Origin of the sequence: Rhodococcus sp. MEB041 (genome assembly GCF_030208955.1) — a bacterium.
Lineage (GTDB): Bacteria > Actinomycetota > Actinomycetes > Mycobacteriales > Mycobacteriaceae > Rhodococcoides.
The window spans coordinates 230,687-346,029 of the sequence record NZ_JARVSZ010000002.1 but is presented as its reverse complement, the minus strand read 5'-3'; the positions used below and the strand labels follow the sequence as shown (position 1 = coordinate 346,029).

General features: G+C 69.7%; 107 protein-coding genes and 4 tRNA genes (2 of these 111 running past the window's edge). 82 read left to right on the top strand and 29 right to left on the bottom strand.

Annotation, left to right across the window (positions count from 1 at the left end; translation table 11 throughout):
- Positions 1-276, bottom strand: partial view of a MaoC family dehydratase gene (locus tag QRN16_RS05595; RefSeq protein ID WP_056444801.1) — the 5' portion only. It extends 183 nt beyond the left edge of the window; the window shows 276 of its 459 coding nt (coding positions 1-276); it begins with the start codon at positions 274-276; its stop codon lies beyond the left edge, outside the window.
- 111 nt (positions 277-387) lie between these two features.
- Here QRN16_RS05595 and QRN16_RS05590 point away from each other — a divergent pair, with 111 nt between their 5' ends.
- Positions 388-888: an SRPBCC domain-containing protein gene (locus tag QRN16_RS05590; protein WP_285185034.1), complete on the top strand. Its 501-nt coding sequence runs from the start codon at positions 388-390 to the stop codon at positions 886-888.
- Here QRN16_RS05590 and msrB read toward each other — a convergent pair.
- From msrB to QRN16_RS05570, 4 genes are read right to left on the bottom strand one after another with little or no spacing between them, the layout of a single operon-like run.
- Positions 866-1,288, bottom strand: coding sequence for a peptide-methionine (R)-S-oxide reductase MsrB (gene msrB, locus QRN16_RS05585; protein ID WP_027505209.1), 423 nt, complete (start codon positions 1,286-1,288; stop codon positions 866-868). The genes QRN16_RS05590 and msrB overlap by 23 nt on opposite strands.
- Positions 1,289-1,297: 9 nt before the next feature.
- Positions 1,298-2,572 (bottom strand): glycosyltransferase family 87 protein, encoded by a 1,275-nt coding sequence (locus tag QRN16_RS05580; RefSeq protein WP_285185033.1) that lies wholly within the window; start codon positions 2,570-2,572, stop codon positions 1,298-1,300.
- Between the two features lie 21 nt (positions 2,573-2,593).
- Positions 2,594-4,171: an alpha/beta hydrolase gene (locus tag QRN16_RS05575; RefSeq protein ID WP_285185032.1), complete on the bottom strand. Its 1,578-nt coding sequence runs from the start codon at positions 4,169-4,171 to the stop codon at positions 2,594-2,596.
- A 4-nt stretch (positions 4,172-4,175) separates the two neighbouring features.
- A complete protein-coding gene (locus QRN16_RS05570) occupies positions 4,176-4,940 on the bottom strand; it encodes a pyrimidine reductase family protein (protein WP_081821184.1) in 765 nt (254 codons plus the stop codon).
- A gap of 25 nt (positions 4,941-4,965) precedes the next feature.
- Here QRN16_RS05570 and zapE point away from each other — a divergent pair, with 25 nt between their 5' ends.
- Positions 4,966-5,976: a cell division protein ZapE gene (gene zapE / locus QRN16_RS05565; RefSeq protein ID WP_027505213.1), complete on the top strand. Its 1,011-nt coding sequence runs from the start codon at positions 4,966-4,968 to the stop codon at positions 5,974-5,976.
- Positions 5,977-5,998: 22 nt separating this feature from the next.
- Here zapE and QRN16_RS05560 read toward each other — a convergent pair whose 3' ends face one another.
- Positions 5,999-6,535 carry a GNAT family N-acetyltransferase gene (locus QRN16_RS05560; protein ID WP_027505214.1) on the bottom strand — a complete coding sequence of 179 codons (537 nt, stop codon included), beginning with the start codon at positions 6,533-6,535 and terminating at the stop codon, positions 5,999-6,001.
- 3 nt (positions 6,536-6,538) lie between these two features.
- A complete protein-coding gene (locus QRN16_RS05555; protein WP_162246766.1) occupies positions 6,539-6,835 on the bottom strand; it encodes a hypothetical protein in 297 nt (98 codons plus the stop codon).
- A gap of 196 nt (positions 6,836-7,031) precedes the next feature.
- Here QRN16_RS05555 and QRN16_RS05550 point away from each other — a divergent pair, with 196 nt between their 5' ends.
- Positions 7,032-7,274, top strand: a complete 243-nt coding sequence (locus QRN16_RS05550) for a hypothetical protein (protein ID WP_162246765.1) — start codon at positions 7,032-7,034, stop codon at positions 7,272-7,274.
- 46 nt (positions 7,275-7,320) lie between these two features.
- Here QRN16_RS05550 and QRN16_RS05545 read toward each other — a convergent pair.
- From QRN16_RS05545 to QRN16_RS05535, 3 genes are all read right to left on the bottom strand, one after another.
- Positions 7,321-7,395, bottom strand: a tRNA-Val gene (locus QRN16_RS05545).
- A 21-nt stretch (positions 7,396-7,416) separates the two neighbouring features.
- Positions 7,417-7,487, bottom strand: a tRNA-Cys gene (locus QRN16_RS05540).
- 50 nt (positions 7,488-7,537) lie between these two features.
- Positions 7,538-7,610: transfer RNA gene (locus QRN16_RS05535), tRNA-Gly, on the bottom strand.
- A gap of 236 nt (positions 7,611-7,846) precedes the next feature.
- On the opposite strand from QRN16_RS05535, the gene QRN16_RS05530 reads away from it, so the two are divergent.
- From QRN16_RS05530 to pdxS, 10 genes are all read left to right on the top strand, one after another.
- A tRNA-Val gene (locus QRN16_RS05530) sits at positions 7,847-7,918 on the top strand.
- Positions 7,919-8,068: 150 nt separating this feature from the next.
- On the top strand, positions 8,069-8,506 hold the full coding sequence (locus QRN16_RS05525) for a TIGR02611 family protein (protein ID WP_051613207.1): 438 nt from the start codon (positions 8,069-8,071) through the stop codon (positions 8,504-8,506).
- Positions 8,485-9,240: a (2Fe-2S)-binding protein gene (locus QRN16_RS05520; protein WP_051613208.1), complete on the top strand. Its 756-nt coding sequence runs from the start codon at positions 8,485-8,487 to the stop codon at positions 9,238-9,240. The genes QRN16_RS05525 and QRN16_RS05520 overlap by 22 nt, the downstream gene beginning before the upstream one ends.
- Positions 9,241-9,377: 137 nt before the next feature.
- On the top strand, positions 9,378-11,441 hold the full coding sequence (gene thrS, locus QRN16_RS05515) for a threonine--tRNA ligase (RefSeq protein ID WP_285186030.1): 2,064 nt from the start codon (positions 9,378-9,380) through the stop codon (positions 11,439-11,441).
- On the top strand, positions 11,438-11,998 hold the full coding sequence (locus tag QRN16_RS05510; RefSeq protein ID WP_027505217.1) for an ATP adenylyltransferase: 561 nt from the start codon (positions 11,438-11,440) through the stop codon (positions 11,996-11,998). The genes thrS and QRN16_RS05510 overlap by 4 nt, the downstream gene beginning before the upstream one ends.
- 7 nt (positions 11,999-12,005) lie before the next feature.
- Positions 12,006-12,689, top strand: coding sequence for a phosphatidylinositol phosphate synthase (gene pgsA, locus QRN16_RS05505; protein WP_285185031.1), 684 nt, complete (start codon positions 12,006-12,008; stop codon positions 12,687-12,689).
- Entirely contained in the window at positions 12,686-13,600 is a 915-nt protein-coding gene (locus tag QRN16_RS05500; protein WP_056444780.1) for a phosphatidylinositol mannoside acyltransferase, read from the top strand. The genes pgsA and QRN16_RS05500 overlap by 4 nt, the downstream gene beginning before the upstream one ends.
- Entirely contained in the window at positions 13,597-14,721 is a 1,125-nt protein-coding gene (locus QRN16_RS05495; protein ID WP_027505220.1) for a glycosyltransferase family 4 protein, read from the top strand. The genes QRN16_RS05500 and QRN16_RS05495 overlap by 4 nt, the downstream gene beginning before the upstream one ends.
- Positions 14,721-15,737 carry an NUDIX hydrolase gene (locus QRN16_RS05490; protein ID WP_285185030.1) on the top strand — a complete coding sequence of 339 codons (1,017 nt, stop codon included), beginning with the start codon at positions 14,721-14,723 and terminating at the stop codon, positions 15,735-15,737. The genes QRN16_RS05495 and QRN16_RS05490 overlap by 1 nt, the downstream gene beginning before the upstream one ends.
- A 96-nt stretch (positions 15,738-15,833) precedes the next feature.
- Positions 15,834-16,769 (top strand): pyridoxal 5'-phosphate synthase lyase subunit PdxS, encoded by a 936-nt coding sequence (gene pdxS, locus QRN16_RS05485; protein WP_051613209.1) that lies wholly within the window; start codon positions 15,834-15,836, stop codon positions 16,767-16,769.
- Positions 16,770-16,800: 31 nt separating this feature from the next.
- Here the strand turns inward: pdxS and QRN16_RS05480 are convergent, their stop codons facing one another.
- Positions 16,801-17,412 (bottom strand): nucleoside/nucleotide kinase family protein, encoded by a 612-nt coding sequence (locus tag QRN16_RS05480; RefSeq protein ID WP_197027759.1) that lies wholly within the window; start codon positions 17,410-17,412, stop codon positions 16,801-16,803.
- Between the two features lie 135 nt (positions 17,413-17,547).
- Between QRN16_RS05480 and QRN16_RS05475 the strand changes: the two genes are divergently transcribed.
- The 12 genes from QRN16_RS05475 to QRN16_RS05420 all read left to right on the top strand — a co-directional run bounded on the left by QRN16_RS05475 (position 17,548) and on the right by QRN16_RS05420 (position 30,733).
- Complete coding sequence (locus tag QRN16_RS05475; protein ID WP_027505223.1) at positions 17,548-18,399, top strand: acyl-CoA thioesterase; 852 nt, start codon at positions 17,548-17,550, stop codon at positions 18,397-18,399.
- Positions 18,396-19,019, top strand: coding sequence for a pyridoxal 5'-phosphate synthase glutaminase subunit PdxT (gene pdxT, locus QRN16_RS05470; RefSeq protein ID WP_027505224.1), 624 nt, complete (start codon positions 18,396-18,398; stop codon positions 19,017-19,019). The genes QRN16_RS05475 and pdxT overlap by 4 nt, the downstream gene beginning before the upstream one ends.
- Before the next feature lie 41 nt (positions 19,020-19,060).
- A complete protein-coding gene (locus tag QRN16_RS05465) occupies positions 19,061-19,816 on the top strand; it encodes a YebC/PmpR family DNA-binding transcriptional regulator (RefSeq protein ID WP_027505225.1) in 756 nt (251 codons plus the stop codon).
- A 107-nt stretch (positions 19,817-19,923) separates the two neighbouring features.
- Positions 19,924-20,520, top strand: coding sequence for a crossover junction endodeoxyribonuclease RuvC (gene ruvC / locus QRN16_RS05460; RefSeq protein WP_285185029.1), 597 nt, complete (start codon positions 19,924-19,926; stop codon positions 20,518-20,520).
- On the top strand, positions 20,517-21,119 hold the full coding sequence (ruvA, locus tag QRN16_RS05455; RefSeq protein WP_285185028.1) for a Holliday junction branch migration protein RuvA: 603 nt from the start codon (positions 20,517-20,519) through the stop codon (positions 21,117-21,119). The genes ruvC and ruvA overlap by 4 nt, the downstream gene beginning before the upstream one ends.
- A 41-nt stretch (positions 21,120-21,160) precedes the next feature.
- On the top strand, positions 21,161-22,198 hold the full coding sequence (ruvB, locus tag QRN16_RS05450) for a Holliday junction branch migration DNA helicase RuvB (RefSeq protein ID WP_056445240.1): 1,038 nt from the start codon (positions 21,161-21,163) through the stop codon (positions 22,196-22,198).
- 113 nt (positions 22,199-22,311) lie between these two features.
- A complete protein-coding gene (yajC, locus tag QRN16_RS05445) occupies positions 22,312-22,716 on the top strand; it encodes a preprotein translocase subunit YajC (RefSeq protein WP_081821185.1) in 405 nt (134 codons plus the stop codon).
- 182 nt (positions 22,717-22,898) lie between these two features.
- Positions 22,899-24,644, top strand: a complete 1,746-nt coding sequence (gene secD, locus QRN16_RS05440; RefSeq protein ID WP_051613210.1) for a protein translocase subunit SecD — start codon at positions 22,899-22,901, stop codon at positions 24,642-24,644.
- Between the two features lie 3 nt (positions 24,645-24,647).
- Complete coding sequence (secF, locus tag QRN16_RS05435; RefSeq protein WP_222631008.1) at positions 24,648-25,856, top strand: protein translocase subunit SecF; 1,209 nt, start codon at positions 24,648-24,650, stop codon at positions 25,854-25,856.
- Between the two features lies 1 nt (position 25,857).
- Positions 25,858-27,579 carry an ABC transporter substrate-binding protein gene (locus QRN16_RS05430; protein ID WP_285185027.1) on the top strand — a complete coding sequence of 574 codons (1,722 nt, stop codon included), beginning with the start codon at positions 25,858-25,860 and terminating at the stop codon, positions 27,577-27,579.
- Positions 27,576-28,136 carry an adenine phosphoribosyltransferase gene (locus QRN16_RS05425; RefSeq protein ID WP_027505231.1) on the top strand — a complete coding sequence of 187 codons (561 nt, stop codon included), beginning with the start codon at positions 27,576-27,578 and terminating at the stop codon, positions 28,134-28,136. The genes QRN16_RS05430 and QRN16_RS05425 overlap by 4 nt, the downstream gene beginning before the upstream one ends.
- Before the next feature lie 95 nt (positions 28,137-28,231).
- Positions 28,232-30,733: a RelA/SpoT family protein gene (locus QRN16_RS05420; protein WP_285185026.1), complete on the top strand. Its 2,502-nt coding sequence runs from the start codon at positions 28,232-28,234 to the stop codon at positions 30,731-30,733.
- A 99-nt stretch (positions 30,734-30,832) separates the two neighbouring features.
- Here QRN16_RS05420 and QRN16_RS05415 read toward each other — a convergent pair whose 3' ends face one another.
- Complete coding sequence (locus QRN16_RS05415; RefSeq protein ID WP_027505233.1) at positions 30,833-31,705, bottom strand: peptidylprolyl isomerase; 873 nt, start codon at positions 31,703-31,705, stop codon at positions 30,833-30,835.
- A 191-nt stretch (positions 31,706-31,896) separates the two neighbouring features.
- On the opposite strand from QRN16_RS05415, the gene QRN16_RS05410 reads away from it, so the two are divergent.
- The 3 genes from QRN16_RS05410 to QRN16_RS05400 are packed head-to-tail and all read left to right on the top strand — an operon-like array spanning position 31,897 to position 34,480.
- Positions 31,897-32,565, top strand: coding sequence for an MBL fold metallo-hydrolase (locus QRN16_RS05410; RefSeq protein ID WP_285185025.1), 669 nt, complete (start codon positions 31,897-31,899; stop codon positions 32,563-32,565).
- Positions 32,562-33,851 (top strand): histidine--tRNA ligase, encoded by a 1,290-nt coding sequence (gene hisS / locus QRN16_RS05405; protein ID WP_056444766.1) that lies wholly within the window; start codon positions 32,562-32,564, stop codon positions 33,849-33,851. Before QRN16_RS05410 ends, hisS begins: the two co-directional genes overlap by 4 nt.
- A gap of 2 nt (positions 33,852-33,853) precedes the next feature.
- On the top strand, positions 33,854-34,480 hold the full coding sequence (locus QRN16_RS05400) for a hypothetical protein (protein WP_285185024.1): 627 nt from the start codon (positions 33,854-33,856) through the stop codon (positions 34,478-34,480).
- On the opposite strand, the gene QRN16_RS05395 is transcribed toward QRN16_RS05400, so the two are convergent.
- The 3 genes from QRN16_RS05395 to QRN16_RS05385 all read right to left on the bottom strand — a co-directional run bounded on the left by QRN16_RS05395 (position 34,470) and on the right by QRN16_RS05385 (position 37,026).
- The gene (locus tag QRN16_RS05395; protein WP_285185023.1) at positions 34,470-35,153 is read right to left on the bottom strand and encodes a TetR/AcrR family transcriptional regulator; all 684 of its coding nucleotides are present in this window, start codon (positions 35,151-35,153) and stop codon (positions 34,470-34,472) included. The genes QRN16_RS05400 and QRN16_RS05395 overlap by 11 nt on opposite strands.
- 3 nt (positions 35,154-35,156) lie before the next feature.
- Positions 35,157-35,660, bottom strand: a complete 504-nt coding sequence (locus QRN16_RS05390; protein ID WP_285185022.1) for a DUF3237 domain-containing protein — start codon at positions 35,658-35,660, stop codon at positions 35,157-35,159.
- Positions 35,661-35,760: 100 nt separating this feature from the next.
- The gene (locus QRN16_RS05385) at positions 35,761-37,026 is read right to left on the bottom strand and encodes an FAD-binding domain-containing protein (protein ID WP_285185021.1); all 1,266 of its coding nucleotides are present in this window, start codon (positions 37,024-37,026) and stop codon (positions 35,761-35,763) included.
- A 124-nt stretch (positions 37,027-37,150) separates the two neighbouring features.
- Between QRN16_RS05385 and QRN16_RS05380 the strand changes: the two genes are divergently transcribed.
- Positions 37,151-38,188 (top strand): Rv2578c family radical SAM protein, encoded by a 1,038-nt coding sequence (locus QRN16_RS05380; RefSeq protein WP_285185020.1) that lies wholly within the window; start codon positions 37,151-37,153, stop codon positions 38,186-38,188.
- 9 nt (positions 38,189-38,197) lie between these two features.
- Here the strand turns inward: QRN16_RS05380 and QRN16_RS05375 are convergent, their stop codons facing one another.
- Positions 38,198-38,977, bottom strand: a complete 780-nt coding sequence (locus tag QRN16_RS05375) for an MBL fold metallo-hydrolase (protein WP_222631021.1) — start codon at positions 38,975-38,977, stop codon at positions 38,198-38,200.
- A 41-nt stretch (positions 38,978-39,018) separates the two neighbouring features.
- The gene (ypfJ, locus tag QRN16_RS05370) at positions 39,019-39,936 is read right to left on the bottom strand and encodes a KPN_02809 family neutral zinc metallopeptidase (protein ID WP_027505242.1); all 918 of its coding nucleotides are present in this window, start codon (positions 39,934-39,936) and stop codon (positions 39,019-39,021) included.
- Between the two features lie 144 nt (positions 39,937-40,080).
- Between ypfJ and aspS the strand changes: the two genes are divergently transcribed.
- The 14 genes from aspS to aroB all read left to right on the top strand — a co-directional run bounded on the left by aspS (position 40,081) and on the right by aroB (position 58,403).
- Positions 40,081-41,901: an aspartate--tRNA ligase gene (gene aspS / locus QRN16_RS05365; RefSeq protein WP_222631023.1), complete on the top strand. Its 1,821-nt coding sequence runs from the start codon at positions 40,081-40,083 to the stop codon at positions 41,899-41,901.
- Positions 41,902-41,950: 49 nt separating this feature from the next.
- The gene (locus QRN16_RS05360) at positions 41,951-42,874 is read left to right on the top strand and encodes a DUF389 domain-containing protein (protein WP_056444744.1); all 924 of its coding nucleotides are present in this window, start codon (positions 41,951-41,953) and stop codon (positions 42,872-42,874) included.
- Positions 42,875-42,930: 56 nt separating this feature from the next.
- Positions 42,931-45,558, top strand: a complete 2,628-nt coding sequence (locus tag QRN16_RS05355; protein WP_285185019.1) for a circularly permuted type 2 ATP-grasp protein — start codon at positions 42,931-42,933, stop codon at positions 45,556-45,558.
- On the top strand, positions 45,555-46,457 hold the full coding sequence (locus tag QRN16_RS05350) for a transglutaminase family protein (RefSeq protein ID WP_285185018.1): 903 nt from the start codon (positions 45,555-45,557) through the stop codon (positions 46,455-46,457). The genes QRN16_RS05355 and QRN16_RS05350 overlap by 4 nt, the downstream gene beginning before the upstream one ends.
- 237 nt (positions 46,458-46,694) lie before the next feature.
- Positions 46,695-47,867: a protein kinase family protein gene (locus tag QRN16_RS05345; protein WP_027505245.1), complete on the top strand. Its 1,173-nt coding sequence runs from the start codon at positions 46,695-46,697 to the stop codon at positions 47,865-47,867.
- A gap of 7 nt (positions 47,868-47,874) precedes the next feature.
- Entirely contained in the window at positions 47,875-49,236 is a 1,362-nt protein-coding gene (locus QRN16_RS05340; protein ID WP_285185017.1) for a replication-associated recombination protein A, read from the top strand.
- Between the two features lie 9 nt (positions 49,237-49,245).
- Complete coding sequence (gene alaS / locus QRN16_RS05335; protein ID WP_027505247.1) at positions 49,246-51,918, top strand: alanine--tRNA ligase; 2,673 nt, start codon at positions 49,246-49,248, stop codon at positions 51,916-51,918.
- 2 nt (positions 51,919-51,920) lie between these two features.
- Entirely contained in the window at positions 51,921-52,499 is a 579-nt protein-coding gene (gene ruvX, locus QRN16_RS05330) for a Holliday junction resolvase RuvX (RefSeq protein ID WP_051613214.1), read from the top strand.
- Positions 52,496-53,845: an endolytic transglycosylase MltG gene (locus QRN16_RS05325; protein WP_051613215.1), complete on the top strand. Its 1,350-nt coding sequence runs from the start codon at positions 52,496-52,498 to the stop codon at positions 53,843-53,845. Before ruvX ends, QRN16_RS05325 begins: the two co-directional genes overlap by 4 nt.
- Positions 53,842-54,681: a shikimate dehydrogenase gene (locus tag QRN16_RS05320; RefSeq protein ID WP_285185016.1), complete on the top strand. Its 840-nt coding sequence runs from the start codon at positions 53,842-53,844 to the stop codon at positions 54,679-54,681. Before QRN16_RS05325 ends, QRN16_RS05320 begins: the two co-directional genes overlap by 4 nt.
- Positions 54,682-54,760: 79 nt before the next feature.
- Positions 54,761-55,312: a prepilin peptidase gene (locus QRN16_RS05315; RefSeq protein ID WP_056444731.1), complete on the top strand. Its 552-nt coding sequence runs from the start codon at positions 54,761-54,763 to the stop codon at positions 55,310-55,312.
- A gap of 12 nt (positions 55,313-55,324) precedes the next feature.
- A complete protein-coding gene (gene aroC / locus QRN16_RS05310; protein WP_027505250.1) occupies positions 55,325-56,512 on the top strand; it encodes a chorismate synthase in 1,188 nt (395 codons plus the stop codon).
- Positions 56,513-56,610: 98 nt separating this feature from the next.
- Positions 56,611-57,297 (top strand): shikimate kinase, encoded by a 687-nt coding sequence (locus QRN16_RS05305; protein WP_235578935.1) that lies wholly within the window; start codon positions 56,611-56,613, stop codon positions 57,295-57,297.
- Positions 57,294-58,403 carry a 3-dehydroquinate synthase gene (aroB, locus tag QRN16_RS05300; RefSeq protein WP_027505251.1) on the top strand — a complete coding sequence of 370 codons (1,110 nt, stop codon included), beginning with the start codon at positions 57,294-57,296 and terminating at the stop codon, positions 58,401-58,403. Before QRN16_RS05305 ends, aroB begins: the two co-directional genes overlap by 4 nt.
- Before the next feature lie 12 nt (positions 58,404-58,415).
- Here aroB and QRN16_RS05295 read toward each other — a convergent pair whose 3' ends face one another.
- Positions 58,416-59,009 carry a B-4DMT family transporter gene (locus QRN16_RS05295; RefSeq protein WP_222631037.1) on the bottom strand — a complete coding sequence of 198 codons (594 nt, stop codon included), beginning with the start codon at positions 59,007-59,009 and terminating at the stop codon, positions 58,416-58,418.
- Between the two features lie 119 nt (positions 59,010-59,128).
- Here QRN16_RS05295 and QRN16_RS05290 point away from each other — a divergent pair, with 119 nt between their 5' ends.
- From QRN16_RS05290 to QRN16_RS05170, 25 genes are all read left to right on the top strand, one after another.
- Entirely contained in the window at positions 59,129-60,238 is a 1,110-nt protein-coding gene (locus QRN16_RS05290; RefSeq protein WP_056444724.1) for a M24 family metallopeptidase, read from the top strand.
- Positions 60,239-60,338: 100 nt separating this feature from the next.
- Positions 60,339-60,902, top strand: a complete 564-nt coding sequence (efp, locus tag QRN16_RS05285; protein ID WP_027505254.1) for an elongation factor P — start codon at positions 60,339-60,341, stop codon at positions 60,900-60,902.
- A complete protein-coding gene (nusB, locus tag QRN16_RS05280; protein WP_051613217.1) occupies positions 60,903-61,463 on the top strand; it encodes a transcription antitermination factor NusB in 561 nt (186 codons plus the stop codon). It abuts the gene before it with no gap.
- A gap of 90 nt (positions 61,464-61,553) precedes the next feature.
- Entirely contained in the window at positions 61,554-62,129 is a 576-nt protein-coding gene (gene pyrR, locus QRN16_RS05275; protein WP_056444721.1) for a bifunctional pyr operon transcriptional regulator/uracil phosphoribosyltransferase PyrR, read from the top strand.
- A complete protein-coding gene (locus tag QRN16_RS05270) occupies positions 62,126-63,085 on the top strand; it encodes an aspartate carbamoyltransferase catalytic subunit (RefSeq protein ID WP_285185012.1) in 960 nt (319 codons plus the stop codon). Before pyrR ends, QRN16_RS05270 begins: the two co-directional genes overlap by 4 nt.
- A complete protein-coding gene (locus tag QRN16_RS05265) occupies positions 63,082-64,398 on the top strand; it encodes a dihydroorotase (protein WP_285185010.1) in 1,317 nt (438 codons plus the stop codon). Before QRN16_RS05270 ends, QRN16_RS05265 begins: the two co-directional genes overlap by 4 nt.
- Positions 64,399-64,902 (top strand): PH-like domain-containing protein, encoded by a 504-nt coding sequence (locus QRN16_RS05260; protein ID WP_027505258.1) that lies wholly within the window; start codon positions 64,399-64,401, stop codon positions 64,900-64,902. It abuts the gene before it with no gap.
- Entirely contained in the window at positions 64,899-66,053 is a 1,155-nt protein-coding gene (gene carA, locus QRN16_RS05255) for a glutamine-hydrolyzing carbamoyl-phosphate synthase small subunit (RefSeq protein WP_027505259.1), read from the top strand. The genes QRN16_RS05260 and carA overlap by 4 nt, the downstream gene beginning before the upstream one ends.
- Complete coding sequence (carB, locus tag QRN16_RS05250; protein ID WP_051613218.1) at positions 66,053-69,457, top strand: carbamoyl-phosphate synthase large subunit; 3,405 nt, start codon at positions 66,053-66,055, stop codon at positions 69,455-69,457. Before carA ends, carB begins: the two co-directional genes overlap by 1 nt.
- Positions 69,454-70,296 carry an orotidine-5'-phosphate decarboxylase gene (pyrF, locus tag QRN16_RS05245; RefSeq protein ID WP_285185005.1) on the top strand — a complete coding sequence of 281 codons (843 nt, stop codon included), beginning with the start codon at positions 69,454-69,456 and terminating at the stop codon, positions 70,294-70,296. The genes carB and pyrF overlap by 4 nt, the downstream gene beginning before the upstream one ends.
- 192 nt (positions 70,297-70,488) lie before the next feature.
- Positions 70,489-70,809 (top strand): integration host factor, actinobacterial type, encoded by a 321-nt coding sequence (gene mihF / locus QRN16_RS05240; RefSeq protein WP_027505261.1) that lies wholly within the window; start codon positions 70,489-70,491, stop codon positions 70,807-70,809.
- 73 nt (positions 70,810-70,882) lie between these two features.
- Positions 70,883-71,452: a guanylate kinase gene (gmk, locus tag QRN16_RS05235; RefSeq protein ID WP_056445214.1), complete on the top strand. Its 570-nt coding sequence runs from the start codon at positions 70,883-70,885 to the stop codon at positions 71,450-71,452.
- Between the two features lie 64 nt (positions 71,453-71,516).
- Positions 71,517-71,822 carry a DNA-directed RNA polymerase subunit omega gene (gene rpoZ, locus QRN16_RS05230; RefSeq protein WP_027505263.1) on the top strand — a complete coding sequence of 102 codons (306 nt, stop codon included), beginning with the start codon at positions 71,517-71,519 and terminating at the stop codon, positions 71,820-71,822.
- Positions 71,819-73,129 (top strand): bifunctional phosphopantothenoylcysteine decarboxylase/phosphopantothenate--cysteine ligase CoaBC, encoded by a 1,311-nt coding sequence (gene coaBC, locus QRN16_RS05225; RefSeq protein WP_285184996.1) that lies wholly within the window; start codon positions 71,819-71,821, stop codon positions 73,127-73,129. The genes rpoZ and coaBC overlap by 4 nt, the downstream gene beginning before the upstream one ends.
- Before the next feature lie 105 nt (positions 73,130-73,234).
- On the top strand, positions 73,235-74,449 hold the full coding sequence (metK, locus tag QRN16_RS05220; protein ID WP_027505264.1) for a methionine adenosyltransferase: 1,215 nt from the start codon (positions 73,235-73,237) through the stop codon (positions 74,447-74,449).
- Positions 74,450-74,559: 110 nt separating this feature from the next.
- Positions 74,560-76,527: a primosomal protein N' gene (locus QRN16_RS05215; protein ID WP_285186025.1), complete on the top strand. Its 1,968-nt coding sequence runs from the start codon at positions 74,560-74,562 to the stop codon at positions 76,525-76,527.
- 5 nt (positions 76,528-76,532) lie between these two features.
- Positions 76,533-77,456 carry a methionyl-tRNA formyltransferase gene (fmt, locus tag QRN16_RS05210; protein WP_056445208.1) on the top strand — a complete coding sequence of 308 codons (924 nt, stop codon included), beginning with the start codon at positions 76,533-76,535 and terminating at the stop codon, positions 77,454-77,456.
- Positions 77,453-78,994, top strand: coding sequence for an RsmB/NOP family class I SAM-dependent RNA methyltransferase (locus QRN16_RS05205; protein ID WP_222631053.1), 1,542 nt, complete (start codon positions 77,453-77,455; stop codon positions 78,992-78,994). The genes fmt and QRN16_RS05205 overlap by 4 nt, the downstream gene beginning before the upstream one ends.
- Before the next feature lie 46 nt (positions 78,995-79,040).
- On the top strand, positions 79,041-79,766 hold the full coding sequence (locus QRN16_RS05200) for an SGNH/GDSL hydrolase family protein (protein WP_162246764.1): 726 nt from the start codon (positions 79,041-79,043) through the stop codon (positions 79,764-79,766).
- A gap of 30 nt (positions 79,767-79,796) precedes the next feature.
- Entirely contained in the window at positions 79,797-80,465 is a 669-nt protein-coding gene (gene rpe, locus QRN16_RS05195; RefSeq protein WP_056444707.1) for a ribulose-phosphate 3-epimerase, read from the top strand.
- Positions 80,466-80,494: 29 nt separating this feature from the next.
- Positions 80,495-81,493 (top strand): bifunctional diaminohydroxyphosphoribosylaminopyrimidine deaminase/5-amino-6-(5-phosphoribosylamino)uracil reductase RibD, encoded by a 999-nt coding sequence (ribD, locus tag QRN16_RS05190; RefSeq protein ID WP_285186022.1) that lies wholly within the window; start codon positions 80,495-80,497, stop codon positions 81,491-81,493.
- Between the two features lie 47 nt (positions 81,494-81,540).
- Positions 81,541-82,143 (top strand): riboflavin synthase, encoded by a 603-nt coding sequence (locus QRN16_RS05185; protein ID WP_285184990.1) that lies wholly within the window; start codon positions 81,541-81,543, stop codon positions 82,141-82,143.
- 86 nt (positions 82,144-82,229) lie between these two features.
- Positions 82,230-83,501: a bifunctional 3,4-dihydroxy-2-butanone-4-phosphate synthase/GTP cyclohydrolase II gene (locus QRN16_RS05180; protein ID WP_051613220.1), complete on the top strand. Its 1,272-nt coding sequence runs from the start codon at positions 82,230-82,232 to the stop codon at positions 83,499-83,501.
- Entirely contained in the window at positions 83,501-83,986 is a 486-nt protein-coding gene (ribH, locus tag QRN16_RS05175; protein WP_027505272.1) for a 6,7-dimethyl-8-ribityllumazine synthase, read from the top strand. The genes QRN16_RS05180 and ribH overlap by 1 nt, the downstream gene beginning before the upstream one ends.
- A complete protein-coding gene (locus QRN16_RS05170) occupies positions 83,983-84,441 on the top strand; it encodes a PH domain-containing protein (RefSeq protein ID WP_285184986.1) in 459 nt (152 codons plus the stop codon). The genes ribH and QRN16_RS05170 overlap by 4 nt, the downstream gene beginning before the upstream one ends.
- A 6-nt stretch (positions 84,442-84,447) precedes the next feature.
- Here QRN16_RS05170 and QRN16_RS05165 read toward each other — a convergent pair whose 3' ends face one another.
- The gene (locus tag QRN16_RS05165) at positions 84,448-86,343 is read right to left on the bottom strand and encodes a gamma-glutamyltransferase family protein (protein WP_285186021.1); all 1,896 of its coding nucleotides are present in this window, start codon (positions 86,341-86,343) and stop codon (positions 84,448-84,450) included.
- A 146-nt stretch (positions 86,344-86,489) separates the two neighbouring features.
- Here QRN16_RS05165 and uvrC point away from each other — a divergent pair, with 146 nt between their 5' ends.
- From uvrC to ppc, 9 genes are all read left to right on the top strand, one after another.
- Positions 86,490-88,703 carry an excinuclease ABC subunit UvrC gene (gene uvrC / locus QRN16_RS05160; protein ID WP_051613221.1) on the top strand — a complete coding sequence of 738 codons (2,214 nt, stop codon included), beginning with the start codon at positions 86,490-86,492 and terminating at the stop codon, positions 88,701-88,703.
- A complete protein-coding gene (rapZ, locus tag QRN16_RS05155) occupies positions 88,700-89,617 on the top strand; it encodes an RNase adapter RapZ (protein WP_051613222.1) in 918 nt (305 codons plus the stop codon). The genes uvrC and rapZ overlap by 4 nt, the downstream gene beginning before the upstream one ends.
- Positions 89,614-90,645: a gluconeogenesis factor YvcK family protein gene (locus tag QRN16_RS05150; RefSeq protein ID WP_051613223.1), complete on the top strand. Its 1,032-nt coding sequence runs from the start codon at positions 89,614-89,616 to the stop codon at positions 90,643-90,645. Before rapZ ends, QRN16_RS05150 begins: the two co-directional genes overlap by 4 nt.
- The gene (gene whiA, locus QRN16_RS05145) at positions 90,642-91,619 is read left to right on the top strand and encodes a DNA-binding protein WhiA (RefSeq protein WP_197027771.1); all 978 of its coding nucleotides are present in this window, start codon (positions 90,642-90,644) and stop codon (positions 91,617-91,619) included. Before QRN16_RS05150 ends, whiA begins: the two co-directional genes overlap by 4 nt.
- A 175-nt stretch (positions 91,620-91,794) precedes the next feature.
- Positions 91,795-92,814: a type I glyceraldehyde-3-phosphate dehydrogenase gene (gap, locus tag QRN16_RS05140; protein WP_027505278.1), complete on the top strand. Its 1,020-nt coding sequence runs from the start codon at positions 91,795-91,797 to the stop codon at positions 92,812-92,814.
- 4 nt (positions 92,815-92,818) lie between these two features.
- Positions 92,819-94,030 (top strand): phosphoglycerate kinase, encoded by a 1,212-nt coding sequence (locus QRN16_RS05135; protein WP_222637594.1) that lies wholly within the window; start codon positions 92,819-92,821, stop codon positions 94,028-94,030.
- A 3-nt stretch (positions 94,031-94,033) separates the two neighbouring features.
- Complete coding sequence (gene tpiA / locus QRN16_RS05130) at positions 94,034-94,849, top strand: triose-phosphate isomerase (protein ID WP_285184980.1); 816 nt, start codon at positions 94,034-94,036, stop codon at positions 94,847-94,849.
- 89 nt (positions 94,850-94,938) lie between these two features.
- Positions 94,939-95,172, top strand: coding sequence for a preprotein translocase subunit SecG (secG, locus tag QRN16_RS05125; protein WP_027505281.1), 234 nt, complete (start codon positions 94,939-94,941; stop codon positions 95,170-95,172).
- Between the two features lie 68 nt (positions 95,173-95,240).
- Complete coding sequence (ppc, locus tag QRN16_RS05120) at positions 95,241-98,009, top strand: phosphoenolpyruvate carboxylase (protein ID WP_285184977.1); 2,769 nt, start codon at positions 95,241-95,243, stop codon at positions 98,007-98,009.
- Positions 98,010-98,245: 236 nt separating this feature from the next.
- Here ppc and pgl read toward each other — a convergent pair whose 3' ends face one another.
- The 5 genes from pgl to tkt are packed head-to-tail and all read right to left on the bottom strand — an operon-like array spanning position 98,246 to position 104,669.
- On the bottom strand, positions 98,246-98,986 hold the full coding sequence (pgl, locus tag QRN16_RS05115; protein WP_027505283.1) for a 6-phosphogluconolactonase: 741 nt from the start codon (positions 98,984-98,986) through the stop codon (positions 98,246-98,248).
- Entirely contained in the window at positions 98,979-99,884 is a 906-nt protein-coding gene (opcA, locus tag QRN16_RS05110; protein WP_027505284.1) for a glucose-6-phosphate dehydrogenase assembly protein OpcA, read from the bottom strand. Before opcA ends, pgl begins: the two co-directional genes overlap by 8 nt.
- On the bottom strand, positions 99,881-101,440 hold the full coding sequence (gene zwf, locus QRN16_RS05105; protein ID WP_285184975.1) for a glucose-6-phosphate dehydrogenase: 1,560 nt from the start codon (positions 101,438-101,440) through the stop codon (positions 99,881-99,883). Before zwf ends, opcA begins: the two co-directional genes overlap by 4 nt.
- A 3-nt stretch (positions 101,441-101,443) precedes the next feature.
- Positions 101,444-102,565 (bottom strand): transaldolase, encoded by a 1,122-nt coding sequence (tal, locus tag QRN16_RS05100; RefSeq protein WP_027505286.1) that lies wholly within the window; start codon positions 102,563-102,565, stop codon positions 101,444-101,446.
- Between the two features lie 4 nt (positions 102,566-102,569).
- Positions 102,570-104,669 (bottom strand): transketolase, encoded by a 2,100-nt coding sequence (gene tkt / locus QRN16_RS05095; RefSeq protein WP_027505287.1) that lies wholly within the window; start codon positions 104,667-104,669, stop codon positions 102,570-102,572.
- Between the two features lie 337 nt (positions 104,670-105,006).
- Between tkt and QRN16_RS05090 the strand changes: the two genes are divergently transcribed.
- Positions 105,007-105,984 carry a heme o synthase gene (locus QRN16_RS05090; RefSeq protein ID WP_502943990.1) on the top strand — a complete coding sequence of 326 codons (978 nt, stop codon included), beginning with the start codon at positions 105,007-105,009 and terminating at the stop codon, positions 105,982-105,984.
- A 13-nt stretch (positions 105,985-105,997) separates the two neighbouring features.
- Here the strand turns inward: QRN16_RS05090 and QRN16_RS05085 are convergent, their stop codons facing one another.
- Positions 105,998-106,963: a quinone oxidoreductase family protein gene (locus tag QRN16_RS05085; RefSeq protein ID WP_285184971.1), complete on the bottom strand. Its 966-nt coding sequence runs from the start codon at positions 106,961-106,963 to the stop codon at positions 105,998-106,000.
- Between the two features lie 105 nt (positions 106,964-107,068).
- Here QRN16_RS05085 and QRN16_RS05080 point away from each other — a divergent pair, with 105 nt between their 5' ends.
- Positions 107,069-107,449, top strand: a complete 381-nt coding sequence (locus tag QRN16_RS05080; RefSeq protein ID WP_285184969.1) for a hypothetical protein — start codon at positions 107,069-107,071, stop codon at positions 107,447-107,449.
- Positions 107,450-107,459: 10 nt separating this feature from the next.
- On the opposite strand, the gene QRN16_RS05075 is transcribed toward QRN16_RS05080, so the two are convergent.
- The 4 genes from QRN16_RS05075 to mptB all read right to left on the bottom strand — a co-directional run bounded on the left by QRN16_RS05075 (position 107,460) and on the right by mptB (position 111,976).
- Complete coding sequence (locus QRN16_RS05075) at positions 107,460-108,443, bottom strand: COX15/CtaA family protein (protein ID WP_222631066.1); 984 nt, start codon at positions 108,441-108,443, stop codon at positions 107,460-107,462.
- Between the two features lie 97 nt (positions 108,444-108,540).
- Complete coding sequence (locus QRN16_RS05070) at positions 108,541-109,341, bottom strand: ABC transporter permease (RefSeq protein ID WP_027505292.1); 801 nt, start codon at positions 109,339-109,341, stop codon at positions 108,541-108,543.
- The gene (locus QRN16_RS05065) at positions 109,338-110,312 is read right to left on the bottom strand and encodes an ABC transporter ATP-binding protein (RefSeq protein ID WP_056444673.1); all 975 of its coding nucleotides are present in this window, start codon (positions 110,310-110,312) and stop codon (positions 109,338-109,340) included. The genes QRN16_RS05070 and QRN16_RS05065 overlap by 4 nt, the downstream gene beginning before the upstream one ends.
- Positions 110,309-111,976, bottom strand: a complete 1,668-nt coding sequence (mptB, locus tag QRN16_RS05060; RefSeq protein WP_285186016.1) for a polyprenol phosphomannose-dependent alpha 1,6 mannosyltransferase MptB — start codon at positions 111,974-111,976, stop codon at positions 110,309-110,311. Before mptB ends, QRN16_RS05065 begins: the two co-directional genes overlap by 4 nt.
- Before the next feature lie 250 nt (positions 111,977-112,226).
- Here mptB and QRN16_RS05055 point away from each other — a divergent pair, with 250 nt between their 5' ends.
- The 3 genes in view from QRN16_RS05055 to sufD are tightly spaced (each overlapping or abutting the next) and all read left to right on the top strand, a layout consistent with a single transcriptional unit that may run on beyond the window.
- Positions 112,227-113,156, top strand: a complete 930-nt coding sequence (locus QRN16_RS05055) for a helix-turn-helix transcriptional regulator (RefSeq protein ID WP_156380494.1) — start codon at positions 112,227-112,229, stop codon at positions 113,154-113,156.
- A complete protein-coding gene (sufB, locus tag QRN16_RS05050; RefSeq protein ID WP_027505295.1) occupies positions 113,153-114,604 on the top strand; it encodes a Fe-S cluster assembly protein SufB in 1,452 nt (483 codons plus the stop codon). The genes QRN16_RS05055 and sufB overlap by 4 nt, the downstream gene beginning before the upstream one ends.
- On the top strand, positions 114,601-115,343 hold the 5' portion of the coding sequence (gene sufD / locus QRN16_RS05045) for a Fe-S cluster assembly protein SufD (protein WP_285184962.1). The gene runs 475 nt beyond the window's last position; 743 of the gene's 1,218 nt are visible here — the first part of the coding sequence; its start codon is at positions 114,601-114,603; its stop codon lies beyond the right edge, outside the window. Before sufB ends, sufD begins: the two co-directional genes overlap by 4 nt.

The following is a 115,343-nucleotide window of genomic DNA, read 5'->3' as shown; positions in this document are numbered from 1 at the left end:
GCTGCCGTAGTTGACTCCCATCGTGGAGTTCTCGACCGTGTAGGTCTGCCAGGACAGGGCCGGCAACAGGGACAGCGTGAGGTACCCGTGGGCGACGGGACCACCGAAGGGGCTCTCCTTCGCGGCGCGCTCGGGATCCACGTGGATCCACTGGTGGTCGCCGGTGGCGTCGGCGAACTGGTTCACGCGCTCCTGCGTGATCTCCAGCCAGTCGCTGGTGCCGATGGTCTCGCCGAGGGCGGACACGATGTCGTCCGCGGACGTGAAGGTACGCATGGAGCCGACACTAGCGGCGGCGAGCCGTTCTGCACAGAACCTCTGTCGGGGCGCCACATCCGGCCCTGCGGACCCGGCCTGTGTGCAGGAAGAGCGCAGTACGATGCGCCGATGACGTCACACCCGGAACCCACCGGCCTACTCGAGCGCGCCGAGACGGGTGTCGATCTCGTGCTGGAGCGCGTCCTGGACGTACCGATCGACGACGTCTGGGACAGTCTCACCATCAGTGAGCGCACCGCGCGGTGGTACGGGAGCTGGGAGGGAACGCCCGGAGCCGGCAGCACCGTGCGGGTGACGATGGGGTTCGAGGAGAACGCACCCGTCTCCGACCTGACGATCCTGGCGTGTGACGCGCCGAGGTATCTCGCACTGGAGTCCGACGGGTGGACGTTCGACGTGACGCTCAGGACCACGGGAGACGGGACCACGCTGATGTTCCGGCACCACCTGACGACGACGGACGGCCTCGAGGACATCGGCCCGGGATGGGAGTACTACCTCGACATGCTGGTCTCCACACACACGGAAGGGTGGTCGCCGTCCTTCGACGACTACCACCCGTCCCAGTGTGGGTACTACGGCTCACTCAGCCCTTCGGCTCCAGCGTGAGCGAGATCGAGTTGATGCAGTACCGCTGATCGGTCGGGGTGGGGTAGCCCTCGCCCTCGAAGACGTGGCCGAGGTGACTGTGGCAGTTGCTGCACAGGACCTCGGTGCGCTTCATGCCCATCGACCGGTCGACCTTCAGGATCACGGCGTCGGTGTCCTTGGGATCGAAGAAGGACGGCCACCCGCAGTGGGACTCGAACTTCTCGGTGCTGCGGAACAGTTCGGCGTCACAGGCGCGGCACTTGTAGACGCCCTCGGTGGTGGTGTCGGTGTACTCGCCGACGAACGGCCGCTCGGTGCCGGCCTTGCGCAGCACTGCGTACTCGGCTGCGGTGAGCTTGGTACGCCACTCGTCGTCGGACAGCTCGAACGTGGGCTTCTTCTCTGGTGCGGAACTCATGCCTCCACGCTAATGCGTGGCCGCGGTTCCCGCTGTCGTCGCAGGTACAGGCTTCGGTGAGGTCGGGTTCTCGTCGAGCAGGAACGCCGGATCGATGCCGCCGTCCAGCCGGCCCTCGCGGCGCGCGGTGAGATAGCGACCGACGAGCACGGCGAAGATCACGACGATGATCAGCGACCAACCCCACGTCGTGCGGAGGTACTCGATGGAGCGCCCGAACTCCGGGAAGCGGCCGACGAGCCAGCTGTCGTAGCTGAGGAACCCGTACACGGCGAGCCACGCCGGCCAGTTGCGCATCACCGAGTTGCGCAGCACCACCGACATGATCAGCGGGAACAGCATCATCGAGTAGTACATCTGGCCGAGCGACGCGAGCAGGAACGATGCAACCAGCAGCAGCCCACCCGCGGTGGTCACGAAGAACAGTTCGTCGTGGCGGTAGTACTTCCACAGCAGCCACAGGGACACGAGCACCATCACGGCGAACACGGCGCGGAGCGCGAGCACCAGCGCGGTGGGCAGTCCGTAGTAGAGGCCGTTGCCGACGATCGCGCTGTTGAAGTAGTCCCGCGTCTCGAGGAGGTACGGCACCGTGTGGGAGACGAAGGCCATCGGGTCGACCGACAGCGGGAGGGCGAGCAGCGTCAGAACGACGGGGATGCCGACGGCGGTGACGAAGACGCGCCACTCCTTGCGGACGAGCGGCAGCAGAAGCAGCGGTGCGAGAGTCGGTTTGACGGCGATGGTCAGGCCGATGGCGGCGCCGGACCAGTACGGGTGCCGCCTCAACAGCAGCATCATGAACAGCACTTCGCCGAGCAGGATCAGGCCGTTGATGTTGGTGAAGATCAGTGTGTTGGTGACGGTCTCGGTGGAGAACGCGGCGAGCAGCACCACCGGTGCGGCCACCGACGACAGGCCGAGTTGGAACATGCGCAGCAGCAGGTAGAGCGCGACGATCACGGCGACGGCGTTGACCCCGATGAACAACCAGCGCGAGCGCTCGGGGTCCAGTACGGCCAGCGGCGCGATGATCAGCGTCCCGCTCGGCGGATAGAGATAGTGCGGGTCGACCGAGTCGAAGTTCGCCGTGTAGACCTCGCGTCGATTCAGAAATGCCAACGCGGCGTTGTAGACCGGGCGGAAATCGTCGGTGATGTTGCCGTTGACGGCCTTGACGATCACGCGATTGAGGACCGTCAGGATGGCGATGGGCCACAACGCGAAACGGATCACCTGCGCGGTGGTCTCACCAGTTCGCGGTTCGAGATGACGGAACGACACCCGGAGACGGTACCCCGGCAACTAGGCCGGACACGCATTACCGCCTTCCGGCACGTCGCCCGTTTCGAGGTACGCCGCGACGGCCGCGCGCCCGCACCCCGAGCCCACCGACACGGGGTGTCCGATGCCGTCCCAGGTGATCGTCGTGGTGGCCGCGCCGGCCGCGCCCAACGCTCCCGTGACCGCCGGAAGCGGCTCCGTACCGGTGACGGCGTCGGCGTTCCCGCTGAGCACCAGGACCGGGAGCCCCAGGGTGGAGGGGACGGGCGGCGGGGTGGTCGCCGGCCACGCCGAGCAGGTGAGCAGGTTCAACGCCGCCGTCGCACCGAAGGCCGGGTACTGGCCGGACCACGACGTCTGCAGCTCCCGGACCCGGTCGGGCGCGGGCCACTGCTGGCCGTCGGTGCAGCGGCTCACGAAATGACCGTCGGTCTCGGTCAGGGCACGCACCTCGTCGACCGCGTCGTCGAGTGCGGTGGTGTTCCCGACGAGCGCACCTGCCACCGTGTCCGACGTGGAGCGCACCCGCGCGGCGCCGTCGGCGGTGGACGGATACGCCAGCAGGTGGACGACTGCCTGTCGAACGGTGGCACCGGACAGCGGTGCGAGATCACCGGCGTCGGCGCGGCGGAACAGCTCCACCACCTGTGAGCGCGGATCCGCCCCGAGCGAGCATCCGACGGCGGCGCATCGGGTGGCGAACGCCGTCAGGGCGGCCTCCTCCCCGCGCACGGTCTGCTCGGCGCTGGTGACGGCGTCGGTGATGACGCTGGTGGGGGAATCGAGCACGAGACGGGCGACGTGGTCGCCGTACGCGGCCGCGTACCCGAGCGCGACGAGGGCGCCGTTGCCCGATCCCAGGAGCGACAGGGCACGCACTCCCCACGCCTCCCGGAGCGCCTCGAGATCGTCGGCGCTGTTGGTGACCCCGAAGATGAGTGCCTCGGGAAGCAGGAAGTCGGTGCACGCGATCGTCGCGTCGCGGGCGAGGGTCGCGACCTTGTCCGCCGCGTCGGTGCCGGGTGAGTACTGCCCGAGGTCGGTCAGCGCGTCGCGGGTGGACGTGGCACCCGAGTAGCAGTCGAACGGCGCGGAGTTGCCGATGCCGCGCCGATCGACGCCGACGATCGGGTGGGCGTCGAGGAGCGCGGTGTCCGGCTGCGCGGCGAGCGCCGCCATGTCCGCGGACGACGGTCGATCGGTGCCGGACGTGTAGACCAGCGGCGCCGCGTCCGCCGGCGTGGCGGCCGTGCGCACGCGGACCGCGGAGAGTTCGAACGTGCCGTCCGAGGCGACGGTGCGGTCGATGGGAGCGGGGAAGGTCGCGCAGTCCACCAGCACTCCGGGCGCGGCCGTGACCCCGCGAGCAGCGGTGGTGCGGGCCGTGCAGTCGGTCCAGTTCAGGTCGGTGACCGGTGCCTCGAGGGGACGTGGCCCCTCGTCGGTGGGTTCGGTCGTCGCGGGCCCGCCGTCGGACCCGGCCGATCCACCCTCGATCGCCACGTCCGGACGGGTCGACGGTCCGGCCCCGCACGCGGCGGCGACCACGACGACGGCCGTCAGGGCGGCGAGCCGTGACACGAACCTCGACATCTGCATACGTTCAGCGTGCCATCTCGCGCGCGCGCACCCAGCGCACCAGGATGGTCCCGTCGTCGTCGAGCAGGATGTGGCCCGGGGTCATCGGGCGGTCGACGGCGGCATCGGACGTCGCCATCCGGCCCGAGGTCCCGGCGCTGAGGGTGGGCGAGGTGGTCACGCAGACCTCGTCGACGACATCCGCGGCGAGAAGCGACCCGAAGAGTCCGGGCCCGCCCTCGCACAGCACTCGCTGCAGGCCGAGGTCCTGCAGCAGCGCGACCACGACGTCGCCGGTGAGGTCGCCGTCGGCGCGGACGACGGTGAGCCCGGCGTCGCGCAGTGCCTGCACCTTGTCCTCGGGCGCGTGCGAGGTGGTCAGCACGATCGGCGGCACCTCCGCGCCCGTCACCACCGTCGACTCGGGATCGACGCTCGCGGATCCGGTCACCACGACGATCGGAGGGACCTCGCTCTGACCCCGCGCGGTGCGCGCGGCGCGCACCGCGTCGGACACCTCGACACCTCCGTAGTTCTCTGCCGTGACGGTGCCCGAACCCACCAGGACGGCGTCGGCGAGCGAGCGGAGCTCGCCGAAGACCGCCTTGTCAGCAGGGGTCCCCAGTCCACCGGACACCCCGTCCTGCGACACCGCACCGTCGATGCCCGCCACGAAGTTGACGCGGATCCAGGGGGAGTGGAGCTCGGCCGGATACGCGTAGAGATCGGTGAGATCGTCGTCGGTCACTGTGAGGTAGGTCCCATTATCGATACGCTGCACAAAAGCCATCACACCACGTCGTTAACCTCGTCCCATGCCACAACGCCTCGTCGACCGCGATCCCGTGGTGCCCGCCGACCAGCTGATCGCCCAGATGGTGCCGCCGGCGATGTTCGACGACGTGAGTTTCGCGTCCTACATCCCGGACCCGAACGAGCCGACGCAGGCAGAGGCCGTGCGCAAGGCGGAGGAGTTCGCCGGCAAGGTCGCGAAGATCCGGTCGGGCGGGAAGCGCGGTCTGTTCGGCAAGAAGACGCCGGCCTCCGGCGCAGGTCTGTACCTCGACGGTGGGTTCGGCGTCGGCAAGACCCACCTGCTGGCGTCGATCTTCCACGCGTCGCCGGAGCCCAAGGCGTTCGGCACCTTCGTCGAGTTGACCCACGTCGTCGGAGCTCTCGGATTCACGAAGGCGCTCGACGAGCTGTCCGGGCACAGCGTGCTGTGCATCGACGAGTTCGAGCTCGACGATCCGGGCGACACGATGTTGGTGTCTCGGTTGCTCACCGAGTTGGCCGCCAAGGGCGTCTCCATCGTCGCGACGTCCAACACGCTGCCCGGCCAGTTGGGCGAGGGTCGCTTCGCCGCTCAGGACTTCCTGCGTGAGATCAAGAAGCTCGGCTCGATCTTCGAGTCCATTCGTGTCGACGGTCCCGACTACCGGCACCGCGACCTGCCCCCGGCTCCGGACCCGATCGGCGCGGACCAGATCGAAGCCGCCGCGGCGGCCGTCGAGGGATCGACGCTCGACGACTTCGACGCGCTGGTGAAGCATCTGAGCACCCTGCACCCGTCGCGCTACGGGAAGTTGATCGAGGGTGTCACGGCCGTCTTCATCGAGAACGTCCACGCGGCACCCGACCAGTCCGTGGCGCTGCGCCTCGTCGTGCTGGCCGACCGCCTGTACGACGCGGGTACGCCGGTCACCGTGTCGGGTGCGAAGCTCGACGAGCTCTTCACCGAGGAGATGCTCCAGGGCGGGTACCGGAAGAAGTACCTGCGCGCGACGTCGCGTCTGCTGGCGCTCTCGCGCTTCGCCTCCGTCTGAGTCGCTACCGTCCGAGTCGGCGTCAGGTGAGGTCGCGCTGCATGACGAAGTCCTCGTGCAGCACGGCTCCCAGCGCGAAACGCTTCTCTCCCAGCTGCCGGAAACCGCTGCGCCGATAGAACGCCAGCGCGCGGGCGTTCTGCTGGTTCACTCCGAGCCACAGCGCGCTGCGTCCGAGCCGTCGAGCCTCGTCCGCGGCCGACTCCATCAGTGCTGCAGCAACTCCCGTGCCGTGGGCGGCGGGGTCGCTGTACATCTTGCTCACCTCCACGGCGTCCGTGGCCGTGAGGGCGCTCGACACGTCCGGGTCGGTCGACGCCGACAGGATCAGCATCGTGTACCCGACCAGTGCCGTGCCCTGCGGAGCGACCCGCACGATGCGCTCGTCGTCGTCGAGGTAGGTGCGGAACGCCGACTCCGACAGCACGGTCGCCACGAAATGGTCGATGTCCTCCTGCAGCGTTCCGGGTGGACACGCCAGGGGGAAGGTCCGTCCCGCCAGATCGGCGAGGGCCGGCACGTCGGCGTGCGTGGCGCGTCTCGTGGGCTGTGTCGCCACCCGTCAGGCCGATCGAGGGTGGGCGGCGTGGGGGCGGTCCGTCGCCTCCACGGCGTCCACCACGTTCTTCGCTTGTCGCAGAGGCATTCCCGTGCGATCGCGCAGCAGCGACATCGCCTGCGCCGGCTTGCGCGCGTGCACCAGAGCGGCCACGGCGGTGTGCGTCTCGGCGTCGACGGGATGACGGTCGACGGTCTCCGTCCGTGCGGCGGCGGTGCGGTGTCGCAGCGCGAACCAGGTGACGACGACGGCGAGATCGATGACCACGAGAGCCACGACGAACCAACCCCAGGTAGGCATGAGGCAAGTCAATCACCCTGCGCCGGACGCACACGGCGATTCGGGTGATCGGCGGGCGATCGCCGTTGTGTCTTCTCACTCCCGACGTCCGAGACGTGTCGTTCACGACACCGGACGATCGGGTAGGCGGAGGATGAACGACGAACGATGGCGCGGGGTCACGACGCCGCAGCGTGGCGACGACGAGAGGATCGACATGAGCGAACAGATGACGGTGCAGTACTTCACGGGTCGCGTGGACCGGGTCAAGGCAGCGGTTCAGAAGGCCGTCGACGAGGCGGGCGCGTACGGCAGCGATCAGCTGGTGGCGGATTTCGAGTGGATCCAGTACGCCCACGATCACGTGCACGTGACGACGCGCGACGAGGTGGACTACGTCGACGACGAGACGACGACGCGGCACCTCGACGAGCTGTTCGAGCGGTACCGAGTGGGATGAGGCGGAATGCACGAAGCCCCCGTCCGAGGACGGGGGCTTCGTGTGGTGGTGCGCGATACTGGGATTGAACCAGTGACCTCTTCCGTGTCAGGGAAGCGCTCTCCCGCTGAGCTAATCGCGCGGGACCCGGTGACGGGTGACGAGGTGGAGACGGGAATCGAACCCGTGTGCACGGCTTTGCAGGCCGTTGCCTCACCACTCGGCCACTCCACCGTGGTGACGAGAACCCCGGCTCGTGAGAACCGGGGGACTCGATACCCTCGAGCGGACGACGGGATTCGAACCCGCGACCCCAACCTTGGCAAGGTTGTGCGCTACCAGCTGCGCCACGTCCGCACACTCCTCGGTGGCGTTTCCGCCTCCGTGGTGCGGTTCGAAACATTAGCCCACGTCGGCCGGAAGTCACAAATCCGCTGTTCACACCGTGTTTCCCTGCCGTCACTCCTGTCACGACCGCCGCAGGGTCGGTCGGCCGCAGCGGTGGCCGGCGCGGGTCGGGGTCCGTGTTGGGAGCACCCTCGGGGACGTGTTAACGTTTCCCCTCGTTCGGACGGCGTGCTCGCACGCGGCCCGGTCCCGTGGCTCAGTGGAAGAGCGTCCCGTTCACACCGGGAAGGTCGCTGGTTCGATCCCAGCCGGGACCACAGAGAAGACGACAGGCCCTCGCTGCAGCGGGGGCCTTTCGCCGTTCCGAGGCCGGTGTCCCCGGGTATGGTGACCTGGTGAGTACCGACAAGGCCCCCGCAGACAGGGTCGCCCCCGCAGAGCGCGCAGCGACTGCCGACCCGTCCGCGGTGACGGACTCCGGATCGCGTGAGCGCGGCAGCCGCGGGCGCGAGGAGCGCAGCCGGTACCGCGAGTGGCGTGACGGCATCGCCTCGCGCCCGACCGTGGATCGTGCGTACCGCATCGCGGTGGCCGCGGTGGGAACCGTCGTCCTCGCCCTCGGCATCGTCGCCATCCCGTATCCCGGTCCCGGATGGCTCATCGTCTTCGCCGGTCTCGGCATCCTCGCCTCGGAGTTCGCGTGGGCCAAGACCGTCCTGCACTGGGTGCGGGCCCGGTACGACACGTTCATGGAGTGGTTCGGTCGGCAGAACATCGTCGTCAAGGGACTCGGCGCACTGTTGACCACCGTGGTCGTGCTCGCCACGCTGTGGCTGCTCGGCGCCCTCGAGCTGGTCGCCGGTTGGGTGGGCCTGGACTGGGCGTGGCTGCAGAGCCCACTCTGACCGCCGCGGACGTCGTCACGCGCACCGCGAAGGCGCTGCCGTGGACCGCGAACCTCATGGTGGTCCCGCCCGGGGACGGCTGGGACATCCCCGATCCAGCGCTGCTGGACGTCGCACTGGCTCGGTCCGCCGCGCGGTGGCCCGACGTCTCGGACACCACGTGCGCGACGCTGTGGTGGTACGGCTCCAGCTCGACGCTCGCACTGGTCCTCGGCGCTCAGATGCTCGTCACCGGGCACTGCGTCGACCCGACGGCTCCCGATGCGGTGGTGGCCATCGGCGACACCGGGACCGTTGCCGCACTGATGTCGCCCACGGTGGCGACGTCGGCGGGCACAGTCGTGGCGGACCTGGTCGAGCGCCTGGTCGGGGGGCTCGCACAGCGCGTGCCGGGGCTGTCCGCACCGAGCCTGTGGGCGATCGCCTCGGACTCCGTGGCCAACCGGGTGCTCGACGTGGCCTCCGCACTCGGACGCGTGGCCGACGCCACCGCGATGGCGCGGCTCCTCACGTCGCAGGCTCGGACGCATCGGTTCCCCGAACCGCGTTTCGTGGACGTGACGGCGGACGCGATCGTCACACCGGCGACTGCGAGTGCGCCGGATGCGCACTCGCGCCGTGTCGTCCGTCGTGGATCGTGCTGTCTGGTCTTCGAGGCCGGGGTCGACATGTGCGTCAGCTGTCCGCGTCGCACCCCCGAGGACAGAGCCCGACGGTGGTCGGCGCTTCTCTGACGCGCCAGGCGTTCGGGCGAGGTGTCTGCCGCGTCCCCGATGCCGATACGCTGTGCACGACACCCGACCCACACCTGTCGCCGCCGCCCCACCCGGGCGGCACCGACCCACGTCCGTAGGAGCGCATCACCGTGAGCATGCCCGATTCCGCTGTCCTCGCACCTCGCATCAGCGTGGCCGCAGGGACGACCGCCGGAACGGCGCTGCGCGACACCGGCCTTCCCAACAAGGGGCCGGACGCCATCGTGGTGGTCCGGGACGAGGAGGGTCGACTCCGCGACCTGTCGTGGGCTCCCGAGGCGGACACCGAGGTCGAGCCCGTGCGCGCCGACAGCGAGGACGGCCGCAGCGTCATCCGCCACTCGGCCGCGCACGTGCTGGCCCAGGCGGTCCAGGAGATGTTCCCGAACGCGAAGCTGGGCATCGGCCCGCCCATCGAGAACGGCTTCTACTACGACTTCGACGTGGAGAACCCGTTCACTCCGGAGGACCTGACCAAGCTCGAGAAGAAGATGAAGCAGATCATCAAGAGTGGTCAGCGGTTCTCGCGGCGCGTCTACGACTCCCTGGACGCCGCCAAGGCCGAGCTGGCCGACGAGCCGTACAAGCTCGAACTCGTCGACGACAAGGGCTCGGTCGACGATCCCGAGGTCATGGAGGTGGGCGGGGGAGAGCTCACCGCCTACGACAACCTGAACCCGCGGACCGGCGATCGCGAGTGGGGCGATCTGTGCCGCGGACCGCACGTGCCCACCACCAAGTACATCCCGGCGTTCAAGCTCACCCGCAGCTCGGCCGCGTACTGGCGCGGCGATCAGTCGAAGGCCGATCTACAGCGCGTGTACGGCACCGCCTGGGAGTCGCAGGAGGCGCTCGACGCTTACCTCGAGCTCCTCGCGGAGGCCGAGCGTCGCGATCACCGCAAGCTGGGGTCGGAGCTCGATCTGTTCAGCTTCCCCGACGAGTTGGGATCCGGCCTGCCGGTCTTCCACCCCAAGGGTGGCATCGTGCGCAAGGAGCTCGAGGACTACTCGCGCCAGCGCCATGTCGAGCAGGGCTACGAGTTCGTCTACTCACCGCACATCACCAAGAGCACGCTGTACGAGGTCTCCGGTCACCTCGACTGGTACAAGGACGGCATGTTCCCCGCGATGCATCTCGACGCGGAACTCGCCGAGGACGGCACGGTGCGCAAGCCCGGCCAGGACTACTACCTCAAGCCGATGAACTGCCCGATGCACAACCTGATCTTCGACTCCCGCGGCCGCTCGTACCGCGAGCTCCCGTTGCGGCTCTTCGAGTTCGGGTCGGTGTACCGCTACGAGAAGTCGGGTGTCATCCACGGGCTGACCCGAGTGCGCGGCATGACGCAGGACGACGCGCACATCTACTGCACCCGTGAGCAGATGCACGACGAGCTCACGAACACGCTGAACTTCGTGCTCGGACTCTTGAAGGACTACGGCCTCGACGACTTCTATCTCGAGCTCTCCACCCGTAATCCCGACAAGTCCGTCGGCTCCGACGAGGTGTGGGAGGAGGCCACCGCCACCCTCGCCGAGGTCGCCGCGGCCTCCGGGCTGCACCTCGTTCCCGATCCGGGCGGCGCCGCGTTCTACGGACCCAAGATCTCGGTGCAGGCGAAGGACGCGCTCGGCCGGACATGGCAGATGTCGACCATTCAGCTCGACTTCAACCTGCCCGATCGTTTCGGCCTCGAGTACACCGGTAGCGACGGTGTGAAGACGCGCCCCGTGATGATCCACCGCGCACTGTTCGGTTCCATCGAACGCTTCTTCGGTGTGCTGACCGAGCACTACGCGGGTGCCTTCCCGGCGTGGCTCGCCCCCGTGCAGGTGGTGGGCATCCCCGTCGCCGAGGCGTACGCGGACCACCTCTTCGGTGTGATCGCCGCGCTGCGGAAGTCGGGCATCCGCGCCGAGGTCGACGCCAGTGACGACCGCATGCAGAAGAAGATCCGCAACCACACCACGCAGAAGGTGCCGTTCATGCTGCTGGCCGGGCAGAACGACGCGGATGCCGGTGCGGTGAGCTTCCGCTTCCGCGACGGCACCCAGATCAACGGTGTCCCCGTCGACGACGCGGTCACGGCGGTCGCCTCCTGGGTGGCGCAGCGCCGCAACGAGTCCCCGACGGCGGACACCTTCGACACCATCCCCGGCGGGAGTGACGGAGCATGAGCGAGGACGACGCCACCGCCGACGCGGGAGCCATCGTGGACACCGGGACGGGTGACGAGGACCGCCTTCAGCGGCTCTGGTCGCCGCATCGGATGTCCTACATCGCGACGGCTCCGAAGGTCGACGACAAGATGGCGTCGGAGCCGTTCACCCAGATCCCCACGCTGGAGGACGAGGACGGGCTCATCGTCGCGCGCGGAGAGCACGTGTACGCGGTGCTGAATCTCTACCCGTACAACCCGGGTCACCTGATGGTGGTGCCGTACCGCAAGGTGGCCGACCTCGAGGACCTCACGGACGAGGAGAGCGTGGAGCTGATGCGGTTCACGCAGCACGCGATCCGCACGATGAAGCGTGTCTCACGCCCGCACGGGTTCAACGTCGGTCTCAATCTCGGTGCGCCCGCAGGCGGTTCGCTCGCCGAGCACCTGCACCAGCACGTCGTCCCGCGGTGGGGCGGTGACGCCAACTTCATCACCGTCATCGGCGGTGCGAAGGTCATGCCGCAACTCCTCCGAGACACTCGCGCGTTGCTCGCCGCCGCGTGGAAGGACTGACTCCGTCGTGCTGAGCATCTTCGGTAGGGCATCGGCGTCCAAGGTCACCGCGCCGCTGGGCCGCGCCCTCAACAGCACGGGTCTCACGCCGGACTCCGTCACCGTCATCGGCACCGTCGCGAGCGTCGTCGCCGCGATCACGCTGTTCCCCGCGGACCATCTGTTCATCGGCACGCTGGTGATCTGGCTGTTCGTCATGTTCGACATGCTCGACGGTGCGATGGCACGTGCGCGGGGCGGCGGCAGCAAGTACGGCGCCGTGCTCGATGCGACGTGCGACCGCGTGGCCGACGGCGCCATCTTCGCCGGGTTGTCGTGGTGGGCGGTCTTCCACCAGAACGATCGGCCGCTGTTCGTCGCGATGCTCGTGTGTCTGGTGACGTCGCAGGTCATCTCCTACGCCAAGGCCCGTGCCGAGGCGAGCGGACTGTCCGCAGACGGTGGCCTGATCGAACGTCCGGACCGCCTGGTGATCGTCCTCGTCGGATCCGGGCTCACCGGCATCGGCCAACTCGCCGATCTCACCTGGCTGCAGTTCGCTCTGCCCGTCGCGACGTACTTCCTGGCCGCGGCGAGCATCGTCACGGTGTTCCAGCGTGTACTGGCCGTCCGCAACTCCGCCGGTGCCCGCGACATCATTCCGATCCAGCCGAAGGCCAACCGGATCGAGCCGGACAGCACGGCTGGATGAGTCTGTCGGAGCGGCTCGGCGCCGCGGGATACATCGCCGGATGGCGGGTCGTCCGGGCGCTGCCCGACGGCGTCGCGACCCGACTCTTCGACGCCGGCGCCGACCTCGCCGCGCGCCGCAACGGAGGACCGGAGCAGCTGCGCCGCAACCTCGCCCGCGTGCTGGGCACCACCGCGGACGCGGTACCGGACGACCTCGTGCAGGCGTCGGTGCGCTCCTACGCGCGGTACTGGCGCGAGGCGTTCCGGTTGCCGTCCATGGATCTCGCGGCCCAGGCCGCGGCCATCGACGACGCCGTCGTCGGCCAGGAACATCTGGACGCGGCGCTGGCGTCCGGCCGCGGCGCCGTGCTCGCGCTCCCGCACAGCGGGAACTGGGACATGGCGGGCGTCTGGCTCACGCGCACCCGCGGCCAGTTCACGACGGTGGCCGAACGGCTGAAGCCGGAGTCGCTCTACCAACGCTTCGTCGCGTACCGCGAGTCCCTCGGGTTCGAGATCTTCCCGCTGAGCGGCGGCGAACGCCCGCCGTTCGAGCAACTCTCCGAGCGCCTGCGAGACGGAAAGGTCGTGTGCCTCCTCGGCGAGCGCGACCTCGCCCGCCACGGGGTGCCCGTCACGTTCTTCGGGGAGCCGACCCGCATGCCGGCCGGGCCCGCGCGTCTCGCGATCGACACCGGTGCGGCTCTGCTCCCGGTGCACTGCTGGTTCACCCCCACCGGCTGGGGTTTCTCGATCGAGCCCCCGATCGACGTCTCCGCCGGCGTCGAGCAGGCCACCCAGTCGCTCGCCGACCACTTCGCCGCCAACATCGCCGCGCATCCGGCCGACTGGCACATGTTGCAGCCGCTGTGGTGGGACGACCTCTCGCAGGGCCGGCGTGACCGCATGACCGGTGAGGCCGACCGGTGAAGATCGGCATCGTCTGCCCGTACTCGTTCGACGTCCCGGGTGGCGTGCAGGCGCACGTCGCGGAACTGGCCGAGGTACTGATCCAGCGCGGTCACCGTGTCAGCGTCCTGGCCCCGGCGAGCGACGAGACGGCGCTGCCCGACTTCGTCGTCTCGACGGGCAAGGCCCTGAGCTTTCCGTACAACGGCTCGGTGGCGCGCCTGGCGTTCGGTCCGGTGACCTACACCCGCATCCGGGCGTGGATCGAGAAGGGCGAGTTCGAGGTCCTGCACATCCACGAGCCGAACGCGCCCAGTCTGTCGATGCTGTCGCTGAAGATCGCGGACGGTCCGATCGTGGCCACGTTCCACGCCTCGACCACGAAGTCGTTGCTGCTGAGCACCTTCCAGGGTGTGCTGCGCCCGTATCACGAGAAGATCGCCGGGCGCATCGCCGTCTCGGAGCTGGCGCGACGGTGGCAGGTGGAGGCTCTGGGGTCCGATGCGGTGGAGATCCCCAACGGGGTCCACGTCCCCGCGTTCGCGACGGCGCCCCTGTTGCCCGGGTATCCCCGGCCGGGCCGGACGCTGGTGTTCATCGGCCGCTACGACGAGCCCCGCAAGGGCATGCAGACCCTGCTGGCCGCGCTCCGGCCCATCGCCGCGGTGTTCCCGGACATCGAGGTGCTGGTCGTGGGCCGCGGCGACGAGCAGAAGCTGTGCCGAGAGGCCGGCGATCTGGCGAAGCACTTCCGCTTCCTCGGCCAGACGACGGACGCCGAGAAGGCGTCGGCACTGCGCAGCGCCGACATCTACTGTGCTCCCAACACCGGCGGCGAGAGCTTCGGCATCGTGCTGGTGGAGGCCATGGCCGCGGGCGCGCCCGTGGTCGCGAGCAATCTGGACGCGTTCCGCCGCGTGCTGCGGGACGGCACGGCCGGTGTGCTCTTCCCGGTGGGCGATTCCGAGGCCATGGCGGACGCGGTGATCCGCGTGCTGTCGAACGACGACGAGCGGGCCGACCTGGTGCGCCAGGCGAGCCGCGCCGCCGTGTCCTACGACTGGCCGGTCGTCGCGGAGCAGATCGTCCGGGTGTACGAAGCGGTCGCGGTGGCCGGTCGCACGGTGAAGGTGATCGACTGATGACGTTCTGGGTGGCCGCCGCCGTCGTGGTCGTGGCACTGCTGGTCCTCCTCCTCGGCCTGTGGGCGTACTCGACGGCGCACCGTCTCGACCGACTGCACGTGCGCTCGGACCGGTCCTGGCAGTCCCTCGAGGCCGCCCTGGCCCGTCGGTCGGTGGTGACCCGTGCGGTCGCCGCCGCCCTGGACGCGCCGGGATCGGTGGAGAGCCGCACCCTGACGACGCTCGCGGATCGGGCGGAACGGGCGGAGCGTGCCGACCGGGAGCGCGCCGAGAACGCGGTGTCCGTCGCACTCGGCCGCATCGACCTCGCCCGGCTGAACCCGCAGATGATCTCCGAACTCGCCGACGCGGAGGCGCGGGTGCAGATCGCCCGGCGGTTCCACAACGACGCGGTCCGCGACACCGTCGCACTGCGATCGCGTCGACCCGTCCGCCTGCTCCGACTCGGCGGGACGGCCGCGATGCCGACCTACTTCGAGCTCTCCGAGAGCGAGGCGACCCTCGATGAGGTCGAGGGCGCGTCGACCCGGACGTCGGCGCGCGTCGTGCTGCTCGACGGGCGCGGCCGCGTGCTGCTGCTGCGGGGTCACGATCCGTCGGTGCCCGACGTGCACTTCTGGTTCACCATCGGTGGGGGCGTCGAGGTGGGGGAGACCCTGCGCGACGCCGCTGTTCGCGAACTGCGCGAGGAGACCGGCATGGTCGCCTCGGCGGAGGACCTGCGCGGGCCCATGTGGCGTCGGACCGCGACGTTCTCCTTCGACGGCGTCGTGATCCGGTCGGAGGAGCTGTTCTTCGCTCTCCGCGCCGAGGCGTTCGAGCCGGTGCGCACAGGCTTCACGGAGCTCGAGCGACGCGTCGTCACCGGGCATCGCTGGTGCACGGCGGACGAGATCCGGTCACTGGCCGCCTCGGGCGACGCGGTCTATCCGCGCGCGATGGCGGAGCTGCTCGACGAGGCGGACACGGTGCTGGCTCTCCGCACCGATCCGGACGTGCGCGCCATCCACTGACCTGGTGTGATGGCAGCCATAGCGGGCCAGTGCGGTCGAAGTGGTTATCGCGACGAGGTCCAGCCGAGCCTAGGCTCGCGGTGCACACATTCCCGCATGCCTGAGGAGATCACCGTGACCACCACCCTCCCGTCCGAGCAGGACGCCACTCCGTCCACCGGAACCGCCCGCGTCAAGCGCGGTATGGCAGAGATGCTCAAGGGTGGCGTCATCATGGACGTGGTCACCGCCGAGCAGGCGAAGATCGCCGAGCAGTCCGGCGCCGTCGCCGTCATGGCTCTCGAGCGGGTGCCCGCGGACATCCGCGCACAGGGCGGCGTCTCGCGGATGAGCGATCCCGACATGATCGACAGCATCATCTCCTCGGTCAGCATCCCCGTCATGGCGAAGGCACGCATCGGCCACTTCGTCGAGGCACAGATCCTGCAGAGCCTCGGCGTCGACTACGTCGACGAGTCCGAGGTGCTGACCCCCGCCGACTACGCGAACCACATCGACAAGTGGAAGTTCACGGTTCCCTTCGTCTGTGGTGCGACCAACCTCGGCGAGGCGCTGCGCCGGATCACCGAGGGCGCGGCCATGATCCGCTCGAAGGGCGAGGCCGGCACCGGTGACGTGTCCAACGCGACCACGCACATGCGCACCCTGCGTGACCAGATCCGCCACCTGACGTCGCTGCCCGAGGACGAGCTGTACGTCGCCGCGAAGGAGCTGCAGGCTCCCTACGATCTCGTCGTCGAGGTCGCCCGCGCGGGCAAGCTCCCCGTCACCCTGTTCACCGCCGGTGGCATCGCCACCCCGGCGGACGCCGCGATGATGATGCAGCTCGGTGCCGAGGGTGTCTTCGTCGGGTCCGGCATCTTCAAGTCCGGCAACCCCGAGCAGCGCGCCGCCGCCATCGTCAAGGCGACCACCTTCTTCGACGACCCGGACGTGCTGGCCAAGGTCTCCCGCGGCCTGGGCGAGGCCATGGTCGGCATCAACGTCGACGAGATCCCGCAGCCGCACCGCCTCGCCGAGCGCGGCTGGTGATCTGACACCACCTCCGGTCTGCGGGGGGTGGTCAGCGCTCGACGAGCAGGGCCGGGCGGTCGGGGTGGTCCATCCGTACCTCGACGTCCGCCCGTTCGCCGTGCTCCGCGTGCGCCGTCAGGGCAGGCACCGTCCAGCGCTCGTCCTCCGGGGTGAGGCGCGACGCGGTGCGCTCGGTGAGCGTCAGCGCCACCGTGACGTCGAGATCGAGGCCACGCCCCAGCAGCATGGGGCCCGCGACGACCACCACCTGATTCTGCGCCGCCGTTCGCGGCCGAGCGCGAGCGGAGCGATCGGACCGCTCGTCCCACAGCGCGGGCAACCACTGATCGCGCGTGCGCACCGCCGTGATCACCTCGCGCGTCAGTGCGTCGTAGTCGAACCACAGGGTGCGGTAGGAGAGTTCGTCCTCGTGCCCGTACTCGAGTCGCAGCGACGCGGGCCGCACCCAGTCGTGCAGGGAGACGAGATCGGCGGCGCGGCCGTCCGCGCGGAGCCGGGCGACGACGCGCTGAGCGAAGGCCACCGGATCGGCGGCGTCCGCGCCGTCGACGGCCACGACACACCGTCCGTCGACGGCGTCGATGCGGTCCACGACGTGGTCCACCACCGCGTCGGGAGTGGTGGGGGAGAAGCGGGGCACGGCCTCGATCCTGCCCGACGCGCCGCCTCCGCCCCCCGCGAGTACGGCCGAAGTGTCGTTCCGGGGCCCGATTCTGCGACACTTCTGCCGTACTCGCGGGGCAGGTCCCGTCTGTCCCGACCGGAAAGGGTGATCATGGCCGGAATCGAAGAGATCCTCGAGCTCGAGCGCATCGAGAACGACATCTATCGGGGGAGTTCCGTCCCGAGTCAGCTGCAGCGCACGTTCGGCGGCCAGGTCGCCGGGCAGTCGTTGGTGTCCGCGGCGAAGACGGTGGATCCCGCGTTCCGCGTGCACTCGTTGCACGGATACTTCCTGCGCCCCGGAAACCCGAACGAGCCCACCGTCTTCACGGTCGACCGCATCCGCGACGGTCGGTCGTTCGCCACGCGTCGGGTCACGGGCATCCAGGACGGCAAGGCGATCTTCACGATGTCGGCGTCGTTCCACGTGGAGGACGAGGGCATCGAGCACCAGGACCGGATGCCGGCAGTGGTGGGTCCGGAAGACCTCCCCGACGTCGCCGAGGACGAGGCGTTGCGGCAGAAGATGTTCTACAAGGAGTGGAACCGGTGGGACGTGCGGCTCGTCCCGCAGGACCGCATCACCCGGAGCTCCAGTCTTGCTGCTCAGCAACAGGTCTGGATCCGTTACCGCGATCCGCTGCCGGACGATCAGGTCTTCCACGTGTGCGCTCTGGCGTACATGTCGGACATGACGCTGCTGGGTTCGGCGAAGGTCCCACACGAGGACGTCGCCACGCAGACCGCGTCGCTCGATCACGCGTTGTGGTTCCTGCGCCCGTTCCGTGCGGACGAGTGGTTGCTGTACGACCAGACGTCGCCCTCCGCAGGCCTCGGCCGCGCGTTGACCCAGGGACGGATCTACGACCGTCAGGGCCGGATGGTCGCGGCCGTCACGCAGGAGGGTCTGATGCGCTACGACCGCTCGGCGCAGCACACGCCGGGCCTCGAGACGTCACGGTGACAGCTCCGACCATCGGAGTGCTCGCGCTGCAGGGTGACGTGCGAGAGCATCTCGAGGCGCTCACTGCCGCCGGTGCGAGCGCGGTGACGGTGCGCCGTCCCGAGGAACTCGACGCCGTCGACGGTCTGGTGCTGCCCGGCGGCGAGTCGACCACGATGGGGAAGCTGCTGCGGATCTTCGATCTCCTCGATCCGCTCCGCGAGCGCCTCGCCGCCGGTATGCCCGCCTACGGGTCCTGCGCCGGCATGATCCTGCTGGCCTCCGACATCCTGGACACCACCCCGGATGCCGTGCATCTCGACGGCCTCGACATCACGGTGCGGCGCAACGCCTTCGGTCGTCAGGTCGACTCCTTCGAGACCGACCTCGACGTCGCTCGGGTGGGCGGCGAGCCGATGCGTGCCGTGTTCATCCGGGCGCCGTGGGTCGAGCGGGTCGGCGACGGAGTCGAGGTGTTGGCCACCGTCCCGGAGGGTCCCGCGGCGGGCCGCGTCGTCGCCGTGCGGCAGGGCGACGTGCTCGCGACGTCGTTCCATCCCGAGGTCACGGGGGACCGCAGGGTCCACGCCCTGTTCGCCGACATGGTGCGGGAGCGAAGGACCTCGTCCACGCCCGCGTAAGATGGGCACGTTCTCTGCCGGTACGAAAGGGGCTATTGCCGATGAGCGGCCACTCCAAATGGGCGACCACGAAGCACAAGAAGGCTGTCGTCGACGCCCGCCGATCGAAGTCCTTCGCCAAGTTGGTGAAGAACATCGAGGTCGCCGCGCGCACGGGTGGTGGTGACCCCGTCGGTAACCCCACGTTGTACGACGCCATCCAGAAGGCGAAGAAGACCTCGGTCCCCAACGACAACATCGAGCGTGCGCGCAAGCGCGGCGCCGGTGAGGAAGCGGGCGGCGCCGACTGGCAGACCATCATGTACGAGGGCTACGGGCCCAACGGTGTCGCCGTCCTGATCGAGTGCCTCACCGACAACCGCAACCGCGCGGCCGGCGAGGTCCGCGTCGCGATGACTCGCAACGGCGGCAACATGGCCGACCCGGGTTCCGTGTCCTACCTGTTCTCGCGCAAGGGCGTCGTCACGCTGGAGAAGAACGGCCAGTCCGAGGACGACGTCCTCATGGCCGTGCTCGACGCCGGCGCCGAGGAGGTCAACGACAACGGGGACACCTTCGAGGTGGTCTCGGAGCCGACCGACCTCGTCGCCGTGCGCACCGCGCTGCAGGAGGCGGGCATCGACTACGACTCCGCCGAGGCCAGCTTCCAGCCGTCCGTCAGTGTGCCCGTCGACGTCGACGGAGCGCGCAAGGTGTTCAAGCTGATCGACGCGCTCGAGGACAGCGACGACGTGCAGAACGTGTGGTCCAACGTCGATCTGTCCGACGAGGTGCTCGCGCAGCTCGACGAGGACTGACTCCAGCGCGCCGCCCACACTCGTCACCGACTCGCCGCTAAGGTATCGAACAACAGTTCTACGTGTTCGAAGGTCCGGAGCGGCCGAATCCGGTGAGGGAGTGGGCGTTGCGTGTCATGGGAGTCGACCCCGGGCTGACCCGGTGTGGACTGAGCCTGGTCGAGTCCGGCGCAGGCAGAGCGGTCACGGCGCTCGACGTCGACGTGGTGCGGACGCCGGCCGACATGGAGCTGGCGCAGCGACTTCTCCTGATCGCCGAGTCCGCCGAGTACTGGCTGGACACTCACCGGCCCACGGTGGTCGCCGTCGAGCGGGTGTTCTCCCAGAACAATGTGCGCACCGCGATGGGCACCGCGCAGGCAGGGGGAGTGATCGCCCTCGCGGCCGCCCGGCGCGGTATCCCGGTCGCCTTCCACACCCCGTCCGAGGTCAAGGCCGCTGTCACCGGGAACGGCACCGCGGACAAGGCTCAGGTGACGGCCATGGTGACCCGCATTCTCGGCATGCAGCAGGCCCCCCGCCCCGCCGACGCCGCCGATGCTCTCGCCCTGGCGATCTGTCACTGCTGGCGGGCACCCATGATGACGCGGATGGCCGCCGCCGAGGCGCAGGCAGCCGCGGCGAAGGCCGCGTACGAGAAGAAACTGAAGCAGCAGCGCGCGGCCGTGCGGGCCGCCGCGAGGACGGGAGCGCAACCGCGATGATCAGCTCGGTACGGGGCGAGGTGCTCGAGATCGCCCTCGACCACGCGGTGGTGGAAGCGGCAGGCATCGGCTACCGCGTCAATGCGACGCCGGCGACGCTGGCCGGGCTCTCTCGCGGAACCGAGGCGCGCCTGGTCATCTCGATGATCGTGCGCGAGGACTCCATGACGCTGTACGGCTTCGCGGACGCCACGTCGCGCGATCTCTTCGGCCTGCTCCAGACGGTGTCCGGCGTCGGTCCCCGGCTCGCCATGGCCGTGCTCGCCGTCCTCGAACCCGATGCGCTGCGCACCGCGCTGACCGACGGCAACGTCACGGCCCTGATGCGGGTACCGGGTATCGGTAAGCGCGGCGCCGAGCGTCTCGTGGTCGAACTGCGCGACAAGGTGGACGCGGTGGTGTCCGGTCCGGCCGGTGTCGCCGCACCCGGCCACTCGTCGAGCCCGGTGCGTGATCAGGTGGTCGAGGCGCTGCTCGGCCTCGGGTTCCCGGCCAAGCAGGCCGAGCCCGCCGTCGATGCCGTGCTGGCAGACGACCCCGCCGTCGGAACGGCGCAGGCTCTGCGCTCGGCCCTGGTGAGCCTGGGCAGGTCGCGGTGACGGACCCGGACGGCACGGACGACTCACTGGTCACCGCCGAGATGGTGCCGGACGACGGCGATCTCGATGCGAGTCTGCGGCCGAAGTCGCTCGACGACTTCATCGGTCAGCCCCGCGTGCGGGAGCAACTGCAGCTCGTCCTGCAGGGCGCGACGCAACGCGGCGGAACACCGGACCACATCCTGCTGTCCGGTCCGCCCGGACTCGGCAAGACCAGCATGGCGATGATCATCGCGGGGGAGCTGAACTCGGCGTTGCGCCTGACGTCCGGGCCGGCCCTCGAACGAGCGGGAGACCTCGCGGCGATGCTGAGCAACCTCGTCGAGGGTGACGTGCTGTTCATCGACGAGATCCACCGCATCGCGCGGCCGGCCGAGGAGATGCTGTACCTGGCGATGGAGGACTTTCGCGTCGACGTGGTCGTCGGTAAGGGGCCGGGCGCCACCTCGATCCCGCTCGACGTCGCACCGTTCACGCTCGTCGGTGCCACCACCCGGTCCGGCGCCCTCACCGGCCCGCTGCGTGACCGCTTCGGCTTCACCGCGCACATGGATTTCTACGACCCCCGTGAACTGCAGCGCATCCTGACGCGGTCGGCGGGAATCCTCGGAGTGCGCATCGAGGCGGATGCCGCCGCGGAGATCGCGGGACGATCGCGCGGCACACCCCGCATCGCCAACCGCTTGCTGCGCCGGGTGCGGGACTACGCCGAGGTGCGTGCCGACGGCCGCGTGACACTCGAGGTCGCCCGGGCGGCGCTCGAGGTCTACGACGTGGACGAGCTCGGCCTCGATCGCCTCGACCGAGCCGTGCTCGGCGCCCTCGTCCGCAGCTTCGGCGGCGGGCCCGTGGGGGTCTCGACGCTCGCGGTCGCGGTCGGGGAGGAACCGGCCACCGTGGAGGAGGTGTGCGAGCCCTACCTCGTCCGCGCGGGCATGATCGCGCGGACGCCGCGCGGTCGGGTGGCCACGGCCGCCGCGTGGGAACGGATGGGTCTCACACCCCCGCCGGATCTCGCGGTCGGCGGCATCTCGGTGCGGACGAACGAGCCGCAACGCACGCTCTTCGACGAGACCTGAGCCGGTGGATCCGGACGATTCCGGCGTTTCGGGCGGTCGACACGCCCGATCGCCCGACCGAACGTGGCACACTGAAGGTTCCGAGTCCCAAGATCTAAGGATTGACGTTTCTGATGGAACTGCTGTTTCCGCTTCTCGTTCTCGCCCTGCTCGTGCCCATGTTTCTCGGCATCCGCCGCCAGAAGCGTGAGGTGGCCAAGACGGTCGAGCTGCAGGAAGCGCTGTCCATCGGTGATCGCGTCCTGACCACGTCCGGGCTGCACGGCCTCGTCGACGGACTCACCGAGACCACCGTCGACCTGGAGATCGCTCCCGGCATCATCACCACCTGGTCGCGTGCCGTCGTGCGCGACGTGCTGCCCGACGAGGACGAGCTGGACGAGTCGGCTGCGGAGAACGCCGCTCCGACCAGCGACTTCGAGGACCACAGCGACGCCGGATCGCGCGTCGACAGCCTGGAGAACGGCCTCGGCGGAGCGGACGACGGCCGATCGCAGGCACGACTCACCAAGGAGTGAGACAAAGCGGATACACCGCCCCCGAGGTCGTCCTCGGGGGCGGTGCGTCGTTGTGGAGAGGGTACGGTCGGTCAGGCTCCGGCCGTCCGTGACGCCCGCCGCCGCCGCGCTCCACCCCCGTCCGACCAGCAGCAGGTCCGTCTCCTCCAGCCGGTCCGTCTCACTCAGGAGAAGCACTCACCGTGGCCCCATCCAGCGGATCCTCGTATCCGGTGCGGTATCTCGCCGTGTTCGGCGTCTTCATCGCCCTCGTGTACGTCCTGGTCTTTTTCACCGGTGACAAGTCCCCGACTCCCAAGCTGGGCATCGACCTGCAGGGTGGAACACGCGTCACGCTCACCGCGCGCACGCCCGACGGCAGCGCCCCGAGCCAGGAGAGCCTGCGTCAGGCGCAGCAGATCATCGAGACCCGCGTCAACGGTCTCGGTGTCTCCGGCTCCGAGGTGGTCGTCGACGGTCAGAACCTGGTCATCACGGTTCCCGGCGACGACAGCTCGCAGGCCCGCACACTCGGTCAGACGGCCCGGCTGTACATCCGCCCGGTGCTGACGTCCCAGGCCCCCACTCCGGCGGGCACTCCCGCTCCCGCGGCGACCGACCCCGCTGCCGACCCCGCGGCTGCCGACCCTGCGGCCACCACGGCTCCGGCGACACCGGCGCCGCAGAACCGCCCCTTCCCGGCGCAGGACCCCACGGACACCCCCGCCCCGTCCGAGACACCCGCGCCGTCCGACACCTCCGCCTCCGAGCCCGGTGCCGCCCCGCCCGCGTCGTCGGCGGACGAGACCGCCGACGCGATCGCCGAGGCGAAGGCGCAGCGGCAGAGCACCGACCCGACAGTGCAGCAGCAGGCCATGGCCACGATCGACTGCTCCGCGCCCGACCCCCTGCAGGGCAACGACGATCCGGCCCTGCCGCTCGTCGCCTGCTCCACGGACGGCACCGCGGTCTACATCCTCGAGCCGTCGATCATCGACGGACAGCAGATCGCCGACGCCAGCTCGCAGTTCGACACCCAGCAGTCCCGCAACGTCGTCTCCCTCAGCTTCACCACCGAGGGTGGCAACACCTGGGCTCAGTTCACGTCGGCGAACATCGGCAAGCAGGCCGCGTTCACCCTCGACTCCAAGGTCGTCAGCGCACCGGTCATCCAGGGCGCGACCCCCGCGGGCAGCGCCACGCAGATCACCGGCAATTTCACCGCTGACAGTGCCCGCGAGCTCGCCAACACGCTGAAGTACGGATCGCTGCCGTTGTCGTTCGCCGCCTCCGAGGCGGAGACAGTGTCGGCGACGCTGGGACTCGCGTCGCTCGAGGCAGGCCTGATCGCCGGCGCCATCGGCCTCGTGTTCGTCCTCATCTACTGCCTCCTCTACTACCGCATGCTCGGCATCCTCACGGCGCTGTCGCTGGTGCTGTCGCTGGTCGCCATCTACGGGATCCTCGTCCTGCTCGGTCGATGGATCTCGTTCACGCTCGATCTCGCCGGCATCGCCGGTCTGATCATCGGTATCGGTATGACCGCCGACTCGTTCGTGGTGTTCTTCGAGCGCATCAAGGACGAGATACGCGAGGGCCGCAGCTTCCGCTCGGCGGTTCCGCGTGGTTGGGCCCGTGCGCGGCGCACCATCCTGTCCGGCAACGCGGTGAGCTTCATCGCGGCGGCGGTGCTGTACGTGCTCGCCGTCGGTCAGGTGCGCGGCTTCGCGTTCACGCTCGGCCTGTCGACCCTGCTGGACATCGTCATCGTGATCCTCGTGACGTGGCCACTGGTCAATCTCGCCTCGCGGTCCGAGTTCTGGTCCAAGCCGTCGATCAACGGTCTCGGTGCGGTCCAGGAGATCGCCCGCGCGCGCAAACGCGCTGCCGCCGCCAAGACCACCCGCGATGCTGCTACCGCGGCAGCCGGCCCGAGCAAGGAGGCCTGACCCGTGGCCGAGACGACCACCACCACCGAGGACACCGTTCCCGACGCACCCGAGGCCGGTCGCGGACTCCTGTCGCGGCTCTACACGGGCACCGGCGCGTTCGACATCATCGGACGCCGTCGCCTCTGGTACGGCGTCACCGCGGCCTTCGTGCTGGTGTCGTTGCTGTCGATCGCGGTCCGCGGCTTCACGCTCGGTATCGATTTCGAGGGCGGCACGCGCGTGCAGTTCCCGGCTCCGCAGGGCGTCGACACCGCGCAGGTCGAGGAGATCTACACCGACACCCTCGGTCAGGACGCCGTCGCCGTCCAGACCGTGGGCACCGGATCCGGCGCCACCGTGCAGATCCGCTCCGAGTCGCTGGACCAGGGGCAGGCGTCCGCGCTGCAGACGGCCCTGTTCGACGCGTTCCAGCCCGCCAACGCGGAGGGTGAGACCACGCGCGATGCGGTCTCTTTCACCGACGTCAGTGAGACCTGGGGTTCCCAGATCACCGACAAGGCGCTGATCGCGCTCGTGGTGTTCCTGGTGATCGTCAGCATCTACATCGCCGTCCGGTACGAGCGTGACATGGCGCTCGCCGGTATCGCGGCCCTGTTCTTCGACATCCTCGTCACGGCGGGTGTCTACTCGCTGGTCGGGTTCGAGGTCACTCCGGCGACCGTCATCGGACTGCTGACCATTCTGGGCTTCTCGCTGTACGACTCCGTGGTGGTGTTCGACAAGGTCGAGGAGAACACTCGCGGCATCCTGCACCTCAACAGGCGCACCTATGCCGAGCAGGCCAACCTCGCGGTGAACCAGACGCTGATGCGCTCGATCAACACCACCGTCATCAGCGTGCTCCCTGTCATCGCCCTCATCGTCATCGCGGTCTGGTTGCTGGGTGTGGGGACGTTGAAGGATCTCGCACTGGTCCAGCTCGTCGGCATCGTCATCGGCGCCTACTCGTCGATCTTCTTCGCGACCCCGCTGGTGGTCACGCTGAAGGAACGGTGGGGCCCGGTCGCGGCGCACACGAAGAAGGTGCTCGCGAAGCGCGAGGGCACCACGCGTCCGCGCGCCGAGAGCGCGGTTCCGGCCGGCGCCACGGGCACGGCGACCGCCACGGCAACGGCAACGGGTGCTCCGGCCAAGACCGCACGCGCTGCGGCCGCGGCGCCCCGCGCAGGCGCACGCCCGACGGGTAAGCGCGGCAAGCGGAGGAGCTGACATGCGTGCGTCGTCAGGGGTCAGGACAGGCGTCGCCGTCGCGGCGCTCGCCGCGATCACGGCCACGACACTCGTGGCGTGCGGCGACGAGGACACCCGCATCCCGTCCATCGGCTACGCCGTCGACAACACCGTCACCACCTACAACGGCGGAACCGTCGCCGGATCGGTCTCGGCTGCGCCGCAGGCCTTCTCGCGAGTCCTGCCCGGATTCGCGCTCACAGCCCCGAGCGGCGGTGCCGTGAGCGACACCGACATCGGGACGGCCGTGGAGGTACCCGGCGAGCAGCAGGTGGTCACCTACACGCTCGCCGCGCCCGCCGTGTGGTCCGACGGTGTGCCGATGACGTGCGACGACCTCGTGCTGGCGTGGGCCGCACGCAGCGGCCGGACGGCCGCGGACGGAGCGCCGCTCTTCGACGCCGCGTCCACCGCCGGTTACACCGACATCGAACGCATCGACTGCGCTCCCGCGGACAAGGTCGCGACCGTGACGTTCCGCTCGGGACGCGGGTACGTCGAGTGGCAGTCCCTCTTCGGCGCCGGGACGATGATGCCCGCACACGTCGCGGCCCGCATCGCCGGCGTGCCGGACGTGGTGAGCACCCTCGCCGGCGGTGACCAGGACGCACTGCGGCGCGTCGCGGACGTCTGGAACACCGGATGGAACCTCACCCCGGCGGAGGGGGAGGACGTCGGAACCGTCGACCCGGCGGTCTTCGTGTCGTCCGGGCCCTTCCGCATCGAGTCGTACTCGGTCGAGAACGGTCTCGCGCTCGTTCCCAACGAACGGTGGTGGGGTGTTCCCGCCGCCACGGATCGTGTCGTCGTGTGGCCCAAGGGCGCCGACATCGCGGCCAAGGCGGCATCGGGCGACATCGAGGTCGTCGACGCCGACGGCGGCACGGCGACTCCCGACGGCTTCACGTCGACGGCTCAGCCGTCCTTCGGCGTCGAGCAGTTGACCATGGCCACGTCCGGTGTCTTCGTCGACCCGGCCGCACGCCGCGCCTTCGCTGCATGCGTTCCCCGCGGCGAGCTGTACGCGCAGCACGGCCACCCCGGATACGAGGCGGAGACCGGCCGCGGGTCCGGCCTCGTCGACAGCCGGACCACCCTTCCCGCGACGCTGCCCTACCGCTCGGTGGCGGCCACCGCGGCGGAGCGGTACCGCACCGCGGACGTCGCCGGGGTGACCGCGGGTCTCGCCGAAGCGGGTCTGACCGACCCCGTCGTCCGCGTGGGCTACCTGGGGCCCGACGAGCGCCGCGCGGCCGTCGTCGCCGCCATTGCATCGTCCTGCGCACCTCTCGGCATCGAGATCGTGGACGCGTCGTCGCCGACCTTCTCGCCGCTCGCTCTGCGCGCCGGGGAAGTGGACGCCGTCCTGGCCTCCACCGCCGGACAGGCGGGAGCGTCGGGCACGTCCTCCGCGGATCCCGGTCGCTTCGCCCTGCGCGGCGGACAGGGCGTCAACGTCGGCGGCTACGCCAACGGGCGTCTCGACGAGCTGATCGATCGCCTGGCCGTCGACCAGTCCGACGCCACCGTGCTCTCCGCGGCGGTCGAGGCGGAGAACATCCTGTGGACCGACATGCCCACCCTCCCGCTCTACAACGCGCCGCGCGTCACCGCGGTGGCGTCCGGAATGCGTGGTGTGGAGTCGAACCCGACGGTCGCGGGTGCGGGCTGGAACATGGACAAGTGGATACTCGTCGGATGAGTACACCCGGATCGAGCAGCCCCACCACGAGCGCACCCGGTGGATCGGACGTCGTCGCCCGGTTGACGCGCTGGGCCGACGACTTCCCCACGCCGGGAGTGCGCTTCGCCGACCTCACGCCCGTGTTCGCCGACGCGGAGGGGCTGCGCACCGTGGTGGACTCGCTCGCCGAGGCGGGCCGTGACGCCGACGTCGTGGCCGGTATCGACGCGCGCGGCTTCCTTCTCGGTGCCGGCGTCGCGCTGGCGTTGAACACCGGCGTGATCGCCGTCCGCAAGGCGGGGAAGTTGCCCCCGCCGGTGCACCGGCAGTCGTACGAACTCGAGTACGGCACGGCGGAGCTCGAGATCTCCGCCGAGGGCATCGCGCTCGAGGGGCGCCGCGTACTCGTCGTCGACGACGTGCTCGCGACCGGCGGCACACTCGAGGCCGCCGCCGAACTGTTGACGCGGTGCGGAGCGATCGTGGTGGGTGCCGCCGTCGTTCTCGAGGTGGAAGTTCTGGGCGGCCGCGAGCGTTGGAAGCATGGACCGCTCACGACACTGGGCGTCGTCTGAGCATCCGACCTCGAGAAGATGTGAGGGCGTGCGCTGTGCGCTCCGGTGACGGCGGATAGAGTCGGGTCTCTCGAGCAGCTGAGGAGGTGTCGATCATGACGCGATACATCGGTCGTACCGCCGAGGAGTCCGCAGCAGTGCCGCCTGCCGCGGGGGAATCCCTGCCGTCCGACGCCGTCCTGCCTGCCGACGCTGCTGCTGACGAGGCCGCGACGGAGCCCGTGCCCTCCAGGGTGGAGCCTGCCGATCCGACAGCGCGCACCGATGCCCTGACACCGGAGCCGGTCGCACCCGCCGCGGAGCCCGTGCCCGATCCGGCACCCTCCTCCGCCACCCCCACTGCGCCGTCGTCCGCGTCCCGGCGCGTTCGTGCGCGGCTGGCCCGCCGCATCACCGCGCAGCGCAACACCGCGGTCAAGCCGGTGCTCGAGCCGTTGGCCGGCACCCACCGGTCGATGTACCCGAAGGCGGACCTCGGGCTGCTGCAGCGCGCGTACGACGTGGCCGACGAGCGGCACGCCACGCAGATGCGCAAGTCGGGCGACCCGTACATCACGCACCCGCTCGCGGTCGCCAACATCCTGGCCGAGCTGGGAATGGACACCACGACGCTCGTCGCGGCGCTGCTGCACGACACCGTCGAGGATACCGGCTACTCGCTGGACCAGCTGCGCACCGAGTTCGGCGACGAGGTCGCCCATCTCGTCGACGGCGTGACGAAGCTCGACAAGGTCGCGCTCGGCACCGCCGCCGAGGGCGAGACCATTCGCAAGATGATCATCGCGATGGCGCGGGATCCGCGGGTGCTGGTCATCAAGGTGGCCGACCGGCTGCACAACATGCGCACGATGCGCTTCCTGCCGCCGGAGAAGCAGGCGCGCAAGGCGAAGGAGACCCTCGAGGTCATCGCACCGCTCGCGCACCGCCTCGGCATGGCGACGGTCAAGTGGGAACTCGAGGACCTCGCGTTCGCGATCCTGCACCCCAAGAAGTACGACGAGATCGTGCGCCTCGTCGCCGACCGGGCCCCGTCACGCGACACCTATCTCGCCAAGGTGCGCGCCGAGATCAACGCGACCCTGTCGGCCTCCCGCATCAGTGCCGTGGTCGAGGGTCGGCCCAAGCACTACTGGTCGATCTACCAGAAGATGATCGTCAAGGGCCGCGACTTCGACGACATCCACGATCTGGTCGGCGTGCGCATCCTGTGCGACGAGATCCGGGACTGCTACGCCGCCGTCGGCGTGGTCCACTCGCTGTGGCAGCCGATGGCCGGACGGTTCAAGGACTACATCGCGCAGCCGCGCTACGGGGTCTACCAGTCGCTGCACACCACGGTCGTCGGTCCCGAGGGTAAGCCTCTCGAGGTGCAGATCCGCACCCGCGACATGCATCGCACCGCCGAGTTCGGCATCGCCGCGCACTGGCGATACAAGGAGACGAAGGGCCGTCACTCCGGTGACGCGACCGAGCTCGACGACATGGCGTGGATGCGCCAGCTGCTCGACTGGCAGCGGGAGGCCGCGGACCCGGGGGAGTTCCTCGAGTCGCTGCGGTACGACCTCGCGGTCAAGGAGATCTTCGTCTTCACCCCCAAGGGCGACGTGGTGACCCTGCCCGCCGGATCGTGTCCCGTGGACTTCGCCTACGCCGTGCACACCGAGGTGGGGCACCGGTGCATCGGTGCCCGCGTCAACGGGCGCCTCGTCGCACTGGAGCGTCAGCTCGACAACGGCGAGGTGGTCGAGGTCTTCACCTCGAAGGCCCCGACGGCCGGACCGAGCCGCGACTGGGCCACCTTCGTCACGTCGCCGCGTGCGAAGACCAAGATCCGCCAGTGGTTCGCCAAGGAACGTCGCGAGGAAGCGCTCGAGGCCGGCAAGGACGCCATCGCCAAGGAGGTGCGGCGCGGGGGACTTCCGTTGCAGCGCTTGATGAACGGCGAGTCCATGTCGGCCATCGCGCACGAGCTGCGGTATGTCGACGTCTCGGCTCTCTACACCGCGGTGGGGGAGAACCACGTCTCGGCGCAGCACGTCGTGCAGCGTCTCGTCGCTCACCTCGGCGGTGTCGGCGATGTCGAGGAGGAACTGGCCGAGCGGTCCACCCCGTCCACCATTCCCACCCGTCCGCGCCGCGTCGGCGACGCAGGGGTCATGGTGTCGGGTGCGGACGGCGTCGTCGCCAAGCTGGCGAAGTGCTGCACCCCGGTGCCGGGAGACGACATCATGGGCTTCGTCACCCGCGGTGGCTCGGTGAGCGTGCACCGCACCGATTGCACCAACGCCGGGTCGCTGCAGACGCAGTCGGAGCGGCTGATCGAGGTCGAGTGGGCCCCGTCGCCGTCGTCGGTGTTCCTCGTCGCGATCCAGATCGAGGCACTCGATCGCCACCGTCTGCTCTCCGACGTCACGAAGGCGCTGGCCGACGAGAAGGTCAACATCCTGTCGGCGTCGGTCACCACGTCCGGTGATCGCGTGGCCATCTCCAAGTTCACCTTCGAGATGGGCGATCCCAAGCACCTGGGGCACGTGCTCAACGTGGTCCGCAACGTCGAGGGTGTCTACGACGTGTATCGCCTGACCTCGGCTGCCTAGAACTCGACACCCTTCTCGCGAGTACGTCCACAGTGTCGTGATCCCGTACGGAATCACGACACTGTCGGCGTACTCGCGGGGAGGGTGCGAGGTGAGCCGTCAGGCCAGGTCGAGCCGCACCGTGTTCAGGGTGGTCGCGAGAGCCGGCGCACCGTCCTGCGCGCCACCCTCGACGCCCGCTGCGGCGATCTTGTCGAGCGTCGCGAGGCCGGTCTCGTCGATCGTGCCGAACACCGTGTAGTTCGGGGGCAGCTGCGAATCGCCGAACACGAGGAAGAACTGGCTGCCGTTGGTGTCGGCGCCGGCGTTCGCCATCGCGATGGTTCCGCGGGGGTACAGGACGGGCGACTGCAACGCGGCCGGATCGTCGGCGTACTGGTCCGTGGGGAACTCGTTGGCGTACTGGTAGCCCGGGCCGCCCGTTCCGGCGCCGGTCGGGTCACCGCACTGCAGTACCTTCAGGCTGTCGGCCGTGGTCAGACGGTGGCAGGGAGTGGCGTCGTAATAGTTCTGCCCGGCCAGCGAGGCGAAGCTGTTCACGGTGCACGGCGCCTTCGTGGCGTCCAGCGACAGGCCGATCGGGCCCTGCGAGGTGTCCATGCTGACGCTGACGTTGTCGTCCGTGGTGGGCACGTTCTCGGTCTGCGGAGCGTTCGCCGGCTTCGCGGCAGTGCCGCCCGCAGGGTAGGAGCAGCTCACGGTCTCGGGCAGCGGTTCCGAGCGGCCGGCGGGCAGCATGCCCTCCGGGGTCGCGTTCTCGCTGGTGGGGGAGTCGGAGGCCTCGACGGCGGTGTCGTCGTCGCCGCGTGTCACACCGATGGCGACAGCGACGCCGCCGATGACGACGACCAGTCCGATGACGGCGGCGGCGATGGTCGCCTGCTTGCGTCGTCGCGCCCGAGCGGCACGGTTCTCGAGCTGGCGTTCGAGCTTGCGCTTGGCAGCGTCACGTCGTTGTTCGTTCGTCGGCACGGTTGGCGTTCCTCTTCTCGCTGGAGCGGGTGAGCAGCAGAAGTGTGCCAGGCTTCCCTGAGAGGCACCTGACCCGGTGGACGGCCGAGGTGCCTGCCCCACGTTCCGGGGCGCCCGGTCGCACCGCCTACGCTGGTGGCATTCGTCCGATCGCGGATCGCTGCACCGCAAAGCATGAGGAGTCCTTCACTGTGCGTGTCACCGGATTCCCCGCCGGCATGTTCCAGACGAACTGCTACGTCGTCAGTCGGGACGAGGGGACGGACTGCATCGTCGTCGATCCCGGCCAGGACGCCGCGGCGCCGCTCCACTCGTTCCTCGACGACGCGGGCCTGACGCCCATCGCAGTGCTCCTCACGCACGGCCACCTCGATCACATGTGGGACGCGACGCCGGTGTGCGCGCGCTTCGACATTCCCCTGTACGTGCATCCCGACGACCGCCACATGCTCACCGATCCGGCGTCCGGTATCGGCCCGGTCCTGGCGCCGCTGATCGCGCACTCCACCTTCGAGGAGCCCGCGACGGTGGTGGAACTGGCGCACGGCGACGTTCTCGACGTGGCCGGACTCGGTGTCACCGTCGCGCACACGCCCGGTCACACCCGTGGCTCCGTCGTCTTCCGTCTCGACGGGGGCGAGCAGCAGGTGATCTTCTCGGGGGACACGCTCTTCGCGGGATCGATCGGCCGCTCCGATCTGCCCGGCGGCGATCACGAGCAGTTGCTCGCCTCGATCGCCGAGCACCTGCTGTGCCTCGACGACGAGACCGCCGTGTTGCCCGGACACGGCGAGTCCACCACCATCGGCGCGGAACGCGGCAGCAACCCGTTCCTCGTGGGACTCGGTGGTGTGCGATGACCGGCGACACACAGCGGATCCAGCCGTTCGCCGCCCCCAAGGGCGTCCCGGACTACCTGCCACCCGACTCCGCGACCTTCGTGGCCGTGCGCGACGGTCTCACCGCCGCTGCCCGGGCCGCGGGCTACGGCCACATCGAGCTCCCCATCTTCGAGGACACGGCGCTGTTCGCACGCGGCGTGGGTGAGTCCACCGACGTGGTGAGCAAGGAGATGTACACCTTCGCCGACAAGGGTGACCGCAGTGTCACGCTGCGTCCCGAGGGCACCGCCGGCGTGATGCGCGCGGTCATCGAGCACAGCCTCGACCGCGGAGCGCTCCCGGTGAAGGTCAGTTACTCCGGCCCGTTCTTCCGCTACGAGCGCCCCCAGGCCGGTCGGTACCGGCAGCTGCAGCAGGTCGGCGTCGAGGCCATCGGGGTCGACGATCCTGCGCTCGACGCCGAGGTCATCGCCGTGGCCGACAGTGGGTTCCGGAGCGTCGGTCTCACCGGTTTCCGGCTCGAGCTCACCTCGCTCGGTGACGAAACCTGCCGCCCGCAGTACCGGGAGCTGTTGCAGGACTTCCTGTTCGGTCTCGAGCTGGACGAGGACACGCGTCGCCGCGCCGAGATCAATCCGCTCCGCGTCCTGGACGACAAGCGACCGCACGTCCGTGAGATGACGGCCGACGCACCGTTGATGATGGACCACCTGTCGGAGTCGGCTCGCGTCCACTTCGACACCGTGCGTGCCCATCTCGACGCGATGGGCGTGCCGTACGTGGTCAATCCGCGCATGGTGCGCGGTCTCGACTACTACACGAAGACCACCTTCGAGTTCGTCCACGACGGTCTCGGTGCGCAGTCCGGCATCGGCGGCGGTGGACGGTACGACGGCCTCATGGCGCAGCTCGGCGGGCAGCCCCTGTCGGGCATCGGTTTCGGTCTCGGCGTGGACCGCACGGTGCTCGCTCTCGCGGCCGAGGGCGTCGCGCCCGCGTCGACGGCCCGGTGCGAGGTGTACGGCGTGCCCATGGGTCCGGAGGCCAAGCTGCGTCTCGCGGTGATCGCCCGGGAACTTCGGGCCGCCGGCGTCCGCGTGGACCTCTCCTACGGCGACCGCGGAATGAAGGGCGCCATGAAGGGTGCCGACCGTTCCGGTGCCCGCCTCGCGCTGGTGCTCGGTGATCGCGATCTCGAGGCCGGAGAGATCGGCCTGAAGGACCTGGCGACCGGCGAGCAGTCGTCGATCCCGTTGTCCGAGGCCACCGCTCGCGTGCGTGCCACGCTGTCGCCAGTGAGCTGACCATGGCCGACAGAGGGCTGGTGGCGCTCGATCTGGTGCCGCCGGAGCTCATCGTTCCGCGGCTCCGCGTCGCCGGTGCGGTGTTCGCCGTGGTCGGTGCCGTGCTCGGTGTCGTCGCCGGACTGTTGATCTCGCCGTACGTCGGTGTCGCTCTGGGAGCTGCGCTCGTCGCCACGGCAGGGTTCGCCGTCGTGTCGGGCGGCCGCAGACGCGTGTGGATCGATCACGGTGTGGTGAGCCGGCGCGGGTCGTTCCGCGTGCGACGGGTCAACCTGTCGGACGCGACGAAGGTCGAGGTCCTCGTGCGGGTCGCGCGCGTCAGCCAGGTGCTGATCCGTGTCGGCGACTCGTCCGGCGACGTCACGGTCGGCGTGGCGATGTACACGACCGACGGCGGTCGCGAACTGCAGCCGATCGCGCTGCGCGCGGTGGCGGACGGACTGGCCTCGTCCCCGCTCGCGTCGGCTCTGGCGCTGTCGTCGGTACTGGTGACCCAGCTTCGCGCCGAGGCCCGCGAGGCCGGGCTGACGGAGCGCCCGCTCTATCGGGCGATCGACGTGGTCCGCACGTCCGGGCGAGCCCCGGCGACCGTGCTCACCGACGCCGAGGTCGCGGCTCTCACCGACTGATCGGCCGAGCGGCGTCGAGCAGTGTCGTGGCCGTGTCACGCAGCGACGCCGTCGAGCCCGTCCACCCCAGCACGCGCACCGCGGCGTCGGCGATCGTGTCGGGCGTCGCGAGGGAGTGCCGCGTCGATTCCGCATCGGACCGGGCGCTGATCACCGATTCGACGATGCGGAACGGGAGGGGTGTGAGTTCCTCGGAGACCACCAGCGTGCCGATGTCGACGAGAGCGTCCCGCGACAGCGAGGCGTAGAGCGCCATGAGGTCGGAGCGACGAGTGCGGAACTGTTCGAACCGTGCGCTGCGCAGTTCGGGGACGAGGTACAGGGCGCCGAGGTTCCATCGCGAGGTCAGGAGCTGGTCCGCGTCGAACCACACCAGGGCATACAGCGCCCTCGGAGCGTCGGCCGCGGCGTCACGCAGCGCCTGCGCACAGGCCAGGGGTGCGTCGACGGTCCCCACCAGCAGCGCCGCGAGCATGTCGTCCTTGGTGGCGAAGTGGTGATACAGCGACGCCTGCCGGACCCCGACCGCGTCGGCGATCATGCGGGTGGAGGTGCTGGTGACACCCCGCGTCGTGAACAACTCCGCCGCCGCGTCGAGGATCTCCTCCCGCGCCGTGGCTCCCGGTCGCTTACGGGTGGTGAGCCGGGGACGCCCGGCACCGGTGGTGGTCATCGACTACGTGACCAGGAACGCGTCGACCACGGACTGGGTGCCCTGACGCGAGCCGGAGGTGACGATCACGGCCCTGTTCAGGTAGGCGAGCGTCCGGATCGACGTGGACACCGTGAGGGTGCCGCGGAAGTAGTAGAGCGCGGACTCCACGTCCTCCCCGCGATCGAGGGCCTCGACGACCTCGGCCGATCCGAAACGGACGGAGTTCAGCGTCAACCGCATCACGGCGCCCGGGTCGTCCGACTCGACGTCGGCCAACAGGTCGGTGGAGTACGTGGTCGATCCGTCCGCTCGGACGTGGGCGCGCTCGGCACCGACGGCGCGGACGACGGCCTCGACCCCGGGCCCACTCAGCACACCACCCACGACGGGTGCCACGGACTCCGCGCCGACGGGAGTGTCGCCGAGCTGCACCGGATCCGCGGTGCGCAACACGATGCGCAGCAGCGGCTCGAGCGTGGGGGCGGTCGGTTCGATCGACGCGGACGGGTCCGTGGGTTCGGTCACGCGCTCGACCGTATCCGATCCACCTGGTGCCCTCCTGCCGACTTTCCGGCCGGGCTCCGCCCTCCCCGCCTACTTCCCGGCCGGCCTCCGGCCTCCCCGCCTACTTCCCGGCCGGGCTCCGCCCTCCCCGCTCCGACGCCCGGCGCCACGCGCTGAACGACCGCACCGACGATCGGGTCGGACGCACCAACCACGGCCACGGGTGCACCTCCACCGGATCGAGGGCGGCCGCGATGCGTGCCCACCCCGGTACCGGGGCGTGGGTCGCGGCGAGGCGCCGTCCGGCGAGCTCCTCGGTGACCCGTCCGCGCCGTACCTCCAGAGGCCGGACGGCGGCGAGCTCGCCGAGTGTCTCGGCGAGGAAGACCAGCCGCTTGCCGGACAATTGCAACCGTCGGAGCAGCGGCTCGTCGAACACGAACACCGCGGGGCGGGCGTCGTCGGCCGCGAGGGCCGGATCCGCGCTGCCGAGCGACTCCGCCGTCAGCCACACCTCGTCGCCGTCCTCACCCACGGTGTCCGCGGGGCCGGCCGGGGTGTCGCCGGTGGCCAGGCTCGGTCCGTCGACCGACGGGCCGAGAGCGGCCGTCGGCCAGTCCTGAATGGGACACGCTGACGACAGCGCGCACGATCGGCACAGGCTGGGTGCGCGTTTCTCCACCTGCCAGCGACTGAACCCGTAGACCTTGCCGCTGCCGGTACCGACGGTCCACTGCCAGCCGAGTCGGTTGGCCGCCCTCGAGCCGTCGAGGAGATGGGTGAACATCTCGTCCTCGCCGTCCCGCCATGTCGCGCCGGCCCGCACGGCCCACTGCGACGCGAGCCACATGCGCGTCTGGTTCACCAGCCACCCGTCCTCGTGCAGCTCGTCGACGACGGACTCCATGCAGCGCATCCGGGCCGGCCACGGATCGTCGGACCAGGTGTCGTGCGCCGAGACGGTCGGACGGGGCTGCTCGCGCGTGAGTGACGCCCCCAGGCGCGAGCCCACCCGTGCGTACAGGTGGCGGGCGTACTCCTGCCACAGCAACTCGTCGCGGTAACGAGACCGGTCCCGGGTCGGCGCGTCCGCCACCGCGTCCCACACCTCGCTCAGCGTGAGCAGGCCGTGCCGGATGTACGGCGACATGCGACTCGCCCCGCGCCGCGACGGCGGTTCCACCGTGCTGCGGGACCGGGCGTAGCCCGTGATGTCCAGGCTCGCGAGAGCGGCGTCGGCTGCCGACTGTCCGCCGCGCAGACCGCCCGCCCGGATCTCCTCGGGCTCTTCGAGGGTGAGGTCACCGAGGTGCTCGGCGACCCAGGCGACGACATCGTCGGACCGGGCGCCGTCCGCAGGTGACGGGGGAGTCGGGAGGAGGGCCATGTCCACCGACACTACCGAAGAGTTGACACCTCGATAGAACGGATGTTCGACTGTCTGCGAATCGTCGATCGATCGTGTGTTCGAGGCATCGGTGTGCCGGGGTAGCCGGAGAACAGGAGGGGTCATGCGGTGGGACGGTCAGACACTCGACGCTCCCGACGGGGCGCTTCCCGGCCTCGAGCGCACCGGGCTGGTGCGTGCCGGTCTGGTCCGCACTGTCCGCACGCCCGAGTTCGAGGGCGTCACCTTCCACGAGGTGCTCTGCAAGAGCGCCCTCAACCGGGTGCCCGAGGAATCGGCGCTGCCGTTCCGCTGGACCATCAACCCCGCGCGCGGGTGCTCGCACGCGTGCCGCTACTGCTTCGCCCGGCCCACCCACGAGTACCTCGACCTCGATGCGGGCCGCGACTTCGACTCGCAGATCGTGGTCAAGACCAACATCGTCTCGGTGCTGCGCAAGGAGCTCGCCCGCGCCTCGTGGAAACGTGACCCGGTCGCCCTGGGCACCAACACCGACCCGTACCAGCGCGCGGAGGGTCGCTACGAGCTCATGCCGGGCATCATCCGGGCGCTCACCGAGTCCGGCACCTCGTTCTCGATTCTGACCAAGGGCACGCTGCTGCGACGGGATCTGCCGCTGCTGACCCTCGCCGCTCAGCAGGTGAACGTGCAGGTGAGTGTCAGTCTCGCCTTCCACGACGAGGATCTGCAGAAGTCCCTCGAGCCGGGGGCGCCGTCACCGCGCTCTCGCCTCGACATGATCCGGGCCATCACGGACGCGGGTCTGTCGTGCCACGTGCTCATCGCGCCCGTCATCCCGTTCCTGACCGACAGTCCCAAACACCTCGGCGCCCTGATGGCGGCTCTCGAGGAGGCGGGCGCGACCGGTGTGACCGCGCTGCCGATGCATCTGCGGTCCAGCACCAAGGAGTGGTTCATGAGCTGGCTCGCCGAGCATCATCCGGCTCTCGTGCGCCGCTACCGGGTGCTCTACGGACGCGGGGCGTACGTCAGCCCGGAATACAAGCAGTGGCTCCGCGACAAGGTGGAACCGTTGCGGGAGAAGCACTCTCTGACGGGGCTCGATCCGGCCGGTGCGCGGCGTGTGGCCAGGGCAGCTCCCGCGGAACCCGCTCCGGAACCAGCGATGACCCTGTTCTGAGCCGGTCGGTCAGAAGCCGGGGGTCACGCCGATGTGCTCGAGGTAGCGCCGAGCCGAGCGGACCACCGCGCCGTGAGCGTCCTCTTCGACGACCCGGTCCCACCACGCCCCGACGATGCGCTCGAAGGCCACGTTCTCGAGGAGGGCGACCGTCCGGCGGATCGTGTCGGGATGTTCGGGGATCAGGTTGGGGTAGCTGTACATGAACGAGACCCATCGGCGGTCGGACACCACCTGGACGATGTCCCCGGTGCACAGCGCGCCGCGGCCGTCGGTGCCCGGCCAGTGCAGCACCGAACCGCCCGCGAAGTGCACCCGGGTGTTGATCAGCGTCCGCCCCGGCAGTATCTCCAGGGAGTCGCCCGACCACGTGCGGATGTTGCCGGCGCGGGGCAGCCACGCACGGTCGGACTCGTGCACGTAGATCGGCACGTCGCCGAAGGCCTCGCTCCACTCGACCATCGCGCTGTAGTAGTGCGGGTGGGACAGAGCGACGGCCGACACGCCGCCCAGTTCGGTGACACGGGCGATCGCGGCGTCGTCGATCGTGGTGATGCTGTCCCACAGCAGATTTCCGCCGTCGCCGGGGACCAGCAGCGCGCGTTGGCCGATCGCGAAGGTCGGCTCGGTGCCGATGCCCCACAGGCCCGGGTACTCCTCGCGCACCACGGTCCGGTGCGACGCCGACACCTCGGCGACGGTGGTCCACCGCTGGCCGCCGCGTCCGACGTACTGGCGCTCGTCGGTGCAGATCGGGCACTCGTCCGGATCGACGCGGTCGAACTGCACGCCACACGTCTCACAGACCGGCAGCTCCGTGCGGGACGACATCAGCGGACGGACGACGGGTCGTTCAGATCCGACGCGTCGTAGGTGTTGCAGGCGGCGACAGCTCCCGTGCGGTAGCCGGCGTCGAACCACGCCTGTCGCTGGTCGGACGAGCCGTGGGTCCAGCCCTCCGGGTTCACGCGGCCCGTCGAGGCCTGCTGGATCCGGTCGTCGCCGACGGACGACGCGGCCGACAACGCGTCGGACACGTCCTGGTCGGTGAGCGGATCGAGCAGCGGCTCGGAACTGCCGGGTGCGGGAACGTCGTCGGCCTTGTTCGCCCACACGCCGGCGTAGCAGTCGGCCTGGAGCTCGGTGCGCACGGCGCCGGACTCGGGTCCGTTCGGGTCGGCCTGCGCCCGGCCGATGTCGCCCAGCTGGTTCTGGATGTGATGGCCGAATTCGTGGGCCACGACGTACTCCTGCGCGAGCGGGCCGCCGCTGGAACCGAACTGGTCGACGAGCACCTGGAAGAATCCGGTGTCGAAGTACGCGGTGGAGTCGGCGGGGCAGTAGAACGGGCCGACGTCGGACGTCGCGGCGCCGCACCCGGTGGAGACCTGACCGGAGAAGATGTCGACCTCGGGGCGCTCGTACGGCACGCCCGTCTGCGCCGCCAGCTCGGCGTCCCACACCTGATCGAGACTGTTCACGGTGGCCGTGACCCGGCAGTCGACATTCGCGTTGGCGTCGGCCCCGGTGTCGCAGTTCTCGATGGCGCCGCTGCCCGAGTCCTGCGACGTGGCCTCACCGCCGCCGAGCTGCCCGATCACCGACGACGGGTCGCCGCCGAGCAGCAGCGTGATCACCACGATGACGATGCCGCCGAGACCGCCGCCGACGGCGATGCCCTTGCCGCGGCCACCGGAGGACCGTCGAACCCGGGAGGAGTCGATCCTGGCGTCGGGGTCGAACGTCATGAGTCACCACTTTCGTCGGCGTGTGCGGCTCACAGCTTCGCACGTGGCCACCACCGACACAGCGCTGTTTCTCCCGGCGTCGGGGTGGGCTCGAATGGTCCGTAGGATCACCAGCTGTATTCGTCTACTTCTGGAAGGACTCCTGTGCTGCGCACGCACCTCGCCGGTTCGCTTCGAGCCGAGCACGCGGACCGACACGTCACCCTGACCGGTTGGGTCGCTCGACGGCGCGATCACGGCGGAGTCATCTTCATCGACCTGCGTGACGCCTCCGGAGTGGTCCAGGCCGTGTTCCGCGACGGTCCGGCGGCCGAGCAGTCGCACCGCCTGCGGTCGGAGTTCTGCGTCAAGATCACCGGCATCGTCGAGCTCCGCCCCGAGGGCAACCAGAACCACGAGATCCAGACGGGCGCCGTCGAGGTGAACGTGACCGAGCTGGAGGTGTTGGGCGAGAGCGCGCCGCTGCCGTTCCAGCTGGACGAGACTCCGGGCGAGGAAGCGCGGCTCAAGTACCGCTACCTGGACCTGCGTCGCGCCGGACCCGGTCATGCGATCCGACTGCGCTCGAAGGTCAACGCGGCGGCACGGTCCGTCCTGGCCCACCACGAATTCGTCGAGGTGGAGACGCCCACGCTGACACGCTCGACCCCCGAGGGTGCCCGCGACTTCCTGGTTCCCGCGCGACTCCAGCCGGGAAGCTTCTACGCACTCCCGCAGAGCCCGCAGCTGTTCAAGCAGCTGCTCATGGTCGGCGGCATCGAGCGGTACTACCAGATCGCCCGCTGCTACCGGGACGAGGACTTCCGCGCCGACCGGCAGCCGGAGTTCACTCAGCTCGACGTCGAGATGAGCTTCGTCACGCAGGACGACGTCATCGTCCTCGCCGAGGAGATCCTCACCTCGCTGTGGAACCTGATCGGCCACGAGATCACCACACCCATCCCGCGCATGACCTACGCGGACGCGATGCGCCGCTTCGGTTCCGACAAGCCCGATCTCCGCTTCGGAGTCGAGCTCGTGGAGTGCACCGAGTACTTCGCCGAGACGCCGTTCCGCGTCTTCCAGGCGCCGTACGTCGGCGCCGTCGTCATGCCCGGCGGTGCGTCGCAGCCGCGTCGTCAGCTCGACGCGTGGCAGGACTGGGCGAAGCAGCGCGGCGCCAAGGGCCTCGCGTACGTCCTGGTCCAGGAGGACGGCACCCTCGGTGGTCCCGTCGCCAAGAACCTGTCGGACGCCGAGCGCGACGGACTCGCCGCCCACGTCGGCGCGAAGCCCGGTGACTGCGTCTTCTTCGCGGCCGGCCCCGCCAAGGCGCAGCGCGCACTGCTCGGTGCCGCCCGCGGCGAGATCGCCCGCAAGCAGGGCCTCATCGACGAGAACGAGTGGGCCTTCGTCTGGATCGTCGACGCGCCGCTGTTCGAGCCGACGTCCGATGCCACCGCCAGCGGCGACGTCGCCGTGGGTTCCGGCTCGTGGACCGCCGTGCACCACGCCTTCACCTCGCCGAAGCCAGAGTCGATGGACACCTTCGACACCGACCCCGGCAACGCCCTGGCTTACGCGTACGACATCGTCTGCAACGGCAACGAGATCGGCGGCGGCTCGATCCGTATCCACCGCAAGGACATCCAGGAGCGCGTCTTCGCGATCATGGGCATCGACGCGGAGCAGGCGCAGGAGAAGTTCGGCTTCCTCCTCGACGCCTTCGCCTTCGGTGCGCCGCCCCACGGCGGTATCGCTTTCGGCTGGGACCGCATCACGGCCCTGCTGGCCGGAGTGGACTCCATCCGTGAGGTCATCGCATTCCCGAAGTCGGGCGGCGGCGTCGATCCGCTGACCGACGCGCCGGCTCCGATCACCCCGGCGCAGCGCAAGGAGTCGGGTATCGACGCGAAGCCGGTTCCTCGTCAGACGCCGGGTGGCGCATCGGGCGAGAAGCCCGCGTCGGAGGGCCCCACGACCTAGGGTCGAGGCGTCGCCGGTCACGCGTCGACGACGCGCGGACGGAGAGTGCATGCAGAACCTCAGGGTGGTCAGTCCGGCGGACCGGACCGACGAGGTGCTCCGGGTGCTCGACGAGACTCCCGGCGTCGCTCACGTTGTCGTTCTGCGCGGTGCCGCCGTGCGCCCGGAGGGCGACGTCGTGGACGCCGTCGTCGTGCGGGAGTGCGCGAATCAGGTTCTCGACGGTCTGCGTTCGCTGCGCCTGACCCACGACGGAGCCATCACCATGCAACCCGTGGAGACGGTGCTGTCGGACGCGGCGCGCACCGCGGAACAGGACGCGCCCGGTGACCCGGACGACTCGATCGTCTGGGACGAACTGGTCGGACGTACGCGGGAGGAATCGTCCCTCACCCTGACGTTCGTCGCCTTCCTGACCATCGCGCTGCTGCTGGCGGCCATCGGCGTCGTGACCGACTCGCCGGTCACCATCGTCGGTGCGATGGTGGTGGGACCCGAGTTCGGTCCGCTGGCAGCGCTGTCGGTCGGCCTGGTGCGTCGTCAGCGATCACTGATCCGTCGATCGTTGCTGGCGCTGCTCGTGGGTTTCCCGACCGCGATGGTCATCACGGCGCTGGGGGCGTTCGGGGCCGAGGCCCTCGGATGGATCCGACCGGAGGCGATGGACGACCTGCAGCAGGTCGACTTCATCTACCAGGTCGGTCCGTTCTCTCTCGTCGTGGCTCTGCTCGCCGGCGCCGCCGGCATGCTCGCGCTGGTGTCGGCGAAATCGGCCGCCCTGGTCGGGGTCTTCATCTCCGTGACCACCGTTCCGGCAGCAGGTTTCGCCGTCGTCGCGGCCACGGTGGGGAGCTGGCGCATCGCCGCTCTGTCCGCGGGACAGCTGGGTATCAACCTCCTCGGCATCGTCGTCGCGGCGACCTTCGTGCTCTCCCTGCACCGGCGATCGGCTCGGGCACAGGCGGACAGGTAGATTTCTCGCGGACGTGCGCCGAGCGCGGTGCCGGTCGTCTGCGGAGGGGGAGTTGCGTGCAGCAGGGTGAGGCCACATCTCCCGTGCTCGCGGCGTACCTCGACGAGATCCGTCCGGACGGCCACGACGACCTCGTGGAGAACGCCGTCGACGGTGGTCCGCGGCTACGAGAGCGCTGGGCGGCCCTCCCCGGCGCCGAGGACGTGACCCCGGCTGACCTCGCCGCCGCACAGTTGCGCGTGGGCCGTCTGGTGGACGACTCCGGCATCACCTACAACGACACGGCGGACGCGTCGTTCGAATCGCCGTCGTCGACGCAGTCCGGTGCGCGGTGGGAGCTCGACGTGGTGCCGACGGTGGTGTCGGCGGCCGACTGGGACCGGCTCGAGGCCGGCATGCTGCAACGCTCGCGCATCCTCGACGCGGTGCTCACCGATCTGTACGGCGAGCGCACCCTGATCCGCCGCGGTCTACTGCCGCCGGAGATCGTCTTCCGGCATCGCGGCTATCTCCGCGCCGCGCACGGCATCACCATCCCCGGCCCACATCAGCTGTTCTTCCACGCGGCGGACATCGCCCGATGCACCGACGGCGAGTTCCGAGTCCTCTCCGACCGCACTCAGGCACCGTCGGGCGCCGGCTACGCCCTGGCGGACCGGTCGATCGTCGCGCGTGCGGTACCGGCTGTCTTCGGCCGGGTGGCGCCCCGTCCCGCGAGCACCTACGTCGGTGCGATGCGCGTGGCCCTCGTCGAGGTGGCGCCTGCCGCCGCCGAGAACCCGCTCGTGGTGGTGCTCAGTCCCGGTGTCTGGTCGGAGACGGCGTTCGACCAGGCGCATCTCGCCTCGGTGCTCGGATTCCCCTTGGTCGAGTCCGCTGATCTGGTCGTCCGCGACGGCGCCCTGTGGATGCGCTCGCTCGGCACCCTGCGCCGCGTCGACGTCGTGGTGCGCCGTGTCGACGACGACTACGTGGATCCGCTCGACCTGCGCCCCGAGTCACGCCTCGGTGTCGTGGGACTGCTCGAGGTCGCGCGGCGCGGAGCCGTCACCGTGGTCAACACGATCGGCAGCGGCGTCCTCGAGAACGCGGCGCTGTTCGGACGGCTGCCGGAGCTGGGTCGGGCGCTGCTCGGCGAGGAGCCCCTGCTCGACTCGGTCCCGGCCTTCTGGGCGGGGGATCCACACGGCTTGTCGCACATCGTCTCTCGTATCGGTTCGCTCGTGGTGTACGCGATCGGTTCGCACGAGAGCGTCGTCGGTCCCGCGCTGTCCATGCGCGAACGGGACGAGCTGGTGCGGCGGATCGGGGCGGACCCGACGGGGTGGGCGGCGCGGGCGATTCCGGACCTGGCGACGTCGCCCGTCGGGCCGGTCGGTCATCGCCGGCACGACGCCGCCGTGCTGCCGAGGCCCGTCGGCATCCGACTGTTCGACGTGGCCGGGCGCCGGGGCTACACCCCGATGACGGGCGGTCTGGCCCAGGTGTTGGTCACGGATCCGCCGTCGGAGCCCATGGCCACGACCGCTGCCAAGGACGTGTGGGTGCTGGCCGAGCGTCGCGGCCGGTCGGATCAGCCGGACGTGTCGAGCGCCGTCGACGCACCGCGTCCGATGGGTGGACGCCGTCCCCGTGTCATCGACTCGGTGAGCACGCCGCGTGTGCTCGACGACCTGTACTGGATGGGTCGCTACGGCGAGCGTGCCGAGGCGACGGCCCGCCTGCTGGTGGCCGCGAACCAGATGGTCCGCGATCATCGCGGCGAGACGCCGTTCGGGGAGCAGGCGCGGTCCGACACGGACGTCGCCCTCGCCGTGGTGCTCGACGCGGTGACCGCGGTGACCGCGACGGCGCCGGGGTTCCGCGCCGCGACCACGCGGTCGGACCTGCTCGCGGAGTTCCGGTCGCTGACGGTGCGGACGCGGCGCACCGGTTCGCTCGCGCACGCCGTGGCGGCGTTGCAGACGTGTGCCCGCGCGGTGCGAGATCAGCTGGGCGAGGACACCTGGGCGGTGTTCAACCGGCTCGACACCGCGCTCGCCGAGTGTGCGGCGTCGCCGGTGTCCGACGAGGCGGGGCTCTGGTCGACGCAGAGCCGTGTCGTGGGGTCGATGCTCGCCGTCGCCGGTCTGTCGGCCGAGTCGATGGTGCACGATCCGGGCTGGTTCCTCATGGACACGGGCAAGCGCATCGAGCGCGCTCTGCAGATCACCGCCCTGCTCGCCGAGACCGTGGGCACCGCGCGCCCACCGGCCGTCGAGCAGGCCGTGCTCGGGGCGGTGCTGAACGCCGCCGACTCGTCGGTCACCTACCGGCGCCGCTATCGCGGTGCTCCCGAGGTGGGCGCCGTGGCCGAGCTCGTGCTCTTCGACGGCGGCAACCCGCGCTCGGTCATCCACTCGGTGGAACGAGCAGCGGTGAACCTGGCGTCGCTGCCCGGATCGACGGGGACCTCCCGCACCGATCGGGCGCTCGAGCGCATCGTCGCGACGCTGCGCCGAGTCGACCCGTCCGATCTCGAGGACGTCGACGCCACCGGGACCCGATCGGAGTTCGACGACGTCGTCCGGTCGGTGCACACCGATCTGCTCGACCTCTCCGAGTCGATCACCGCGGCGCACCTGACGCTGCCCGGCGGCACGCAGCCGTTGTGGGGACGCGGCGGCGGACGGGTGTTGTCGTGACCGATCACGAGGGTGCGCGGTGGTACGCCATCACCCACCGCACCGAGTACGTCTATCAGGGCACCGTGTCGTCGTCGTACGGCCGCGGCCACCTCTTCCCGCGCTCGACCTCGGAGCAGCGGTGTCTCGACGCCTCCGTCACCGTGACGCCGACGCCGACCGACCGGTCCACCGGTGTCGACCTCTTCGGGAACGAGGACGTCTACTTCCACGTCACCACCGATCACGACCGGTTGTGCGTGACCGCGCGCGCCCTGGTCGCCGTGGACCCTCCCGATCCCGCTCGCCTCACCACCCGGGCTGCGACGACGGCGTGGGAGAGTGCTCGTCCCACCGGGGTCGACGGGGCCCTGGACGTCGACTTCGTGCTCGATCTGGTGCCACCGGAGATCACCGACGAGGTGCACGAGTACGCCGCGCTCTCGCTGACCGAGGGGCGCCCGTTGGTGGAAGCGGTGTTCGACCTCAACCACCGGATCCACACCGAGTTCGCCTACCTGTCGGGATCGACGACCATCTCGACGACCGTCGCGGACGTCCTCGCCGCTCGGACCGGTGTGTGTCAGGACTTCGCACGGGTCGCCGTCGCGTGTCTGCGCTCGCACGGCCTCGCCGCGCGCTACGTCTCCGGTTACCTCGCGACTCAGCCGCCGCCGGGCAAGGAACGCATGGTGGGTGTGGACGCCACCCACGCCTGGGCGGCGGTGCGGTCACCGGACGGCTCGTGGCTGGCCTTCGACCCGACCAACGACCAGTGGGTGGACGAGCGGTACGTGACGGTGGCGTGGGGCCGTGACTACGACGACGTCCCGCCGCTGCGCGGCATCATCTACACGGAGTCGGCGGGGAGCCGCATCGCCGTGTCGGTCGACGTCGCGCCGATCGTCCGAGCCGTCTGACCTCGGGTCTTGCCTCTCGTGGGCACCGCGGTCCCAGCGGTGCCCCCGAGCTGTCTTGAGAGTGCGATAGGGTCGAGAAACCGCACAGCGAGCCCGTTTCATCGACTGTGGAGCGGGGAACCCGATCCTGCTCCGGCAGTACGCACACAGCACCACAGCCGGTCCGCGAAGGGCCGGCGCGAGTACGGAAACGAGGAATGACCTGCCCGTTCACGGACGAGGTGGGTCGGACAATCGATGACGGCAATGTTGGCAGATCCGGTCACCGAAGCAGTGGCAGCAGCACGAGAACTCCTCACCAGACGCACGGGAGCATCGGTGACCCTGGTCGACCCGGTCGATCTCGGTGGCAGCGGGCGCACCGTGGTCATCCGTGTCCGGGTGGCCGAGAACCCGTTCCAGTTGCCCCGCACGCTCGTGATCAAGCAGGTCCGCGAGACGTCCACGGAGTCGGTGTCCCGCACGGGTCTCGGCGCCGGAGACCACACGGCGTTCCTGCGCGAAGCGGTCTCGTACCAGTTCGCCACCGCCCTCGCGACGCACACCCGTCCCGGTCCGTCCCTCATCGCGTACGACCTGAAGGAACGGCTCCTCGTCCTCAGTGACCTGGGGGACGCCGCGCCGTTCACCAGTCTGATCGCGAACCCCGATCCGTCGTCCGTCACCAACTCGCTCATGGCTCTGGCCCAGGCACTCGGGCGGATGCACGCCGCCACGTTCGGCCGCGAGGAGGATTTCGGGGCGCTCCTCGGTCGCGCCGGCGTCGCCGATTCTCGGGACGGGCTGGCCGATCAGGTCGCGGTGGCCCAGTCGGACGTCCCGGCGATGCTCGCCGCGGATCTCGGCATCGAGGTGCCGCCCGCGGTCGCCGCCGCCGTCGCCCGCGCGGCCAAACTCTTCGGTTCCGGCGGACACCGCGCCTTCAGTCCGTCGGACCTGTGCCCGGACAACATCATCGTCAACGACGAGGGCGTGCGATTCCTGGACTACGAGTGGGGAGGCTTCCGGGACGCCACTCTCGACGTGGCCTACACGCTCCTGTCCTACCCCGGCTGCCTGTGCCGTCTCGATCTCACGCCGGAACGCGCCGAGGCCATGGTCGATGCGTGGCGCGCCGAGGTGGTCGGAATCTGGCCGCACCTCGCCGACGACGACGTGCTGCACGCCAAGTTGCTGGACGCCCAGTTGGTGTGGGCCTGGCTCACGACGCACTGGTTCCTCCCCGACGACGACACCCGCAACGCCGCACTGCGTCGGCACCACCTCTCGGTGCCCCGCGCCGCCGCGCTGACCACGCGGTGGTCCATCCTCTCGGAGTACGCGCGCTTCGTCGGGCACCACGACCTCGCGGACTTCGCGGGCGATGTCCGGCAGGCACTCGCGGCGCGGTGGCCCGCCGCCGCGTCCTGACCGTCCGATGAGCGCCGACGACTCCCTCTTCGACGACGACACCGCTGCTCCCGACGGGGACGCGTTCGTCCCGTCCCCGCGTGCGAGCACACCGGGTGCGCCGCTGGCCGTGCGGATGCGTCCACGGTCGTTGGACGAGGTCGTGGGCCAGGGCCACCTCCTCACCCCGGGTGCCCCGCTGCGCCGCCTGGTGGAGGGGTCCGGGGCAGCGTCGGTCATGCTCTACGGCCCACCCGGCACCGGCAAGACCACGCTCGCGTCCCTGATCTCGGGTGCCACCGGCCGCAAGTTCGAGGCCCTGTCCGCGCTCTCCGCGGGCGTCAAGGACGTCCGGGCCGTGATCGACCTGGCGCGTCGCCGGCTGCTGAACAACGAGCAGACCGTGCTCTTCATCGACGAGGTGCACCGGTTCTCCAAGACCCAGCAGGACGCCCTGCTCGCCGCCGTCGAGAACCGGATCGTGCTGCTCGTCGCCGCGACGACGGAGAACCCGTCGTTCTCCGTCGTGTCGCCGCTGCTGTCACGGTCCCTGGTGCTGCAGCTCCGGTCGCTCACCGACGACGACATCCGCGAGGTTCTCACGCGGGCCCTGGCGGACGAGCGCGGTCTCGGCGGGTCGGTGACGGTGACCGACGAGGCGCTCGGACACCTCGTGCGGCTGGCCGGCGGTGACGCTCGACGGGGTCTGACAGCGCTCGAGGCGGCCGCCGACACTGCGGGTGCGGGCGGCACCGTGGATCTCGAGACCGTGGAGAAGAGTGTCGACCGAGCCGCGGTGCGGTACGACCGGGACGGTGACCAGCACTACGACGTCATCAGCGCGTTCATCAAGTCGATCCGCGGTTCCGACGTCGACGCGGCCATGCACTACCTCGCCCGGATGATCACCGCCGGTGAGGACGCACGCTTCATCGCCCGCAGGCTCGTGGTGCACGCCAGCGAGGACATCGGCATGGCCGACCCCACCGCGTTGCTGGTCGCGACGGCGGCGTCGCAGGCGGTGCAGACGATCGGGATGCCCGAGGCGCGGCTCGCCCTCGCCCAGGCCACCATCCACCTCGCCACCGCACCGAAGTCCGGTGCCGTCACCAGCGCGCTGTCCGCGGCGATGGCCGACATCGCGGCGGGGAAGGCAGGCGCCGTGCCGCCGCACCTGCGCGACGGGCACTACACGGGAGCCGCCTCACTGGGCAACGCGGCGGGCTACAAGTTTCCGCACGACGACCCCGACGGTGTGCTCGCCCAGCAGTACCCGCCGGACGAGCTGGTGGGCGCCGACTACTACCGGCCCACCAACCACGGAGCGGAGCGAGACCTCGAGACGCGCGTCGGCAAGCTCCGCAGAATCGTGCGTGCTCTCGCGCGCTAGGGTGTTTCCGTGCAGACTCACGAGATTCGCCGTCGTTTCCTCGACCATTTCGAGAAGCTGGGACACACCCCCGTCCCCAGCGCCTCGCTGGTCCTCGACGACCCGAATCTGCTGTTCATCAATGCCGGCATGGTGCAGTTCGTCCCGTACTTCCTCGGGCAGCGCACCCCGCCGTTCGCGCGTGCCGTGAGTGTGCAGAAGTGTGTGCGCACCGGCGACATCGAGAACGTGGGCGTGACCACCCGCCACAACACGTTCTTCCAGATGGCCGGCAACTTCTCGTTCGGCGACTATTTCAAGCGCGAGGTCATCGGCTTCGCGTGGTCACTGCTAACCTCGTCCGTCGAGGACGGTGGCTACGGCTTCGATCCCGAGAGGATCTGGGCCACAGCGTATCTCGACGACGACGAGGCCATCCAGATCTGGAAGGACGTCGCCGGTCTGCCCGACGAGCGCATCCAGCGCCGAGGCATGGCCGACAACTACTGGTCCATGGGCATTCCCGGACCCTGCGGGCCGTGCTCGGAGATCTACTACGACCGCGGACCCGAGTTCGGCAAGGAGGGCGGTCCGGAGGCGGACGAGGACCGCTACATCGAGATCTGGAATCTCGTGTTCATGCAGAACGAGCGCGGACAGGGGACGTCGAAGGACGACTTCGAGATCCTGGGGCCGTTGCCGCGCAAGAACATCGACACCGGTATGGGTGTCGAGCGCGTGGCGTTCCTGCTGCAGGACGTCGACAACGTCTACGAGACCGATCTGGTCCGTCCCGTCATCACCGAGGCCGAGGCACTGTCCGGCCGTCGGTACGGGGAGAACCACGACGCGGACGTACGGTTCCGCGTCATCGCCGATCACGCCCGCACCGCGGTCATGCTCATCGCCGACGGCGTGACGCCGGGCAACGACGGCCGTGGCTACGTGCTGCGGCGTCTGCTGCGCCGGATCGTGCGCAGCGCACGCCTGCTCGGTGCCGAGGACCCCTCGATGGCGCGGTTCGTCACGGTCGTCCGCGACACGATGGCCGAGTCGTACCCGGAACTGGTCGAGGACTTCGCGCGCATCGAGTCCGTCGCCGTCGGCGAGGAGAAGGCGTTCCTCGCGACCCTCACGTCCGGATCGCGCCTTTTCGACAACGCTGCTCAGGCCGTGACCGCGTCCGGCGGCACCCGCATCAGCGGTGACGAGGCCTTCGTCCTGCACGACACGTACGGCTTTCCCATCGACCTCACACTCGAGATGGCGGCCGAGGCGGGCCTGCAGGTCGACGAGGCCGGATTCCGCACGCTCATGGCGGAGCAGCGTAACCGTGCGAAGGCCGACGCGCAGTCGCGCAAGCACGCGCACACCGACCTGACGGTGTACAAGGAGTTCGTCGACCGTGGTCCCACCGAGTTCACCGGTTTCGACGAGCTGGACAGCGAGGCAACGGTTCTCGCGATCATCGCCGGGGGCGTGCGGGTGCCCACCGCCGCTGCGGGGGAGAAGGTCGAGGTCATCCTCGACCGCAGCCCGCTGTACGCCGAGTCCGGCGGACAGCTCGCGGACATCGGCACCCTCACGGGCCCGGGACTGAGTGTCACCGTGGGCGACGTGCAGAAGATCGCGAAGACCGTGTGGGTGCACAAGGTCACCGTCGACGAGGGGCAGCTCACCGAGGGCGACGTCGTCACCGCGCACGTCGACCAGCAGTGGCGCCGCGGCGCCACCCAGGGACACTCCGGCACGCACATGGTGCACGCCGCACTCCGCCAGATCCTGGGCCCGAACGCGGTACAGGCCGGATCGCTGAACAAGCCCGGCTACCTGCGATTCGACTTCACGTACCAGGGTGCGTTGTCGGAGTCGCAGCGCGAGGACATCGAGTCCGTCACCAACGACGCCGTCGCGTCCGACTTCGCGGTCAACACCTTCGTCACCGATCTCGACGACGCCAAGGCCATGGGGGCGATGGCGCTGTTCGGTGAGAACTACGGCGACGAGGTCCGGGTGGTGGAGATCGGCGGACCGTTCTCGATGGAACTGTGCGGCGGCACCCACGTCCAGCACTCGTCGCAGATCGGCCCGGTGACGCTCCTCGGAGAGTCGTCGGTCGGGTCGGGCGTGCGACGCGTCGAGGCCTTCGTCGGCCTCGACTCGTACAAGTACCTCGCCAAGGAGCGGGCGCTGCTCGCCGGTGTCGCCTCGTCGCTCAAGGTGCCCACCGACGAGGTGCCCGCGCGGATCGAGAACCTCGTCGAACGGCTCCGCGTCGCCGAGAAGGAGCTCGAGGCCACTCGCGCCGCCGCCGTGCTCTCGTCCGCCGGGTCCTACGTCGACACGGCGCGCCGGGTCGGGTCGCTGCTCGTCGTCGCGGAGCCCGCGCCGGCCGGCGTCGGTGCCGCGGATCTGCGCACCCTCGTCGGCGACGTTCGCGGCCGGTTCGGCACGCAGCCCGCGGTGGTGGCGCTGTTCGGAGACGTCGACGGCAAGGTGCCGTTCGTCGTGTCGACGACCAAGGCCGCGCAGGAACTCGGCGTGAAGGCCGGTGAACTGGTGGGTGCCTTCGGTCCGAGCATCGGCGGCCGCGGCGGTGGCAAGGCCGACACCGCGCAGGGAGCCGGGTCGGACGCGTCGGGTGTTCCCGCGGCGATCGAGGCTCTGCTCGGTCGCGTCACCGAGATCGCCGGGAACTCCTGACGGTGGCCGCCGGCAGCTCCGCGCCCGACCGGCCGGGCGCCGACGACCCGGGGCGAGGGCGGCGGCTCGCGATCGACGTCGGGAGCGTGCGCGTCGGAGTGGCGTCCTCCGATCCCGACGGCACCCTCGCCACACCCGTCGAGACGGTCCCGCGCGCAGCGAAGACGCACACCGACTCGGCCGACGTCCAGCGGATCGTCGCGCTCGCCGAGGAGTACGAGGCCGTCGAGATCATCGTCGGTCTGCCGCGCACGCTGCGCGGCGAGCGCGGAACCGCCGCCACGCTGGCTGTCCGTTTCGCCCGAGTCCTGCACCGTGCGCTGCCCGGCGTGCCGGTGCGGCTGTCCGACGAACGCTTGACTACGGTGAGTGCCGCGCGTGGTCTTCGAGACAGCGGCGTCCGCGCGAGAGACCAACGGTCGATGATCGACCAGGCGGCGGCGGTCGCCATCCTGCAAGGGTGGCTCGACGAGCGCCGCAGTGTCCTGGCGCGAGAGATGGTCGCCCAGGCGAACGAGGAGGGGGCAACGGTGCCCGAGAATCACGGTCCGGAGCAGGACACACCGGGGACGACCCCGTGACGGACGACGGTCGTGGACAGCGGCCCGGCCGACGCGACGAGTGGGACACCGACGAGCTGAATCTCCCGGTCGACGACCTGCGCCGTCAGCCGCTCGCCGACGACCGCCGCGCCCGTCCTGCGCGAGTGGCGTCGGGTCCCGGTGACCGCCCGAGCCGCGCGAGCCGCGCGGACACCCGCCGCGACCGCGCCGCGGCCGGTCGCAAACGTCGCTCGCGCATCATCGGCGGACTCGGTGTGCTGGTCCTGGTCGGCCTCGTGGCCGTCGGAGGTGTGTGGGGAGTGTCGAAGTTCACCGGCGGCGGGGCCGCGGTCGCGGAGGACTACCCGGGTCCCGGCGGCGACGCCGTGGTGGTGCAGGTCGCCTCGGGCGACACCGCACAGGAGATCGCGACCGAGATGGCGGACAAGGACGTCACCGCCAGCTCGGCGGCCTTCTACGAGGCCGCGGTCCAGAACACCGCGATGACCTCCGTGCAGCCCGGTTTCTATCGGATGCGCTCGCAGATGGCGGCGGCCGACGCCGTCTCCGCACTGGTGGACCCGGCATCGCGAGTGGGCCAGATCCAGATCGCCGAGGGCCGTCAGCTGCACGACTCGACCGACGTCAACACCGGCGCCGTCCGCAAGGGCATCTACACGCTGATCTCCGAGGCCAGTTGTGCTGTCGGAGAGGGTCTTCCGTGCGTGACATACGACGACCTGAACCTCGCGGGTGCGGGGGACGATCCTTCCGCACTCGGTGTCGCCGACTGGGCGACCGACGCGGTGCGGCAGGTGCCGGATCGCGATCGTCAGCTCGAGGGGCTCATCGCCGCGGGCACGTTCAACTTCGACCCCAGCGCCGCACCGACGGACATCCTGCGTCAGCTCGTGTCCGAGAGTGCCGCGATCTACGAGGACACCGGTCTACTGGAGGCAGGCGCCTCCTCGGGTCTCGACCCGTACCAGGTGCTCGTGGCGTCGTCCCTCATCGAGCGCGAGGCGTTGCCGCAGGACTTCGCCAAGGTGGCGCGCGTCATCCTCAACCGTCTCGCCATCGGGCAGCGTCTGGAGTTCGACTCCACGGTCAACTACTCGCTGGACACCACCGAGGTGGCCACCACCGACGCCGACCGTGCGAACGTCACGCCGTGGAACACGTACGCCAAGGAGGGTCTGCCGGCGACGCCGATCTGCTCTCCCGGTGTGGCAGCGGTGCAGGCCGCCGAGGCTCCCGAGCCCGGCAACTGGCTCTACTTCGTCACCATCAACGCCGCCGGTGAGACGCTCTTCACCGACGACTACCAGGTGCACCTGGACAACATCACGAAGGTCGAGGGCGGGTTCCTCGACAGCGGCCGGTGACGTCCGTCTCCGACGCCTCGTCGACGAGGCGCGCGGCCGTTCTGGGGTCGCCGGTGGCGCACTCGCGTTCACCGATCCTGCACGCGGCGGCGTACCGGGAGCTCGGGCTCACCGGGTGGACCTACGAGCGGGTGGAGTGCACCGCGGAACGGCTTCCGGAGTTCGTGGACGGCCTCGGACCCGAGTGGGTGGGACTGTCGGTGACGATGCCGGGCAAGTTCGCGGCTCTGGCCTGTGCGACCGAACGAACGCAGCGCGCAATCGCTGTGGGCTCGGCGAACACCCTGGTACGCACCGACTCGGGCTGGCGCGCCGACTGCACCGACGTCGACGGTGTCACGGGCGCCCTCGGCACGGTCGGTGTCCGTGACCTGTCGGGAGCGTCGGTGGTCGTCGTCGGGGCGGGCGGAACGTCCCGCCCGGCGCTCGTCGCTCTGCGTGATCTCGGGGCGAATGCGGTCACCGTCGTCTCGCGGGACGAGGAGCGGGCGGAGGGAGCTCTGGTCTGTGCGCGCGACGCCGGTCTCACCGCCCGGTGGAGTGCACCGGACGACGACGCGCTGCCGCGAGCGGTCGCGGACGCGGCAGCCGTGGTGTCCACCGTCCCGCCCGAGGGCGGCGCTGCGATGATCGACGCACTGCGCGGGACGCGCGTGCTGCTGGACGCGATCTACCACCCGTGGCCCACGCCGCTGGCCGCCGCGGTCGAGCAGTCCGGTGGCGTCGTCGTCGGCGGCCTCGCGATGCTGCTGCACCAGGCCTTCGGTCAGGTGGAGCAGTTCACCGGTATGCCTGCCCCGCGTGCTGCGATGGAGCGGGCTCTGCGGGAGTCCTGATCATCCCCGGGTGCGCCGTCGTCCCCGGGCGGGTCGCCGCGGCACGGATCATGGGAGTCACCGGTGCCACCGTGACTGCATGACCGTCCTCCTCGGATCCGCGCTGTGTTGCCTCGCTCTTCTCACCGTCGGTCGGTGGGTGACGCCGACGGTGCCCGACCTGCTCGCGGCCGCCGTCGTCGGTGCCGCGCTCGGCGCGGTCACCACCGACGTGGCGATCCTCGCGGTCGGGGCATGGTCCTGTGCCGTCGCGCTCGTCGACCTGGTCCGTCACCGCCTGCCGGACGATCTGACGCTGCCCGCCGCGGGTGCGGTGCTCCTGGCAGCCGCCCACCAGGGTGGGGGCGAGTCGGCGCTCCTCGGCGGCCTGGCTCTGGCCGGTGTGCACCTCGTCGGGTCGGTGGCGTCACCCGGATCGATCGGAGGCGGCGACGTCAAGCTGTGCCTCGCACTCGGGGGACTGGGCGCGGTCTCGGGGCCGTCCGTGTGGACCGTGGCCGCCGTGCTGGCACCGACGACGACGCTGGTGCTGGCGGCGATGACGGGACGAACCGGGGGAGCGGCGGGGATTCCGCACGGACCCGCTCTGTGTGCGGCGACCCTGGTGGCGTGGGTGAACGCCGGGACGTGAAAAGATCGATCCGTGTTGCGATGGATCACTGCCGGAGAATCTCACGGCCCTGCCCTGGTTTCCATTCTCGAGGGCATGGTGGCCGGAGTCGAGGTGACCTCCGAGGACATCGGAGCTCAGCTCGCCCGACGACGCCTGGGCTACGGCCGCGGCGCCCGCATGAAGTTCGAGGCCGACAAGGTCACCGTCATCGGCGGTGTCCGGCACGGCTCGACGCTCGGCGGTCCCGTCGCCATCGAGATCGGCAACACGGAGTGGCCGAAGTGGGAGACCGTCATGGCGGCCGACCCGGTCGATCCCGCCGTGCTCGCCGACCTCGCGCGCAATGCGCCCCTGACCCGTCCGCGCCCCGGCCACGCCGACTACTCGGGCATGCTCAAGTACGGCTTCGACGACGCCCGGCCCGTGCTCGAACGCGCCAGCGCACGGGAGACCGCCGCCCGCGTCGCGGTCGGCACCGTCGCGCGACAGTTCCTGAAACAGGTCCTCGGCGTCGACGTCCTGTCGCACGTCATCTCGATCGGCGCGTCCGACCCGTACGAGGGCCCGGAGCCGTCGGCGGGAGACATCGAGGCGATCGACGCCAGCCCCGTGCGGGCGTTCGACGCCGTGGCCGAGCAGTCCATGATCACCGAGATCGAAGCGGCCAAGCGCGACGGGGACACCCTCGGCGGCATCGTCGAGGTGGTCGTCCACGGCCTTCCCGTGGGACTCGGCTCGTTCGTCACCGGCGACAGCAAGCTCGACGCGCAGCTCGCCGCGGCACTCATGGGCATCCAGGCCATCAAGGGTGTCGAGGTCGGCGACGGGTTCGAGACCGCACGCCGCCGCGGCAGCGCCGCCCACGACGAGATCCTCCCCGGCCCGGACGGGATCGTCCGCACCACCAACCGCGCCGGCGGCATCGAGGGCGGCATGACCAACGGCGCCCCGCTGCGGGTGCGCGCGGCCATGAAGCCCATCTCCACGGTTCCGCGTGCCCTGGCGACGGTGGACATGTCCACCGGCGAGGGTGCGGTGGCCATCCACCAGCGCAGCGACGTCTGCGCCGTGCCGGCCGCGGGGGTCGTCGCGGAGACCATGGTGGCTCTGGTGCTCGCCCGCGCCACGCTGGAGAAGTTCGGAGGCGACTCCGTCGCCGAGACCGCCGGCAACGTGCGCCGCTACGTGGAGAACGCGCAAGCCCGTCCGCCGCGATGACCGGGCAGGCCGGAGGCCGGTCGCAGGATGCCGGGCAGGCCGGAGGCCGGTCGGGGGAGACCGGTGAGGCCGGGGAGGTTTCCGGTCCGCCGCGCGCGGTGCTGATCGGGCCACCCGGCGCCGGGAAGTCCACCATCGGCCGACGGCTGGCTCAGGCCCTGGGCACGCAGGTGTACGACACGGACGTGGCCATCGAGAAGGACACCGGCCGCACCATCCCGCAGATCTTCGCCGAGAGCGGTGAGGCGGAGTTCCGTGCCATCGAGGAGCGCATCGTGCTCGATGCGCTGCGCACGTATCCGGGCATCGTGTCCCTGGGCGGTGGGGCGATCCTGTCCTCGCGCACTCGTGCGGCGCTCCGCGGTCACACCGTCGTCTACCTCGAGATCAGTGTCGGCGAGGGCCTCCGGCGCACCGGTGCGACCAGTGCCAACGCTTCACGACCCCTCTTGGCCGGCTCGGACCCACGGGCGAAGTACCGCGAACTGATGCGTACTCGGCGACCCCTGTACCGCGAGGTGTCCACCATCCGTGTCCGCACGGACGGCCGCAGCCCCGCTCGCGTCGTCACCGCTGTGCTCGGCCGTCTCGGCGTTGCCCCCGCCGACCGCGTCCCCGCGCCGGCCGCACCACCGCAGCGGACCTCGCCGCGGCGCCGGATCCGGCGCAAGGGCGGACGTCCGATCCCCACCGATCCGGGACCGTTGCCGCGGCAGTCGGCACCACGGACCGGCCGTACCCGACCACCGCAGGATCCACCCCCAGCACAGGAGACGCTCTCGTGACAGAACCTGTTCGTATCGACGTCCGGACGGCGAACCCGTACCCCGTGATCATCGGTCGCGGTCTGCTCACCGACCTGGTGGAGCAGCTCGCGGGCACGCGCACCGTCGCGATCTTCCATCAGCCTCCGCTCGCCGAGACCGCCGAGGCCGTCCGAGCAGCACTGGCGGACAACGGGATCGACGCACACCGCATCGAGATCCCCGATGCCGAGGACGGCAAGGAACTGGCCGTCGCCGGCTTCTGTTGGGAGGTGCTCGGCCGCATCGGTCTGACGCGGAGCGACGCCGTGGTCAGCCTGGGCGGCGGCGCGGCCACCGATCTCGCCGGCTTCGTCGCGGCCACCTGGATGCGCGGCGTCCGCATCGTGCACGTGCCCACCACGCTGCTCGCCATGGTCGACGCGGCCGTGGGAGGCAAGACCGGCATCAACACCGACGCCGGGAAGAACCTCGTCGGTGCCTTCCACGAGCCTGCGGCCGTCCTGGTGGACCTGGCGACCCTCGAGACGGTGCCGCACAACGAGATCGTGGCCGGGCTCGCCGAGGTGATCAAGACCGGATTCATCGCCGACCCAGTGATTCTCGACCTCATCGAGGCGGATCCCGCTGCCGCGCTGGACCCGACGGGCGAGGTGTTGCCCGAGCTGATCCGGCGCTCCATCGAGGTGAAGGCTCGGGTCGTCGCGGCCGATCTCCGGGAGTCCGATCTTCGCGAGATCCTGAACTACGGCCACACCCTGGGACACGCGATCGAGCGCCGCGAGAAGTACAAGTGGCGCCACGGCGCCGCGGTCTCCGTCGGTCTGGTGTTCGCCGCCGAGCTCGGACGCCTCGCGGGGCGACTGTCGGACGATGTCGCCGACCGGCACCGCAGCATCCTGCAGGCGGTGGGACTGCCCGTCAGCTACGACGCGGACGCGTTCGCCCATCTGCTGTCGGGCATGCAGACGGACAAGAAGAACCGAAACGGGCTGCTGCGCTTTGTCGTGCTGGACGGACTGGCCAAGCCGGGCCGCCTCGAGGGACCGGATCCGGCGCTCCTGGCCGCCGCGTACTCCGCAGTGGCGCGTGAGGAGCCGACGACGGGGTCGTCGATCTTCCTCTGACGACGGGGTCGGTCAGGAGGAGCGGTCGCCCTTCGCGAGGTTCGGGCGCCGATCGGAGTCCCGGACCGGCGCGAAGACCTCGGTGTCGGCGTCCGACTCGCCCCGTGCGGGTGCTCCGGAGGTGACGCGGTCGCGCTCGGTCGCGTCCTCCTTCTTGCCCGGCCGCAGGTCCTCCTGCTTGTCGTCGCCGCGTCCGGCCAGCCAGCGGCCCACCGTGACGGCGATGACCGTGGGGATGAAGACGAGCAGAATCGTGAACGCCGCGCCGGAGGTGACCTCGAAGAAGAGGGAGTTGCTGCTCACCGCGAGGTTCGCCACCGCCGAGAACACCCAGCAGACGAGCCCGGCGAGAACACCGGCCACGACCGACGCCTTCAGCCACAGCATCGTGAAATCGGTCCGGCCCTCACCGTGGTCGCCGCGGCGGTGCGCGTTGATCCCGTCGATTCCGCCCCACACGACGGCCACGAGAACGACGGCGGCCAGCGTGATCATGCGCAACACGGACCCTTGCGCGGGCCAGGCGGAGACCGCCAGCGCGAGCAGCACTCGTGCCACCACATGAACCAGCGCCATCCCCACACCGCGAACCACCCACCCAGTCATGCTGCACACAGTAATCACCCCGGTCAGTCGCGTGTGCTTCTGCCCACATATCCGGGTGCGGTGTCGTCTGGCGGACCGGTGTCGCCGACCGTCGGTGACGGCGGCGGTAGGTTCGAGAGATGCCGTCCTCCGACCGCGCCGCACGGCGTGACGCCCTCCGAGAACTCGTCCGCGACCGGGAGGCCGACGCGCTCCTGGTGACCGATCTGCTCAACGTCCGCTACCTCACGGGGTTCACCGGTTCCAATGCCGCGCTGCTGCTGAGTGCGCACGACTCCGCCTCCGACGAGTCCGGCACCGTGGTGTGCACCGACGGTCGGTACGTGACGCAGGTGGGCGAGCAGGTGCCCGACCTCGCGGCGGTGATCGACCGCGCGGGCCCTGTTCGCCTGCTGCAGGACGCCGGCGGTGCGCGGGGCGGGCAGACCGTCGGATTCGAATCGCACGTCGTGTCCGTCGACGAGCATCAGGCATGGTCCGACGCCGCGTCCTCGCTCTCGCTCCAGCGCATGCCGCGACTGGTGGAGAAGCTGCGGATGATCAAGGACGAGAGCGAGATCGACGCGCTGCGACGCGCCTGCGGTGTCGCCGACGCCGCGCTGGCCGCGTTGATCGAGCGGGGTGGCATCAGCGCGGGCCGGACCGAGAAGCAGGTCGCGATCGATCTGGAGTTCCTCATGCTCGAGCTGGGAGCGCACGCCATCTCGTTCGAGACCATCGTGGCCGCGGGCGCACACTCGGCGGTGCCGCACCACCGCCCCACCGGTGCGGTGCTCGAGCAGGGTGACCTGGTGAAGCTGGACTTCGGCGCGGAGGTGGACGGGTACCACTCCGACATGACGCGTACCTACGTGCTGGGCACCCCCGCGGACTGGCAGCGCGAGCTGTACGCCCTCGTCGAACAGTCGCAGGCCGCCGGACGCGCCGCCGTCCTCCCCGGCGCCGACGTGCAGGCGGTGGACGGAGCGGCTCGCTCGGTCATCGTGGACGCGGGGCACGGGGACAAGTTCCTGCACGGACTCGGCCACGGCGTGGGACTCGAGATCCACGAAGCGCCGGGAATCGGTGCCACCGGCACCGGTACACTGCTCTGCGGTGCTGCGGTGACAGTCGAGCCCGGCGTGTACTTCTCCGGTCGCGGAGGCGTACGGATCGAGGACACGCTCATCGTTCGAGAGAACGAGCCGGAACTGCTGACGCTCACCAGCAAAGAGTTCACCGTTCTGTAGGCGAGGGCCTGCCGACCAGTGCTTGTCAGGCCCGGAGGCCGTGCGCGGCGTCCGGGTACCGAGAGACCGAGACGACAGTCGACGAGGAGACGCGAAGCAAGTGGCTTCCACCAGTGATTTCAAGAACGGACTCGTTCTCAACATCGAGAACCAGTTGTGGTCCATCATCGAGTTCCAGCACGTCAAGCCTGGTAAGGGACCGGCCTTCGTGCGCACCAAGCTCAAGAACGTCACGTCGGGCAAGGTCGTCGACAAGACCTTCAACGCGGGCGTCAAGGTCGAGACCGCGACGGTCGACCGACGCGACATGACGTACCTCTACCACGACGGTTCGGACTACGTCTTCATGGACGGCGACACCTTCGACCAGATCTCCGTCGCCGAGGCGACCATCGGCGAGGTCTCGCGCTTCCTGCTCGAGAACATGAAGGTCCAGGTGGCGATGCACGAGGGTCTGCCGCTGTACGTCGAGTTGCCGGTCACGGTCGAGCTGATCGTCCAGCACACCGATCCGGGTCTGCAGGGCGACCGCTCCACCGGTGGCACCAAGCCGGCGACCCTCGAGACGGGTGCCGAGATCAACGTGCCGCTCTTCATCAACACCGGCGACAAGCTCAAGGTGGACTCCCGCGACGGCAACTACCTCGGGCGCGTGAATTCCTGAGTGAGCGAGCCTTCCAAGAACCCTGCCGCACCGGGAAAGCCGGCGGCGAAGAAGCTCGGAGCACGGCACAAGGCGCGTAAGCGCGCCGTCGACTTCCTCTTCGAGGCCGAGGCTCGGGATCTCGATCCCGTGGTGCTCGCGACCGAGCGCGGCGAGCTGTCCGCTCACGAGGAGACGGTGGCGCCGGTCAACGCGTACACCACGACTCTCGTGACCGGAGTGGCCGAGAACCTCGACCGCGTCGACTCGGTCATCGGGGATCACCTGCACCAGTGGACTCTCGATCGTCTCCCCGCCGTCGACCGCGCGATCCTGCGCGTCGCGGTGTGGGAACTGCTGAACGCGGTCGACGTCCCGCCGGTGGTGGCCGTCGACGAGGCGGTCGAGCTGGCCAAGCAACTCTCCACCGACGACTCGCCGTCCTTCGTCAACGGGGTGCTGGGCCAGATCGTGCTCGTCGCACCCCAGGTGCGCGCCGCCGCGGCGGCGCGTCCGGCGGCGCAGAGCCGGCCCGTGACGGAGAACACCGCCGACGACGCCGTACCGCCCGCCTCGAGCTGAGTTCGAGCCCGGCGTGGTTGGTATAGTCACCGCGTCAGACATCCTTTAACGATCCGTCCAGTGAGGCGGAGAAGGAGGTCACCTGTTCTCGTGTCCTCAGACGAGCCCGGTACCCCCGGTCCAGCAGGCCAGTCCCGCGAGCTGTTGTCGTCGGCGGACGTCGGCCGCACCATCGCCCGGATGGCCCACCAGATCATCGAGAAGACCGCGTTCGGCTCGGCCGACGCCGCTCCGCTGGTTCTCGTGGGTATCCCCACTCGCGGTTCCACTCTCGCCACGCGCCTCGCGGACCGGATCGAGGAGTACTCCGGACTCCGCCCGCCGGTCGGCTCTCTCGACATCACGCTCTACCGCGACGATCTGCGCAGCAAGCCCCATCGCGCGCTCGAGCGCACCTCGATGCCCGACACCGGTGTGGACGGCGCTCTCGTCGTGATCGTCGACGACGTGCTGTTCTCCGGCCGATCGGTGCGCGCCGCGCTCGACGCTCTCCGCGATCTCGGGCGTCCGCGGGCCGTGCAGCTCGCAGTGCTCATCGACCGCGGCCACCGCGAACTCCCGCTCCGCGCGGACTACGTGGGCAAGAACGTGCCGACCGCGCGCACCGAGGACGTCTCGGTGCTGCTCGACGAGCACGACGGTCGAGACGGGGTGGAGCTCTCGTGAGTGCCCGGCACCTGCTGTCGACGATGGACCTGAGTCGCGACGACGCCACCGACATCCTGGACGAGGCGGAGCGCTTCGAGCAGGCGCTGCTCGGCCGCGACGTGCGCAAACTCCCCACCTTGCGTGGCAAGACGGTCATGACCGTCTTCTACGAGAACTCGACGCGCACCCGAGTGTCGTTCGAGGTCGCGGGCAAGTGGATGAGCGCGGACGTCATCAACGTCAGCGCGAGCAGCTCCTCCGCGTCGAAGGGTGAGTCGCTGCGCGACACCGCCCTCACGCTGCGAGCGGCCGGCGCGGACGCCCTGATCGTGCGGCACCCCGCGTCCGGTGCGGCGCACCGCATCGCCCAGTGGACGGCCCTGCCCGACGGATCGGGTCCGGCCGTGATCAACGCCGGCGACGGCACGCACGAGCATCCCACCCAGGCTCTGCTCGACGCGCTGACGCTGCGCCAGCGTCTCGGCGGAATCGAGGGCCGCCGCATCGCCATCGTCGGTGACGTCCTGCACAGCCGCGTCGCCCGGTCCAACGCGTTCCTGCTGGCCACGCTCGGTGCCGAGGTGGTGGTCGTCGCGCCGCGCACGCTGCTGCCGGTCGGCATCGAGACGTGGCCTGTCACCGTGGCACCGTCGCTCGACTCCGAGCTGCCGGCGCTCGACGCCGTCATGATGCTGCGCGTCCAGGCCGAACGCATGAACGGTGGCTTCTTCCCGTCGGCGCGGGAGTACTCCATCGGATACGGGTTGTCGCAGAAGCGGTTCGATCTGCTCCCCGACCACGCGGTGGTGCTGCACCCCGGTCCGATGCTCCGCGGCATGGAGATCGGCTTCTCGGTCGCCGACGCACCCGAGACCGCCGTCCTGCACCAAGTCCAGAATGGAGTGCACGTGCGTATGGCAGTGCTGTTCCGCCTGCTCATCGGGTCCGAGCCGACCACGGGACTCGCGCGATGAGCGGGACCGTGGTGCTGCGCTCGGTGCGCCCCTACGGCGAGGGTGATCCCGTGGACGTGGTGGTGTCGGGCGGCGTCATCGACGCGATCGGCGCGGACGTCACCGTTCCCGAGGGTGCCGAGATCGTGGACGGTGCCGGTGGCGTTCTGTTGCCCGGCTTCGTCGATCTGCACACTCATGTCCGGGAGCCGGGCCGCGAGGACACCGAGACCATCGAGACGGGTTCCGCCGCAGCAGCTCTCGGCGGATACACCGCCGTCTTCGCGATGGCGAACACCTCTCCGGTCGCGGACTCCGTGGTGGTCACCGACCACGTGTGGCGTCGCGGCCAGGAGGTCGGGCTGGTCGACGTCCACCCCGTCGGCGCCGTCACCGTGGGCCTGCAGGGCAAGGCCCTGGCGGAGATGGCCACCATGAACGCCGGTGTCGGTGCGGTCCGGATGTTCTCGGACGACGGTCACTGCGTCGCCGACCCACTGCTGATGCGCCGTGCCCTCGAGTACGCGGCCGGCCTGGGAGTGCTCATCGCGCAGCACGCCGAGGAGCCGCGGCTCACCGAAGGTGCCGTCGCCCACGAGGGTCCGACCGCGGCGCGCCTGGGTCTCACCGGATGGCCCCGGTCCGCGGAGGAGTCCATCGTCGCCCGCGACGCGATCCTCGCGCGGGACGCGCGCAGCCGCGTCCACATCTGCCACGCCTCCACCGCCGGCACCGTGGAGCTCCTCGACTGGGCGAAGAAGCAGGGCATCGCCATCACGGCCGAGGTGACACCGCACCATCTGTTCCTGGACGACTCGCGTCTCGAGACCTACGACGCCGTGAACAAGGTGAACCCGCCGCTGCGGGAGGCCTCCGACGTCCAGGCACTCCGCGCGGCGTTGGCCTCGGGTGTCGTGGACTGCGTGGCCACCGATCACGCGCCGCACGCCGAGCAGGACAAGTGCTGCGAGTTCTCGCAGGCCCGGCCCGGCATGCTCGGCCTCGAGACCGCCCTGTCGGTGATCGTCACGACCATGGTGGAGACCGGTCTGCTCGACTGGCGCGGCGTCGCACGGGTCATGAGCGAGCGACCGGCGGAGATCGTCGGGCTCACCGACCAGGGTCGGCCCATCGCGGTCGGAGAGCCCGCCAACCTGACGATCGTCGACCCGGACGTCCGGTGGACCGTCGTCCCGAGGGATCTGGCCTCGCTGTCCGCCAACACCCCGTACGAGTCGCTCGAGCTGCCCGCGAAGGTCACCGCGACGCTGCTGCGCGGACGGATCACCAGCCGCGACGGAGTCGCGGCCGCGCCATCGGGAGGGATGAACTAGATGGACAGAGTGCTGTTGGTGGTCGGCTTCCTCGTGTTCTGGGTCGCCATGATCGGCCTGATCATCTGGGGCTGGAAGAACCGTCAGAAGCGTCAGGCCGACGCGATCGGAACCCTCCCGGCCGTGCCGGAGCAGCTCGGCGCCGTCGTCACCCCGGCCTGCACAGGTCTGTACGTGGGATCGACGTTGGCCCCGAGCTGGCAGAACCGGATCGCCGTGGGCGACATGGGCCATCGCGCCACCGGAACGCTGACGCGCTACGAGACGGGCATCCTGCTCGAGCGCACGGGGGAGTCCGACATCTGGATGCCCGCCGACTCGCTCCGCGCCGTGCGGACCGAGCGTGGCCTCGCCGGCAAGGTCATGACCAGGGACGGCCTGCTGGTCGTCCGCTGGGAACTGCCCACCGGCACCGAGATCGACACCGGCTTCCGAGCCGATGACAAGACGGTCTACCCGCAGTGGGTGGACGACACGAGCAGTGACGAGAAGGAGACCGCGTGAGCACCCAGGACGCCGCGGCACTGGTCCTCGAGGACGGGCGCATCTTCCGTGGCACCGCGTTCGGAGCCCGGGGTTCGACCCTGGGCGAGGCGGTGTTCTGCACCGGCATGACCGGCTACCAGGAGACGCTGACCGATCCGAGCTACCACCGCCAGATCGTGGTGGCCACGGCCCCTCAGATCGGCAACACCGGCTGGAACGGTGAGGACAACGAGTCCGTCGGACGCACCGGCGACGCCGACGACTCCCGTATGTGGGTCGCCGGGTTCGCCGTCCGCGACCCCAGCCGCCGCAGCTCGAGCTGGCGCTCGACCGGCACCCTGGGTGAGGAGATGGCGCGGCAGGACGTCGTCGGCATCGCCGAGATCGACACCCGCGCGCTGGTGCGGCACCTGCGCACCCGCGGGTCGATGAAGGCCGGCATCTTCTCCGGCGAGGCCCTCACCGACGTCGACGCGCTGATCGAGACCGTGCGCAGCCAGCCGAGCATGGTGGGTGCGGATCTGGCGGGCGAGGTGAGCACGACCGAGGGGTACACGGTCGACCCCGAGGGCGAGCCCCGGTACTCGGTCGTCGCGGTCGACCTCGGCATCAAGTCGAACACGCCGCGCATGTTCGCGCAGCGGGGAATCCGGGTCCACGTGGTCCCGGCGAACGCCGACATCGACCAGGTGCGGGCACTCGGCGCGGACGGCGTGTTCCTGTCCAACGGACCGGGCGACCCGGCCACCGCAGACTCGGTGGTGCGGCTGACCGAGCAGGTGCTCGGCGACGGCACCCCGCTGTTCGGCATCTGCTTCGGCAACCAGATCCTCGGCCGTGCACTCGGCCGCTCCACCTACAAGATGACCTTCGGTCACCGGGGCATGAACATCCCGGTGATCGAACACGGCACGGGCCGCATCTCCATCACGGCCCAGAACCACGGGTTCGCGCTCGAGGGCGAGGCCGGCGAGGAGTTCGACACCCCCTTCGGCCGGGCGATCGTCAGCCACACGTGCGCGAACGACGGCACCGTCGAAGGTGTCCGCCTGCTCGACGACTCGGCGTTCTCGGTGCAGTACCACCCCGAGGCCGCGGCCGGTCCGCACGACGCCGAGTACCTCTTCGACCGTTTCCTGCAGCTCCTCGACAAGAAAGCCGGCCAGTAATGCCACGGCGCACAGACCTCCAGCACATCCTGGTCATCGGATCCGGACCGATCGTCATCGGTCAGGCATGCGAGTTCGACTACTCCGGAACGCAGGCCTGCCGTGTGCTCCGCGAGGAAGGCCTGCGGGTCAGCCTCGTGAACTCGAACCCGGCGACGATCATGACGGACCCCGAGTTCGCGGACTCCACCTACGTCGAACCCATCACGGCGGAGTTCGTCGAGAAAGTCATCGCGAAGGAGAAGGCCGAGGGCCATCCCATCGATGCGGTGCTCGCCACCCTCGGCGGCCAGACGGCGCTCAACTGCGCGGTGGCGCTGCACGAGCAGGGGATCCTCGAGAAGTACGACGTCGAGCTCATCGGAGCCGACTTCGAGGCGATCCAGCGCGGTGAGGATCGCCAGAAGTTCAAGGACATCGTCGCGAAGGTCGGCGGCGAGAGTGCCCGGTCGCGTGTCTGTTACACGATGGCCGAGGTGCACGACACCGTTGCCGAACTCGGCCTGCCCGTCGTCATCCGGCCCAGCTTCACCATGGGCGGGCTCGGCTCCGGCATGGCGTACACGACCGAGGATCTCGAGCGTCTCGCCGGCGGCGGACTGGCCGCGTCGCCGTCTGCGAACGTGCTCATCGAGGAGTCCATCTACGGATGGAAGGAGTACGAGCTCGAGCTGATGCGCGACAACCGCGACAACGTGGTGATCGTGTGTTCGATCGAGAACGTCGACCCGATGGGTGTGCACACGGGCGACTCCATGACGGTCGCTCCGGCGATGACGCTCACCGACCGCGAGTACCAGAAGATGCGCGATCTGGGCATCGCCATCCTCCGCGAGGTCGGCGTCGACACGGGCGGATGCAACATCCAGTTCGCGATCGATCCGAAGGACGGTCGTCTGATCGTCATCGAGATGAACCCGCGCGTCTCGCGGTCGAGTGCACTCGCCTCGAAGGCGACGGGATTCCCGATCGCCAAGATCGCGGCGAAGCTCGCGGTGGGGTACAGCCTCGACGAGATCGTCAACGACATCACGGGCGAGACACCGGCCTGTTTCGAGCCGACGTTGGACTACGTCGTCGTCAAGGCGCCGCGCTTCGCGTTCGAGAAGTTCCCGGGGGCCGACGCCACCCTCACGACGACGATGAAGTCGGTCGGCGAGGCGATGAGCCTGGGCCGCAACTTCACCGAGGCGCTCGGCAAGGTGCTGCGGTCGCTCGAGACCAAGGCCACCGGATTCTGGACCACGTCGGACGAGGTGCTGGCGGGGGACCGGGCGCACGATCTGCAGGCGGTGCTGGCCGACCTGAAGGTTCCCACCGAGGGACGCATCTACGACGCCGAGTTGGCACTGCGCCTCGGCGGCACCGTCGAGGAGGTCGCCGCCGCGTCCGGTATCGACCCGTGGTTCATCGACGAGATCGCCGGTCTGGTGGAACTGCGGACCCGGCTGCTCGACGCTCCCGTCCTCGACGAGAACCTGCTGCGTCGGGCGAAGCACTCGGGCCTGTCCGATCGGCAGATCGCGGCACTGCGTCCCGAGCTCGCGGGGGAGGACGGGGTGCGCTCGCTGCGCCACCGGCTGGGAGTGCGGCCCGTGTTCAAGACCGTCGACACGTGCGCCGCGGAGTTCGAGGCGAAGACGCCGTACCACTACTCCACCTACGAGCTCGATCCCGGCGCGGAGACCGAGGTGGCCCCGCAGACCACGCTCGGCAAGGTGCTCATCCTGGGCTCCGGTCCCAACCGCATCGGCCAGGGCATCGAGTTCGACTACTCGTGCGTGCACGCGGCCACGACGCTCTCGGCCGCCGGCTACGAGACCGTGATGGTGAACTGCAACCCCGAGACCGTCTCCACCGACTACGACACGGCGGATCGTCTGTACTTCGAGCCGCTCACGTTCGAGGACGTGCTCGAGGTGTACCTGGCGGAGAAGGAGTCGGGCGAAGGTGGACCAGGTGTCGTCGGTGTCCTCTGCCAGCTCGGTGGGCAGACGCCGCTCGGTCTCGCGCAGCGACTGCAGGACGCCGGTGTGCCGATCGTCGGCACGTCGCCCGAGGCGATCGACCTGGCGGAGGACCGCAAGGAGTTCGGTGAGGTGCTTGTCGCCGCCGGTCTGCCCGCGCCGAAGTTCGGCACGGCCACCACGTTCGACGGCGCGAAGCGCATCGCGAGCGAGATCGGCTACCCCGTGCTCGTGCGTCCGTCGTACGTGCTGGGCGGACGCGGCATGGAGATCGTCTACGACGAGGCGTCGCTGGACGACTACATCTCCCGCGCCACCGAGCTCACGCCGGAGCACCCCGTGCTGGTGGACCGGTTCCTCGAGGACGCGATCGAGATCGACGTCGACGCCCTGTGCGACGGCACCGAGGTCTACCTCGGCGGCGTCATGGAGCACATCGAGGAGGCGGGCATCCACTCCGGCGACTCCGCGTGCGCGCTGCCCCCGATCACGCTCGGCCGCACCGACATCGACGCGGTCCGCCGATCGACGGAGGCGCTCGCGTTCGGGATCGGGGTCCGCGGGCTGCTCAACGTGCAGTACGCCCTCAAGGACGACGTGCTCTACGTGCTCGAGGCCAACCCTCGTGCGAGCCGCACGGTGCCCTTCGTCTCCAAGGCCACGGCGGTGCCGCTCGCGAAGGCCGCGGCCCGGATCGCTCTGGGCGCGACCATCGCGGAGTTGCGGGCGGACGGCGTGTTGCCGCCCACCGGTGACGGCGGGCACGCTGCCTTCGATGCACCGGTCGCGGTCAAGGAGGCCGTGCTGCCCTTCAACCGGTTCCGCAAGGCGGACGGCAGTGGCGTCGACACCCTCCTGAGCCCCGAGATGAAGTCGACCGGCGAGGTCATGGGAATCGACGCGGACTTCGGTACCGCGTTCGCGAAGAGCCAGACCGCCGCGTACGGCTCGCTGCCGACGACGGGGTCGATCTTCGTGTCCATCGCGAACCGCGACAAGCGGTCGATGGTGTTCCCGGTCAAGCGGCTCGCCGATCTGGGCTTCCGCATCCTCGCGACCGAGGGAACGGCGGAGATGCTGCGCCGCAACGGCATCAGCAGCGACGTGGTGCGCAAGCACTCCGACGTGCTCGAGGACGGTGAGCGGACCATCGTGGACCTGATCCGCGAGGGGGAGGTCGACATGGTGTTCAACACACCGTTCGGCAACTCCGGCCCGCGGGTCGACGGGTACGAGATCCGCAGCGCCGCGGTGGCGCGCAACATCCCGTGCATCACCACCGTGCAGGGTGCCGCGGCCGCGGTGCAGGGGATCGAGGCGAGCATCCGCGGCGACATCGGGGTGCAGTCGCTCCAGGATCTGCACAGCTCGCTGACGACGTACCTGCGAGCGGGCACCGGGCCGACGGCCACGACCGACCCGGTCACCCCTCGGTGACCGGTAGTCCGGAGGCCGGGGTGTGGCGCAGGAAGCTGACCGCGGCCGTCCGGTCGCGGGGACGCCTGTGTGTCGGCATCGATCCGCACTCCGCGATCCTCGCGTCGTGGGGCCTCGACGACACCGTGGCGGGCCTCGACCGCTTCGCGCGGCTCTGCGTCGAGGCGTTCGCGTCGGACATCGGGGTGGTCAAGCCGCAGGTGGCGTTCTTCGAGCGCTTCGGGTCCGGTGGACTCGCCGTGCTCGAGCGGACCATCGCCGATCTGCGTGCGGCGGGCGTGCTCGTCGTCGCGGACGCGAAGCGTGGGGACATCGGGTCCACGTCGGAGGCGTACGCCCGGGCGTGGCTGGACCCGTCCTCACCACTCGCCTCGGACGCCGTGACGGTCTCGCCCTACCTCGGGGTGGGTGCGCTGACGCCGTTCGTCGAGCAGGCGACTGAGCACGGCTGCGGCCTGTTCGTGCTCGCACGCACGTCGAATCCCGAGGGCGCGGCGCTGCAACAGGCGGTCACCGCCACCGGTGCGAGCGTCGCGCAGGCCGTGGTCGACGAGGCCGCGGCGGTCAACACGCGGGCGAACGACGACGTCATGGGTCTCGTGGTGGGTGCGACACGCGGACACGGGCTCGATCTGCGGACGTTCTCGGGGCCGATCCTCGCGCCCGGACTCGGCGCCCAGGGTGCCACCGCGCTGGACCTGCCCTCCCTGTTCCAGGGTTCGTCAGAGTTGTTGCTGCCCAACTCTTCCCGCGACGTCCTGCGACACGGTCCGGACGTGGCCGCTCTACGGGGAGCGGCGATCGTCGCTCGCGACACCGTCGAGCACGCCCTCGCATAGACCACCATCGCGGCGACACGGCGGCGGGGGGCAAGTTCGCAATCGGCGCCCTGCCCGGGTACGGTCGCTATCGCCGCTGGTCAATCCGGTGGCAGTGACTGGATGTACCAGAACGGCCGGCTCGCGCACATCGCGTGACGCGAGTACGGAATGCACTTCTCGACAGAGATTCACCGATGAGACGGAGGAACCGTGGCCCTTCCCCAGTTGACCGATGAGCAGCGCGCTGCTGCCTTGGAGAAGGCGGCACAAGCTCGTCGTGTCCGGGCTGAGCTCAAGGAACGCCTCAAGCGCGGCGGAACCGACCTCAAGCAGGTCCTCAAGGACGCCGAAGAGGACGAGATCCTCGGCAAGATGAAGGTGTCCGCACTGCTCGAGGCTCTGCCCAAGGTCGGCAAGGTCAAGGCTCAGGAGATCATGACCGAGCTGGAGATCGCACCCACCCGCCGCCTGCGCGGACTGGGCGATCGTCAGCGCAAGGCGCTTCTCGCCAGGTTCGACTTCGAGGCCTGACAGCGACGTGTCGACCGACAACGAGTCGACGGCAGTGTCGAGCGAGGACTCCTCGCTCAGGAAGGGCCGGCTGGTGGTACTGGCCGGCCCTTCCGCCGTCGGTAAGTCCAGTGTGGTCGCGAAGGTGCGTCAGCAGCTTCCCGATCTGTACTTCAGCGTGTCGGCGACGACGCGCGATCCCCGCCCCGGCGAGGTGCACGGACAGGACTACCGGTTCGTGGACGCAGCGGAGTTCGATCGCATGATCGAGGCCGGTGATCTCCTCGAATGGGCGGAGATCCACCGTGGCCTGCACCGCAGCGGTACGCCCGCCGAGCCCGTGCGTCGCGCGCTCGCCGCCGGTGAGCCGGTTCTCCTCGAGGTGGATCTGCAGGGTGCGCGCGCGGTCCGTGCCGCCGCCCCGGAGGCTCTGCTCGTGTTTCTCGCGCCGCCCTCCTGGGACGTGCTGGTGGGTCGGCTCACCGGCCGCGGCACCGAACCGCAGGACGTCATCGAGCGTCGGCTCGAGACCGCGCGCGAGGAACTGGCGGCCTCCGACGAGTTCGACACGGTCATCGTGAACGACGATGTCGACCGAGCGTGCGCGGAGTTGGTATCCTTGTTGGTCGGTGGCGTCCCGAACGGTGAGTTCGGGACCGCGTGACCGCACAGGTAACACCAGTTTTCTCTTCCGAGGCATCCGCCCCGGTGAATCTTCAGGAGCATTTGTGAGTAGTCCCTTGGCGAACGTGTCCGATTCCTTCTCCCGTATCGACGTGGCGACGTACGACACCCCGCTGGGCATCACCAACCCGCCCATCGACGAGCTGCTGGACCGGACGTCGTCGAAGTACGCGCTGGTCATCTACGCCGCCAAGCGCGCGCGTCAGATCAACGACTACTACAACCAGCTCGGTGACGGCATCCTCGAGTACGTCGGCCCCCTCGTCGAACCGGGTCTGCAGGAGAAGCCGCTGTCCATCGCCATGCGCGAGATCCACGCCGACCTTCTCGAGCACGTCGAAGGGGAGTGAGTTCCCTGTCTCCCTCGGACACGACGACACGGCGTCACGTCGTGGTCGGTGTCGGGGGAGGGATCGCCGCGTACAAGGCGTGCGGGCTGATCCGCCACTTCACCGAGGCGGGTGACGACGTCCGCGTCGTCCCCACCGAGTCGGCGCTGCAGTTCGTCGGCCGGGCGACCTTCGAGGCGTTGTCGGGCAACCCGGTGCACACCGGAGTGTTCGCCGACGTGCCGGAGGTACCGCACGTCCGCCTCGGCCAGAACGCCGATCTCGTCGTCGTCGCCCCGGCCACGGCCGACCTGCTGTCGCGGGCCGCTGCCGGACGCGCCGACGACCTGTTGACGGCGACGTTGCTCACCGCGCGGTGCCCGATCGTGTTCGCGCCGGCCATGCACACCGAGATGTGGGACCACCCCGCGACCGTCGAGAACGTCGCGACGTTGCGCCGACGCGGTGTCACGGTGATCGAGCCGGCCTCGGGTCGGCTCACCGGCAAGGACACCGGAGCGGGCCGTCTGCCCGAGCCGGACGAGATCGCCGGCATCGCCGAGCTGCTGCTCGAGCGACCTGATGCGCTGCCTCGTGACCTCGAGGGGCGGCGCGTCGTCGTCTCCGCCGGCGGCACGCGCGAGCCGTTGGACCCGGTGCGGTTCCTCGGCAACCGCAGCTCGGGCAAGCAGGGTTATGCGCTCGCGCGGGTCGCCGCCCAGCGCGGTGCCGACGTGCTGCTGATCTCCGGCTACACCAGCGACCTGTCCGCTCCTGCCGGTGTCCGCGTCGAGACGGTCCGCACCGCCGAGGACATGCGCACCGCGGTCACGGCCGCCGCCGTCGGTGCCGACGCCGTGATCATGGCCGCCGCCGTCGCCGATTTCCGGCCGACGACGCTCGCCACCAGCAAGATCAAGAAGGGTGCCGACGAGCCGGACACCATCCCGCTCACGCGCAACGCCGACATCCTGGCCGGCCTCGTCGCGGTACGCGATGCCGGTGACCTGGCCGCCGACGCCGCGATCGTCGGCTTCGCGGCCGAGACCGGCGACCAGCACGGCGACGTGCTGACGCACGCCCGCGCCAAGCTGGCACGCAAGAAGTGCGACCTCCTGGTTGTGAATGCGGTCGGTGAGGGTAAAGCATTCGAGATGGACGACAACGACGGCTGGATCCTGTCCGCGGACGGGACCGAGCTGGCGCTCGAACACGGATCGAAGGCGCTCATGTCGTCTCGTGTGATCGATGCGTTGGTGCCCCTGTTGCGCGTGCGTCAACCGTCACCGACGTCGCAGGAGTGTACGAGCGCCGACGACTCGCGGTGACCCGCAGTACTCGAGACGTCGGTGGCTCCGTCTATCGTCGACTGGCGTCTCGGGGAGCGGTTCGATCATGTCGACACATTCATGCGTGTACGAGAGGAAACATCTGTGAGCACGTCCGCCAGTCGGCTCTTCACCAGCGAGTCCGTCACCGAGGGTCATCCCGACAAGATCTGTGACGCCATCAGCGACTCCATCCTGGATGCGCTCCTGACCGACGATCCGCGCGCACGCGTCGCCGTCGAGACCCTGGTGACCACCGGGCAGGTTCACGTCGCCGGTGAGGTCAACACCACCGCGTACGCCGACATCCCGCACATCGTGCGCGAGAAGGTACTCGAGATCGGCTACGACTCGTCGGCCAAGGGCTTCGACGGCAACTCCTGTGGGGTCAACGTCGCCATCGGCGCGCAGTCGCCCGAGATCGCCCAGGGCGTCGACAACTCGCACGAGTCCCGCGTCGAGGGTCTGACCGACGACGAGATCGACCGTCAGGGTGCGGGCGACCAGGGCCTGATGTTCGGCTACGCCATCAAGGACACGCCCGAGCTCATGCCGCTGCCGATCGCACTGGCGCACCGGCTGTCGCGTCGCCTCACCGAGGTGCGCAAGACCGAAGTGCTGCCGTACCTGCGTCCCGACGGCAAGACCCAGGTCACCATCGAGTACGAGGGCAACAAGGCCGTTCGCCTCGACACCGTGGTCATCTCCACCCAGCACGCGGCCGACATCGATCTCGACAACATGCTGACCCCGGACATCCGGACCCATGTCCTCGAGGCCGTACTGGCCGAGCTCGGGCACGACTCGCTCGACACCTCGTCGGTACGCCTGCTCGTCAACCCCACCGGCAAGTTCGTCCTCGGCGGGCCGATGGGCGACGCCGGCCTGACCGGTCGCAAGATCATCGTCGACACCTACGGCGGCTGGGCCCGCCACGGCGGCGGCGCGTTCTCGGGCAAGGATCCGTCGAAGGTCGACCGCAGCGCCGCGTACGCGATGCGGTGGGTGGCCAAGAACGTCGTGGCCGCAGACCTCGCAGAACGAGTCGAGGTGCAGGTCGCCTACGCCATCGGCAAGGCCGCTCCCGTCGGTCTCTTCGTCGAGACGTTCGGATCCGAGAACGTGGATCCGCTCAAGATCCAGTCCGCCATCACCGACGTGTTCGACCTGCGTCCCGGCGCGATCATCCGCGATCTGGACCTGCTGCGTCCGATCTACGCGCCCACCGCGGCGTACGGCCACTTCGGCCGCACGGACATCGATCTGCCCTGGGAGAACACCGACCGTGCCGAGAAGTTGCGGTCCGCCGCAGGTCTGTGACGTCTCGCTCCACTTCGTGATCATCGTCTGAAAGGGGTCGGTCGGTGAGTGCCACCGCATCCGGTGTGCGCTCACCGGCCCCCACCCGGCCCATTGCCCGCGTGCTTCCCATGCTCGCGTTGTCCCACCTCGATCGCGATTTCGACTACGTCGTCCCCGCCGAACTCGATGCCGTGGCGCAACCCGGTGTGCGTGTCCGCGTCCGCTTCGCCGGGCGGCTGGTCGACGGGTTCCTGCTCGCCCGCCTCGACACCAGCGACCATCCGGGGAAGCTCGGCTTCCTCGACAAGGTGGTCTCCGCCGAGCCGGTGCTCGGCCCCGAACTGCTCGGTCTCGTCGACGCCGTCGCGACGCGCTACGCCGGCACCCGTCCGGACGTTCTTCGTCTCGCTGTCCCACCCCGACACGCGCGGGTGGAGAACGAATCTCTCGCCTCCGGTGCGCAGTCGATCCCCCTCCTTCGCCGGGACGAGTGGTCCGCGTACCGGCACGGCGCCGAGTTCCTCGACGCGCTCGGCGGCGGTCGGGCGCCGCGGGCGGTCTGGCAGGCGTTGCCGGGGGAGGACTGGGCCGCCCGGCTCGCCGACCTGGCAGCCGTGGCCGTGTCGTCGGGACGGGGAGCCGTTCTCGTCGTCCCGGACCAGCGCGATCTCGATCGCGTGGACACGGCCTGCCGAGCCGTCCTCGACGACGACGCGGTGGTCGCGCTCGCCGCGGGGCTCGGTCCCGCCGAACGCTACCGACGGTGGCTCGCCGCCGCTCGTGGCCGCGCTCGTGTCGTGATCGGCACGCGCAGCGCCGTCTTCGCCCCGGTGCACGACCCGGGATTGGTGGTGGTCTGGGACGACGGCGACGACTCGTTGTCGGAGCCGCGTGCGCCGTACCCCCATGCCCGCGAGGTCGCGTTGCTGCGTGCACACCGAGCCGGTTGCGCCGCCGTGGTGGGCGGTTTCTCCCGGACGGCGGAGGCACAGGCTCTGGTCGAGACGGGGTGGGCGCACGATCTCGTGGCCACCCGTGACACCGTCCGCGGGCGCGTTCCACGGGTCACCGCTCTCGCGGACAGCGACCACGCGCTCGCCCGCGACCCCGGAGCGCGCGCGGCGCGACTCCCGGCGATCGCCTTCGCGGCGGCCCGAGCGTCGCTCACCGCCGGGCACCCCGTGCTGGTCCAGGTCCCGCGGCGCGGGTACGTGCCCTCCCTCGCCTGCTCCAAGTGCAGGACGCCCGCCCGGTGCCGACGGTGCCACGGACCCCTGGCGCTGCCGTCCGCGCCCGGTGCCGACGGCGCGGGCAGCCCCACGTGCAAGTGGTGCGGCACCGCCGACCCGTCGTACTCGTGCCCCACGTGCGGTTCACGAGTACTGCGCGCCGTCGTGGTCGGCGCAGGACGGACCGCCGAGGAGCTGGGCCGGGCGTTCAGCGGCGTCACCGTGCGACAGTCCGGCGGTACCTCGGTGCTCGACACGGTGCCGGCCGGCCCGGCCATCGTCGTGTCCACCGTGGGCGCCGAACCCGTCGCGGACGGCGGCTACGGTGCCGCGCTGCTGCTGGACGGGTGGGCGCTGCTGGGTCGAGCGGATCTGCGCGCCGCAGAGCAGACCCTTCGCCGCTGGATGGCCGCCGCCACCCTCGTGCGCCCGTCGGCCGAGGGCGGTGAGGTGGTCGTGGTCGCGGATTCGGGACTGCCCACCGTGCAGGCATTGGTGCGGTGGGACCCCGTCGGACACGCGCGCACCGAACTCTCCGAACGCACCGAGGTCGGGTTTCCACCCGCGGTGCACATCGCCGCCGTGGACGGCACCACCGAATCGCTGCGCGCCCTGATGGAATCGGCGCGGCTCCCGGACGACGCCGTCACGCTGGGACCCGTGGACCTGCCACCCGGCGAGCGGCTGCCGTTCGGCAGCGAGATCGACGCCGACTCGTCCGCGCCCGTCGAGCGGATGCTGGTCCGCGTCCCGCGATCGTCCGGTGCCGCCCTCTCCCGCGCACTCGGTGAGGCACGGGCCGTGGTGGGGGCGAAGAAGACCGCGTCGGCGCTGCGAATCCAGGTCGACCCGCTCCGCATAGGGTGAACGGCGTGCGCCTCGTCTTCGCCGGTACTCCCGACCCCGCTCTCCCGTCGCTGCGGCGACTGCTCGACTCCTCCCGTCACGAGGTGGTCGGTGTGCTCACCCGACCCGACACGGTGGCCGGTCGAGGGCGCAAGGTCGTGCGATCGCCCGTTGCGATGCTGGCCGACGAGCACGGCATCCCGGTGCTGCAGCCCGCGAAGCCGTCCGACCCCGAGGCGATGGCCGCGCTCCGCGATCTGGAACCGGACTGTTGTCCCGTCGTCGCCTACGGCGCGCTGCTGCCACAGCCCGTGCTCGACATTCCGCGACACGGCTGGATCAATCTGCACTTCTCCCTGCTGCCGGCCTGGCGTGGGGCCGCGCCGGTGCAGGCCGCGATCGCCGCGGGTGACGAGGTCACCGGCGCGTCGACGTTCCTCCTCGAGCAGGGGCTGGACACCGGTCCGGTGTACGGCGTCGTGACCGAGAGGGTGCGCCCCACGGACACCGCCGGAGATCTGTTGACCCGGCTCGCGGACAGCGGGAGCCAGTTGCTCGCGTCCACCCTCGACGGGATCGACGACGGTGCACTGCAGGCGGTTCCGCAGTCGAGCGACGGCGTGTCACACGCGCCCAAGGTGACCGTGGAATCGGCCCGCATCGACTTCGGTCGCCCGGCGCACCTGATCGACCGGCACGTCCGGAGTGTGACACCGGCACCCGGAGCGTGGACCGAGATCGGCGACGTCCGCGTCAAGATCGGTCCGGTGACGATCACCGACGAGGAGCTCGAACCCGGGCTCGTCGAGGTACGGAAGAAGGCGGTCCTGGTGGGTACCGCGACGACGGCCGTGTCGCTCGGGCTCGTGCAGCCGCACGGCAAGAAGCAGATGGCAGCGACCGACTGGGCGCGCGGCGCCCGCGATGTGAACGGAGCGACTGCACGATGAGCGGTGAGCAGACACCGGGGTCCGGCGGTCCTCGTAAGCGTGGCGGGAAGGCCGCCGGGAAGGCCGGCGGCCGGCCGGATGGCGGGAAGGCCGGAGGCCGGCCGGCGGTGGCCGGGGGTTCGAGCAAGGCCGGTGGTCGGTCCGGGAATTCGCGTCCGAAGCAGCCGGGTCGCCCGAATCCTGCCGAGGCGGGATTGGACCCCGCACGGATCGCGGCACGGGACGTCCTGCGCGCGGTGCGGGAACGTGACGCGTACGCGAACCTGGTGCTTCCGGGTCTGCTCCGGGATCGCCGGTTGAACGAGCGTGATGCCGCCCTCGCGACGGAGTTGGCCTACGGCGCGGCCCGCGCGCAGGGGGTGCTGGACGCGGTCGTCGAGCACGCGGCCTCGCGTCCGGTGTCGGACATCGACGGTCGACTGCTGGACGTCATCCGGCTCGGTGCGTACCAGTTGCTGCGCACGCGGGTGGCTCCGCACGCGGCGGTGGCGACGTCGGTCGACCTGGTGCGCAGCGAGGCCGGGCAGGGGCAGGCAGGGTTCGTCAACGCCGTGTTGCGCCGGGTCTCCGAGCGCACGGAAGCAGAGTGGATCGAGTTGCTGGCTCCCGACGCGGAGCGAGATCCGGTGGGTCACTCGGCGTTCCGGCACGCACATCCCGCCTGGATCGCACAGGCGTTCAACGACGCGTTGGGAGCGGATGCTGCGGAGCTGGACGAGGCGCTCGCCGCCGACGACGCCCGCCCGCTGGTGCACCTGGTGGCGCGGCCCGGCGAGATCTCGGCGGACGAGCTCGCGTCGATCACCGGCGGTGAGCCCGGACCGTGGTCGCCCTATGCGGTGCATCTGGACAGTGGCGGCGATCCGGGTCGTCTCGACGCCGTGCGTGAGGGGCTGGCCGGCGTCCAGGACGAGGGCAGTCAGCTGGTCGCTCGGGCTCTCACGCTCGCGGAGCTCGACGGGCCGGACGGAGGTCGGTGGCTGGATCTGTGCGCCGGCCCCGGCGGCAAGGCTGCGCTGCTCGGCGCCATCGCGGCGATCGACGGTGCGACGGTCGATGCCGTGGAACCGTCCGAGCATCGAGCCGACCTGGTGCGCAAGACGGTGCGGGATCTCCCGGTCACCGTGCACGCGGTGGACGGTCGCGCGAGCGGACTGGACGCGGGATACGACCGCGTCCTCGTCGACGCACCCTGCACCGGTCTGGGTGCACTCCGTCGTCGACCCGAGGCGCGGTGGCGTCGTCAGGCGAGCGACGTGGCGGGTCTGGTGACGTTGCAACGCGAGTTGCTCGCGGCAGCAGTGGAGCTGGTGCGGCCGGGCGGAGTCGTCGTCTACTCGACGTGTTCGCCGCATCTGTCCGAGACGGTCGGCGTCGTGGCCGATGCGGTCCGACGTCACGGTCTGACCGCGCTCGACACCGCGACGCTCGCGCCCGGCGTGCCGCGGGCGGCCTCGGGAACGTCTGTGCAGCTGTGGCCGCACCGGCACGGAACGGACGCGATGTTCTTCGCCGCGCTGCGCAAGGATGCCTCCTGACCGCGCTCGTTACCGGTCGGCAACGACTCGCGGGTACAACAGGAACGTGACTCCGCGACTCCTTCGACACCGCACGGCCGGGGCAGCGGTGGCCGCCCTCGCCTCGGTCGCGGTGCTGGGTGGCTGCTCGCTGTCCCCGTCGGTGACGGCAGGGACGGCCTCGGCGCGGACCGCCGACGCGGAGCGGGTGGTCGCGGCAGAGTCGGAGTGGAGCGCGGTCCGTGTGTCGGTGATCGGCGACTCGTTCTCCGCCGGCTCCATGAACGACGTGGTCTGGCCGGACGTCCTGGCGGAGGAACACGGATTCGAGGTGACCAACGCGAGCCTGGGCGGCGCCGGTTACGAGGCGGGCGACGACTATCTCGGCACCTTCGCGGACCAGGTCGCCTATGCCACCGAGGAGAACCCGACGGTCATCCTCGTGGTCGGCAGCGAGAACGACGTCGACGCGGATCCGGCGGACGTGCTCGCCGACGCCACCGACCTGTACGCGTCGCTGCGCGAGCGCTCACCCGAGGCCCGCATCGTCGTCATCGGACCGATCTGGAGCGGGGAGCCGGTGAGCGAGGAGATGTGGGACGTGGACGCCGCGGTCTCCGCCGCCGCGGTGTCGGCCGGGCTGGACTACGTCGACGCGCTGCCGCAGGAGTGGCTGGCCGACCCGCTGATCATCCAGGACGACGGTGATCACCCGACCGACGAGGGTCAGTACCTCCTCGCCGGCCACATCGACGACGCTCTGATGCAGGTGGATCCGGACCTACTAGGCTGATCGCCCGTGGCCCCGACTCCGCAGCACCCGATGATCGCACCGTCCATCCTGTCCGCCGATTTCGCGCGGCTCGCCGACGAGGCCGCGGCCGTCGCGGGCAGCGACTGGCTGCACGTCGACGTGATGGACGCGCACTTCGTCCCGAATCTCACCCTGGGTCTGCCCGTGGTGGAGAGCCTGCTGAAGGCGACCGACATCCCGCTCGACTGCCACCTCATGATCGAGGACCCCGCCCGCTGGGCGCCGCCCTACGCCGAGGCCGGCGCGTACAACGTGACGTTCCACGCCGAGGCCACCGACGATCCGCGCGCCGTCGCCCGCGACATCCGGGCGGCGGGCGCTAAGGCCGGGCTGTCGGTCAAGCCCGGTACCCCGATCGAGCCGTACCTGGAGGTCCTGAAGGACTTCGACACGCTGTTGATCATGAGCGTCGAACCGGGATTCGGCGGCCAGAGCTTCATGCCGGAGGTGCTGGACAAGGCTCGCGCCGTCCGCCGGCTGGTCGATTCGGGTGAACTGACGCTGGTGATCGAGATCGACGGCGGCATCAACGCCGACACCGTGGAGCAGGCCGCTGCCGCGGGCATCGACTGCTTCGTCGCGGGCTCGGCGGTGTACTCGACCAGTGACCCCGCGGGTGCCGTGCGTTCGCTGCGTGAGTCCGCCGCGAGCGCGTCGCCCCACCTGTCCGGCCGGTGACCGGGAGCCTCGACCCGATCGATGCCGCGATGCGGCGGGCGATCGAGGCATCGGTCGCGGCGCGCGGTGTCAGCACTCCCAATCCTCCCGTCGGCGCCGTCGTCCTGGACCGGGACGGGCTGGTGGTCGGAGTCGGCGCCACCGCGGCACCGGGCGGGGCCCACGCGGAGATCGCCGCGCTAGCGCAGGCGGGCGAGCGAGCGCGCGGCGGCACCGCCGTGGTGACGCTGGAGCCGTGCGACCACACGGGACGCACGGGTCCGTGCTCGCAGGCGCTGCTGCGCGCGGGTGTCGTCCGCGTCGTGCACGCGCTCGGCGATCCGAACCCGCTGGCGGCAGGCGGCGCGGAGACTCTGCGCGGTGCCGGCGTCGAGGTACGGTCCGGCGTTCTCGCCGATCTCGCCGAGGCCGGGCCGATGCGTGCCTGGCTGCATCGGCAGCGCACCGGGCGCCCGATGCTCACGTGGAAGTACGCCGCCACGCTCGACGGCCGCACCGCGGCGCCGGACGGCACCAGCCGCTGGATCACGGGGGAGATCGCTCGCGCACACGTCCACGCCGAGCGCGCGCGGATCGATGCGGTGGTGGTCGGTACCGGGACCGTGCTCGCCGACGATCCGGTGTTGACGGCGCGACTGCCCGACGGGTCGCTCGCTGCGCACCAGCCGGTGCGCGTGGTCGTCGGGCTGCGCGACATCCCTGCCGGGTCTCGGATCCTCGACGACTCCGCCCCCACCCGCGTCGTGCGGACCCGCGACCCGTTCGCGGTGATGGAGGCCCTCGCGGATCTGACCGACGTGGTGCTGGAGGGCGGATCGACGCTCACCGGAGCGTTCCTGTCGGCGGGCCTGGTCGACCGCGTCGCGGCGTACCTCGCCCCTGTCGCGCTGGGCGAGGGTCCGACCGCCGTGCGGGGGACGGGTGTCGGAACAATTGCCGATGCGATGAGGTTTCGACGAGAGTCGGTGGAGACGCTGGGCGACGATCTGCTCGTCCGACTCGCTCCGCTACGGTCGTCCGACCACTGAGCCGAACAGAGATCACTGCACCAGCTGGTGCCGAGAGGATGACGAGCATGTTCACCGGAATCGTCGAGGAACTGGGCAGTGTCACCGCCAAGGAGGATCTGGCGGACGCGGCTCGCTTCACCGTGCGTGGCCCGCTGGTCACCTCCGATGCGTCGCACGGGGACTCGATCGCCGTGAACGGTGTGTGCCTCACCGTCGTCGAGGTCGCGGACGGCGCGTTCACGGCCGACGTGATGCAGGAGACACTGAACCGTTCGTCACTGCAGTCCCTGGCCGTGGGGTCACCGGTCAACCTCGAGCGTGCCGCCTCGCTCGCGTCGCGGCTCGGTGGGCATCTCGTCCAGGGCCACGTCGACGGGACCGGGGTGGTGCTCTCGCGCACCCCGTCGGACAACTGGACCGTGGTACGCATCTCGCTGCCCCGTGACATCGCGCGATACGTCGTGCACAAGGGGTCCATCACGGTCGACGGAGTGTCGCTGACGGTGTCCGCACTGGGCGGCGAGAAGGACGATCAGTGCTTCGAGATCTCCCTGATTCCTACCACCCTGTCGCTCACCACACTGGGCGAGGCGGAGGCGGGAACGCAGGTCAACCTCGAGGTCGACGTGATCGCCAAGTACGTCGAGCGGCTGCAGAAAGTCGACTGAACATCGGCCCCCGCAGCGGGGGTCGTAGTCTTGAGAACACAGGATCTGCCCGACACTGCGGGCAGCAGACGTGGGGAGCGCACGGCGTGACCAGGTTCGACACCATCGAGCGCGCTGTCGCCGACATCGCCGCCGGCAAGGCCGTCGTCGTCGTCGACGACGAGGACCGCGAGAACGAGGGCGATCTCATCTTCGCCGCAGAGAAGGCCACACCCGAGCTGGTGGCCTTCATGGTGCGGTACACCTCGGGATACCTCTGCGTTCCGCTGTCGGGTGAGGACTGCGATCGCCTCGGACTGCCTCCCATGTACTCCACGAACCAGGACAAGCACGGCACCGCGTACACCGTGACCGTCGACGCTCGCGTCGGTATCGGTACGGGCATCTCGGCATCGGACCGCGCGGCGACCATGCGTCTGCTCGCGGACCCCGACACCGGTGCGAACGACTTCACCCGTCCCGGTCACGTCGTCCCGCTGCGGGCGAAGGAAGGTGGCGTGCTGCGCCGCCCCGGCCACACCGAGGCCGCGGTCGACCTCGCCCGGATGGCGGATCTACGCCCGGCCGGCGTCATCTGCGAGATCGTGTCGCAGAAGGACGAGGGCGAGATGGCCCGCACGGACGAGCTCCGTGTCTTCGCCGACGACCACGACCTCGCGCTCATCTCCATCGCCGACCTGATCGCGTGGCGACGCAAGCACGAGAAGCACGTGGTGCGCATCGCCGAAGCGCGCATCCCGACGGCGCACGGCGAGTTCCGTGCGGTGGGCTACCAGAGCGTCTACGAGGACGTCGAACACGTGGCGCTGGTGCGCGGCGACATCGCCGGGCCCGACGGCGACGGCAGCGACGTACTGGTCCGCGTCCACTCCGAGTGTCTGACCGGGGACGTGTTCGGCTCGCTGCGCTGCGACTGCGGTCCGCAGCTGGACGCGGCGCTCGACATGGTGGCGCAGGAGGGTCGCGGAGTGGTGCTCTACATGCGCGGTCACGAGGGCCGTGGCATCGGCCTACTGCACAAGTTGCAGGCCTACCAGCTGCAGGACGCCGGCACCGACACCGTCGACGCCAACCTCGCGCTCGGCCTGCCCGCCGACGCGCGGGACTACGGCATCGGAGCGCAGATCCTCGTCGACCTGGGCATCTCGTCGATGCGTCTGCTGACCAACAACCCGGCCAAGCGGGTCGGCCTCGACGGCTACGGCCTGCACATCACCGAGCGGGTGCCGATGCCGCTGCGTGCCAACGCAGAGAACCTCACCTACCTGCGTACCAAGCGTGACCGGATGGGCCACGACCTCGTCGGACTGGACGATTTCGAGACGCCGGTGGTCACCCCCGACGCGGGCGGCCTCTGATGAGCGGCGAGGGCGAACCGGTCCTGCAGCTCTCGGGCGCCGAGGACCTCGAGGTCGCGATCGTCGCGGGCCAGTGGCACGAGAAGGTCAGCACGGCACTCGTGGACGGCGCACTCCGCAAGGCCGACGAGGTGGGACTACGGAACGTGACTCTCGTGCGTGTCGCCGGAGCCATCGAGATCCCCGTGGTCGCACAGCAGCTCGCCCGCACCCACGACGCGGTGGTCGCTCTGGGCGTCGTGATCCGGGGCGGGACACCGCACTTCGAGTACGTGTGCGACGCCGTGACCGCCGGGCTGACCCGAGTGTCGCTGGACGAGTCCACCCCGGTCACCAACGGAGTACTCACCGTGAACGACGAGCAGCAGGCACTCGATCGCGCAGGTCTTCCCGGGTCCAAGGAGGACAAGGGTGCGCAGGCCGTCGCGGCGGCCGTCGACACGGCGCTGACGCTGAAGGGCCTGCGTCACGGGAGTCCGTCGTGACCGACACACCGAGTCAGCAGTGGGAACTCGAGGCGCGGCCGCGCAAGAGCGCGAAGTACGCCGTCGGTGTCGCCGCTCTCCTCGTCATCGTGCACACCACCCTGGGGATTCTGCTGCGGACCGGCAACACCGGCGTGTTCTTCCAGCGCGTGGACCAGTTCGCCATGATCGCCATCGGGTGTGGCATGGCGGCGGGCGTGCTGTTGCTGACTCGTCCGCGGATCAAGGTCGGTGCGCAGGGCGTGCTGGTGCGCAACCTCGTCACCGAGAAACTGATTCCGTGGGACCTCGTGCGCGGCTTGTCCTTCTCGCCCGGATCGAGCTGGGCTCGCGTGGAACTGCCGGACGACGAGTACGTGCCGGTCATGGCGATCCAGTCCAACGATCGCGAGTACGCGGTGCACGCCGCGCGTACGTTCCGGTCTCTCGAGCAGAAGTACGCCGCAGCGAGCTGACCGAGGTCACTCGATCCCGTCTCCCATGACGACACCCTCGCGTCGGGGATCGGCACCGCCGATCCAGCCGTCGGCCGTTCGGACCAGGGCGCTCGAGCCGCTGGACTGATCGGCCACCGACACCTGGTGGCCCATCGCCCGCAGAGCCGACACCAGCGGATCCGCGGCACCGTCGTTCTGCGCGTCGATGTTCGGATGCTCGCCGCCCACGTTCGTCGTCGGCGCGTTGGCCGCACCCACGTTGACGGCGGACACGGCCTGCTGCGGATCGAGACCCCAGTCGAGCATGCCGACGAGGTTCTTCACGACGAACTGGATGATGACCGAACCGCCGGGTGATCCGGTCACCAGCCGCACGTCACCCCGCGCACCGTCGTCCCCGCGGTCGAACACGATCGTCGGCGCCATGGAACTGCGGGGACGCTTGCCGGGCTCCACGCGGTTGGCCACGGGTACCCCGTCGGGCCCCTCGGGTGCGGCCGAGAAGTCGGTCAGCTGGTTGTTGAGGAGGAAGCCGTTCGTCATGTGGAAGGAGCCGAACGCCGACTCCACCGTGGTGGTCATCGACGCGACGTTCCCCGCGCTGTCCACGATGCTGAGGTGACTGGTCCCTGCCTCCGGTCCGGCGTAGCTGCTCAGGGGTATGGGACCGAAGTCGCCCGGCTGAGCCGTGCCCATGCTGCGGGCGGGATCGATCATGCGGGCGCGCTGCTCGAGGTAGTCCGGATCGAGCAACTCGGCGGGGCTGCCACCGGGCAGGGGGATGTAGTCGGGATCGGCGACGTACTTGTCGCGGTCGGCGTACGCGAGGCGCTCCGCCTCGGCGATGAGATGGACGCCCTCCGCGTCGGGGACTCCACCGTCGGCATCGGGGGAGGCGGGTGCGTACTGCCCCATGTCGAAGTGGGACAGGATGCCCATCGTGGACGCGACCGCGATACCGCCCGACGACGGGCCCGGCATGCCGCACACGTCCGTGTCGCGGTACGGCACGCACACCGCGTCCCGCTCCTTCGCCTCGTATCCGTGGAGGTCGTCGAGTGTCAGCCGGCCGGGGGTGCGCCCGCCCGTCGTGTCCGCCGTCGCGTCGACGATGGACTGCGCCAGCGCACCGGTGTAGAACGCGTCGGCACCCTCGGTGGCGATCGCGCCGAGCGTCTTGGCCATCGCGGGGTTCGTCAGCGTCGTCCCCGCCGCCTTCGGGCTGCCGTCCGGCTCGAGGAAGTAGTCACGCGAGGCGGGGTCCAAAGCGAGTTTCGGCGCCGAGTCCGCGATGGACGACGCCATCCGCGGACTGATCTCGAAGCCGTCGTCGGACAGCGCGATGGCCGGATCGAACAGTGACCGCCACTCCTTGCTCCCGTGATCGCGGTGGACGTCGTCCAGCATGCGCACGACGCCGGGAACGCCGATCGCGCGGCCGCTCGATCGGGCATCGGGCTTCGGCACGGACAGATCGGCGGGCGCACCGGGGGCAGCCGTGTCGTCCACGAAGCGTAGGTAATTCGCAGTGGCAGAGGCGGGGGCCGTCTCACGGCCGTCGTAGGCACGCAGAGTCCTCGACTCGGCGTCGTAGTAGAGGAGGAAGGCGCCGCCGCCGATACCGGAGCTCTGCGGCTCGACCAGTCCGAGCACCGTCTGCGCCGCGACCAGCGCGTCGGCCGCGGTCCCGCCGTCGCGCAGCACCTCGCACGCCGCCTCCGTCGACACCGGGTTGGCGGTCGACACCGCGTACGTGGCGGTGCGCACCGCGGTCATTCCGGTGCGGTAGCCGGTGGCGACCTCCGGCGCACCGTCCGGTCCCGTGCCCGCGTCCGCAGTGACGGGGGTGCCGCCTCCGCCCGCGACGCACGAGGGGGCCGAGCCGGAAGCGTCGTCACCGCTGCCCGAGGAGCAGGACATGGCGGTGAGGGCGACGACGGCCGCGAGGGCGAGAGGTCGAGTCAGTGATCGGCGGGAAGTCACCGATCCATGACACCGCGTCCTCGCGTGGTTCGCAGCCCGAACGGCGGATTTCGACTGTCGGTCACGACGACTACCGTGGAGGCGTGTCCGACCCCGCTACGTACCGCCCGGCCACCGGAACCATTCCGGTCGAGCCAGGGGTCTACAAATTTCGTGATCCGCACGGCCGCGTCATCTACGTCGGCAAGGCGAAGAGCCTGCGCAGCCGTCTCAATTCCTACTTCGCCGACATCGCCGGCCTGCATCCGCGCACTCGTCAGATGGTCACCACGGCTGCCAGCGTCGAATGGACCGTAGTCACCACCGAGGTGGAGGCGCTCCAGCTCGAGTACAACTGGATCAAGGAGTTCGATCCTCGATTCAACGTCCGGTACCGGGACGACAAGAGCTACCCGATGCTCGCGGTCACGCTCAACGAGGAGTACCCGCGGTTGTTCGTCTACCGCGGGCCCCGGCGCAAGGGTGTGCGCTACTTCGGCCCGTACGCGCACGCGTGGGCGATTCGAGAGACGTTGGACCTGCTGTTGCGGGTGTTCCCTGCGCGGACGTGCTCCGCTGGAGTGTTCAAGCGGCACAACCAGATCGGTCGGCCCTGTCTGCTCGGGTACATCGACAAGTGCTCGGCGCCGTGCGTCGGACGCGTGTCGGCGGCCGAACACCGTGCGACCGTCGAGAACTTCTGCGACTTCCTGTCCGGCAAGACCGACAAGCTCGTCCGCGAGCTCGAGAACCGGATGCAGAAGGCGTCGGAGGACCTGGACTTCGAGACGGCGGCCCGGCTGCGTGACGATGTGGGGGCACTGCGGCGCGCGCTCGAGAAGCAGGCCGTGGTGCTCGGCGACGGCACCGACGCGGACCTCGTCGCCTTCGCGAGCGACGACCTCGAAGCGGCGGTCCAGGTGTTCCACGTCCGCGGCGGTCGCGTGCGCGGCCAGCGCGGGTGGGTCGTGGAGAAGGCAGGCGAGGTGATCGACGCTGCGGTCGCGGCCGAGGCGACGTCCGCCGGGGCCGACGACCGTACCGAGGCGCAGGACGCTCCGGTGGACGCGGAGGCGGCGTCCGATCTGCCGGCTCTCGTCGAGCAGTTCCTCACCCAGTTCTACGGCGAGCAGGCCTCGCTGTCGTCGTCCACCGAGGACGCCGCTGCCAACGCCGTACCCCGCGAGGTGCTCGTTCCGGTGCTGCCGCCGAACGCCGACGAGGTGCAGGCGTGGCTCAGTTCGCTGCGCGGGTCCGCGGTGCAGCTGCGGGTGCCTCGTCGCGGCGACAAGAAGGAGCTCGCCAAGACGGTGTATCGCAACGCCGTCGAAGCGCTCCAGCAGCACAAGATGAAGCGTGCGGGCGACTTCACGTCGCGCTCCGCAGCGTTGCAGGGCATCCAGGAAGCGCTCGACCTCGACAGTGCACCGTTGCGCATCGAGTGCATCGACATCTCGCACGTCCAGGGCACCGACGTGGTCGCGTCGCTGGTGGTGTTCGAGGACGGGTTGCCGCGCAAGAGCGACTACCGCCACTACTCCATCAAGGAGGCTGCGGGAGACGGTCACTCGGACGACGTCGCGAGCATCGCCGAGGTCACACGGCGACGGTTCCTGCGTCATGGCAAGGACTCCGGCGGCGATCTGGCTCCCGAGGCCTCCCTCGACCCGCAGACGGGTCGGCCCCGCCGCTTCGCCTATCCGCCGAACCTCTTCGTCGTCGACGGCGGCGCACCGCAGGTGGCCGCGGCGGCCGAGGTGCTCGACGAGCTGGGTGTCACCGACGTCGCGGTGGTGGGTCTCGCGAAACGGCTCGAGGAGGTGTGGGTGCCGGGTGAGAGCGACCCCGTGATCCTGCCGCGCACCAGCGAGTCGCTGTACCTCCTCCAGCGGGTTCGCGACGAGGCGCACCGCTTCGCCATCACGTTCCACCGCAGCAAGCGGTCCAAGCGCATGACGGCGTCCGCGCTGGACTCGGTGCGCGGGCTCGGTGAGGCGCGTCGCACGGCGTTGGTGACGCACTTCGGCTCGGTGGCCAAGCTCAAGCAGGCCGAGGTGTCCGAGATCGTGAAGGTGCCGGGTATCGGCGAGACGACGGCACGCGCCGTCCTCGAGGCACTGGGAGTTCCACAGGACCAGGACGCGTCGGCTGCCGCGGCCGCGTCGGAACCGACCGCGGTCCCCGACAACGAAGCGGACAGCGCCCCGGTACGACATGATGAACGCACCGACGGCAGCGACCGTGACGAGCTGCCGGCACCGTCCGGTGAGCCGCTGTCGGTGGCCGCGCATCGAGGAACAGGACACCGGGACGAGTGAACGTGCAGCGAGAGCAGGTGGGTGACCCCGTTCGACCGCACTCCGACATCGACGTCGCTCTGGTCACAGGGCTGTCCGGTGCCGGGCTCGGCACGGCGGCGAAGGTCCTCGAGGACCTGGGCTGGTACGTCGCCGACAACATGCCGCCCGAGCTGATCACTCGCATGATCGAGATCGGTCGCACCTCGGACCCCGGCATCGAACGGCTCGCCCTGGTGGTCGACGTGCGCAGCCGATTGTTCAACGGCGACGTCGGCACCCTGCTCGCCGACCTGGCAGCGGACGGGGTGCGCCCGCGCGTGCTGTTCCTGGACGCGTCCGACGACGTGCTGATCCGGCGATTCGAATCGGTGCGCCGCAGCCACCCGCTGCAGAACTACGGTGTGGACGGCACGCTCACGGAAGGCATCTCGGACGAGCGGGCCCGGTTGGCCACCGTCAAGGAGGCCGCGGACATCGTCATCGACACGAGCTCGCTCTCCGTGCACGGTCTGCGCGATCGTGTCGCCGCGGCGTTCGGCGACGACGTGGTGGGCACCGTGGCCGTCACCGTCGAGTCCTTCGGCTTCAAGTACGGGGTACCGCTCGACGCGGACGTGCTGTGTGACATGCGTTTCCTCCCGAACCCGCACTGGATCCCCGAGCTGCGCCCGCTCACCGGCAAGGACGCCGGCGTGCGGGACTACGTGCTGGGGCAGCCGGACGCGGAGGAGTACCTCGAGCTGTATCACCGCCTGCTGACGATGACGCTCGCCGGCTACCGGCGCGAGGGCAAGCGATACATGACCGTCGCCGTCGGCTGCACCGGCGGCAAGCATCGCAGCGTCGCCATGACCGAGGCGCTCGCCGAACGGCTGCGTGCCGATGCCGACACCAGTGTCCGCGTCGTGCACCGCGACCTGGGTCGAGAGTGAGCGCGGACGGCGGACGCGGCGACGACGACGCTCCGCACATCGTCGCGCTCGGCGGCGGACACGGCCTCTACGCGACCCTGTCCGCCGTACGGTCGCTCTCCACCCGGGTGACGGCGGTGGTCACCGTGGCCGACGACGGCGGGTCGTCCGGCCGATTACGCGCGGAGCTCGGCATGATCCCGCCCGGCGATCTGCGCATGGCGCTCGCGGCGTTGGCCGCAGACTCTCCGCAGGGCAGGCTCTGGGCGGACATCCTGCAGCACCGCTTCGGCGGCAGCGGCGCGCTCGCCGGGCACTCGGTGGGCAATCTTCTGCTCGCCGGACTGTCCGAGGTGCTCGGTGACCCGGTGGCCGCACTCGACGAGGCCGCGCGGTTGCTCGGTGTCGACGGCCGGGTGCTGCCGATGTCGCCCATCGCCCTGGATATCGAGGCGGACGTGTCGGGACTCGAGTCCGACCCGCGCGTGAGCCGCGTCATCCGTGGGCAGGTCGCCGTCGCCACCACTCCCGGCAAGGTGCGGCGCGTCCGACTGCGCCCGTCGGATCCGCCGGCCACCGAGCAGGCCGTCACCGCTGTGGGCGCCGCCGATCTGGTCGTCCTCGGACCCGGGTCCTGGTTCTCCAGCGTGTTGCCGCACGTCCTCGTGCCCGAGCTCGCCTCGGCGCTGCGCGCCACCGAGGCCCGCAAGGTGCTGGTGCTCAATCTCGGGCCGGAGCCGGGGGAGACCACGGGATTCTCGGCGGAGCGTCATCTCCACGTACTGTCCCAACACGCGCCGGGTTTTCGGGTGCATCACGTGGTGGTCGACTCGACGTCGGTGCCGCCGGGGTCCGAGCGTGATCACCTCGCGCGGGCCGCCGCGGTGTTCGGCGCCGATGTGATCCACGCCGACGTCGCGGGGGCGACACCACACGCACACGACCCGAGCAAGCTCGCGGCCGTGTTCGCCGCTGTTCTCGAGGGCGCCGACCGGGCCGACCTCGACAGCAGCACCGACAGCAGGAAGGGATCGACGTCGTGGCCATGACAGCCGATGTCAAGGACGAACTGAGCCGCCTCACCATCACGGCGGTCAGCTGCCGCAAGGCGGAGGTCGCCGCGTTGCTGCGCTTCGCCGGGGGGCTGCACATCGTGGCCGGTCGCGTCGTCGTCGAGGCGGAGGTGGACCAGCTGTCCATCGCCCGGCGGCTCAAGCGCGAGGTGTTCGATCTGTTCGGCTACAACGCGGACGTGCACTCCATCGGCGCGGGCGGGCTGCGCAAGTCGACCCGCTACATCGTCCGGGTGGCCAAGGACGGCGAGGCCCTGGCGCGCCAGACCGGGCTCCTCGACATGCGTGGTCGGCCGGTGCGCGGGCTTCCCGCCCAGGTGGTGGGCGGCACCGTCGCCGATTCCGAGGCGGCGTGGCGCGGTGCGTTCCTCGCGCACGGCTCGCTCACCGAACCCGGTAGGTCGTCCGCGCTCGAGGTCAGCTGCCCCGGACCCGAGGCAGCGCTCGCGCTGGTCGGCGCCGCCCGCCGGCTCGGTGTGGCGGCCAAGGCCCGAGAGGTGCGCGGCGCCGATCGCGTGGTCGTACGCGACGGCGAGGCCATCGGTGTCCTCCTCACGAGGATGGGCGCCCAGGACACTCGACTGACGTGGGAGGAGCGCCGGATGCGCCGCGAGGTGCGAGCCACGGCGAATCGTCTCGCGAACTTCGACGACGCCAACCTGCGCCGCTCCGCGCGGGCGGCCGTCGCGGCCGCGGCGCGGGTCGAGAGGGCGCTCGCGATTCTCGGCGAGGACGTCCCGGACCATCTCGCCGCGGCGGGTCACCTGCGCGTGCAGCACCGCCAGGCGTCGCTCGAGGAGCTCGGGCAGCTCGCCGATCCGCCCATGACGAAGGACGCGGTGGCGGGCCGGATCCGCCGACTGCTGTCCATGGCCGACCGCAAGGCGAAGGACTCGGGCATCCCGGACACGGAGTCGGCCGTCACGGCCGACCTGCTCGACGAGGCATGAGCGCGGGTGCCTGACCGAGAACTGCACCACCCCGAACCATTAGGGTGATCACAGGTCACGGAGCGGCTCGGTCGCCCGTGACGGACACGTCCGCACCATCACGTGCGGTGGAGGAAACCGATGCACGACCCGTGCATCGACGAGGAACACGAGTTTCAACACAAAGGAGCGAACAGTGACGGTTCGGGTTGGCGTGAACGGCTTCGGTCGTATCGGACGTAACTTCTTCCGGGCGGTCGATGCGCAGAAGGCGCTCGGCACCACCGACATCGAGATCGTTGCGGTGAACGACCTCACCGACAACGCAACTCTCGCTCACCTGCTCAAGTACGACTCCATCCTCGGCCGCCTCCCGCACGACGTCTCGCTCGAGGGCGACGACACCATCGTCGTCGGCGACCGCAAGATCAAGGCTCTCTCACTGCGCGAGGGTCCCTCCGCGCTGCCGTGGGGAGACCTGGGCGTCGACGTCGTCGTCGAGTCCACAGGCATCTTCACCGACGCGTCGAAGGCTCAGGGCCACATCGACGCCGGTGCCAAGAAGGTCATCATCTCCGCGCCGGCCAAGGGCGAGGACATCACCATCGTCATGGGCGTCAACGACGACAAGTACGACGGCAGCCAGAACATCATCTCGAACGCCTCGTGCACCACCAACTGCCTCGGCCCCATCGCCAAGGTGCTCGACGACGAGTTCGGCATCGTCAAGGGCCTCATGACCACGATCCACGCCTACACGCAGGATCAGAACCTGCAGGACGGTCCGCACTCGGACCTGCGTCGCGCCCGCGCCGCCGCGCTCAACGTCGTGCCCACGGGCACCGGCGCCGCGAAGGCCATCGGCCTGGTGCTCCCGCAGCTGCTCGGCAAGCTCGACGGCTACGCGCTGCGCGTCCCGATCCCCACGGGTTCGGTCACCGACCTCACCGCCCAGGTGCGCAAGACCGCCTCGGTCGAGGAGATCAACGCGGCCATGAAGGCTGCGGCCGAGGGCCCGCTGAAGGGCATCCTGAAGTACACCGACGCACCCATCGTCTCCTCCGACATCGTCACCGACCCGGCGTCGTCGATCTTCGACTCGGGCCTGACCAAGGTCATCGAGGACCAGGTCAAGATCGTCTCCTGGTACGACAACGAGTGGGGCTACTCCAACCGTCTCGTCGACCTCATCGGACTCGTCGGAAAGTCGCTCTGACCCGATGGCCGTCAAGACACTGCAGGATCTCATCGACGAGGGCGTCGACGGACGCGGCGTCCTCGTCCGTGCCGATTTCAACGTTCCGCTCGACGACGGGCAGATCACGGACGCCGGCCGTATCGAGGCGTCGCTTCCGACGCTGAAGACGCTGCTCGAGGCGGGTGCCAAGCTCATCGTGACCGCGCACCTCGGCCGGCCGGAGGGCAAGCCGGACGCCGCGTTCTCGTTGGCTCCGGTCGCGGCGAAGCTCGGCGAACTGCTGGGACGCCACGTCCAGCTCGCCGGTGACGTCGTCGGTCAGGACGCCGAGGCTCGCGCCGAGGGTCTGACCGACGGAGACGTTCTCCTGCTCGAGAACATCCGCTTCGATCCGCGCGAGACCAGCAAGGACGACGCCGAGCGGCTGGCGCTGGCGAAGGAACTGGCCACGCTGGCCGGCGACGACGCCGCGTTCGTGTCCGACGGTTTCGGTGTCGTGCATCGCAAGCAGGCGTCGGTCTACGACGTCGCGACGCTGCTCCCGCACTACGCGGGCACGCTGGTCGCGACCGAGGTCGACGTCCTGACGAAGCTGACCGAGACCCCCGAGCGTCCCTACGCCGTGGTGCTCGGCGGCTCCAAGGTGTCCGACAAGATCGGTGTCATCGAGGCGCTGGCGCCGAAGGTCGACACGCTGGTCATCGGCGGCGGCATGGCTTTCACCTTCCTTGCGGCGCAAGGGTATTCCGTGGGCACGTCGCTGCTGCAGGAAGATCGCATCGAGACGTGCAAGGACCTGCTCGAGCGTTTCGGTGACGTCATCCACCTTCCGACGGACGTCGTCGTCGCCGACAGCTTCTCCGCCGACGCGGAGTCGAAGACGGTGAAGGCGTCGGAGATCCCCGACGGCTGGATGGGTCTGGACGTGGGGCCCGACTCGGTGGACCGGTTCGAGGCGGTGCTGAGCAACGCCAAGACCATCTTCTGGAACGGTCCCGCCGGAGTCTTCGAGTTCGAGAAATTCTCGAAGGGCACCGAAGGTATCGCTCGGGCGATCATCGCGGCGACCACGAAGGGCGCGTTCAGTGTCGTGGGCGGTGGCGACTCCGCCGCGGCCGTGCGCACGCTGGGTCTCCCGGACGCCGGTTTCTCGCACATCTCCACCGGTGGCGGTGCCTCCCTCGAGTACCTCGAGGGCAAGCAGCTCCCCGGCCTGTCGGTACTGGAGGGCTGAACCATGACTTCTCCACGAGCTTCGCTCGACCGTAAGGCCAGGACCCCGTTCATCGCCGGTAACTGGAAGATGAATCTGAACCACCTCGAGGCCATCGCGCTGGTGCAGAAGATCGCGTTCTCACTGCCCGCAAAGTATTTCGAGAAGGTCGACGTCGCGGTCATCCCGCCGTTCACGGACATCCGCAGCGTCCAGACGCTGATCGAGGGCGACAAGCTGCTGCTCACCTTCGGTGCGCAGGACCTGTCGCCGCAGGACTCCGGCGCGTACACAGGCGACATCAGCGGCGCGTTCCTGGCCAAGCTGGGATGCACGTACGTCGTGGTCGGTCACTCCGAGCGTCGCGCCGGACACGGCGAGACCGACGAGACGGTGCTCGCCAAGACCAAGGCCGCGCTGAAGCACGGACTCGTGCCGATCGTCTGCATCGGTGAAGGTCTCGAGGTGCGGGAGGCCGGCGAGCACGTGGCGTTCAACGTCGAGCAGCTCCGCGGGTCCCTCGCGGGTCTGAGTGCCGAGGAGATCGGGAAGATCGTCGTCGCCTACGAGCCGGTGTGGGCCATCGGTACCGGCCGCGTGGCCAGTGCCGCGGACGCGCAGGAAGTCTGCGGAGCCATCCGTCAGGAGCTGGCGTCGCTCGCCGACGTCGACACCGCGGCAGCGGTCCGTGTGCTGTACGGCGGATCGGTCAGCTCGAAGAACGTGGGCGAGATCGTCGGCCAGACCGACGTCGACGGTGCACTGGTGGGCGGAGCGTCGCTGAAGGCGGACGAGTTCGCCACCCTGTGTGCCATCGCCGCCGGGGGACCGCTTCCCTGACCCACCGCGCATGACCGATCGAAGGGCACGTCGCACACGCGACGTGCCCTTCGTCGTTCGGCGGCGCGCGGCCTGTAACATTGGCCATCATGCGCACGTTCCTGGACATCCTGCTGGTGGTCACCAGCATCGGCCTGCTCGTCTTCGTCCTGCTGCACCGCGGCAAGGGCGGCGGCCTGTCGAGCCTGTTCGGTGGTGGCGTGCAGTCGTCTCTGTCCGGGTCCAGCGTCGTCGAGAAGAACCTCGACCGTGTCACCGTCTTCACCGGTGTCGTGTGGCTCATCTGCATCCTGGGCATCGGCCTGGAGATCAAGTTCGCCTGATCGGGTGACGTGATCCCTGCCGTGAGCCCCGCGCTGCGGTCCGGGGGTGCGCCGACGATACTGTCCTCATGACAGTCGTGGATCCAGGTCTGCCCGCCACCGAACCTCTGCGAGAGGACATTCGGCTCCTCGGTGGAATACTCGGTTCCGTCGTCCGGGACCACGAGGGCGAGGAGATCTTCGACCTCGTCGAGCAGGCCCGAGTGGAGTCGTTCCGCGTGCGGCGGTCGGAGATCGATCGCGGCGAACTCGCCCGGCTCTTCGACGGTATCGACATCACGCGTGCCATCCCGGTGATCCGGGCGTTCAGTCACTTCTCGCTTCTCGCCAACCTGGCGGAGGACATTCACCGCGAGCGCCGCCGCGCCGTGCACGTGCGTGCCGGGGAGCCGCCCCAGGACAGCAGTCTCGCCTCCACCTACAGCAAGCTCGATGCGGCGCGCCTCGACGCCGCCACGGTGGAGGACCTGCTCCGCGACGCCCTGGTGTCGCCCGTCATCACCGCGCATCCCACCGAGACGCGTCGCCGCACCGTGTCGGAGATCCAGAGCCGCATCACCGATCTGATGCGCTTCCGTGAGCGCACGGAACTGGACGACACGGAGATCGCGGAGACCGACGCGAAGATCGAGCGGCAGATCCTCGCACTGTGGCAGACGGCGCTGATCCGGCTGTCCCGCTTGCGGATCCAGGACGAGATCGAGGTGGGTCTGCGCTACTACGACATGTCGCTCTTCGACGTGATCCCACGCATCAACACCGAGCTGCGGGCAGCGCTACGCAGCCGTTGGCCGGATGCCGACCTGCTGACGCAGCCGATGCTGCGACCCGGATCGTGGATCGGCGGCGACCGGGACGGCAACCCCTTCGTCACCGGGGAGATCGTGCACCGCGCGACCAACCGTGCCGCGCAGGTCGCGTTCACCCGGTATCTCGCGGATCTCGTCGGTCTCGAGCACGAGCTGTCCATGTCGGCTCGGTTGATCGACGTGGACGCGGACCTGCAGGCCCTGGCCGATGCATCGAAGGACGAGTCGGCGTTCCGTGCGGACGAGCCCTTCCGGCGAGCTGTGCGCGGTATCCGCGGGCGACTGTCGGCGACGGCACGCCGCATGCTGGACGTGGTTCCGGACAACACCCTCGACTCGCCGAAACTCGAGCCGTACGGCGCCCCGCAGGAGATGCTCGACGATCTGGACCTGTTGGACCGCTCGTTGCGGCGCACGGCCAACGGCGTCATCGCCGACGACCGACTCGCGACGCTCCGGCAGGCGCTCGAGACCTTCGGGTTCCACCTGTCCGGGCTCGACATGCGGCAGAACTCCGAGATCCACGAGCAGGTCGTGGCGGAGTTGCTGGCCTGGGCGGGCGTCCACGCGGACTACGCGTCACTGTCCGAGGACGAGCGCGTCGAGATCCTCGCCGCCGAGCTCGAGACGCGGCGACCCCTCATCGGGCCCCGCGCGGAGTTCAGCGAGCAGACGGCCAAGGAACTGGCGATCGTCGAGTCCGCCGCGGACGCCGTGCGCACGTTCGGCGGCGGCGCGGTGCCGAACTACATCATCAGTATGTGCACCTCGGTCAGCGACATGCTCGAGGCCGCGGTGCTGCTCAAGGAGGCGGGCATCCTCGATCCCGGCGACGCCGAGACGGGTCCGTCCTCGCCCGTCGGTGTGGTGCCGCTGTTCGAGACGATCGACGATCTTCAGCAGGGCGCGGCGACCCTCACCGCGACGTTGTCCATCCCCGTCTACCGTGCGCTGGTGACGTCCCGCGGGGACAACCAGGAAGTGATGCTGGGGTACTCCGACTCCAACAAGGACGGCGGGTACCTGGCCGCGAACTGGGCGCTCTACCGTGCCGAACTCGACCTCGTCGAGGCTGCACGCGCCGCCGGGATCCGGCTACGACTGTTCCACGGCCGCGGTGGCACCGTGGGCCGCGGCGGTGGCCCGAGCTACGACGCCATCCTCGCTCAGCCCACCGGTGCGGTCACCGGCTCGCTGCGGATCACCGAGCAGGGCGAGGTGATCGCGGCGAAGTACGCGGAACCCCGCCTGGCGCGCCGCAACCTCGAGACGCTGTTGGCGGCGACCATCGAGAGCACGTTGCTCGACGTCGAGGGGCTCGGGGACGACGCCGAGCCGGCCTACGCGTTGCTCGACGATCTGGCGGCACGCGCCCAGGCCGCGTACGGGGCGCTGGTCCACGAGACGCCGGGCTTCGTCGAGTACTTCCGGATGTCCACACCGGTCGCCGAGATCGGGGAGCTCAACATCGGCAGCCGGCCGGCGTCGCGGAAGCCCACCAACTCGGTGTACGACCTGCGGGCGATCCCGTGGGTGATGTCGTGGAGTCAGTCGCGGGTGATGTTGCCCGGCTGGTACGGAGTGGGTACCGCGTTCGAGGACTGGGTCGGCGGCGACGCGGACAAGCTGGCCACGTTGACCGATCTGTACCGGCGGTGGCCGTTCTTCCGGACGGTGCTGTCCAACATGGCGCAGGTCATGGCCAAGTCGGATCTGGGGCTCGCCGCCCGGTACTCCGAACTGGTGCCGGACGAGCAGCTCCGCAAGACCGTGTTCGACATGATCTCGACAGAGCATGCCAAGACCGTGTCGATGTACCTGAAGATCACCGGGCACGACGGGCTGCTCGACGACAACCCGGCGCTGGCGCGTTCGGTGTTCAACCGCTTCCCGTACCTCGAGCCGCTGAACCACCTGCAGGTGGAACTACTCGCACAGCTGCGGGCGGGAGACGATCGCGAGCAGGTCAAGCGCGGCATCCTGCTGACCATGAACGGGCTCGCGACCGCGTTGCGCAACAGCGGATAGAGGGAACCGCGAGGACCCTCCCGGCGTCGAACAGAACAGACCCATTCGACGCCGGGAGGATCTCCGTCATGACTCCGCAGAACGAACACCGTTGCACCGCAACCGGATCCGCGTGGCGCAGGGGAGTGCCCCGGCGTCGACCAGCGGCCTCGACACCCGTCCGACCGAAGGACGATCAGCCCGGACGGCCGCCGGCCTGACCGTCGCTCAGAGGCGGGACGCCGACCCCGCGTCGCTCAGAGGCGGGACGCCGACCCCGCGTCCAGGAACCACACGGTCGACTCGAGGCCGTGTGCCCCGGCGGCCGGATGCTCAACCGGGTCCGCGCCCCCGACACAGGCGGCGACGGCATCGGCCTTGCCCTCGCCCGAGACGAGGAACCACACGTGCCGAGACCTGTTCACCGCCGGGAGCGTCAGCGTGATGCGCACGGGAGGCGGCTTGGGGGAGTCGGTCACGGCCACGACCCAGCGTGACTTCTCCTGCACCGCGTCACCGTGGGCGAAGAGGGAGTTGACGTGAGAATCCGGGCCCATGCCGAGCAGGTGGATGTCGAAGGCGGGTCCGTCCTCCGGTGCGAAGGCTGCCACCGACTGCAGGTAGGTCACCGCCGCGGCCTCGACGTCGTCGCCCAGCGGCGAGTCGGACGGGGCCATGACGTGCACGCGGTCGGGATCGACGCCGACGTGATCGAGCAGGGCGTCCCTGGCCTGCACGTAGTTGCGTTCCGGGTCGCCCTCGGGGAGGAAGCGTTCGTCACCGAAGAAGACGTCGACGGCGGACCAGTCGATGTCGCCGCCGAGGTCGCGGACAGCGGCCAGGGTCGCGACGCCGGTGCCGCCACCGGTCAGCACGACGGATGCGGTACCGCGTGCTCGCTGGGCATCGACGACCACCGAGACGAATCGCTCGGCCGCGGCGCGGGCGAGAGCCGCCGTGTCGTCGGAACGGTGGATCTCCGGTCGTGTCTCACTCATAGGTCACCTTCGTCAGGCCGGCGAGGGCCTCTTCGTAGATCTCGTCACGGTCGAGTCGACGCAGCTCCTCCGCGAGGCAGTCGCGGGTCTCCCGCCGGGCGAGTGAGACCAGCGTGTCCGGTTGTCCGGTGCGGATGAGGGTGGCCGTGGTGCCGGTCTGCGGCCTGCTGATGGACACGGTGCTGTCGGCCAGCACCATCTCCACACGCAGGTCGCCGACCTTGCGCACCACGGGGACGTCGAGGCGGGCAGCGAACCACCCGGCGAGGATGTCCAGTGCGGGCTCCTCGCGCAGACCCGACACGGTCACCGATCGCACCGGCTCGGCCTGCTGGTCGAGTGCCGTGGTGAGCAGCGCACGCCAATAGGTGATGCGCGACCAGGCGAGGTCGGAATCCCCCTCGGCGTACGACTCGAGTCGCGACGAGATGGCAGCGCGCGGGTCGGGTGAGTTGGTCGCGTCGGTGATCCGGCGGATGGCGAGTCGGCCCACCGGGTCCTCCTTCGGGACCGCCGGTGCTCCGCTCGGCCACCAGGCCACCACGGGGGTGTCCGGCAGCAGGAAGGGGAGAACGACGCTCTGCTCGTGTTCCGACAGCTCGCCCCGTAGTCGCAGGAAGACCACCTCGGACGCGCCCGCGTCGCCGCCGACGCGGATCTGCGCGTCCAGAACGTCGTCGTCGTCGCGATCACCGCGGGCCAACACGATCACACGACACGGGTGCTCCCGGCTGGCCTCGTTGGCCGCCTCGATCGCGGCTTCGAACTTCGCGGGATCACGGATGACGACCACCAGGGTGAGCACCCGACCAAGCGTGACGGCGCCGCCCGATTCGCGGAGCTCCACCAGCTTCTTCGAGACGGCACCGGTGGTGGTGGCGGGCAGATCGACGATCACGGCCTTCTCCATTCGCGTCCGGTGCGCTGCATCATCTCGTTGGCCGAGTCGGGGCCCCACGTGCCGGCCTCGTACGGATCGGCCGCGCCTCCGGACGCCCAGTACTCGAGGATGGGGTCGAGGATCTTCCACGACAGCTCGACTTCGGCATTGACCGGGAAGAGCGACGGCTCACCGAGCAGCACGTCGAGGATGAGCCGCTCGTACGCCTCGGGCGACGACTCGGTGAAGGCCTGGCCGTAACTGAAGTCCATGCTGACGTCCCGCACCTGCATGCTGGACCCCGGCACCTTCGATCCGAAGCGCAGCGTGACGCCCTCGTCGGGCTGCACGCGGATGACGAGTGCGTTCTGGCCCAGTTCCTCGGTCATCGTGGCGTCGAACGGCAGGTGCGGTGCGCGTTTGAAGATCATCGCGATCTCGGTCACGCGCCGCCCGAGCGACTTTCCCGTGCGGAGGTAGAACGGCACGCCGCCCCACCGCCGAGTGTCCACCTCGAGGGTGATGGCCGCGTAGGTCTCGGTGTTCGACTCCGCGTCGAACCCCTCCTCCTCCTTGAGCCCCTTCACCTTCTGACTGCCCTGCCACCCCGAGGTGTACTGCCCCCGGGCAGCGGTCTGCGCGAACGGCTCCGCCAGACGCGTCGACGAGAGGACCTTGATCTTCTCGCTCTGCAGCTCACTGGGGCTGAAGCTGACCGGCTCCTCCATCGCGGTGATGGCGAGCAACTGCAGCAGGTGGTTCTGGATCACGTCGCGCGCAGCGCCGATGCCGTCGTAGTACCCGGCTCGACCCCCCAGGCCGATGTCCTCGGCCATCGTGATCTGCACGTGGTCCACGTAGTGGGCGTTCCAGATCGGGTCGAACAGCTGGTTGGCGAAGCGCAGCGCCAGGATGTTCTGGACCGTCTCCTTGCCGAGGTAGTGGTCGATGCGGAAGACGCGATCCTCCGGGAACACCCGGTTGACGATCGCGTTGAGCTCCTTCGCGCTCGCGAGATCGTGGCCGAAGGGCTTCTCGATCACCACTCGACGCCAGTGCCGCGGCGCCTCGTCCTCGGACTCTGGCCCGGTGGCGAGACCGGACGCCGACAACTGCTCGAGCACCGTGGGGAACGCGCCCGGCGGGATGGACAGGTAGAACGCGTGGTTCCCACCGGTTCCGCGCTCGACGTCGAGTTCCGCAAGCGTTCTCGTGAGCTGATCGAACGCCGCGGCGTCGTCGAACGACCCCTGTACGAAGCGGATACCTTCCGACAACCGTTCCCACACGTCCTCACGGAACGGCGTCCGGGAGTGCTCCCGGACCGCGTCGTGGACGATGGTGCCGAAGTCCTGGTCCGACCATTCACGCCGGGCGAACCCGACCAGCGCGAATCCGGGCGGCAGAAGCCCACGGTTCGCGAGGTCGTACACCGCCGGCATCAACTTCTTGCGCGCCAGGTCGCCGGTGACACCGAAGATCACCAGGCTGCAGGGCCCGGCGATCCTCGGGAGACGCTTGTCTCTGCTGTCACGGAGCGGATTCACCCAGGGTGTGGCTGACTCCGTCGCCACGGTTCAGCTCTTCGACGCGGCGGAGAGTTGCTCGGAGGTGGCGTCGAGCAGTTCGCCCCACGACGCCTCGAACTTCTGGACGCCCTCGTTCTCGAGCACGAGGAAGACGTCGGTCAGGTCGATACCCAGTGCACTGATGGCGTCGAAGACGGCCTGCGACTCCTGACCCTTGCCCGTGATGGTGTCGCCGGTGACCTCGCCGTGGTCGGCGAAGGCGTCCATCGTCTTCTCGGGCATGGTGTTGACGGTGTTCGGGGCGACCAGCTCGGACACGTACAGCGTGTCGGGCAGGGTCGGGTCTTTCACTCCGGTGGAGGCCCAGAGCGGGCGCTGCGGCCGGGCGTTGTCGGTCAGCATGCCCTGGAAACGCGACCCGATCTCGAACACCTGCTGGTAGGCGACGTACGCGAGGCGTGCGTTGGCCAGTGCGGCCTTACCCTTCAGGTCGGTCGCCTCCGGTGTTCCGATGGCGTCGAGACGCTTGTCGATCTCGGTGTCGACGCGCGAGACGAAGAACGACGCGACCGAGTGGATCGACGACAGGTCATGGCCCGCGGCCTTCGCCGACTCGAGTCCCTCGAGGTAGGCGTTCATGACGGCCTCGTAGCGCTCGACCGAGAAGATGAGCGTGACGTTGACGCTGATGCCCTCGCCGATGACCTTGGCGATGGCGGGGATGCCGGCCTCGGTGGCGGGGATCTTGATCAGGACGTTGGGCCGGTCGACGATCTTCCACAGCTCGATCGCCTGCGCGACCGTCTTGTCGGTGTCATGGGCCAGGCGGGGATCGACCTCGATGGACACCCGTCCGTCGACTCCGTTGGTCGCCTCGTACACCGGTGCGAGCACGTCGCACGCATTGCGGACGTCGTCGGTGGTGACCGTGCGGATGACGGAATCGACGTCGGCACCGCGAGCGGCGAGCTCGTTCACCTGCTCGTCGTACGAGGTGCCCTTCGACAGGGCGGCCTGGAAGATCGACGGGTTCGTGGTGACGCCGACGACCGACTTGGAGTCGATCAGGTCCTTCAGGTTGCCCGAGGAGATCCGGTCACGGGAGAGGTCGTCCAGCCAGACCGAGACTCCGGCGGCGGACAGGTCTGCGAGATTCTGGTTCTGAGTCATGCTGTCATCCCTTCACGTTGGTGATGGAGCGCTGAGCTGCGGCCACGACGGCCTCGGCCGTGAAGCCGTACTCGCGGAAGAGCGTCGCCGCGTCCGCGGACTCGCCGAAGTGCTCGAGCGAGATGATCTCGCCGAAGCCGCCGACGATCTTGTACCAGGGCATCGCGATGCCGGCTTCGATGGAGACACGGGCCTTCACGGTGGGCGGAAGGACCTGGTCGCGGTAGTTCTGGTCCTGGCTCTCGAACCACTCGACACACGGCATCGAGACGACGCGCGCCGCGATGTCCTGAGCCTCGAGAAGCTTCTGTGCCTCCACGGCGTACTGCACCTCGGAACCGGTCGCGACGATGATCACGTCGGGTGCGGCCTTGGACGACTCGACCAGGACGTACCCGCCCTTGGAGACACCCTCGTAGCTGGTGCCGTCGAGAATCGGGATGCCCTGACGGGTGAGCGCGAGGCCGACGGGGCCGCTGCTCGAGGAGCGCGCGAGCACCGCGCGCCAGGCGTGGGCGGTCTCGTTCGCATCGCCGGGGCGCACGACCGAGAGGTTCGGGATCGCGCGCAGCGCCGCGAGGTGCTCGACCGGCTGGTGCGTCGGGCCGTCCTCGCCGAGACCGACGGAGTCGTGGGTCCAGACGTAGATGGGATCGATGTCCATGAGGGACGCGAGGCGCACCGCGGGACGCATGTAGTCACTGAACTGCATGAAGGTGCCGCCGTACGCACGAGTCGGTCCGTGCATGACGATGCCGGACAGGATCGCGCCCATCGCGTGCTCGCGGATACCGAAGTGCAGCGTGCGGCCGTAGGGCTCGGCGTCCCAGTCGTCGGTGGAGATCGACGTCGGGCCGAAGGACTTGGCGCCCTTCATTGTGGTGTTGTTGCTGCCGGCGAGGTCGGCGGAGCCGCCCCACAGCTCCGGCAGGACCGGGCCGACGGCACTGAGGACCTCACCGGACGCGGCGCGCGTCGCGATGGCCTTGCCGCCCGGCTCCCAGGTGGGGAGGACGTCGGTCCATCCGTCGGGCAGCGTGCCCTCGGTCAGACGGTCCAGCAGGCGGCGACGGTCGGGCTCGCGCTCGCTCCACGCGTCGAAGTCCTTGCTCCACGCCTCGTGCGCCGCGCGGCCACGCGCCTGCAGGCCGCGGGTGTGCTCGATGACCTCGTCGGTGACCTCGAACGTCTTCTCGGGATCGAAGCCGAGCGCCTTCTTCACGGCGGCGACCTCGTCGTCACCCAGAGCGGCACCGTGGACGGCACCGGTGTTCATCATCGTGGGGGCCGGGAAGCCGATGATGGTGCGCAGCACGATGATCGAGGGCTTGTCGGTGACGGCCTTGGCCGCCTCGACCGCCTCCTCGATGGCGGTGACGTTCTCGCCGCCCTCCACGACCTGCACGTGCCAGCCGTACGCCTCGTAGCGCTTGGCGGTGTCCTCGGACAGCGCGATGTCGGTGGAGTGCTCGATGGAGATCTTGTTGTCGTCGTAGAACAGGATCAGGTTGCCGAGCTGCTGCGTGCCGGCGAGTGAGGACGCCTCGGAGGTGATGCCCTCCTCGATGTCGCCGTCGGACGCGATGACGTAGACGTAGTGATCGAACGGGCTGTCGCCCCATGCGGGCTCGGGATCGAAGAGTCCACGCTCACGGCGCGACGCCATGGCCATGCCGACGGCCGAGGCCAGGCCCTGACCGAGCGGGCCGGTGGTGATCTCGACGCCCTTGGTGTGGCGGAACTCCGGGTGGCCGGGAGTCTTCGACTTGAACGTGCGCAGCGCCTCGAGATCGGCGAGCTCGAGGCCGAAGCCGCCCAGGTAGAGCTGGATGTACAGCGTGAGGCTCGAGTGGCCGCACGAGAGCACGAAGCGATCGCGGCCGATCCACGTGGTGTCCGTGGGATCGTGGCGCATCGTGCGCTGGAAGAGCGAGTACGCCAGGGGAGCGAGGCTCATGGCGGTTCCGGGGTGGCCGTTGCCGACCTTCTGCACCGCGTCGGCAGCGAGAACACGCACAGTGTCCACCGCCCGTGTGTCCAGATCGGTCCAGTCGCTCGGATGGTGAGCGCTGGTGAGAACGGTGATGTCGTCTGTGATCGACACGGGTGGAGATCTCCTGACACTGTCGGGGTGGGGGTGGCCAGTAGTGCACGGACGCGGCGCACTCGTCGCCGCTCCGCGCGTGATGAGCCTAGTTCCCCGGCGGGTCGGTCGGGGATACCCGGTTCACGGTCGAGCCTAGTTCCGTCCGGGACGCCTCGCTGGTTCCGCGACGGGTGGTCCGCCGCCGATCCGTCACACGACGCCCGAACCATCCGACTACCCGCCGATTGGGGTGATGACACAGGCGGCGTCTACCATCGCTTGTAGTAGCACCATTCCGCTCGGTAACTGGGCCGGGTGGTGGAGCGGACGGTGCGAGAGGGAGATTCGAGTGGGTATGCGGCAGAGCCCGAGCGGACACGGGTTCACCGACAGTCCGACCCGGGACGTGTCGACCGCTCCCACGTCGAGACTCGGCCGGCTGACGGCCAAACCCGCCGCCTACATCGCGCTGACGAAACCGCGCGTGATCGAGCTCCTCCTGGTCGCGACCATCCCCACGATGCTCCTCGCGGACCGCGGCACGGTGAACCTCCCGCTGCTGTTCGCCACGCTGTTCGGCGGGTGGATGGGTGCCGCCAGCGCCAACACGCTGAACTGCGTCGTCGACGCGGACATCGACAAGGTCATGAAGCGCACCGCGCGGCGGCCCCTGGCCCGCGAGGCCGTGCCGACGTCGCACGCCTTCGTCTTCGGCGCGCTCCTCGGAGTCGGATCCTTCCTCTGGCTCTGGTGGGCGGCGAACCTCCTCAGTGGGATCCTGGTCGTCGCGACGATTCTGTTCTACGTCCTCGTCTACACGATGGTGCTCAAGCGCCGGACCTCGCAGAACGTGGTCTGGGGCGGTGCCGCGGGATGCATGCCCGCACTCGTCGGATGGTCCGCCGTGACCGGGACCGTCGGGTGGCAGGCGATCGTCCTGTTCCTCGTCATCTTCTTCTGGACTCCGCCCCACACATGGGCCCTGGCCATGCGCTACAAGGACGACTACAAGGCGGCGGGTGTGCCCATGCTGCCCGTCGTCGCCACCGAACAGGTCGTCTCCCGGCAAATCGTCCTCTACACCTGGGCCACGGTTGCGGCCACGGCTGCGTTGATCCCGGCGGCCGGTGTCGTCTACGCCGCGGTCGCCCTGACGGCGGGTGCCTGGTTCCTCCTCATGGCGCACCAGCTCTACTCGGGCGTGCGACGCGGCGAGGCCGTGAAGCCGCTGCGCCTGTTCCTGCAGTCGAACAACTACCTCGCGGTCGTCTTCATCGGTCTCGCCGTCGACTCCGTGCTCGGGATGTCCACGGTCTCCGACTTCTTCTCCTGACACCCGCTCCGCGTCAGGGTTCCAGCACGATCGATCCCGCCGTCCGCCGGCTCTCCAGGTCGATGTGCGCCTGCCGGGCCTGCTCGAGCGGATAGCGATGCTCGACTCGGACCGTCAGGGTTCCGTCCGCCAGCGCGCGCACCACGTCTCCGCCGCGCCATTCCAGCTCTGCCCGGTCGCGGATGTGATGCGCGAGGGTGGGGCGGGTCAGGAACACCGAGCCGGCCTTGTTGAGGCGTTGCGGGTCCACCGGCGGTACCGGCCCGCTCGCGGCACCGAAGAGGGCCACTGTCCCGCGGATGCGCACGCTCTCGAGGCTCGCGTCGAACGTCGAGGCACCGACGCCGTCGTACACCGCCGCGACGCCGACACCGTCGGTGATGTCGCGCACGCGTGACGGGATGTCGTCGTCGTAGCGGAGAACGTGAGTCGCGCCTGCTTCGCGCGACAACGCCTCCTTCTCGTCGGTGGACACGGTGGTGATCACCGTCGCGCCCTTCGCCGTGACGAGCTGCGTGAGAATCAGCCCGACTCCGCCCGCGCCGGCATGCACCAGCACCACGTCGCCGGATCGCACGGGGTACGTCGACTCGATCAGATAGTGCGCCGTCATGCCCTGGAGCAGCACGGATGCCGCCTGAGGGGGATCCACACCCGCCGGCACCGCGATGGCAGCGGCGGCCGGGACCCGCACGAGTTCGGCGTAGCTCCCGGGCGCTGCGGCCCATGCGACGCGGTCGCCGACCGAGAACCCGGACACCTCCGAGCCCACCTGCTCGACGACGCCGGTGCCCTCGTCGCCCGGGACGTACGGCAGCTCCCGCGGGTAGGACCCGCTGCGGAAGTACGTGTCGATGTAGTTGATCCCGGAGGCCTGGACCCGGACCAGGAGATCGGCCGGGCCGGGTACCGGATCGGGGACGTCGGTCACGTCGAGGACGTCGGGTCCGCCGGTTCTGGTCACGAGTACAGCGCGCATGGGAAAAGTCTGCCACCGCGCCCGCGACAGCGGGGGCGGGACGGACCCACCGCTGAGTTACCGGCCAGTAGGGACGCGTGGGACGGACCGGGTATTCTCACGATCATGAGCACCGAGAGCATCGAGAACGCACCCAAGGGTGACTCCGGGCAGAGCACCGAGACGGCGGCCCCGCCGTCGAACCTGGTGTCCTCGATCGAGTCGTTCGTCGCAGCGCACGGCGGGTCCGCGACGGTGGTGTTGCAGCCGCTCGGCCGCGCCGGTGTCCGCATGACCCTGGTCGGTGCCGACGGGATCCTGGGGGACCGGGTCGCCGGCAATCTCCGCATCGCGCACGCGGTGGTGGACTCGCTCGACTCCGTGACCCTCGGTGACTGGGACCGCGAGCTGACGAGCATCGTCACCCCGCGCAAGGGTCACTTCGCGCAGATGGCGGGATGGGTGGCGCGTCAGTCGCATTTCCCGAAGGCGCGCAACGGTCTCTGACCGCGTCCGATCAGTCCGCGCGGGCCAGCCGCGGCGAGGTCACGTCGGTGTCCTCGGCTGCCGGCACGGTCTCCCGCTCCCGCAGAGACACCCAGAGAGCGGCCGTGGCGGCCGTGGCCGCGGCAGCACCGGCGACGTGGACGGCCACGAGGGCCGCAGGGACGTCGGTGAAGTACTGGACGATGCCGACGCACGCCTGGGCGACGACGATCGCGATGACCACCTGCAGACGCTTCTTGATGGCGGAGGCTCCGGACGGACTGACGGCGTAGACGGCGAACGTGAGCCCCACCAGCAGCGCCAGGTACCCCACCAGAAGTTCGGCGTGCAGGTGCACCAGCGTGACGATCTCCACCTCGAGCCGAGCCACGTCCGCGTCACCGGCATGCGGTCCCGCGCCGGTGACCATGGTGCCCGCCACCAGAACTCCGGCGAGAAGGGCCGCAGACAGCACGGTCAACCACCGCAGCGGCGCGGGCACGGCGGGTACCGATACGCCCTCGTCCTTCTCACCGATCTTGTGGAACAGCAACGTCGCGAGCCAGACCATCAGCATCGAGATCACGAGGTGCACCGCCACGGTCCACCACAGCAGCCCGGTGAGCACCGTGATGCCGCCGACGCCGGCCTGCAGCACCGTGCCCGCAGGCATGAGCCACGCGTAGACGACCACCTCGCGGCGGCGCCGTGCCCGTGTCACCGCCAGGACGATGGCAGCCGCGGTGAGGACCACGGCGAAGGTGAGCATGCGGTTGCCGAACTCGACCGCCTGGTGCAGGACGGGCACCTCGGACACGCCGACGGGCGTGAAGCTGCCGGGGAAACACTGCGGCCACGTGGGGCACCCGAGCCCGGAGCCCGTCACCCGGACCACGGCGCCCGTCACCGAGATACCGCCCTGCGTCAGGATCACGACGAACGCGATGATTCGCTGGACGCGAACGGAGGGGACCGGGAGGCGGTCGACCACGGAGAAGTACGCACGGGAGAGCACACGTCGATGGTAGACGGCATCTCCTACGCTGCGTAGTTGGCCTGCGGCCTGGGGTAGTCGGCCTGCGGCTTCGGGTGGTCGGACTGCGGCTTCGGTGTCAGGTGAACGAGAACTTGCGGGTCGCCCAGAAGCCGCAGATCGCCGCCCACACGACGAGGACCAGGATGCCGAACAGATCGGCTCGTCCCACGACGGCCTGCTCGAGCGTCTCCGCCATCGCGCCCGACGGGATCAGTCGCGCGATCATGCGGACGCCGCCGGGAAGTGCCTCGTTCGCGAACACCACGCTGCCGATTCCGAGCATCACGAACCACGCGATGTTGGCGAGGGCGAGCACGATCTCGGCCCGCAGCGTCCCGCCGAGCAGGAGGCCCATCGTGGCGAAGGTGACGGTGCCCAGAGCGATGACCAGCGCGCCCAGCACGAGTCCGCCGGGAGTCGGACGCCACCCGAGGGCGAGGCCGATGGCGCCGAGCAGTACCGACTGCAGCACGACCACGAGTAGGACGGCGATCGACTTCCCGGCGATCGCGCCCCACTTCGGCAGAGCGGTGGCGCCGAGTCTCTTGAGAGCGCCGTAGCGCCGGTCGAAGCCGACGGCGATGGCCTGGCCGGTGAACGCGGTCGACATCACCGCGACGGTCATCACGGCGGGTACGACGGTGCCGACGCGCTCGGTGCCGAAGTCGCCGAACGGCAGCAGCGTGAGGCCGATGAGCAAGGTCACCGGGATGAACATCGTCAGCAGCAGCTGCTCACCGTTGCGCAGCAGCAGAAGCAGTTCGAGGCGGCTCTGCGCCAGCAGCATGCGGCGGCGCGGTGCGGGCCGCGGATCCGGTGTGAACGTCCCCGGTGCGAATCGGTCGGACGCACGTTCGGACCGTGATGTCACGCTCACCCTCTCAGTTCCCGCCCCGTGAGGTCGAGGAAGACGTCCTCGAGGCTGCGCTGCTCCACACGGAGATCGGTGGCCAGCACGTTCAGTCGAGCACACCACGAGGTCACCGTCGCGAGCACCTGGGGGTCGATGGTCCCCTCGAGCAGATACGAGCCCGGCGAACTCTCGACCGGATCGAACCCCTCGGGCAGCACCATCTGCAGCAACGACAGGTCGAGGCCGGAGGGCGCGGAGAAGCGCAACTGGCCCTCGGCGCCCCGACGGGTGAGCTCGGTGGGCGTCCCCGAGGCGACGACCTGGCCGTGGTCGATGATCACCAGGTCGTCCGCGAGGTGCTCGGCCTCGTCCATCAGGTGGGTGGTCAGCAGGATGCTCACGCCGTCGCGCCGCAGCGCCTCGACGAGGTCCCACACGAGGAGCCGGGCCTGTGCGTCGAGCCCGGCGGTCGGCTCGTCGAGGAACACGAGCTCGGGGCGGCCGACCAGAGCACAGGCCAGCGAGAGGCGTTGTTGCTGACCGCCGGAGAGTCGTCGGTACGGCGTGCGGACGGCATCGGTGAGCCCCAACTGTCCGAGGAGCCACGCGGGATCGAGCGGGTCGGCCGAGTACGCGGCGACGAGGTCGAGCATCTCGCCCGCACGCGAGCCGGGGTAGGCGCCGCCGCCCTGCAGCATCACCCCGATCCGCGGCTTGAGACGGTCGGAGTCGACGATGGGATCGAGCCCCAGGACGCGGACCTCACCGGAGTCGGGCGTGTGGAAGCCCTCGCACATCTCGACGGTGGTGGTCTTGCCGGCCCCGTTGGGACCGAGGAGTGCGAGCACCCGGCCGCGCTGCAGCTCGATGTCGAGTCCGTCGACGGCCGCGACGTCACCGAAGTGCTTGACCACACCGCGGAGCGACACCGCCGGAGAGTCCGTCGGCGTCCCGGCATCGGACGCCGTGGGCGGAGGGACAGGTCGGGCGGTCACGATGATCCAGCGTAGGCGTCCGACGGACGGTCCGGCGCCGCCGCCCCGTCGCGTGCCCGCCAGGGCAGCAGTCGCCGCGTCGAGGCGTACAGCACGGCGATCGTCAGGACTGTCGCCACCGCCGCCTGGACGATGACGAAGGGCTGGACCTCACCGCCGGTCGGCATGACGATCAGCGAGACGAACGCGGAGAAGACGATCACCGGCACCCGGAACGCCGGTCGGGTGGCCCAGGCGGCCAGCGGGGTGACGGCCCACAGCAGGTACCAGGGCTGGACCACGGGGAAGAGCAGCACGAGTGCCCCGAGCGACACGCCGAGGGCTCCGATGGGGTGGAGCCGACCCAGCAGGACCGACACCAGCATCCGCACGATGATCAGCGCGGCCACCAGGGAGGCGATCGGGCGGGTGAGGGACAGCACGGCAGTGGTGTGGTCGCCGATGCCGAGGAGGACGCCGGCGCCTCCCGTGGCGAGGCCGAGCAGTGTGGGCAACGACATCCAGCTGCGCACGGCGTTGGCCGTGCCCAGGGTGTCCAGCCAGCCGAATCCGAGCCCGCTCGCGGCGCTGACGCCCAGGATCACGGCGACGGTCACCGCGCCGAGCAGGGCGGCGGCGGCGGCGACGTCGCGGGGCCGACCACCCCATCGACGGGCCAGGGCCATGCCCACGAATCCGAGCGCGAGCACCGACGGGATCTTGATCGTCGCGGACAGGGCGATGACCGCCGCGCCGACGAGCAGCAGCACGCCGGTACGGCCCCGCAGTGGTGCCGCGGACTCGACCGCACGGAACGAGAGTTCGAGCCCCGCGAGCATCAGGCCCAGCATTGCGGCCTCGTTGTGGATCCCGGCGACGAGGTGGAAGAGCAGGAGCGGATTGGCGGCACCGAGCCACAGCGCCGCCACGCTGGACACTCCGCACCGGGCGGCGAGGCGGGGGAGAGCCCACACGATGAGCGCGACGCCGATCAGCGCGACGATGCGATGCAGGAAGATCCCGGCGACGATGTCGTCACCGGTGAGCGCGGTGATGCCCCGACCGATCCACAGGAAGAACGGTCCGTAGGGCGCCGGGGTGTCGCGCCAGATGGTCGGCACGGTCCTGGTGAGCACATGGTCGACGCCGAGTGCCGCCTGCGGACCGATGGCGTACGGATCGAGTCCGCGGGCCGTGATCTCGCTCTGCGCCAGATACGAGTAGACGTCCTTGCTGAACATCGGTGGCGCGACGCACAGCGGCACGATCCACAGCGCGAGCGTGCGGTCCAGCTGGGAGCGAGACATCCGGCGCGGCGACGAGTGCGCGCCGAAAGATCCCACGGCGAGGCGGCCGAGGAGCAGCCATGCGAGCACCACGACGGCGGTGCCGATCATCGTGATGGTGAGTGCGGCGGGGAGCGCGCGAGCGAAGAGCCCGAGCACGCGGACACCCTGCACCGGGTTCTGGAGAACCGGTTGTGCGCCGGCGCCCAGTGCACCGAGGGCCATCATCGCGGCGCCGATGGCACCGAAGCGGCGGATCCGTGTGAGATCGCGCACCTCGGCGGCGTTCAGTTCGGGGCGCTCGGGCTCGTTGTCGTGCAGAAACGCGACGCGGTCGCTGCGCGGAGACCCCTCGATCCCCAGCACCCGACGCGTCGCTCGACGGGCCGTCGCCCGCATCCGCGCGGTGGTACCGGAGCTTCTCGGCTCCGTCGCACCCGCCGTGACCACGTCGTCGGTGCCGCCCGCGAGGGACGCCGAGGCGTCGGTCGGTGTCACCGGCGCGGAGGGCACGGAGTCGTCGGCAGGTGCGGGCACAGAACGGAGCGTATCGACACCGGCGCCGATCACGAACGTCGCCGCGGCATCGGCCCTGCTACCCAGGGTGCCCTTGCTGGAACCTCTCCGGTAATTCGGTCACACTGGTGTTGTGAAAACGACTACCGAACGTTCCGGCGAGCGCGTCAGCGCCCGCGCCGACGTCGCGTCGGTCACTGTCACTCCGGCTTCGGGATCTGGTTCAGCAACGTCGGGCTCGGCAACGTCGGGCTCGGCAACGTCGGAGGGTCGCACGCGGTCGTCCGTCGTGACGCTCCTGCTCGAGGAGGGTCCGATCAGCGCCACGCAGGTCGGGTCCCGTCTGGGCATCAGCGCCGCCGGCGTGCGGCGCCACCTCGATGCTCTCATCGACGCGGGCGACGCGCGCGTCACGATGACCTCGCGTCCCGGTGCACGTACCCGCGGTCGCCCCGCGAAGCTGTTCTCCCTGACCGCGCACGGACGCTCTCGACTCGGCCACTCGTACGACGATCTCGCGGGTGCGGCCATGCGGCACCTACGGGAGATCGGCGGCGACGACGCGGTGCGCACGTTCGCCCGCCGACGCATCCAGTCCATCGTGGGCGACGTCGAGCCTGCCGACACGTCCTCGCAGCAGTCCGTCTCCGAGACGGCCGACGCCATCGCCGAGGCGCTGACCGAGTCCGGCTTCGCCGCGTCCACCCGCCCGGTCGGCAACGGGGTGCAGATCTGCCAGCACCACTGCCCGGTCTCGCACGTCGCGGCCGAGTTCCCCGAGCTGTGCACCGCCGAGCGCGAGGCGTTCGCCGATCTGCTCGGAACGCACGTGCAGCGCCTCGCCACCATCGCCAACGGCGACTGCGCGTGCACCACCCATGTGCCCCTTCGCACACTCTCGACTCCCGAATCAGGCAATACCGACGACGATGTCGGCGTTGCACCGAGTGATGCTGCCGACAGCGGCACGGTCCACCACGACCGCACAGCTCTCGATTCGGCCCGTACCACCAGCTCCAGCCCGAACAGCCCGCTCGATCGTCTCCGGAAGGAGCCCGCATGACCGTCACACCAGACCAGGTGACCCCCACGGTGCCCGCGACACTCACGCAGGACGAGACCATCGCGTCTCTCGGGACCTACGGATACGGCTGGTCCGACTCCGACGTCGCCGGTGCGAGCGCCAAGCGCGGCATCAGCGACGCCGTCGTCCGCGACATCTCCGACAAGAAGAGCGAGCCCGAGTGGATGCTCGAGGCACGCCTCAAGGCGTTGCGCACGTTCGAGCGCAAGCCCATGCCGAACTGGGGCTCGAACCTCGACGGCATCGACTTCGACAACATCAAGTACTTCGTGCGGTCCAGCGAGAAGCAGGCCGCCACGTGGGACGATCTACCCGCCGACATCAAGAACACGTACGACCGCCTCGGCATCCCGGAGGCGGAGAAGCAGCGCCTCGTGTCGGGTGTCGCCGCTCAGTACGAGTCCGAGGTCGTCTACCACTCGATCCGCGAGGATCTCGAGGAGCAGGGCGTCATCTTCCTGGACACCGACTCGGGTCTGCGTGAGCACCCGGAGCTGTTCCAGGAGTACTTCGGCTCGGTGATCCCGGCCGGTGACAACAAGTTCTCCGCGCTGAACACCGCGGTGTGGTCCGGTGGGTCCTTCATCTACGTGCCGCCGGGCGTCCACGTCGACATCCCGCTGCAGGCCTACTTCCGCATCAACACCGAGAACATGGGTCAGTTCGAGCGGACGCTCATCATCGTCGACGAGGGTGCCTACGTGCACTACGTCGAGGGATGCACCGCGCCGATCTACAAGTCCGACTCGCTGCACTCGGCGGTCGTCGAGATCATCGTGAAGAAGGGTGGTCGATGCCGCTACACCACCATCCAGAACTGGTCGAACAACGTCTACAACCTCGTCACCAAGCGCGCGAAAGCCGAGGCCGGCGCGACGATGGAGTGGATCGACGGCAACATCGGCTCGAAGGTCACGATGAAGTACCCGGCCGTGTGGATGACCGGTGAGCACGCCAAGGGCGAGGTTCTGTCGGTGGCGTTCGCCGGCGAGGGCCAGCACCAGGACACCGGCTCGAAGATGCTCCACCTCGCGCCGAACACGTCGTCCAACATCGTGAGCAAGTCCGTCGCTCGCGGCGGCGGCCGGGCGTCGTATCGCGGCCTGATCCAGATCAACAAGGGCGCGCACGGGTCGAAGTCGACCGTCAAGTGCGACGCACTCCTGGTCGATCAGATCAGCCGCAGCGACACCTACCCGTACGTCGACATCCGCGAGGACGACGTGACGATGGGCCACGAGGCCACCGTCTCGAAGGTCAGCGACGATCAGCTGTTCTACCTGATGAGCCGCGGCATGACCGAGGACGAGGCCATGGCCATGGTGGTGCGCGGCTTCGTCGAGCCCATCGCGAAGGAACTCCCGATGGAGTACGCCCTCGAGCTCAACCGCCTGATCGAGCTGCAGATGGAGGGATCGGTCGGATGACCCTGCCCCACACCGACACCGGGGTGAAGGCTGCCGTCACCGGCGAGAACCCCGCCACCGAGAACAAGCGCGCGATCGTCGCGAACAAGGGCGCGCAGTTCTCGTCCTACGACGTCGCCGCGTTCGAGGTGCCGTCCGGCCGCGACGAGATCTGGCGCTTCACACCGCTGCGGCGCCTGCGAGGTCTCCACGACGGCACCGCCGTGGCCACGGGCTCCGCGACCGTGACGGTCACCGATGCGCCCGAGTCCGTGCGCGTCGAGACCGTCGGTCGTGACGACGCGCGGCTCGGCACCGCGGGTGCGCCGGCCGATCGGGTCGCTGCCCAGGCGTACTCGTCCTTCGACTCGGCCACCGTCGTCACGGTGGCCTCCGAGGCAGAGCTCGCGGATCCGCTGATCGTGACGGTCGACGGTCCGGGAGCGGACGTCGTCGCCTACGGCCACGTCCAGATCCGCGTCGAGGCGTTCGCCAAGGCGACCGTCGTGCTCGAGCAGCGCGGCAGCGGAACCTACGCCGAGAACGTCGAGTTCGTCGTCGCGGACAGCGCACACCTCACGGTCGTCGCGCTGCAGGAGTGGGACGACGACGCGGTGCACGTCGCGTCGCATCACGCGAAGGTGGGCCGCGACAGCGTCCTGCGTTACGTGTCGGTCAGCCTCGGCGGCGATCTGGTGCGCCTGACACCGACGGTGAACTTCACCGGTCCGGGTGGCGACGCCGAGCTCCTGGGCCTGTA

Bases quoted from the DNA above. Each gene is read 5' to 3' on its own strand.
- QRN16_RS05205 (WP_222631053.1), top strand. From the start codon at position 77,453: ATGAGCGGTGAGCAGACACCGGGGTCCGGCGGTCCTCGTAAGCGTGGC.
- thrS (WP_285186030.1), top strand. From the start codon at position 9,378: ATGCCCGATTCCGCTGTCCTCGCACCTCGCATCAGCGTGGCCGCAGGG.
- tpiA (WP_285184980.1), top strand. From the start codon at position 94,034: ATGACTTCTCCACGAGCTTCGCTCGACCGTAAGGCCAGGACCCCGTTC.
- QRN16_RS05430 (WP_285185027.1), top strand. From the start codon at position 25,858: ATGCGTGCGTCGTCAGGGGTCAGGACAGGCGTCGCCGTCGCGGCGCTC.
- msrB (WP_027505209.1), bottom strand. From the start codon at position 1,288: ATGAGTTCCGCACCAGAGAAGAAGCCCACGTTCGAGCTGTCCGACGAC.
- QRN16_RS05590 (WP_285185034.1), top strand. From the start codon at position 388: ATGACGTCACACCCGGAACCCACCGGCCTACTCGAGCGCGCCGAGACG.
- whiA (WP_197027771.1), top strand. From the start codon at position 90,642: ATGACAGCCGATGTCAAGGACGAACTGAGCCGCCTCACCATCACGGCG.
- hisS (WP_056444766.1), top strand. From the start codon at position 32,562: ATGACCGGCGACACACAGCGGATCCAGCCGTTCGCCGCCCCCAAGGGC.
- QRN16_RS05400 (WP_285185024.1), top strand. From the start codon at position 33,854: ATGGCCGACAGAGGGCTGGTGGCGCTCGATCTGGTGCCGCCGGAGCTC.
- QRN16_RS05315 (WP_056444731.1), top strand. From the start codon at position 54,761: ATGACCGTCCTCCTCGGATCCGCGCTGTGTTGCCTCGCTCTTCTCACC.
- QRN16_RS05085 (WP_285184971.1), bottom strand. From the start codon at position 106,963: ATGCGCGCTGTACTCGTGACCAGAACCGGCGGACCCGACGTCCTCGAC.
- QRN16_RS05465 (WP_027505225.1), top strand. From the start codon at position 19,061: ATGAGCGGCCACTCCAAATGGGCGACCACGAAGCACAAGAAGGCTGTC.
- QRN16_RS05500 (WP_056444780.1), top strand. From the start codon at position 12,686: ATGAGTCTGTCGGAGCGGCTCGGCGCCGCGGGATACATCGCCGGATGG.
- QRN16_RS05345 (WP_027505245.1), top strand. From the start codon at position 46,695: ATGACGGCAATGTTGGCAGATCCGGTCACCGAAGCAGTGGCAGCAGCA.
- QRN16_RS05090 (WP_502943990.1), top strand. From the start codon at position 105,007: ATGCGGCAGAGCCCGAGCGGACACGGGTTCACCGACAGTCCGACCCGG.
- QRN16_RS05550 (WP_162246765.1), top strand. From the start codon at position 7,032: ATGAGCGAACAGATGACGGTGCAGTACTTCACGGGTCGCGTGGACCGG.
- ypfJ (WP_027505242.1), bottom strand. From the start codon at position 39,936: ATGACGTTCGACCCCGACGCCAGGATCGACTCCTCCCGGGTTCGACGG.
- QRN16_RS05395 (WP_285185023.1), bottom strand. From the start codon at position 35,153: ATGACCACCACCGGTGCCGGGCGTCCCCGGCTCACCACCCGTAAGCGA.
- ppc (WP_285184977.1), top strand. From the start codon at position 95,241: ATGACAGTCGTGGATCCAGGTCTGCCCGCCACCGAACCTCTGCGAGAG.
- ribH (WP_027505272.1), top strand. From the start codon at position 83,501: ATGAGCGGCGAGGGCGAACCGGTCCTGCAGCTCTCGGGCGCCGAGGAC.
- QRN16_RS05185 (WP_285184990.1), top strand. From the start codon at position 81,541: ATGTTCACCGGAATCGTCGAGGAACTGGGCAGTGTCACCGCCAAGGAG.
- secG (WP_027505281.1), top strand. From the start codon at position 94,939: ATGCGCACGTTCCTGGACATCCTGCTGGTGGTCACCAGCATCGGCCTG.
- QRN16_RS05165 (WP_285186021.1), bottom strand. From the start codon at position 86,343: ATGTCCTGCTCCTCGGGCAGCGGTGACGACGCTTCCGGCTCGGCCCCC.
- QRN16_RS05385 (WP_285185021.1), bottom strand. From the start codon at position 37,026: ATGGCCCTCCTCCCGACTCCCCCGTCACCTGCGGACGGCGCCCGGTCC.
- sufB (WP_027505295.1), top strand. From the start codon at position 113,153: ATGACCGTCACACCAGACCAGGTGACCCCCACGGTGCCCGCGACACTC.
- QRN16_RS05475 (WP_027505223.1), top strand. From the start codon at position 17,548: ATGGCCGGAATCGAAGAGATCCTCGAGCTCGAGCGCATCGAGAACGAC.
- yajC (WP_081821185.1), top strand. From the start codon at position 22,312: ATGGAACTGCTGTTTCCGCTTCTCGTTCTCGCCCTGCTCGTGCCCATG.
- QRN16_RS05380 (WP_285185020.1), top strand. From the start codon at position 37,151: ATGCGGTGGGACGGTCAGACACTCGACGCTCCCGACGGGGCGCTTCCC.
- QRN16_RS05425 (WP_027505231.1), top strand. From the start codon at position 27,576: ATGAGTACACCCGGATCGAGCAGCCCCACCACGAGCGCACCCGGTGGA.
- QRN16_RS05510 (WP_027505217.1), top strand. From the start codon at position 11,438: ATGAGCGAGGACGACGCCACCGCCGACGCGGGAGCCATCGTGGACACC.
- ruvB (WP_056445240.1), top strand. From the start codon at position 21,161: ATGGTGCCGGACGACGGCGATCTCGATGCGAGTCTGCGGCCGAAGTCG.
- zapE (WP_027505213.1), top strand. From the start codon at position 4,966: ATGCCACAACGCCTCGTCGACCGCGATCCCGTGGTGCCCGCCGACCAG.
- QRN16_RS05295 (WP_222631037.1), bottom strand. From the start codon at position 59,009: ATGACTGGGTGGGTGGTTCGCGGTGTGGGGATGGCGCTGGTTCATGTG.
- QRN16_RS05260 (WP_027505258.1), top strand. From the start codon at position 64,399: ATGGACAGAGTGCTGTTGGTGGTCGGCTTCCTCGTGTTCTGGGTCGCC.
- QRN16_RS05360 (WP_056444744.1), top strand. From the start codon at position 41,951: ATGCAGAACCTCAGGGTGGTCAGTCCGGCGGACCGGACCGACGAGGTG.
- QRN16_RS05290 (WP_056444724.1), top strand. From the start codon at position 59,129: ATGCCGTCCTCCGACCGCGCCGCACGGCGTGACGCCCTCCGAGAACTC.
- QRN16_RS05265 (WP_285185010.1), top strand. From the start codon at position 63,082: ATGAGCGGGACCGTGGTGCTGCGCTCGGTGCGCCCCTACGGCGAGGGT.
- ruvA (WP_285185028.1), top strand. From the start codon at position 20,517: ATGATCAGCTCGGTACGGGGCGAGGTGCTCGAGATCGCCCTCGACCAC.
- QRN16_RS05080 (WP_285184969.1), top strand. From the start codon at position 107,069: ATGAGCACCGAGAGCATCGAGAACGCACCCAAGGGTGACTCCGGGCAG.
- QRN16_RS05215 (WP_285186025.1), top strand. From the start codon at position 74,560: ATGCTCGCGTTGTCCCACCTCGATCGCGATTTCGACTACGTCGTCCCC.
- QRN16_RS05340 (WP_285185017.1), top strand. From the start codon at position 47,875: ATGAGCGCCGACGACTCCCTCTTCGACGACGACACCGCTGCTCCCGAC.
- QRN16_RS05575 (WP_285185032.1), bottom strand. From the start codon at position 4,171: ATGCAGATGTCGAGGTTCGTGTCACGGCTCGCCGCCCTGACGGCCGTC.
- QRN16_RS05555 (WP_162246766.1), bottom strand. From the start codon at position 6,835: ATGCCTACCTGGGGTTGGTTCGTCGTGGCTCTCGTGGTCATCGATCTC.
- QRN16_RS05135 (WP_222637594.1), top strand. From the start codon at position 92,819: ATGGCCGTCAAGACACTGCAGGATCTCATCGACGAGGGCGTCGACGGA.
- ribD (WP_285186022.1), top strand. From the start codon at position 80,495: ATGCGGCGGGCGATCGAGGCATCGGTCGCGGCGCGCGGTGTCAGCACT.
- pgl (WP_027505283.1), bottom strand. From the start codon at position 98,986: ATGAGTGAGACACGACCGGAGATCCACCGTTCCGACGACACGGCGGCT.
- carB (WP_051613218.1), top strand. From the start codon at position 66,053: ATGCCACGGCGCACAGACCTCCAGCACATCCTGGTCATCGGATCCGGA.
- QRN16_RS05570 (WP_081821184.1), bottom strand. From the start codon at position 4,940: ATGGCTTTTGTGCAGCGTATCGATAATGGGACCTACCTCACAGTGACC.
- mptB (WP_285186016.1), bottom strand. From the start codon at position 111,976: ATGCGGGCGACGGCCCGTCGAGCGACGCGTCGGGTGCTGGGGATCGAG.
- QRN16_RS05420 (WP_285185026.1), top strand. From the start codon at position 28,232: ATGACGCGATACATCGGTCGTACCGCCGAGGAGTCCGCAGCAGTGCCG.
- rpe (WP_056444707.1), top strand. From the start codon at position 79,797: ATGATCGCACCGTCCATCCTGTCCGCCGATTTCGCGCGGCTCGCCGAC.
- tal (WP_027505286.1), bottom strand. From the start codon at position 102,565: ATGACTCAGAACCAGAATCTCGCAGACCTGTCCGCCGCCGGAGTCTCG.
- pdxS (WP_051613209.1), top strand. From the start codon at position 15,834: ATGCCTGAGGAGATCACCGTGACCACCACCCTCCCGTCCGAGCAGGAC.
- QRN16_RS05490 (WP_285185030.1), top strand. From the start codon at position 14,721: ATGACGTTCTGGGTGGCCGCCGCCGTCGTGGTCGTGGCACTGCTGGTC.